Below are 100,468 nucleotides of genomic sequence, written 5' to 3'. Positions count from 1 at the left end.
ACCCGATAATCGGTATATCAGAGAGCCAGAAAGATAATCTCGGTATATCGTAAACTCAATAATCGGTATATCAGATGACCAGAAACACAATCTCGATATACCGCAAACACCATAATCGGTACACCACCAAGCCCGAAACGTATGCACGATGCATCAATACTATACTCAGTGGTATACCACAAAGCGAGAAACACAAACCTGGTAGACCGCAAGCCCAAGCACGGTCCAAACCCGTGCACCAACACGAATCCAAAGTTCTCTCGGCTCAACCCGAGTTAACTCATACATATCCCACTTAAAGGAGGTGAAAAAACAATGGCACGTTCAATCACAGTTGATCCAGCGAAATTAGACACTGCCGCAACTAAAATTGACCAACAATCTGCTGACTATGAGAGACTGTACAAGGCTCTTTACACAGAGGTCGAAGGCATGGGTGCAGCATGGCAAGGTACTGATAACCAAGCATATGTTTCTCAAATCAAGGGCTTCATGGATGACTTCCAAAAAATGACGAACTTGATGAGACAATACTCCGAATTCTTAAAAGTAAGCGCAAAAACATACCGTGAAACTCAAAATGAGGTAGTAAACCAAGCACGTCGCTTAACTAACTAATCTCGTTACCTATTAAACTATCAAAAAAGGAGGTGGCACTATGTCAGTTGATGGAATCAAGATTTCCCTTGGCGAGGTAAGTAAAACCGCTGGGCAAATTCGTAACCTAAACCAACAGCTTGCGACTGCATTAGAAGACATCAAGAAGGAAATGAACGGCTTAGCCGCTACATGGAACTCGGACGCTTCTAATACCATTCGCGGAAACTTCAATGCATTGGCTCCACGTTTTGAGGAGTATCGCCAAGTTATTGATAGCTACGCGAAATTCCTAGACAACACAGTTACAAACTACAACGCAGCTGAAACAGCAATTAACAACAACGCTAGCGCATTTAAATAATTCATGAGGAGGGCAATGGGCCTCGCCGATTGTCCTCACCTCATAACTTTATTCAGGGAAGTTTTTACTGGGAACGTGAAGACAAAATAATTCAGTTGGGCTTATCCCTGACTGAATAAAGTTATAGCCTCCGGCGGAGACATGCGATTTTCAAAGGAAACTTTTCGCGCGTAAGATCAAAGACTAAGAACGCCACATCCTGTGGCAACGTCTTTGTGACCCACATCGTGTGGGCCTAAAAATCTGGGCGCAAATACGCCAAGGCGCATTTGATAAACAATGGGAGTGCAAGAAAAATGATCAAACATGTTGATTTACATATTGAGAACTATGGTGTTTCGAAATTCATCTTTTATAAGGTGCCGTCTGAAATTCGTGTTGATTTTACCGAAGCCGATAAGCTTAAAAACAACAAGGTACCAGGGCTTTTGCCATGTGTTGTGATCAACAAGGAGGATGAGGGGTACTTCCGCTATGACTTGGTATCTGAACAGACCCTGGCCCAACAGACAACGAACGTACTCAACAAAGAGCAGATCCACTCATTTTTCACCAACATCGTCGAAACATTGATTGAGACCGAGCGACTTGGGTTGAATGTGAACAACTTTGTTTTTGATGAGAACTACATCTTTATTGATAATTTTTCAAACAGATTAATCCTACTGTACATGCCAATTAAAAATAATATTTTTGAAAAGGTATCAATCCGGGAATTCTTCACCAGCTTCTTACACTCCCATTCCTATGATGAAAATGATGACCTCACTTATTTTGTGAGATTGCATAATTACTTCGCGACAGCAGAGGAAATCAATCTTTATGCGCTTCAAAAAAAGCTGCACGAGCTGCTCTTGAACAAGCCGGCTTCACCTGAGAGTTTTAAGAAGCTGCCAATCCAGGATGAGGAACCAAGGACACCGAATTACTATAGCCCTGGTAGTGAAATCAAGGTGTCTGAGGAAAATGGGGCGATCACATCAGAATACAGTAGTAAAAGGTCTGATAAAAAGACAAGTCAAAAGCTTGAGATTGAGGAAGAGGTCCAGTACAAGCGAATCACTCGCACCGAGCTCGGCGAAGGAAATTCCCTGTTAGCCGGAGGAACCTCTATCAATATTAAGCCGAATGTTGGCAGTCCGATTTCGTTCGACACAGACGATCCTGAAGAGGAAGAAGGCACAACTGTCCTCACTGCCATTAAGGAACCGGAAGAGGAAGAAGGAACAACCGCACTAGGTGTGGGAACAAGCTTTCACCAGCAGCTTCCATTCCTTGTTACAGCTACTCAGGAAAAAATCATGGTCTCAAAGAAAGTGTTTAAAATCGGCCGTGACCCACAGCAAACGGACTACACGTCAAAAAATAAGGTTGTTGGGCGTGTGCACGCAGAGCTGATTACCGAGAACGGGGAATATTTTATCGTCGATCAGGAATCGCGAAACGGGAGCTATGTAAATGGCGTTAAGCTTGTACCGAAAAACAAGGTCAAAATCAAGCACGAGGACAAAATCAAGCTGGCAAACGAAGAATTTGAATTTAGGCTGTTTTAAGTTTCAAAAGTAATAAATACTGTTTTCTAAGTTATTAATGTCTAGCTTTAGGCGCCATCGGCTCGAGGTCACAACCCAATCGCTTCGGAAGACAAAAAACGCCTTCTGTCAGCGCTTGTCTTGTGCTTGTCGCCTAAAGCCCAGCGCCTGACGCATTTCTAATTGAGGTGAAAAAAGTGGCGTTCATACATGCGTACCATACAGATGTTGGAATTAAGAAAAAAACAAACCAAGATGCCATGCTCGTCAAGACGGCGAAAACGCCAAACGGATATGTTGGGATGTTCGTTGTTTGCGACGGAATGGGGGGGCTTGACCACGGGGAACTGGCAAGTGCCACGGTCGTTCGCGGTCTCTCAGATTGGTTTGAGCAAGAGCTGCCAAACTTGCTGCATTCAAGCCAACAAGATGAGGACATCCGCGAGGCACTCGAAACCTGCATCACGGAGCAAAACGAAAAAATATTAGAGTATGGGGAAGAAACGAACACCCAGGTCGGAACAACGGTGACTGCGCTCCTCATTATTCATTCGCGTTACTATATCGTACATATTGGTGACAGCCGCGCCTATCAAATTCAAGATGAGGTGACAAGGCTGACAAAGGACCAAACCTTGGTAGCACGGGAAGTGGAGCGCGGGAACATAACACCTGAGCAAGCCTTGAAGGACCCGCGTCGCAATGTGCTTTTACAATGTGTTGGGGCAACAAAGGAGCTCGATGTCGTCATCCTAACAGGTGAGACCGCACCCGGAACGGTGTTCTTGCTGTGTACCGATGGTTTTTACCATAAAATCACGGATGCAGAGCTGCTCGAGGAACTCCGACCGAATCCATTTTTAAACGAAAAGCAATTAAAATACAAAGCGATTAAACTAATCGATGCCGTAAAGGAACGAAAAGAGGTCGATAACATCTCCATCGTTCTTGCGCATGTCGTGTGAATGGCCAGATTTTGAGGCCAAGAAGATTTGACTTCGAATATAGTATTCGGTGTCTAGCACAAGCGGCCTATCCAAGGCGCTCGCGCTTTTCAATTTTGGAGGAATTACGTTGATTAAAATTGGAAGTTTTATAGATGATAGATACGAAATATTGAAGGAAATTGGGCGCGGTGGGATGAGTATTGTCTATTTGGCGATGGACAACCGGCTCAACAAGTCCCTCGTCGTTAAGGATATCCGCAAACGCGATAACAGCAACAATGAGCTTCTCATTAACAGCTTAGTTGTCGAGGCGAATATGCTCAAGAAACTCGACCATGGCTCCCTTCCAAAGATTTACGACATCATCGAATCAGAGGGCGACATTTATGTCGTGATGGATTATGTGGAGGGAGAATCACTCAAGCAGAAGCTGAAACGGGAAAAAATTATTTCCGCAAAGCTCGTGATCAACTGGGCAAAGCAGCTAGCCGAGGTACTCTATTATTTGCACACAAGAAAGCCCCATCCGATTATTTACCGTGACATGAAACCGGATAACATCATGCTCACACCGGAAGGGAAAATCAAGCTGATTGACTTCGGAATTGCGCGTGAGTTTAAGGATGAGAGTCTAACAGATACGACGAATCTCGGTACGAAAACCTATGCTGCACCCGAGCAGCTGTCCGGCAAACGCACCGACGCCCGAACCGATATTTATAGCTTGGGGTTAACACTCTATCAGCTGATCACCGGTAAAAGTCTAGCAGATCCACCGTATGAGGTAAGACCGATTCGTCAGTGGGACCCGACCTTACCTGAAGGGCTTGAGCATATCATTTTAAAATGCACACAGGCTGAACCGGAAAATCGCTACCAAACATGTGCCGAGCTTTTATACGATCTCGAAAATATCAACAAGCTCACTGCGGGCTACCGGAAAAAAATGATGAAGCGGCTCTACCTCTTTTTAGTACCTGCCGTCTTATGTCTTGGTTTTACCACAACATCAGTGTTTGGGTATCAAGGTATGAAAAATGTGCAGTTCCAGGATTACATGGGTCTTGTCAATGAATCTAGTATTGCGTTAATCGAGGGCGATGATACAGAAGCAATTAAGCTTTTGGAAAAAGCAATTAAGGTTGACAAGGGGCGCGCATCTGCCTATAACAATCTGCTTGATGTCTATATCAATCGAAACGAAGTCGACACTGGCTTGTCAAAAATCGAGTCCTATATGAATGACGAATACGGGAACATTCATAAAAACAGCGAGGTTCTTTTTAAGTTAGGGATGACGTATTTTGACCGGAAACGAGATTATCCTGTAGCACTGAAATATTTTAAACAGGTAGATGAAAAAGAGATTCCGGATGCAACTTACTATATTACGCTTGCGACAACATTGGGCGGGATGAACATTGATTATGACGAGTTCTCTACGAATCTCCTGGAGTTTGAGTCGTATAATGACAACCTCCCGAACAATGCGAAAAAGGTAGATAACTACAATTCGCTTGCCAATATTTATATTTCGTATAAGGGACAAATCGCTGATGCCAACACGAAGGCGATTACCGTTGTGCAAAAGGCGCAGGGAGTTCTTGAGTTAGCTCCTGATGAACATCTTCAGCTAAAATATGAGATTGAATTTGAGCAAAAGCTTGCCCAGGCCTTTTATAGCAGAGGGGTTAATTCTGAGGATCAAGTTGCCGCACGTGACGATTTTGAGCAGGCGATTGAACACTACAATAATCTTCTTGATTTGAATGTACCGAATAAGGAAGCAGTTATGGTTGATATCGGCGTCATTTATCAGGAGATGGGCGAACAATCTCAGGCGGTTGAGCAATTTGAAGGCATCATGAAAGAGTATCCGAAAAGCCTTAACGCGTATGTCAAGCTTGGCAATCTATTGCTTGATATTGAGCAAGGCAAGCAGGAGGACCAGCGTAACTACAGCAAGGCGAAGGAAGTCTTTGAAAAGTGCGGAGAGCTTGAAGGCGCTAAAGACAATGAAGCCTATAAAAAGCTTGCTAGACGCATGGCGAATTTAAATATCAGTTAGGGAGGAGGGCTCTCGTTTGGAATATCAAATCATGTTTTATGGGGGATTAGCGGGAGCGCTGGTCACACTCATTATCTCAATCATCGTTTATATGAAGCTACAAATCTCTCAAGTTTTAGCAGACCTGACGGGAAATCGTTTTTTCAAAAAGAACAAAAACGATCGTATTTCCCTTGAAGCACAGGAAACGAAGAAAACAACGAGTGAAATCAGGCTACGTAAAAAGGAGGTTCCGGTCGCTGCATCAGTTGAGGACACAGCGCTCATGAGCCAAGAACTCGAGCCTACCTCCTTGCTAAAGGAAACAAACATTGCACCTACCGCTTTACTAGCAGAGGAAACATCACTATTGGAGGAAACCTCGCTTTTATCCGAGGAGACGGCCCTGTTACAGGACGATGATGAGACAACATTGCTGGTGGATGACAATGAAACCTCAATCCTCCTTGAAGGCGATGGCGAGACAGCCATCCTCACTGAGCCTGAGGAAGAATCCGATTTTGAAATCGAAGTGGATGTAATGATTATTCATACAAATAAAGTGATCGAACAAAGGAGCGTAGTAAAGTGATAGCAATGATCTCAAAAAGCTACCGAAAAAACAAATCGGTCTTCTGGATCCCGATTGCGCTTGTGTTAGTGCTGTCGGCGGTTTTGTTTAGCCTGAATGTATCATCGCAGGGTGAATCAAAACAGTTTGTAGAATTCGGTGAAGACCAAAATCAATGGGAAATTGGCACGGAGTTTTCAAAGGAATGGTACATAAATGGTGATACCCTTACATTCCGGGTCAATTTAAATGATGACTATCAGAAACATATGGAGCCAACAGCTGAACCTGGGGATTCAGAGAATCCAGAAAGTGCAGTAACACCTCCTGATCCAAATATTATCCCTTTTGACATTAATGTAAAAGGCTCTGGAAATGTAGGTGGCATAACGCCAATTACAGATGGTGGATTCACAGGCAAATACAATGTAACCATAACTGGAATTAACAAAGACGAAAAAATACCGGTAACTATTACTTTTAAAAAGGACACTTGGGTAATTGACCCACCAAGTGAAAGTGAATTTCATGTATGGAAGGATTCAGTTAAGCCAGTCGTTACTTTGTCAGGTCCAAAAGACGGAGGTTATTATTGGAATCCAGTTAAACTTACAATAAATGTTGATGAAGAAAACTTCGTCCAAGATAAAGTGAAGATGTCAATTATAAAGGATGAATCCGAATATAAATCGAAAGATCAGATTGAATGGAAGGGGAAAACGGGTACCATTACCTTTAGCGAGGTTGGGTATTATGAGATTACCGTTACAGCAACTGATAAAGCAGGAAACGCTAGCGAAGCAAAAACAATTTCTTTTGGTAACCTTAGTGGCGGACCAAAGTTAAGTATTGATAATAAAACAGCAACTGATTTTTATAATGAAGATGTAAAATTTATTTTACAAACTCCACTTAATATGTCTTCCGCGTTTTTAACAGTAAAAAAAGAGGGTGAAGAACAAGAACAGAAAATCCCAATGGAAATTGGGGGATTGCTAAGTAAAAAATCTGCAACTGCCACTCTAACTGGAGACGGAAAATATGAGGTATCTGCGATTTATACGGATCGCAGAGGTACTGAGGAAAAGTTAGGATCCATCCTGAACATCGTCATCGACAAAACGCCACCTGAACTATCTGTGTCTGGTGTTGAAAATGACGGTAAGTATAAAGAATCAAAGAATATGGTCATATCAGCAACTGATGACTATTTTGATGAAGATAAATCCATCTTAAAATTAACAAAAAATGGCACGCTTGAAACCTTTACAGGAAAAGCAGCCCTTGGTACACACAATTTAACAGATGGTGTTTACAAGGCAGAAGTAAGTGTGTTTGACCAAGCTGGAAATGAAACGAAATCTCAAGTACTCAATTTTACAATTGATACCCAGAAACCAGTGATTGAAGTTTCCGGTATTGACAACGAGAAATATTATCCGGAAAATCCAACGGTTCATTTTTCAGTAGATGATCTAACACTTGATTTAGCAAAGACATCTCTAGTTGTAAAACAAAATGAAGCGGACTATACAGAGGAAATCAAGTTCAAACAAAACGGTTCAAAAGCTGAAGCTAGCCATACGTTTACAAAGGAAGGTACGTATACAATCGAGTTAAGCTCGACTGACCAATTTGGGCATGAGGCCGAAAAAGTCACGAAAACATTTACACTCGATAAAACAAAACCTACCGTATCCCTTTCTGGTGTTGAAAATAACAAAAAATACAACAGTGAAGTGGAAGTAGAAATTGTTGCAAAGGATACAAACAAAGATGATAGCAGAACGATTTTTACCGTAACAAAAGATGGTAAGACGGAAACATTTAAAGGTGACAAAGCACATCAAACTCATAGCTTCAAACAAGAGGGAGTTTATGAAATTAATGTAGACTACTTTGACAAAGCCGGGAACAAGGCTGACTTCAATCAGTTAACTTTTGTTATTGACAAGACAGCACCTGATCTTTACATCGAAGGCGTAAGTGAAGGTGAGTTTTACAATGAGGAGGATGGAAGGTCAGTTGTATTTAGGGTCGAGGATTGGAATATTGATTTAGACAATATTGAATTGACCATTACGAAGGACGACAATGCCTATTCAACTGAAGGAATCAAATTCAAGAAACAGAAAAACCGAATCGCTAAGGCAGAACATACATTTACCGAAAATGGCGATTATGTAGTCAAACTAAAGTCTACAGACGAGGCAGGAAATATTGCATCAGAAAAAACAGTCAGCTTTACAATTGACAAAGTACCTCCAAAAATTGTCGTGACTAACATTGGAGATGACGGAAGATACAACGAAGACCGCGATGTTACAATCACGATAACGGACCTTAACATGGGTGAGTCAAATGCGACCGTAATGTACAATGGTGAATCCTATAAAATTGACCCGCTTGTACTAGATGGTCAAATGGCGACAACTAAACACAAGTTCACAAAAGAAGGTGTTTACGAACTACAAGTCGTTTCAACAGATAAAGCCGGGAACGAAGTGATAGAAAAGATTAAGTTCACGGTTGATAAAACAGGACCTGCGATTAAGTACTCCATTGAAAATGGTAAGTATTTTAACGACAACAATGTAAACTTAAAAGTTACTGTTGATGACTATACGCCGTTTGTACCTGAAATCACAGTGAAAAACGGAGATAAATCAGTTGAGGTTAAAAAGGATGGCTGGATTGAGAAAATTGTCTGGTTAATCACACAAGAATTAACGATTACACTAGAGGACGAGGGCGTTTATTCAGTTCAAGTAAAGGCAAAAGACTACTTCGGTGCTGAAAGTACGGAAGACCTTGGCTTTACAATTGACCGCACTTCACCAGACATAAAAATCAAAGGCAACATCCCGAACGGTGGTTTTGTACAAAAAGACAACGAGCTTATCGTTGACATCAATGACCTTCATTTTGACGAAACTAAAAATGAAATACTCGTAAACGGCAAACCTGTTAAGGATGCGAAGTGGAATGAAACAGCAACTGGTTATCAGTTCAAGCAAAGCTTCCCAGAAGATGGTGAATATGAAGTCATCGTCCGCTCTGAAGACTTTGCTGGTAACAAAGCGGTTGAACAAAAACACAAATTCACAGTGGATAATGTACCACCTGTGATTAAGATTGAAAATGTAAAAGACCAAACATATTACAATAAAAAACGTACAGCGACCATCAAGGTGAACGAACTGAATTTTAAAAACAATCATGTTGAAATTACAGTAAACAATAAACCTTATGAGTGGAAAAACCAAGGTGTGGAATCAAGTGTAGAGATTCCTTTCAATAACGATGGTGACTATGTGATTAAAGTATCCGCGAAGGATGCTGCTGGAAACATAGCGGACGCACAGGAAAAAAGATTTACAATTGACGAAAGCTCTCCTGCGCTAAAAATCACAGGCGTCGATCATATGACGAACTACAATGTAAATAAACAAGTTTCGTTTGAAGTAACTGATGCAAACATTGACCAAACGTCAATCCGCGTCACAAAGAACGGCAAGACGTATGAGGCAGGTGCACCTGCACAGTCCAGAACGAAAGCAAGTTTAACACATACGTTCAAAGAAGAAGGAAGCTATGTTCTTTACTTCAATGCAACTGACAAATCAGGAAACAAAACAACGCATGATGAAATTGCATTTATCATCGACAAAACGAATCCGGTTGTCAAAATTGACGGAGTAGACCACCAGTCCTTTAACCCAACTGGGAAGCGAGTAACAGTTTCTGTTGATGAATTGAATTTTGGTACGAATGATGTATCGCTTGCTGCAACAAAGGATGGCAGAGCATTTAACATCGGAACTTGGAAAAACAACAATAAGCTCTCAAGCTTAAACTATAATTTTAATGATGATGGCTTGTACACGATTGCGATTAGTGCCAAAGACAAGGCTGGAAATGGTCCAATCGCTGCGAACAAAACTTTCACAATCGATACAACAAAGCCGACAATCGAAATTACCGGTGTTGAAAATGCGGCACATTATAATGTCGATAAGCCAGTAAGTGTTGTGATTCGTGATGTGAACCTTGATGTGAACCGCATCAACGTGACACGTAATGGTCGAGGCTACAATGCAGGTGGATTTGCTGTAGCAAATCAGACTGCACGACTCAGTCATAATTTTAGCCAGGAAGGTGACTATGTCATCAATGTTGAAGCGATTGACAAAGCGGGCAACCAGTTCAGCAACCAGATTGCTTTTACAATCGATAAAACAGCACCTGTCATCACACCGAAGTTTAAAGGTCAAAGCCGTGTAATCAAAGATGGCGAATATATCAATGAAGTGCTCACTCCTGAATTTGCGCTGGACCAAGCTGAAGACACGATTGTTTCAGTAACGATGAATGGTTCAAATGTGACGGGCCGAATTCCTACGGCTTCTCTTGAAATGACGTACAAATATAGTGTTCTTGCTCGAGATAAAGCAGGAAACGAATCGACGATTAATGTTAGTTTTATCCTTGATACGACAAAGCCAACGTTGAATATTACAGGGGTGATCGATGGATTCTTCAACAAGAACCAAATGCCGACTGTCACATATTCAGATCGCTATTTAGACACAAGTCGTACAAGAGTCACACTCAATGGCCGTCCATTTGTGAATGGTTTGCAGCTAAGTGATGAGGGAGATTATATTTTAAAAGCTGAAATTTACGACTTAGCGAATAATGTGTCATCGCGAACAATCGTGTTTACGATTGATAAAACAGCTCCAGTGATTAAGTTTAAGGAAGCTATTTCAGATCAATATTTCAAGGAAAGCTTGCTTCCAGAACTGTTGATTGAGGATCTAAATGCATATGACATCATTTCACAAACTTTGAATGGCCAGCCTTATAACTTAGGCGACCCAATTGAGGAAGAAGGAAAGCACGTGCTTTTCTTCGAGGTAAAGGATAAAGCAGGTAATATCCAGCAACTAAGTGTCGAGTTTATCATTGATAAAACACCACCAAAAGTGAATTTCGAAGGTGTCAAGAAAAACGAAACATATCGTGACCCGGTGACTCTCTCAATCAGCCTTGATAATCCAAGTGATACTCTCAAGTCTGTGAAAATTAATGGAGAACTCTTCGATGGTGATGTAAAAGAAGTGAATGGCACAAAAGTAGTTTCCGTTACACTTTCTGATATCAACCAATACAAGGTTGAAGTATTAGCCTTTGACGATGCGGGTAACGAGCATAACGAAATCATGGAATTTGAAATCGTTGAAAAAAGCGTACTCGTCAAGTTTTACGAGAATAAAACATTATTTGCGGGCACAATGGTCGGACTTGTCGGTGCTGCAGCAGCTGGTGCTGTAGCAATCCGAAGAGTCATCATCCGCAGACGAGACGCGAAGGATATGTAATTTTAGAGCATAAGATCAAAGACTAAGATCGCCACGTCCTGTGGCAACGACTTTGTAACCCACATCGTGTGGGCAACAGGCATCCGCTTATATGGCGGGTGCCTGTTTTTTAAAACACGAATAGTAAATATAGACTATCTCTATAATCGCCATTGTGAGTCTTAATTCCTATTCCTTCCAATTTTATTATAATTTTTACCGTAAGTTTACAAGCTATTAACAGTATACAGATAAGATTTACATTGAAGGATAAAAATTTGCGGGAGGAACACAAGAATGATTTTAGGGAAACGAGTGAGAAACAAGCTGAGAAAAGGGTTGATTGTCATTTTCACCCTCACCATTTTACTGTCCAATATAAGTCTTGCGACTGGACCGAGGATGGTATTTGCGGAGGGGGGCCAGTCGCCTTATTCAACACCGGAGTCACCGAACCAACAAACGGAGGATCTTGGTGAAAAATCGCCTCCACAAGAACCAAACAAGGCGGAACCTGATACCCAGGAACAGCCTCCTGAAACTCAACATAATCAAACAACCGAGACAGACCCGGAAACTGAGGAACAAATTGAAACTTCAGATGAATCAGCGACTGAAGAGGTACCACAAACACAAAAAGGAACAACAACAGAAGGGGTACATCCAACTGAAGAAGAACCACCATCTGAAGCAGAACAACCAACCCAAGACGGAACAACAATCGAGGAGGGAACACCGCAAGCACCAAGTGGTGAATCAACTCAACCAACAGATGGTAACACAGACCAGCTTCCACACCTTCTCATTACTGAAATTTCACCAAACTCAAAGGGTGCTGGAACCGACTATTACGAGTATTTTGAGCTTTACAACAACACCAATCAACCGCAAACCCTAACAAATTACACGTTTACATATCGCTATACCGATACAGGGAAAGACTTGCTATTTCAAATCCCCGCTACAACCATTGAACCACAGGAAACCCTTGTTTTTTGGTTCAATAACGGTAATCGAACACTAGCTGATTTTAACGAGAATTTTGGTACTGCATTACCAGAGGAAAAGGTAATCCAATTCACAGATGTATTTCCTGGCTTTGCAAACGGCGGCAATCGTGCAATCGTCATCAAAAATCACCAAGGAACTGAAATCATTTCAGCTAGCTATTTAGCGGGGGAAACCGATAATACAGGAGCAGTTGTCGAATATAAATATCCGGAAACAGGCACAGAAATGGCGAAACACCAAGTGCTAGCACAGCCAACTCCAGGTGAAATCCAACAAACACAGGTTCCGGAAACTCCGGTGAATTTACCGGATGCACCTGAGGACATAGAAGCACCTGTGATTACACATACACCAATCACTAGCAGCAAGCCTCTGACGCCAATTCAAGTCGAGGCAAACGTAACAGATAATCTCGCCATTCCAAGTGTGACTCTTTTTTATAAAATCGGTGACTCGGCTGAATTCACGGCGTTGCCAATGAGTCCAAACGAGCAAACCTATATAGCAGAAATTCCGAGTTTCCATGTGTATGATGGAATCACCTATTATCTTGAAGCCAGTGACGGTGTAAATACGGAAAAAACCGATGAATTTACGATTCAGGTCGTGCAGCCAGAGGTTGATTTTACACAAATCCCTCATTTGCTTGTCACAGAGATAGTCCCTGATTCAACGAATGTAGGAACCGCTGATGGCTATGAATTTATCGAAATCTACAATAACAGCAGTGAGGCCATTCATTTTAAAGATTATAAAATGTACTACAGATACGGAACAGATCCTGGAACAGATGTTGTCTGGCCGTCAGTCCCCGAGGATGTTGTAATTCCTGCAGGGGAAACGCTAGTCTTTTGGATTATCAATACCCAAAACGGTGGGCAAACTGTAGCTGATTTTAACGCAAACTATGGCTCTAATTTAGTTGAAAATGAAAATATTGTTCGCATATACAGTGATGGTATGGCAAACGGCAGCATGCGAGGACTCGTCATTGGAACGAACACACATAAAGAGATATCAGTCGCTTATTATAATGATGAGCCAAACGTCGATGACACCTTTGCTAATAAAGGAATTGTCTATCTCTATCCAACCGATAAATCCACGATTTCAAAAAAAGTGGGTATATTGGATGCGACTCCAGGTCGAGTTGAAGGCTTCCAAGTTCCAAGTCAGCCTGTTCAAATGGAAGAAGATACGGTCCCACCAACGATTGAAAACCTAACGAAAACGACCGAGGTGAACCAGAAGGACAATATCAATATTGTGGCAAACGTAACTGACGACAAGGATGTTAAATCTGTCCGTTTGTTCTATAAAATTGACCAGCAGGATAAATATAGCGAAGCGATTTTACAAGAGAATTACGATGATCTTCTTTATCATCACACGGTCTATTCACCTGATTTAATCGGACATAAGTATGTGGATTATTACTTCGTCGTATCTGATGGGAAGAATGAAGTGAAAAGTGAGAGCTATCGCGTCACCATTACAAATGATCTTGACGACTCAAGCCTGCGACTCAATCTAAATAATGGCGAAATGATACGAGGGGAAAAAATCATCAAGGCTACTTCTGCAGTTGATTCTTCAGATAAAATGAAGCTATTGATCGATGGTAAAGAGATAACGGAAGGGATTTATCCGTCCCTTGAACATACGGCCTATTTTGCGTTTGAGGTAAATGGCCTCAATACGTATTTCCAAAACGCCGTCACGATGGGCGAAGAAGTTCTATACGTCATGGATCAAGATTGGCTTACACAGTGGAAAACATTCAGCATTCCAATTGAGCCTGAGCGACTTCCAGTAGGCGACACAACGATAACCGTTCGTTCTGGTAACAAAGCATCACCATTTGATCTTGGGTCCGCAGAAAATCGAGATGACTATGATTTACGAAATGTCCGCTTAGTACTTGCCGATGGAACGGTAATCAAGGACCCAAACTACAGCGACCCAGCTCGTGTTTTGAAAATGAACGATAACAATCCATTCGTTGATTTTACGTTTACGATTACCGAAAAGGAAGCACACTCCCTAACCTATAAATGGGATACGACCGCTATTAAAGACAAGAAACACAAGGTCCTCGTTCAGGATACAGATGAAGAAATCAGCGCAGAGGTGTTAGTCGATAACACAGCACCTGATATTAAAACGAATCTGAAAAAGAAAGCATACAAGGGCGCTTTTACGATTGATGTTGATGTGAAGGATAAGCTTTCTGGGGTTGGAGAAGTATTAGTTACTTTAGATGGTAAGGAAATTCAAGTTCCTTTTGAGACAGCGTCTTCAAAGCTTGAGGCTGGTAAACATGAGCTCAAGGTTATTGCAAATGACAAAGTAGGAAACCAAAAAGAAGAAGTTTTTCATTTTGAAGTTGCCGATGAAAATCCAATGATGCCTGAGCTTGTCTCACCTAAAATAAATGCTCAAGTAGATGGCGACCCAGTTTTACAGGTTAAGGTGAAGGATCCAACGAAGGATCAGTTAGATGTCACATTTTATGAGGCGCATCAATACGATGTGAACTCAAGTGTGAAAGGCTTTAAAAATGCAGGTGACTTTGAGCCGCCACAAGAAATGATCCCTGAAGGGGAAACTGCGTTTACGTCAGAGGATAATTCCCTTGTTTCAAAAGCAGATGGCAAGTATTTGGTATCTGACTCGGATACACAATTCCCTTATCATCGCTTTGAAGTCACAGTGGATGCGTCGCTTGATGACAAAGACCGAGTTGAGCTGTTATGGAAAGGAAATTCCCTTGAAGGCAGAAAGGTTTCGATGTACGCCTGGAACCACAGTACGGAAAAATGGACATTAATTGATTATAAGGTAGCGGGTAAAGAGGATTTTGAACTAGCCGGAGATGTAGGGGTGGGCGACTTTGTACGTCAGTCAAAAATAAATGTAATTATCCAAGATGAAATTCCAAGCTCGCCAGATGAATATGACTATACTTTTGTCTGGATGTCAGATACACAATTTTACTCAGAGAGCTATCCGTATATTTTTGACCGACAAACACAGTGGATTGCCGAAATGAAGGAGAAGCTCAAGATTAAATATGTGTTCCATACAGGTGATTTAGTGAATAAATCAAACCAGGAGTATCAATGGAAGAACGCAGATAAAGCGATGAGGACCCTTGATGATAACAACATTCCATACGGAGTTCTCGCCGGAAACCATGATGTGGACCAGGTGAGCAATGATTATTCTCAGTTCTATAAGTATTTTGGGGAAGAACGATTTAAAAATAAGCCGTATTATGGGGGTTCTTACCTAAACAATCGTGGTCATTATGATTTAATTTCAGCCGGTGGCAATGATTATATTATGGTGTACCTTGGCTGGGCTGTGACGGACGAGGGCATTCAGTGGGTAAATGATGTACTTGCCGCTCATCCAGATCGCAAAGCAATTTTAAACTTCCACGAATACTTGCTTGCGACAGGCACGAGGCACCCACTTGGTGACAAGCTTTTTAACGAAATTGTTGTTCCGAATAAAAATGTATTTATGGTGTTGAGTGGTCATTACCATGAGGCACAAACGCTGGCAGATCAGATTGATGATGACGGGGATGGTACACCTGACCGTACTGTGACTCAAATGCTTGCTGATTATCAGGCAGGACCTGAGGGTGGTCAAGGCTACATGAGACTGCTGCATTTTGATCAAGATAACAACCGCATTGTGGTAAATACGTACTCACCTTATCTGGACGATTACAATTTTTACAACACAGATGCTTATCCTGAAAAAGATGAATTTGTGATTGAAATGGATTTAGCACCAGTTACAAAACGAGTCGCAACTGATTATTTCTCGGTAAATGTCTACACCGATCATGTCATCGGAACTGACAAAGCGAAAAGTGGAAAAATTGCTGAGACTGTTTGGAAAGGGCTAGAAAAAGGCCGAACTTACTCATGGTACGCAATAGTTGAGGACAAATACACAGGCAGAACCGTTTCAGATATTTGGACATTTCGTAAATAGGACAGTATGAAAAAGGAGTCCGAGATGCCTCTTTTTTCGCTTGCAAACTCCTTTTGTAATAATTATTCATCTATCGTTACAAACTATTCCTGTAGATGTATATTTTGTCGCTTTACCACGTTATTTTGCTGGCGTTTACTTACTTTTGAAGCCGTGATATACTGCCATAGGCTTTAAAGTGCCATGATCTTATATGGAGGTATTTTCATGAATCAGAGAAAGCGTCAGCACGAGGTACATCCAATCCTTCAACAGGTAAAGGAATACATATACATACTACTTGGTTCGGCCACTGTGGCTCTTTCTTTTAATATGTTTTTGTTGCCAAACAAGGTAGCATCCGGCGGTGTAAGTGGGATTAGTACGATCCTGAACTCCCTTTTCGGATGGGAAGCGGCCTATGTTCAATGGGCTTTTAATATCCCTTTATTCATTGCAGGAGTCATTTTTCTTGGAAAGGTCTATGGTGCCCGGACGTTAATTGGCACTCTTTTTCTGCCATTTGTTGTTTACCTTTCAAGAAATCTGGAACCCGCAACACTTGACCCATTGCTAGGTGCATTATTCGGCGGTATAGGAGTCGGTTTGGGATTAGGCATCACATTCCGAGGAAATGCGTCAACAGGTGGGACAGACCTTGCCGCTCAAATTGTTCATAAGTTTTCAGGAATCTCCCTTGGAAAATGTGTCGCTTTTATCGATGGTTTGATTGTTATTGCAGCTGCAATCGTGTTCGATATTGAGAGTGGGCTCTATGCACTGATTGGCCTTTTCGTGACAAGCAAAACAATTGATTTGGTACAGGTAGGTCTAGGTAATTCAAAAATGGCTCTCATTATTACCAACCATCAAGATGAAGTGAGACAGGAGATTTTTGACAAACTTGATAGAGGGGTAACTAAGCTCTCTGGATATGGGGGCTACACTGATAATGAGCGCCCGATGCTCATGTGTGTGGTCGATCAGAAAGAGTTCACAAAATTGAAACAAGTGGTTCAAAGTATTGATACATCTGCATTTGTCGTCGTTATGGACGCTGCAGAGGTATTAGGAGAGGGTTTTAAAAGAGCGTAAAAGGGGTATAATAAAAGTTGTATAATGGAAAAATTTATTACAGGGGGTAAATTCTGTGAAACGTAAGCTATTTGGATTTCTTTTAGGAACTACGCTTGTATTCGCTCTGGCAGCATGTGGCGGTGGGGACGACGACAATGCAGCAAATGAGCCAGCAGGCGATAACGGTGGAGCTACTGCCGTAAATGCTGAAGAAATCGCACAACAAAACTGTGCGTCATGTCACGGACAAGATTTAGCTGGCGGAGCTGGACCTGACCTTTCTAAAGTTGGATCTAAGTACAGCCAAGACGAAATTGCGGGAATCATCGAAAATGGCCAAGGCTCAATGCCTGGTGGAATCATTAAAGGTGAAGAAAAAGACGCAGTTGCTGCATGGTTAGCAGAGAAAAAATAATGTAATAAGTATGTCGGCCTTCCGGATGAACCGGAAGGTTTTTAATATGGGCTGATATTCTTCTTTAAATCTCATCAAGTAAGGTCGTATATTCTGGAGTCTATGGACCTCCAATCCACAGGTACTACCAAATTCAGAACCAACCACCTCCCCCAATTCCATTATTTACACACCATCACGAGAACCCTGTCCCCATCGCAACCTTAACTGCCATGAAATAAAAATGTAATATTTTTAGTCGTTTTTTGACGAATAATGATGTTATAATGAAAAAAGTAATGAAATCTAGTTCATTTTATCTTATAATTTCTAGTTGCATAGTCTAGGGGCGCAAGTATGTCTAAAAGGGCATGGGCGCTTCTATTTTCATTTGATAGATTACTAAACTCCCACTAATCCGGTGGGAGCCTTAAAGCCGGTGGGATTGGATAAAAAAACGATGATAGGTGATTCGTAATGATAGAAATGAAGGATGTTTATAAAAAGTATCCAAACGGCGTTATGGCCGTTAATGGAATAAATGTAAAAATCGAACAAGGTGAATTCGTGTATGTCGTTGGCCCAAGTGGAGCGGGAAAGTCGACTTTTATTAAGATGATGTACCGCGAAGAGAAGCCAACAAAGGGTTCAATCATCATAAACGGAATTGATCTTGCAAAATTAAAGGAAAAAAAGGTTCCTATTTTACGAAGAAATATCGGAGTCGTGTTCCAGGACTTCAAATTATTACCGCGTCTAACTGTATACGAAAATGTAGCATTCGCACTTGAGGTAATCGAGGAAAACCCGAAGAATATTAAGAAGCGTGTAATGGACGTGCTCGACCTTGTTCGACTCAAGCATAAAGCACGATTCTTACCAGATGAGCTATCCGGTGGGGAGCAGCAGCGTGTGTCAATTGCACGCTCAATCGTAAACTCTCCAGGTGCTCTTATTGCGGACGAGCCTACGGGTAACCTTGACCCTGAAACGTCATGGGAAATCATGAATATATTTGAAGAAATTAATTTCCGCGGCACGACCATTATCATGGCTACGCACAACCGTGAAATTGTGAATACCGTTAAAAAGCGTGTAATCGCCATTGAAAGTGGAAAAATTGCGCGCGATGAAGTAAGGGGTGACTACGGCTATGAAGCTTAATACACTCCGCCGTCATTTTCGAGAAAGTTCAAAAAACCTTGGGCGAAATGGCTGGATGACATTTGCATCTGTCAGCGCTGTGACCGTAACTCTACTCCTTGTAGGTGTATTTTTAGTCATCATGATGAACTTAAACAGCATGGCGACTTCTCTTGAAAGAGACGTTCGTATCAGTGTACACATGGACTTAACGTCAACGAAGGAACAACAGAATGCCTTGAAAACAGAAATAGTCAAAATACCTGAAGTTGCCGAAGTGACATTCTCCTCGAAGGATGAAGAGCTTAATAAAATGATCGACAGCTTTGGTGAGGATGGAAAAGTGTTTGCGTTATATGAGCAAAGTAATCCTCTTCATGATGTGTTTGTTGTGGAAACGAAGAAACCTCAGGACATTATGAAGGTCGCAGAGCAAGTTGAAAAAATGGACTATGTCCACAACGTAAATTACGGAAAAGGAAAGGTTGAAAAGATTTTCAGCTCCGTCGGTGTTTCCCGTAATATTGGAATCGGGCTTATCATTGGCCTTCTTTTCACCGCTATGTTCCTAATTTCAAATACAATTAAAATTACAATATTTGCGAGACAAAGAGAAATCGAGATTATGAAGCTAGTTGGAGCAACGAATGCGTTTATTCGCTGGCCATTTTTCCTAGAGGGCTTGTTCTTGGGGATTCTTGGTTCACTTATTCCAATTGGGATTATTCTTGGATTCTATAATTTCCTATATGACTTGATTCAACCACAGTTGAGTGGAACATTCCTAGAACTCCTGCCGTTTAATCCATTTGCATTCCAAGTAACAGCGTTATTGCTGCTAATTGGTGCATTTATCGGAGTATGGGGAAGTTTAATGTCTGTTCGAAAGTTCTTGAAAGTATAAGAAAAAGCACACCTACATGGGTGTGCTTTTTTACGTGTAGACATAAATAGGGGGAGTTTTAAGTACCTGTGAAATTCGGTAAGGACAAGCCCTGGCCTATCCCGCAAGAGAGGTTTTTGTTTTCTTCATTTTCATCCCACATTTGCAGCTTGTGCTGTGCTTGAGTATTTTAATTTCGGTTTTACATATTGGACAAATTTGCTTTGGCATCTAAACTTCACCTTCTATTCAAATTTAAAAGAATAGGTATCCGATTGGCGGATACCTAATTATATGTGAGAATAAAATTAATGAAACTTAAAATGCTAAAACTTCACCAGGTACTTCTAGTCCAAGGCCTTCAGCGATACGTGTTCCGTATTCAGGGTCTGCCTTGTAGAAGTGGCTGATTTGACGAAGCTTGATTTCTTCTAATTCGACTGGCTTCATGGATGCCACAATTGTCTCAACAAGACGAGTGCGTTCTTCCTCGCTCATTAAGCGATAAAGGTCTCCAGCTTGTGTGTAGTGATCGTCTTGATCGTAGGCTACACTATCGGCAATTCCTTCTACTGGGAATGCATGCTGCTTCGCTTCTGCTACTTCTTTTGGACCGCTAAAGCTATTAGGCTCGTAATATACAGAACTACCACCATTGCCGTCAAAACGCATTTGACCATCACGTTGATAGTTGTTTACATCAACTCTTGCTCGGTTGATTGGTAACGATTGGTGGTTTGCCCCAACGCGGTAACGATGTGCATCATGATATGCAAACAGACGACCTTGAAGCATTTTGTCTGGTGAAACATCAACGCCAGGCACCAATGTTCCAGGTGAGAATGTCGCTTGTTCAACTTCTGCAAAATAGTTTTCAGGATTGCGGTTTAAGACCATGCGGCCCACTTCAATGAGCGGATAGTCCTTTTGAGACCATACTTTCGTGACATCAAATGGATCGAAACGGTATGTATTCGCATCCTCCAATGGCATGATTTGCACGTAAAGCTTCCATTCAGGGAAGTCTCCTTTTTCAATAGCATTGAAAAGATCTTCCGTATGATAATCTGGATTTTCCCCAGCAAGTTTTGTTGCAACCTCATTCGTTAAGCACTTCACACCTTGCTCTGTACGGAAGTGGTATTTAATCCAAACGCCTTCGCCATCAGTATTTGTCCACTTAAATGTATGGCTTCCGTATCCATGCATGTGACGCCATGTTGCAGGAATCCCACGGTCCCCCATTAACCAAGTTACTTGGTGCAAGGATTCAGGTGAATGTGCCCAGAAATCCCATACAGCTGTTGGATTTTTTAAGTGTGTTTGTGGATGACGCTTTTGTGTATGGATGAAATCAGGGAACTTAATCGCATCGCGGATAAAGAAAATCGGTGTATTGTTTCCAACGATGTCATAGTTACCTTCCTCTGTATAAAATTTAACCGAAAAGCCGCGTGGATCACGTAATGTATCAGCAGATCCACTTTCCCCAGCAACCGTTGAGAAACGGATGAATAGAGGTGTACGATTGCCAACTCCATTAAATAGTTTTGCTTTTGTATATTTTGATACATCATTTGTGACTTCAAAATAACCGTGCGCTCCGCTACCTTTCGCGTGAACAACACGTTCAGGAATACGTTCTCTATTAAAATGTGCTAATTTTTCTAGGAGGTGCACGTCCTGGATTAATACAGGTCCTCTTGAACCAGCTGTGATTGAGTTTTGGTTATCTCCAACTGGAGCTCCCCAACTTGTCGTAAGTTTATTGTTCGTCAATTAGATCACCTCTTGGTAGTATTTTTGAATACATTTATTATAATAACATCTACAAATAAAAAATCAATACTTTTTTATAATTATTATAATCTAGATAAAAAGATTTTTAGATTTAGGGCTTAAAACAGCGCTAAACATACGTGTAATCACAATAATCTGCTGCGAAAAATAAACCGATTTACTAGTCCGTGCTAATTTTCTCTACTCTATTAATTTTCAATTAGGACTCATTTGATTGTTTCTTTGAGAATGCAAAACGTTTCTTCCATATCATTGGTTTTTCAGTTACATAGGAAAAATAGTAGTTGGAAATAATTACATTGAAATCTCAATTTAGGAGGAAATATAAAATGGAGGACAAAAAGCATCATCCAAGTGTGGAAGGAGTGGGCGGTCCATATGATGAACGGTTAGGCACCGGGGAATCTAGTGATTCGTTAACAAATAGGCAGGGTCACCCGGTAACAGATAATCAAAATATCCGAACAGTAGGGAATCGCGGACCTTCCACCTTAGAAAATTACGATTTTATTGAAAAAATCTCCCATTTTGACCGTGAACGAGTACCAGAGCGGGTCGTGCATGCAAGGGGAGCAGGTGCCCACGGGTATTTTGAAGCGTATGGTAAGGTTGGTGACGAGCCGGTTTCCAAATATACTCGTGCCAAACTATTCCAAGAGGCAGGTAAAAAGACTCCGGTTTTTGTGCGTTTTTCTACGGTGGCAGGTGCAATGGAATCACCTGAGACGGCTCGAGATCCACGGGGTTTTGCAGTCAAATTTTATACAGAGGATGGGAACTGGGATTTAGTCGGCAATAATTTAAAAATCTTTTTCATCCGTGATGCGATGAAGTTTCCCGATATGATTCATGCGTTTAAGCCAGACCCGGTCTCCAATCTATCCAGCCCTGAAAGAATGTTTGACTTTTTATCGAAAACGCCTGAAGCGACACATATGATTACTTTTCTTTTCTCGCCATGGGGAATCCCGGCAAACTATCGACAAATGCAGGGATCAGGCGTAAATACATATAAATGGGTGAATAAGGATGGCGAGGCGGTATTAGTGAAGTATCACTGGGAGCCGCTTAAGCAAGGGATCAAAAACTTAACACAAAAGGAAGCAAATGAAATCCAAGCGACCAATGTAAGCCATTCAACCCAAGATCTATATGAAGCAATTGAGCGCGGCGATTATCCAGAGTGGGAGTTTTGCGTGCAAATCATGAGTGACGATTACCATCCAGAGCTTGATTTTGACCCACTTGATGATACTAAGCTGTGGCCAACAGATAAGTTCCCATTTTTAAAGGTCGGTAAAATGGTGTTAAACAAGAACCCTGAGAATTATTTCAATGAAGTCGAGCAAGCGGCATTTGGAACAGGTGTCCTTGTGGATGGATTGGATTTTTCCGATGATAAAATGCTTCAGGGGAGAACGTTCTCCTATTCAGACACGCAACGGCATCGTGTGGGAACGAATTATTTGCAATTGCCAATTAATGCACCGAAAAAGCGGGTTGCAACCAACCAACGTGGAGGTCAAATGTCCTATCATGTTGATGTACCGCCAAGTGGTAATCCTCATGTTAACTATGAGCCATCAACAATTGGGGGCTTGAAGGAAGCGAAGCAGGAGGGCAAGCTTCACAAACCTCACTATAACGATAGACTAGTACGTGAAAAAATTGATCGTCCGAATGATTTTGGACAAGCGGGTGAGACATATCGCAGCTTTTCCGATGCCGAGAGGGAAGAGCTTATCAGCAATTTAGTAGATAACTTAAAAGTGTGCCGTCCAGAAATCCAGAACAAAATGCTTGAGTACTTCACAAATGCCGACGAGGATTATGGCCGACGTGTTAGAGAAGGGCTGGCCAGCGCAATGGACACGACCGACACAAGCTCTGCTGCAGCCAACGAGGCAGTCGAGAAATCGAAAAACATGGGACAAAAAACAGACGGATATTAACAAGTTTTAGCATCGGTCATCGGGCAGGACCGATGCTTTTTTTAAAAAACAGTTTTTAGGCTAAAAAATGCCCAGATCCACTTTTACAGCTCCTTCACAAACGCAAAACTCTTTCGCTCATACCCCATTTTTTTCTCATAAAAACGATGGGCATCGACACGCTGCAGTCCAGACGTCAATGCCACCTTGCCGCAGCCCAACTCCCGGGCAAGTTCGTGTACATAGGAAAGAAGTGCTTCACCGTAGCCTTTCGAGCGCCCGGCCTCATCTGTAACCAAATCATATACATAAACATGATTGCCATAGTACAGATTTAGTTGTTGAGCGACGCCTGTAACCGCCCTAACCTTTCCCTCATCAAGTAATGCAAACAAGCGATAGCCTTGAGGCTGCATCTCAGTCACTAATGCTAAAAATTCTTCGAGCGCTAAATGTGTCCGAAGTTGCTTCATAACCGGAAATGCCCTTTTCCACTCATCAACCGTCTTCAACTCATGGATTTCATATGCCAACATTGTCACTCCTCAAAAAATATTTCCTTTATCATACTGCGGAAATCCACCAGTTACTACATTTTTCTTTACTTCATTCTAAAAAAACTTTTATAATGGAAAAGAAGCGAAATTTTTACCAATTGCACACCGAGGTGCGAACCTCTTTTTGTCATAAAGGGTACAAGCATTACATATTTTTATACAAAGGCATCGCACTAACGCATGTGTGGTGCCTTTTCATGCAACTCTAACCAGGTAGTCAAAAAGGCCAGGCCCAAGTCCAAACCATGACTTTTTGACTATCCTATATGAGCGAAGAGATGAATAAGAACATTAAAGCTACAAAAATTAAGGTATGCATTTGTATTTAGAGATGAGGAGGAACACAGTTGAGTCGTAAAATTGTCGCATTATACATGGTACTATCCTTACTATTAGGGGTGAGTGTTACGTTTTTAGTGGTCCAGTTGCTCGATCAAAATGAACAACCACTCGTTCAGCAGCCAAGCCAGAACAAAGAAGGTACTACAAAAGAAGACGCTAAAAATTTATCAAAAATCAGTCAAGCGTACGACGCGATTTTATCAAGCTATGTTGAGAAGGTTGACGAAAAACAATTAATTGAGGGAGCCATTCAGGGGATGGTTAGCACGCTGAATGACCCATATTCTGCATATATGGATGAAGAAACCGCTGCACAATTCAATGAATCATTGGAATCATCCTTTGAAGGGATTGGCGCAGAGGTAAGCATGATGGAAGGCAAGGTGACCATTGTTGCTCCATTCAAGGATTCCCCAGCTGAAAAAGCAGGTTTAAAGCCAAATGACCAGATCATCAAAATTGATGGGGAAAGTATCGAGGGCCTTGATCTTTACGAAGCCGTTTTAAAAATCCGCGGTGAAAAAGGGACCGTTGTTACACTGCAAGTTATGAGACCGGGTGTAACAAACGTAATGGACATCAAAGTAACGCGTGACACCATTCCGATTGAGACGGTGTATACAGACTTAAAAGAATACGACAACAAAAAGTTAGGCTATATTGAAATTACATCATTCGCACAGGATACAGCAGAGGATTTTGTTGTTGGCCTTAATGAGCTTGAGGAGAAAGGCATGGAAGGCCTAATCATCGATGTTCGTGGAAATCCAGGTGGACTTCTCGAGAGTGTCGAGGAGATCTTAAAACAGCTTGTTACAAAGGATAAGCCATATGTTCAAATTGAAAATAGAAACGGGGAAAAGCAACGTTTCTTCTCCACTCTTGAAAAACAAAAGGACTATCCTATTGTTGTATTAACAAATGGAGGTAGTGCATCGGCGTCCGAGATTTTAGCTGGCGCGTTAAAAGAAGCAGGTGGCTACGAGATTGTTGGTGAAAAAACATTTGGTAAGGGAACTGTTCAACAAGCAAGAGACATGGGCGACGGAAGCAATTTGAAGTTAACGATGTTCAAATGGTTAACCCCGGACGGAAATTGGATTCACGAAAAAGGAATCGAACCAACCGTGGAAGTAAAGCAACCTGAATACTTCTACGCGAATCCAATTCAGTTTGAAAAAGAACTTACACAAAACATGAACAATGAAAAAATCAAAAATGCCCAAATCATGCTGAATGGATTAGGATTTGACCCAGGTCGTGAGGACGGCTACTTCAGTGGAGAAACCGTAATTGCAGTCAAAGCCTTCCAACAAGCAAATGAATTAGAAGCAACAGGTACGATCAATGAAAAAACAGCAGGCGCCATCGAAGCAAAAGTCATCGAATCCATTAGAGACGAAAAGAACGACCAACAGCTCAAAAAGGCGATGGAAGTACTGTTTAAATAAAACCTAGATGCACCTCTCCGCGAAGGAGAGGTGTTCTTTGTTAATGTGAAAATCTAGAACTCAGACAACCTAAACTAATTTAGGGAAATCGGACAAATCCAAATTTGACTCCAAATCCTCCAGACCTCATTTCCAAAAAAATCATAGTATGCTTTACCCCGCATTAACGGGCAGTAACCCCCACCACTTAGTTGGGGGGGTACTGTCCGTAAAAGCCTGATTGGTTCAACTAACAATCAGTGGGGGATTTCTTTTTCCCCCACTTATTGAGTTTCACTTTACTCCAAGTATTTGGTACAATAAAAGTTAGTATATCGAACGAAAGTTTTTACATATTAAGTCATTTCCATAGGTGGTGAAAAGATTGATTGAGGCATGGTTACTTGAATTTGCAAAAGGAATTGGACGATTTTTTCTGCATCCATTGTTTTACTATTTAGCGGGTTACTGCGTGCTCCTTGGCTATTTCCGCGTCAAACGTGAGCGTCGCGCCTTTCATATAAGAGTTGAAGACGGATTTTTCGACCTAAGATCACTTCTTCCAGGTGGCTGGCTCGCGGGACTACTCATTTCCGTCGTAACCATCGCAGCTGGAGTAGTGATTCCGTTCGGCAGTATCGTGTTAATCGCAATCGTTACATTGTTACTCAGTTTGCCGATTAATACAAGGTTACTTTCTCCTGCGTACATTTTAGGAGTCTCCTTTTTCGGAATTATACTACTTTCAAATCTATCAGTTGAAAATAAATTTATTACAAGATTGCTAGAGGATATGAGCAACACTAGCCTTGCATCAATTGCAATCTTACTAGGTGTCCTTTTACTGGCAGAAGGAATTCTGATTCAGAAAAAAGGTCATATCGGCACTTCACCTGACCTATTAAAAAGTAAACGGGGACTTCCTGTCGGTGTCCATATTTCGCAAAGACTGTGGCTTGCACCTGTGTTTTTACTAATACCAGGAGAAACTCTTACCACACAATATGACTGGTGGCCAGTCTTCACGGTGTCCGGACAAGCTTACTCATTGATTTTAGTACCATTCGGAATCGGTTTTTACCATAAAGTAAAAAGCATGCTTCCGACTCAAAGCATTCCAGTTGTAGGTAAACGGGTAATCCTGCTTGGAATCATCGTTACAACCCTAGCAGTCGCAAGCATTTGGTATCCAGTAATTGCGATCATCTCTGCATGTTTTGCATTAGCAGGACGTGAGCTCATTTACCTGCTGCACTATTTTATGGACGAATCAAAACCACCGATTTTTTCACAACGAAACCAAGGTGTACTCGTTCTCGGGATTATTCCACACTCGCCTGCTGAAAAAATGCAAATTAAAATTGGCGAGACGATTTCAAAGGTTAATGGGACTCAAGTTAGTACAGTACAAGAGTTTTACATGTCGCTTCAAAAAAATCGCGCATTATGTAAGCTCGATGTGTTAGACATCAACGGTGAGGTCAGATACGTGCAACGCGCCTTATACGAAGGCGAGCATCATGAACTTGGCATCCTTTTCGTGAATGAAGGAAAGAGATGGAAGCATAGGGCGGTATAGATATAAATTTTTATAATTCGCTGGACTAAATGAAGATGAATCGAAAAATAGAGAAGCTAAAACTTCTCTATTTTTATTTATATCTGTAAATGACTTCTTAAGAAATTACATTCGGATTCTTTTTTCTTTCAATCGGCAAAGTACAGCAGCGGAAGGAACCTCCGGATTTTATAAGTTCTGTAATATCAACCTCGATAATTTCAAAGCCGCGCTTCTTAAGTTCTTCATTTACCTTTTGATTTACATGCAAACTGATGATTTTTTTATCTCCGATAGATAATACATTCGTACCAAGTGTAAACTCCTCTTCGTCCGTAACCTCAATCAATTCATATTTAGATTTAAGTAATTCAATATTCTCCGGATTTAATGCAGGAGGATAAATTAATGCAAGATCCGGCGAAACAATATTAAATACACAGTCCAAATGCAAATATTTCTTTTCAAAATCAATCGTAATAATTTCGAATTGCTTATTTAATAGATTTTTTAAGTGATCAATCGCTTCTTGGTTCGTTCGATTGCTCAATCCAATATAGACCCGGTCTTGGTCGATTATCACATCTCCACCTTCAATTTGATGACCAATGATATTATAGTAGGAGATTTCTTCATCCTCGAGCCAGACTTTTAGAACATTTTCTTCGCCACCTCGAATTTCGCTAGCCATATCAGCAACAAATACCGTTTCCCCAAGGGTAAATCCGATGTCCCTCGTAAACACTTGCTCAGGATATTTTTTATGATAAGGCAGTAAAATGACTTCAATTTTATGTTTACGCAATGTCTTTACAAAATGGTCATGCTGTTCAAGAGCTTTCTCGATATTGATTCCTTCATCTTTATAATGTTTTTGTGTTTCATTAATGACATCACGGATTGTCATATATTGCGGTTGGCAAAGGATTACTTTTTTTAACACATCGTATTCACTATAACAACTAATTTTATAAGGTTCATTTATTTGCTCTATTGCCATTGGGAATCCTCCTTTTAATAATGATATTGTCTACAGGAAATGGGAGGAATATGTTTTTAAATTCTAATTAGAAAGGACTTTTGAGAACAAACTTCAAAAAAGGCAGTACAAACTTTTATGTGTACTGCCTTTCATATTGGGTCATACATTACATATTTAGTTTATTGAAGCCAACATAGAAAAAGGATAGTCCCTTTAACGTAAGAAGTTTTCCTGAAGCAGGATTACCACACTAAAATGAAGAAATAACATTAAATATTCGGAGAGTTTGAAACAAAATGTAACGAAACCCGACTTGTTAATGAAGGGGGGATTTAATTGAGTAACGGGTTGGATATTGAAAGCTTATATAGAGAATTTCATTTAGATATATATCGTTTTTCTTTATATTTTTCCAGTAACAAACAAGATGCAGAAGATATTACACAGGAAACGTTCATAAAAGCAATACGAAATAGTCATACGCTGAGGGATCGTGCTCGTGCAAAGTATTGGTTACTTTCAATCGCGCGGCACACGGCAATCGATCATTTGCGAAAAACGAAGCGGAAGTCGATATTACCTGAACTACTAGAAAAAATGACAAACCAAGAAAAAAAGGTTTCCTTGGATGATCATCTTCTTATCAAGGAGCAATGGCAAGAAATTCAAAATGCTCTACTTAGAATAAAGCCTCATTATCGAAGTTTACTCATTTTACGTGGAATAGAGGAAATGACAATAAGGGAAACAGCCGAAATATTGGAATGTACCGAATTAAAGGTACGAGTTGACTTTTATCGGGCTGTAAAGGTTTTGAAGAAGGAACTACAAGTATTGGAAGGGGTGAATGAAGATGAAAAAGACCGAATCTCTAACTCAAGAGGCTAAACAGCTTCTTCTTCCAATTAAAGAAAGGCCAGACTTAGTACCTAGTCAAGGTTTTGTAAATGAATTACATGATCGAATCCTGTTGGAAGAAACAAAGAAAAATACAAGAGTACGGGTAATTCCTATGTTCGCGGCGATAGCTGTCATTCTAATCCTACCGTTACTTATTTCTTCTCTAGTTGAAAAAGAAAAAACCAAAGCATTTGTGATTGAGGAGAACTCACGCATTCAATTGGTCGATACGATCGAGTATGGAAATGAAGATGGTGAAATCGGTCCAAATGCCGCTTACGGTATGAACCCGGTAAGTAGTTTTGATATTCAGAATGGAACCTTATACCTCTTAGATGAAGTGAAGTTTCAGGTGCTGATTCGGGATCGTGATGGAAAAACAACTTCATTTCCTATCCGAAAAAAGCAAAATATGGTCGGTGTTCTTGAAGATATATTGGTCACAAAGGATGGGGATATTTACATTTTAAATTCAGGGGAAGAGATTGTGTATCAATACAAAGTCAATGGCGAACTTACACATATTTATGATCTATCACAACTAGATTTATTTTTCCCAGACTCATTATATGAATTTGATAATAATGAAATTGTAGTTAGTCAAAATCAAGAAAAATTTGCGAGCTTAAAAGCAATGAGTTTCATAGAGGAAGAGAATCTGCCTTTTCATTTTAAGGTAGTAAATCGTAAGGAAAGTAAATTAGTACTCAATGATGAAGGAAAGCAGACTGAGCTTTCGTTGTTCTCAGATTTAGGACATGGGAATTTGGCTTTACAAAAGGTGACGGATGAACAAATTATTTACATGCAGACCGTTACTCCACCTGTAAATACTCCTATTTCAGAGACGCATGTATTTGGGCTAAATAAGCAGGGGACTACGCTCGGAGGTGTTCGTATTCCAGGGGAAAACTTTATTGATAAACCTCAACGGATGGAGAATTATATTAAAACAGATCGAAATAAAATCTATCTTCTTATTCCTGAAAACGAACACGTAGCTCTATATGAACTAACCTTGGGAAAAGAGTATGAAAGCTTTATCGAGGAGCAGGTAGAAAAAGTCAATATTAGCTTTGATTATCAAACGTTTGGAAAGCCTTTTCCGGAATTAGAGGAGGAGATGCGTAAACTTTTTAAAAATGACGAAATCCAATACGGAAACGAAGATTCATTGAATGGAGTAGCCATCGATGAACATGGAACAGTTGTGATCGATTTTAAGGATTTCATGGCGGGAAGTCCAGCAAGTGCTGAAGCACAAGACCTCTTTAAGGCACTGCACGCAGCAACTTTTGAGAAATTCCCAGAAATACAACAAATCTATTTTCAATTTGATGGTAGTTTTAGCGCATGGGTTCATTGGTTAGAAAGTATTGAAGAACCTTGGAAAAGGCAAGACCCACAATAAACAAATTGCTAGAAAGAATTAAATTTACTTCTCTAAGCTAGGCTGCATTTGTACTTAATATGCAGCCTTATTTTACTAGTTGTCTTATAGGACAGTGACTTTCCTCTCCTCTTCCTCCACATTCAATTTTGTTAGCTTAGTAAATCGTAAAGGTACGAGGAAGGAAATGAATCCAAGAGTAAAGAAGATGAACCGGATATCTATAGCTTCAGCAATAATCCCCGTTAGAAACCCAGCCAATGGTAGTGCCCCCATCCCCAGCATTGAGATAATTCCGTTTACCCTACCAAAAATATAGGAGGGAACAAGTCTTTGACGCATTGTTTTAAATAACACATTGAACATAATTACAGGTGCACTTTGGATGGCGACAGCAAGTAATAAGGTTTGCCAATTCCAGCTGATGGAGACTGTGATAATGCCCAGTCCACTGATTACGATATTATTTAACATTAGACGAATATGGTTACCTTTGTTTCCTTGATAATTAACGATTGCGATAGCGATTATTTGTGTAACTGCTGCTCCTGCATAAACCCATCCAATTTCCTCAGAGGTTAACAATAATTTTTCACGAGAAAAATAGATTAGCATACTAATTAGTGCTCCATTGGCTACATTTGCAATTAATACAAGTAGGGTGAAGGGTCCTAAAATGGAGTGCTTTAACAAGAAGTTAGCCCCTTCACGGAGCTGTTGCCATGAATTTGATGTAACCTTCGAAGGAGCTTCCTTTGATAAAAACGTCAAAAATAATATAGAAACTGCAATTGGGAAAAATGAGAACGCATCTAAGAAAAGAACATTGTATACATTTATTTTTGATATTAAGATTCCTGCTAACATACTACCAAGCAGAACTGAAGAAGTATCAATAAACTGAAGAGTTGTATTGACTTTTATTAAGCTTTCTTTCTTGAACAGTTGTGGGACTACCGTTGCGTTCACTACAGAGAATACTGCTCCAAAACTTGCAATAAAGAAGCCCAGAAAATAAATATGCCAAATCTGTAACACTTGTAAAATGCTTAAAATTGGTATGATAGCCACCAATAAGCCCTGAAGAAGAGCACATGCAAAGAGTAATGTTTTTCGTGGGAAACGATCAGCAAGGACTCCGGCGATTGGAGACACAAGAATAAAGGGCAATGTTTGAAAAAGAAACATCATTCCCATACTTGCAGCCGATTGAGTTAATTCATAGATGAGCCAAGGGATTGCAATAATGTAAAATTTATCTCCTAATTTTGATAATGCAGTTCCAGAGAAATAAAGAATTGCATTTTGTTCCCTCCAGATTGAATGTTTAAACATAGAATTCATCCTTTCCATATTCACTTATAACTATTATGAACTTTCTAAAAAGGGGGAAAAAGGGTAATATTAGGATAAAAAAGTCCCCTTTTAGGAGGTTGAAGGATGGAGGAACGTTATTTCCTATTACGGTCACATTTAGAGCATTTTAAAAAAGGAAGGAACTATGAATTTAAACTTGAAGATGTTGATGCAATTTGGTGTTGTTCTAGAAAAAATACAAAACGTATTATCCGGCAATTAGAGGATAAACAACTTATAACCTATCAACCTGGTAAAGGAAGAGGAAATGTATCGAAAGTAACCTATTTTACTTCTTTTCAAGAAGAGATAGAGACCTTCATAAATGGTTGTCTAAAAAAGCGCGAACTTGAAAAAATCGCCGAAATTCTCCGTCTTCCAATTCCAAAGTCTTGGGTTGTGAAATTCTCAAATGAAATTAGGGGTTTGTTGGGAATTAAACACGATCAAACAGAGTTAAAGGATGTATTGTATGCATTTAAGGCGAGAGACATCAAGTCGCTGGATCCATTACGCGTTTCCTTTGCGTTAGAAACACATCTTTTAGAGTATTTAGGAGACACACTCATTCGATACAACAACGAGAACGATTGTTTTATACCGCATATTGCCCACAATTTTGATGTTGACACCTCAGGCAAAGTTTGGACGTTCTATTTAAGGAAGGGTGTATTTTTCCATAACCATGACTATGTTACGAGCACTGACGTAGCTTACATGATTAATCGATTTAAGAACGCTCCTCCCTCTTATTCGTGGCTTGTTAGAAATATACAAAAGGTGGAGTGTCCTCACCCATATAAGGTGGAATTCCATCTTGATGAGCCTAATCCGTTTCTTTTACGTTATCTTTCTGCACCAATATTTTGTATCTTACCAAGCAATGTTGAATTTGATGAATCAGAGTGGAGTGGTACGGGTCCATTCATTGTAAAGGAAAGAACAAATAAAAAATTGGTATTACAAGCGAACGATTTCTATTTCAAAGAACGTCCATTAATAGACGAGATTCAGTTCTACCATGTATCGAATGAAGCTGTAAAAATGCTTTATCTTTCAAGTGAGGAAGATATGTCTCAGATAAAACCAACCAGGCATAAGATTACGAATTCCGGAGTGCAACTATTATCTTTTAACCTAAATCGCAAGAATATTATCCAACAGCAAACCTTCAGAGAAGCCATATTCCATATATTTGACGTACAAAAAATGGCAAAGGACTTAGAAATAGATTTGGTTGAGGCAAGCAGCCTTGATATAGAACGTTCAAAATCAATATCAAAGTCATCAAATGATATTCATACACTCATTCAATTATCTGGCTATGGAGGAGAAATTCTAAATCTCTATTGCTTTGATCACGAACGCGCCCGTAGAGAAGGAGAGTGGTTAAAAAAGGAAGCAAATAAATATGGTGTTCATATGAATGTCTATCCAGCTTCATACCCAGACGTTTTAAAAGAGGGAATTGAGGAAGAGATTGATATTTTAATCATAGGTTTGTCACTTTCTTTTGATAAACACCTTGCATTCTCATATGCTTTTATGAATAAATCATTGCTGTTTAATAGGCTGTTTTCAAAGAAGGTTGAGGCTTTTGTACATAGAAAAATAAGATTATTTGAGCTTGAAGTTGATAGTGTAAAGAGGACACAAATAATGGATGAAGTCGAACACTACCTACAATCCGAGCTTGCGATGTTTTTTTTATATCATCCTATTATAACTAGAAATTTAGACTCTAACATAAGAGATGTTGAATCGCATTCCTTTGGACATATCGACTATACAAAGTTATGGATTCCAAGCTAACCCTAATGAAATAGCTAAAACGAACGAGAGATTCCAATCTCTCGTTTTTTGTTCTTATCATAATTTCCACTCTAAAACACATAGTAAGACCACCAAAAAAGCTAGTAAAATGGTAAAATTTACACTTATTTAAAACTGCATTAATAAAATTTACAAAACCTTTACAAAAGGTTCAATGAATCTTTACATTGAGCGTTTATTCTTTACATGTCGAATAAAATCGATCATTTTGGAGGTTTAAAATAATGACGTTAAAAAGAAAGACATTGCTAGGATTAGTGGTACTATTTTTAACCGCCATTTTATCAGCATGTGGAAATAGTCAAACCGATGGGGAAGAAGGATCAAAAGAAGCATCGGCGACTGTTTCGGTTTCGGGATCTACGTCAGTTGGTCCTTTAGCTGAAAAAATAGCAGCAAAGTTTACAGAGGAAAGTAATGTAAAAGTTGAAATAAATCAAATCGGTTCATCAGCAGGAATTACGAATGCATTAAGTGGAGTATCCGAAATCGGAATGTCCTCTCGTGATTTAAAAGATGAAGAAAAAGCAAGTGGGCTAGTCGAAACCGTTATAGCTTACGATGGGATTGTAGTCGTAACACACCCCACTAACAAAGTAAAAGACCTTACGATGGAACAAGTAAAGTCCATTTTTACAGGTGAAGTTACAAATTGGAAAGAGCTTGGGGGCGATGACATGGAAATAGTCGTTGTTTCCAGAGAAGATGGTTCCGGGTCACGAGATGCTTTTCAGGAAATCGTTGGGTATTCTTCAGGCGAATTAGTCAGAAGTTCAATCATTGCGAGTGGGAACGGAAATATAAAAACAACGGTTGCCGGAAATAAGCATGCAGTAGGTTTTATTTCGTTTGAATATATTGATGACTCTATTTCCACAATCAATATCAATGGAGTAGAGGCGACAGCGGAGAATGTATTGCAGCAAAAATATAGTCTGTCACGTCCATTTTTATTTGTTCACAAAGAGGATCAAATTACCGATGCAGGAAGGCAGTATATCGACTATATATTGAGTTCAGATGGCCAAGCAATCGTTGCTGAAACAGGAGCGATTCCTATTAAGTAACTGCATTAAAAAAGAGATTCATGGAGGAATACGTATGACAAGGCAGCCACAAGAGAAATCGAATAAAAGGAAGTACATATTAGAGAAGCTGTCATCGAGATTATTTCAGTTTTGTGCACTTCTTTCAGTTTTCAGTTTATTATTAATCGTTGGATTTGTATTTTATAAGGGGTCGCTCCCGTTTTTGATAGAGGGATATAGCTTTTTTGACTTTCTCTTCGGAGTCGATTGGGTTCCAAGTGAAGACAAGTTTGGCATTTTGCCAATGATTGTTGCATCGATCTACGCGACGATTGGTGCGTTGGTGATTGGAGTGCCGATTGGATTATTTACGGCCATTTTCTTAGCTGAAATTGCTCCAAAAAGTGTCGCAAGAATCATTTCTCCAGCTGTACAGCTGTTGGCTGGAATTCCGTCTGTATTGTACGGTGTGTTTGGTCTTGCTCTCATCGTCCCATTTTTACAAAATCAGTTAAACCTTGTAAAAGGACAAAGCTTGATTGCTGTTATCCTTGTGTTAGCCATTATGATGCTTCCAACCATCGTTACAGTGGCCGAAACGGCCATTCGTGCGGTTCCTAAAACATATCGTGAAGGCTCATTGGCACTAGGTACATCTGAGATTGAGACGATTTTTAAGGTTGTTGTCCCAGCTGCGAAGTCAGGGATTATGGCGGCGATTGTTTTAGGCTTGGGCCGCGCAATTGGTGAAACCATGGCCGTTATTTTGGTAGCAGGAAACAGTCTTATTTTACCAACTAGCCTCACAGACAGTGTACGTCCACTAACAACAAATATTGCGTTAGAAATGGGTTATGCATTTGGTACTCACCAAGAGATGTTATTTGCAACAGGTATTGTGTTATTCTCGTTTATTTTAATCTTGAATTTTGTGTTAGCAAGAATCAGTGCGAAGGGTGGTAAGTAAGTTGAGAAAGCTAAAAGATTATATGTACCGCAGTTTTCTTTGGGGATCAGCTTTCTTGACAGTTGCCGTACTCGTCTTGATTGTTGGCTATATCTTTTACAAGGGTTATCCGTTAATCAGCTTTGAGTTTATTTTCGGTGATTACTCTCCTACTGGTGGCGGTGGAATTTGGCCGATGGTGATCACAACCATTTATACTATCGTGATTTCATTAATCATTGCGACACCAATTGGAATATTTGCCGCTGTTTATTTGCAGGAATATGCAAAACAAGGCCGCTTGGTGAACATCATTCGCTTTGCAACGGAAAGCTTAACAGGGATTCCATCCATTATTTATGGATTATTCGGAGCTGTGTTCTTTGTGACAACCTTAAAAATGGGGATGTCCATCATCGCCGCTTCCTTAACATTAACGATTATCGTTTTACCTGTCATTATCCGGACAACAGAAGAATCATTAAAAACGGTTCCTCCCTCCTACAGAGAGGGGTCCCTAGCCTTGGGAACGACAAAGCTACAAACGTTATATAAAGTCATTTTACCGAGTGCAATGCCTGGTATTTTGTCTGGAATTATTCTTTCGATTGGAAGAATTGTGGGTGAGTCCGCAGCAATCTTTTTAACAGCTGGTACGGTTGCGGCGATGCCTTCAAGTATCTTCTCATCTGCACGTACATTAACTGTTCACTCGTTCTTAGTTACACAGGAATCAGGTGACATTGAGTTAGCTTCGGCAGTTGGAATTGTTTTAATCGTCATTATTCTTGTGTTGAATCTAACGGCAACGTTCATTTCGAAAAAATTAAATAAAGCGGATTACTAAAAGAAAGGATGTTCAAAAAGTCCGGTAAAAATGACACGTCGATAGAGGAACTTCGACTAACTACCGACACGTCCTGTGTCGAACGTCGAAGTCACCACATCCTGTGGAAGCTCGATGGCTTGCTTTTCCGTTCCTCACGTATTAATAACATACGTTCCGGTACGCGGGAGCTACGCCGCCTCGAACTTTCGACGCACAGGATGTGCTAGTGTCGACAATGCCACAGGACGTGGCGTTCTTGTCGACGAGGTCCTTTTTATCCTCCTTTTTGAACACTTACTAAAAGAGGTGCTGATATGAGTACAAACGGAATTAAAGTAAAGTTGAATAATTCAACGCAGAAGCAACCAGATAAAGAAGTCAAAATCAGTGTTCGAGATTTAAATTTGTTTTATGGAGAAAAACAGGCACTGTACTCCATTTCACTTGATATCCATGCAAACGAGGTTACAGCTTTAATTGGTCCTTCTGGATGCGGTAAATCAACGTTTATTCGTACATTAAATCGCATGAATGATTTAATCGATAGTGTAAAAATTGGTGGTAACATTACGATTGACAATGAGGACATCTACAAAACCACGGATGTGATAAAATTAAGAACAAAAGTAGGGATGGTTTTTCAAAAAGCAAACCTATTCCCGATGAGTATTTATGATAATGTGGCGTATGGTCCAAGAATGCAAGGAATAAAAAATAAAAAAGAGCTCAATGAAATTGTGGAAAGCAGCTTACGTGGTGCCGCAATCTGGGACGAAGTGAAGGATCGCTTAAAAACATCAGCGCTCGGGCTATCAGGTGGTCAGCAGCAACGTATCTGTATCGCTCGTGCAATCGCAATGAAGCCGGATGTGATCTTAATGGATGAGCCAACCTCCGCATTGGACCCAATCTCTACATTAAAAGTAGAAGAACTCATTGAAAAGATGAAGAAGGATTATACGATTGTGATTGTGACCCATAATATGCAACAAGCAGCAAGGGTCTCAGACAAAACCGCATTCTTCTTAAATGGAGAAGTCATCGAATATGATGAAACCAATAAAATCTTCTCCGTACCAAGCGATCAAAGAACAGAAGACTACATTACAGGCAGATTCGGTTAATTGGGACTAGGGGCAGGTTTACTGTCCCACCTCCCAACGGTAAAAATGGAGGGTGAATGAATGGTTGTTCGTGAAAATTTCGAAAAAAAATTAGAAGAGCTTCAAGCAAAAATGAAAACAATGGGTGACTTGGCTGCTGCATCCATTGAAAAAGCGTTTGAAGCGTTAAAGACGAAAGATGTGGAATTAGCCTTAAAAGTCATTGAGGAAGATGAGGTCGTGGATGATCTTGATACCGAAATCAATCATTTTATCATTTGGCTTTTGGCGAAAGAACAGCCTGTCGCAAGAGATCTACGCAGAATCATTGGGGCTTTAAAAATTAGTTCAGAAATTGAGCGTATTGCCGATTTTGGCGTCAATATCGCAAAATCGACAATCAAAATCGGAAATGCTGATTCATTAGTGAACATCACCAATCTTGAAAAAATGAAGGATATCTCGATAAAGATGCTTCAAAACGGATTAGATTCTTTTATAACGGGAGATATCGCGCTAGCCAAAGAAGTGGGTGATTTGGATGACGAGGTTGACGAGTTGAGTGGTGAAGCCTATAAATCCATCACAAGCTATTTAAAAGAGCATCCTGAAGAAACGGATCATTTGGTACAATTATTATTGATTAATCGCTACCTTGAACGAACAGCCGACCATATTACCAACATTGCCGAAAGTGCAGCCTATTTAATCAAAGGCCAAATGTATGATTTAAATTCATAAGATATGTAAAGAGAGAGAGCCTGAGTGCTCTCTTTTTTTTGTGGCCAAAGAGCCAGGTCCATCCTCCCAATTTTTAATGTCACCACCTCGAATAGGGACACATACACTATTATGCAGCTAAATCGAGGAGGAGAGATTTTATGGAAAGACAAATGTTAGGTACATTCCCTGGTTCAATGGCACAGCCTTTTATACCTGCTTATTCTGGTTCAGCTTATGGCTATGGCCAAGGAGGCTTTTATCCAGGCTATGGCCATCACCACGGTCATGGTGGTTTTTACCCAGGCTATGGCTATCACCACGGTCATGGCGGATTCTATCCAGGCTACGGCTATCACCATGGTCACGGCGGGTTTTATCCAGGCTATGGTTATCACCACGGCCACGGCGGATTCTATCCAGGCTTTGGCAGATAATTAATTGATAACGTTATAAGAAACTAGAATGGAGAGTGCTATTTACAATTAGTAGCACTCTTTTTCTAGTGTTTGCATGTAAAGTCAATATAACAAATCGAAAAAAATTAAGCCTTTTTTGTTATTACCACTAATGTTTATGCTGTTTTTGATATAAAACCTTGGACGAAGTTACGGCTATGTTAAAGTGTACATTATTTCATAAAGGTCATTTTTATTCGAAGAAAAAGGCGATGCCTTTTATAAAGCTTCGCCTCCTGACCAAAGAAGATTCGAATATCTATTACTGCCTAATTTCTGAAAAGTCCTGCTGCTCTTGCTGCTGCAAAACTTCTCCTAGCAAAATTAAACGGGTCATCTCCAGCATTTTCCCAGTGCATATACATTAACCGTGGATTATCAAAGAGCCAGTGATTATGAACTGCAGTGACTATTAATCCTCTTTTTCGTAATTCTGTCAGGAATGGGTTAATTTCTCTTTGAAGAACTACCGACTCTCCTAAGTTTAAACCGTTATCTTCAAAGGAAAGGGCAAAAGGAAGAGCTAAAGGGGATTGTGTCCGAAGTCCCAAAATCGTTGCATCAATATTACGGAGACGTTGAACTACGCAAACGGGAGTTGCTGTAACAACCATGCCCCCTATAATATCAGCAAGTTGCTGGCACGTAGAAGTACTTATACCCATAACTTCGCCACGTGAAATATGAGTGTTTCTGTTGTTTGAATTTGTATCCGTATTACGTGAAAATCCAAAGCTATATCCGAAGGGGGCAGATTCTCTTCTATTCATTAAAATCACCTCCTTTTTGCTTATGTATGAACAGTTTATGCTGAGATGTTTGAAAAGAATAGACTAATAGTATATGACAAAAGCACTTTTTTAAAAAATTGAGATTGCAAGTTAATAGAAATAATGATTTTATCTCTTACCTAAAACACTCTATTTTTATAGGTGGTTCTCCTGTCCCATTATAGAAATAGAAAATGGTCATTTATTATAGGGTATTGGCTCACTACTTTTTTGTTAGATAACATATGATATTTAAGCACTTCTATAATCAACCAAAAAGGTGGTAAATATGACTGAGAACCAAAAAAATAATAACTCAAATAAGCCCGTTGCCAATAAAAATTTGGATTTAATTAAAGACCTAACCAGTAATCTCCAAAAAAATGTAAGTTCAATTGACCTTAACTCTTTAGTTAAAATGGCAGCTCCTCTTTTAAAAAATGAGGCAGTAATGAATTCTGTTTTGGTAGTTAGTAAGAAGAAGCAAAGCTCTGATGTAAATTCAGCAAAGTCTTCAAATAAAAAAGATAGTATAAAACTTACTAGGTTAAATGAACAACTTGATAGATTAGGTCAAGAACTTTTAGAAATAAAAGCTCAAATAGTTAATGGGATCTCTGAAGTAAGTCAATCAGATGAACTTGCAAACATAAAATCAGAACTAATAGAAATAAAAAGCCAAAATGCATATCTAACAGGAATAGTGGAGGAATTATATAAATATCGTAAATAGAAAAAATAACAAACCTAATTAAACCTTGTGAATTCAAGGTTTAACTTTTGTATATCAAACACTAAAAGGACCCTCTTAGACATGCTAAGAAGGTCCTCTAATAGACTATTAACTATTATTGGAAGCAGAGGGTTGTAGCAAGACAATCTTCAAGACACTCTCTTACATCGTCACGAGCACCTAAAAGGATAGCGACAACCAATCCTAGAAATAACAGTAGCGCAACAACAACCTCAACAAGACTTACAGTACATTCAGGTTGAGCCATCTGAATTTCCCCCTTCCTATTTATTTAAGGAGATTTTTATTACTCCTTATATTAAACAAGCTATGTCCTACGGAAATATTTGTTCTAGGTTGTACCCTCAATCTATGAAATTTATGTTCTTATCCTAATAGATTTCCCTTATAGCTTTTCATCTATAAAGAGCGGTGTCGCCTCATAGGATGAACAGTTGTCTAAAAATGTTCGGCTAGCCAGCAAAATGATATTTTGTTTCGATTTTTTCTTAGTGTTGGAAAAAAACATCCTAACGTATGGATAAACTTCTTTAATATTTGAGTAGAGCGCAAGAAGGAATTCATCTTTTTTGGTCTTCCAATACAATTCATGATGAGGATACCTCTATTAGACAGTTTTTGATTTGTTAAGGAAAAAAATAGTTGAAGTTAAATGAATCGGTACCCCACTTTCGCTAAATGCATCTATCCAGCATTATCGTTTTTGACAAAGCATTCATGAAACAGACTTCAGATAGAGAGCATTTTTTAGACATTTATTCCAAAATGTTGGATAAGCAACAAATCCAATTTACTGTTGGTGTTCTCTTGTTTTTGTACTTGTTATAGTAAGGATACAATATAAATATGAGGAGGAAATAGAAATGGTTAAAATTGGTATTCTTACAGGAAGTACAAGAGATTCTAGAGTTAATCTTCAGGTAGCAGAATGGGTGAAATCAATCGCGGATAAAAGAACAGATGCAGAATTTGAGTTGGTAGATATTAAGGATTATAACCTGCCAAAATTTAATGAACCGATTCCGGCGATAATGTCCCAGGATTATCAAGCACCAGAAGCACATGCTTGGTCGAAAAAAATTAGCAGTCTTGATGGCTTTATTTTTGTCACGCCGGAGTATAATAAGGCTGTGACGTCTGGATTAAAAGATGCCATTGATTATTTATATGTGGAGTGGAACCATAAAGCAGCGGGAATTGTAAGTTACGGATCAACTTTAGGTGTAACTGCTGCGAATAATCTACGCCTCATTTTAACGGTACCAAAGGTAGCAACAGTAGGCCCTTCAGTAGCGATGAGCCTATTCACAGATTTCCAAGATATGAGCAAATTCAATCCAGCACCATACCACGAAGATTCCTTAAATAGCACATTAGACGATGTTATCGCATGGTCAACTGCCTTAAAAGGAATTAGAGAGAAAGAATTGCAAACTGTATAAAAAGGAGACTTGCCAATGCCATACGTATTACAGGTGGATTTTAAAATGGATGGACCATTTGGAGAGGAAATGGCAAATGCGTTTTCGGATTTAGCGAAAAGCATTAATGAGGAACCGGGCTTCATCTGGAAAATCTGGACAGAAAATCCTGAAGCAAAGGAAGCGGGTGGGATTTATTTGTTCGAGACAAAAGAAACCGCTGAAAACTACCTCGACATGCATACGAAACGATTAGGTGGCTTTGGGATTGAAGGGGTAAACGGAAAAATCTTTGCCATCAATTCGAAACTGACCGAGATCACAAAAGGTCCGGTAAAATGAAAAAAGGAGAAGTGGATTCTGCATAGAGTCTACTTCTCCTTTTTTAGACGCAGTGTGGCGGAAGCTGGAACCTCAAAACCAACTGGGAAAATAAACGTCCACGGCATACTGGTTTCAGGCGGTACTTGGAGAGCGGGAAGGGTAAAATGATGCTGTGCTAGCCGATCTTCCCCTGCCCAAATTTCTATAATTGTATTTTCAAAAAATAGTTTTTGATCCGTTTTATTATGTACAAGGGTAGTTACTAACCGTTCGTTTTTATGGTTAACCGCAACCCGGACGGTTGTCAATGTTACCCCTGTTTTCAATTTCGTAACAGCCTCGTGAAAAATGTGTTGTATCTCTTCTCGGTCCTTCTGCGAAATCGTCCGATCCCACGCTTCTTCGAATAAGAGTTTGTGCATGACTTCACCTCTTTTCAATTTGATTATAACAGAGTACTCTTTATTCATATACATATGGGTTTTGTCCGATATGAAAGGTGTAATGTCCGATAAAATTGAACCACTGACTGATATCTCGGTAACATTGATATATTTAAATTATGTCCTGATATCCGCAAAAACTCTTAAAAATTTCTTTGCCTTCCGGCTCATTAGGAAGGCTTTTATATGTATTCGGATCTGATTCTTGATATTTCTCCGTTATCCTTGCTGCCCATCCATAATTGGCCTCTCTTTAGGTTAAGCTAACTATAATTTAGTAGGAATAAAAAAGGAGTTTTTGAGTATGGTTGCATTTTTCGAGAATTTTCATCCGGTCATGCAGGCGTTACTTGCGACGTTGTTTACATGGGGAATGACCGCGCTGGGGGCTAGTCTTGTATTTGCAACGACAACAATCAATCAGCGACTCTTAGATAGCACGCTTGGATTTGCAGGTGGCGTAATGATTGCCGCTAGCTATTGGTCACTATTGGGCCCGGCAATTGACATGTCTAGCAACCACCCAATCGGTGCTTGGTTTCCGGCAGCATTTGGCTTCTTATTAGGCGGTATTTTTCTATGGGGAATCGATAAGATTTTGCCCCATCTACATCCAAATGCACCCATCAAAGACGCCGAAGGAATAAACACAAAAGGTCAAAAAAGAAGTACATTACTAGTGCTGGCAATTACGCTTCACAATATTCCTGAGGGGCTTGCGGTCGGAATTGCGTTTGGTGCCCTTGCGAATGGTAGTACAGAAGCTTCGTTAGCAGGGGCGTTGACCTTGGCTCTTGGAATCGGCATTCAAAACTTTCCTGAAGGAATCGCGGTTTCGATGCCATTAAGAGGCGATGGGATGTCTCGTCGCAAAAGCTTCTTTTACGGGCAATTTTCGGGAATGGTCGAACCTATCGCTGCTGTCATTGGAGCAATTGCCGTCTCCTTCATTGAACCCCTGCTTCCATATGCGCTAAGCTTTGCAGCGGGTGCGATGATTTTTGTTGTCGCAGAAGAAGTGATTCCAAGCTCGCAGGAAAAAGGAAATAAAGACCTCGCCTCGATGAGCTTAATGATTGGTTTTGTTGTAATGATGATTCTAGATGTGGCATTAGGGTAGGCTTTGATCAAAAATGAATCGCTACCAAACCTAAGAACCGAGCAAAGTTGCTTGGTTCTTTTTGGGCTTATATGCATGATTTTCCTTTTGGAGTAGCAAACTAAACCATCATATCATAGGTGGGTTTTCGTATGTCTTTTTTTAAAAAATATAAAAAGGAATCTCAGCAGGAACAATCATATCCTATCGAAAATTCGGGACCAAACGAGGAACTGATTAGCTTGCAACTGGAAGCGAATCTTGCCGAAATACAAAGTATTTTCACAAAAACGCCTGATTTGGTTGTGACAAAACTTGTGATAGAACAAACAAAGGCTAAAGCCTCACTCGTTTATCTAGGTGAACTAACTGATTCAACGATGGTCAATGAGCATGTGTTAAGACCGTTATTATTTCATGTTAAAACGAATAATGAGGATTCCTCACCAAAGGTATCAATCGCCCGAGTCAAAGAAGTTAATAAATGGTCACAAATTACGGACGGAATTTTGCAGGGAAAGAGTGTATTGTTTGTTGACGGTTCCCCAGTGGCTTTCCTTTTAGATACCGGAAAATGGCCGGAACGATCGATTGAAGATACTCCGATTGAATCTTCTATTTACGCAGAACATATCGGATTCACTGAAAATGGAAGTAAAAACATTGCACTCATACGAAAGCATATCCAAAATCAAAATTTAAAAATAAAAGAATACAGCATTGGTGAAAGAGGGAAAACGAAGGTTTCCATTTTATATCTAGATGATGTAGTAAATCCAGAATTGATAAAGGAACTCGAAAACCGTATGAAGAAGATTAAGGTTGATAGTATTATAAATACTGGGATATTAGCAGAATTCATAGAGGATAATCCTTATTCGCCGTTTCCACAATTACTTCTGACGGAGCGTACAGATTTAGCAGCTTCGGAAATTTTGGAAGGAAGAATCGTGACGGTGGTTGATGGGTCTCCTAATGTCTTAGTTGCTCCTACTACCTTTACTTCCTTTTTTAAAAGTATGGATGATTATACTTCGCGTTGGCTCGTCGCTTCCTTTATGCGACTGTTAAGGTATGCTGGTTTTTTTATGGCTATCTTTCTTCCGGCGACTTATATCGCAGTCATTGCGTTTCATTTTGAGGTAATTCCATTAAAATTGCTCATGTCTATTGGGGTATCGAGAGAGCGCGTGCCGTTTCCACCGTTTATTGAGGCATTAATTATGGAGATCACACTAGAGATGCTGCGTGAAGCAGGAATTCGACTCCCGGCAAAAATCGGACAAACAGTAGGTATTGTTGGTGGTATTGTCATTGGACAGGCTGCCGTAGCCGCGGGTATTGTCAGTAACATTATGGTAATTGTGGTTGCCTTAACGGCAGTGGCCTCCTTTATCATCCCAAATTATGAAATGGGGGCCTCCATTCGGCTGATTCGATTTCCGATGATGATAACTGCTTCTCTATTTGGTTTTGTTGGGTTGAGTGTAGGTTTCATGACATTAGTTGCACACCTAATCGAGTTAAAATCTCTTGGAATTTCCTATGCCAGTCCAATATCACCCTTGCGCATTCAGGAATGGAAGGATTTATTTATTCGTTTTCCACAATGGTCTATCTTCAAACGTCCGGTTAGTTCTCTGCCCCTACAAATGAGAAGAGCCGATTCAAACCGTCCAAAGGGTGACAAAAAATGATGAATGTTGAAGGAAAACAAATCTCATTATTGCAGTTCATCTTATTAATTCATGGTGTTCAAATGGGAATCGGCGTTCTTACCTTACCTCGAGAATTGGCAGAAAAGGCGGGGACAGACGGGTGGATCGCGATTATTTTTGGTTGGTTTATTTCCACAGTTTGTAGTTTGATTATTATTCAAATTATGAAAAAACACCCAAATGGGACAATACTCGACCTATTGACATTTTACTTTGGTAAGTGGGTTGGTAAAATAGGTGGTTTCCTCATTGCCTTGTATTTCGGTTTTTTTACATTCGTAGCGTTTACGAGGGAAGCCGTGTTTATTCAAGCTTGGATTTTACCTCGAACAAAAATTTATTTTCTGATTCTATTGTTATCTATCCCAACGTATTTACTCGCTCGAAACAATGTGCAAATCCTGGGGAGATATTCGGTGATTGTCTTTTTTATGACGCTATGGACCATTTTCCTTTATTTAATTCCTTTGAAGGACGCCCACTTCCTAAATCTCCTCCCCGTTTTGAAGGAGGGCTGGTATCCAGTCATTACCGCTGTAAGAACAACCGTTTTTACATATATTGGCTTTGAAATTTCGTTTTTCCTTTACCCATTTTTAAAAAAGAAACGTTACGCATCACTTGGGGTTGTGATTGCAAATACAATCTCCATGTTTGCGTTTTTGATTGTAACGCTTGTGTCATTCGCATTTTTCAGTCCTGATGAAATTACAAGATATAATGAACCAACCATTACCCTCCTGAAGGTCATTGAGTTTCGGTTTATTGAGCGACTAGAAATTGTATTGTTCGCATTTTATATCTTTGTGATTTCTACAACAGTCGTTCCACTTATTTACATGTCTGTATTTAGTACAAGCTGGCTATTTGGAAAAAAGGATCACACTAAACCGTTATTTTGGTTTCTTGTATTTACTGTGGTTTATGTTTTTTGTTTTCCTCCTTCTTTGCATATTGATGTTAAGTGGCAGAATGAAATACAGGGGGCAGGCCTAATCTTTGCATATTCGTTCCCTATTTGTTTATGGGCTTATATTCTCATAAGGGACCTCTTTAAAAGGAGGAGCGCAATATGAAACGTGTCATCCGAATATTAATGATCATTCCATTTTTAATTATGCTCACAAGCTGTGGCTATCAGGTGCCATTAGAAGAAACAACGATTACTTTCATCTTGGGAATTGATCTAGATGATAACAATAACCTCATTTTTTATGAATCTAGTCCTGTTTTTAGTAAGGGGGCAAAGGCGAAAACGGAGACATATGAAACAAAGGCAGAGACGTTAAGAGATTCCAGGAAGTATTTTGATGCTGTTACAGCTGGCGAAGTTTCAGGTGCAAAAATCCAAGTCCTTCTATTGGGAAAACGAGTTGTAGAACATGAAGAGTGGTTTCCTATTTTGGATACGATGTTTCGGAACACAAATTTTTCGATTAATTCAAGAGTTGTCATTGTGGAAGGTTCAGTATCCGATGTTATTCATTATGTGCCTGAAAACAATGCACAGCTAGTCCTGTTTTTGAAATCCGTCATTGATAAAAATTACAAAAGGACAAGGACGGAAAAAGGTACGCTGCAACAGCTTCATTCTGCGTTTTATGAAAAAGGGCTGACACCAGCCTTATCCCTTGTAAAAAAAGATGCAAAGCTAGAAATAATCGGAACCGCGTTGCTTGATAACAGTGGAAAATTTGTAGACTCTCTTAATTTATCAGATTCAACATTGTTACTTTTTCTTAAGCATGAAAGGAAACATCCGATTAGTTTCACATCAATCACGATTCCAACTGACGAAGAGGGGGGGATTTTTCATAAGAACGACCTGAGTTTTACCATACAAAATGTGAAATCAAAAATTAAGACATCGTATGATCAAAACAAGTTCAAATTCGATGTGAAAATCTCCATGTCCGTCTTTATTCTTGAAAGTTTATTATCTGTAGATATGAAATCAAATGAAACGAAATTTAAGAAAACAATCGAGGAACGGTTGAAATCGGACTATGAGAACCTGTTTAAAAAAATCCAAAGTCATCAAATAGACCCAATTGGATTAGGCCTATACGCACGGGCTTATGAATACAATCATTTTAAAAAAGTACAAGATAATTGGGGAAAAGCATTATCTGAGGCAGATATTAATGTGTCGGTTGAAATAGATATTAAAGGCATGGGTGCAATCAATACCTCTAGTAAATAACCACAGGGTCGGTTCCTCTGGGATAAATTCCGCCCCAAGAATGAAGCTGAGATCTATATTGGACTTAAGTTTCTTTTGGGAGTTTATGGTATGATTTATACAAGGGTCTAACCCTAAAATGAGAGAGTATTACCATAAATGGTGGGACGCGGAACCTGTCCCTGTGACCCAGAAGGAATTGGTGGTAGTGTGTTTAAGATTTTGTTAATTGAAGATGATGTGACATTGTATAGCGAGATTCGCGAACGGTTGTTACAGTGGTCTTATGATGTATATGGGATCGAGGATTTTGGGAATGTAATGAAGGAGTTTTCGAGTATCCAGCCAGACCTGGTGATTATAGATATTCAATTGCCGAAATTTGATGGCTTCCATTGGTGTCGGATGATTCGAACCTATTCGAAGGTCCCGATTATTTTTCTATCATCGAGAGACCATCCAACAGATATGGTGATGTCGATGCAGCTTGGTGCCGATGATTTTGTGCAGAAGCCGTTTCACTTTGATGTCCTCATCGCTAAGATTCAAGCAGTTTTACGACGAGTCTACAACTACAGCCTTGAGCAACAAATACATCTGAAAATTTGGAATGGGGCTTCTGTTGATTATGTGAAAAATACCGTTCAAAATGAGACCGGAACGATTGAACTAACGAAAAATGAAATGTTCATTTTAAAAATCCTTATTGAGCAAGTGAACCAAATCGTTAGCCGCGAGGAACTCATTAAAAGCCTTTGGGACGACGAACGCTTTGTCAGTGACAACACGTTAACTGTCAACGTCAACCGCTTAAGAAAACGACTCGAAGAAATCGGCCTAGGTCAATATATCGAAACAAAGGTTGGACAAGGGTATATGGCTAAGGAAGAGGATGGCGCGAAATGATGAAGAAGTTTCTCGTCGAACGGCGCAGTTGGATCGTATTTTTTCTTTTTCTTCAGGTATTACTCCTATTGATTGGATATCTCGACCCAGGTCTACATATCCGGTCCGTGTTATATATTGTATTTGTCTTTTTCGTGATATTTACTTTATTTCTTATCGTTCGTTACAATCGGGAAGTTTCTTTTACTAAATATCTAGAGGAATGGGATCCGACTGTTGGTGTTGACGGTATCCAGGAAGGGAAGACCCCATTTGAAAAAATAGTAGAATCCACTCTAAAACAGCAGCAACATTTTTACATAACAGAAATAAGCCGTCACGCAACAAGTGTTGAGCAGGAAAAGGATGAGCTTTTATCCTGGATTCATGAAGTGAAGACCCCACTTACAACGATGAAATTAATGATCGATAGAGTCGAAGATTCCAAATTAAAAGAACAACTCATGTCTGAGTGGCTGCGGGTCCACTTGCTTCTCGACCAACAACTGCATCAGCGCAGAATACCTTTCATGGAAAATGACCTTTATATCGAAAAGGTCGATTTGGAAAAACTCATGATTCCAGAAATCCAATCATTAAAATCATGGTGCTTTCAAAAAGGAATCGGGTTTGAGATGTCATTCGAGGTGTCAGAGGTTTACTCTGACGGAAAATGGCTTCAATTTATTTTACGTCAGCTTTTAACCAATGCGGTGAAATACAGTGAGAAAACCGATATCGAGATTCGAAGCTATCGGAAAAATGATGCAGTTGTTCTAGAAATCAAAGATTACGGACGTGGCATCAAAGAAAAAGACTTGCCGCGCATTTTTGAAAAAGGTTTTACATCCACAACGGATCATCGAGATCACGCCGCAACTGGCATGGGATTATACCTCGCAAAAAATGCAGCCAAGCCGTTAAAAATCCGCATAGATGTCCAATCTAGCTATGGAGAAGGAACGATGTTTGCATTAACCTTTCCAAGGAAAAACGATTTTCTCAACCTAACAAGCATGTGACAAAAATGTCACATGCTTTCATGTTTTGTTCGCTGATTCGAAGGAAAAAGCCCCAAATCCTGTCTATGATAGAGATAAGGAGTTGATCAAATTGAACATTTTAGAAGCAAATAAAATAGTAAAAACGTACGGGAACAAGTGGAATCGCCAGGAAGTTTTAAAAGGAATTGATATAGAAGTAAAAAAGGGTGAGTTTGTCGGAATTATGGGCCCGTCAGGCTCTGGTAAAACGACTTTACTGAATGTACTTTCATCGATTGATCGTGTAAGCTCAGGCTCCATTAGAGTGGAAGGTAAGGAATTCGCGGGGCTAAAGGATAAGGAACTAGCTGAGTTTCGAAAACGCCACCTTGGGTTTATTTTTCAGGAGTATCATCTATTAGATACATTAACAGTAAAGGAAAATATTATGCTGCCATTGACCGTGAACAAAATTTCTCCGAAGGCTGCACAAGTTTTGTTTGAAGACGTGGCGAAGGAATTAGGGATTTTTGAGGTCAAGGATAAGTATCCTAATGAAATTTCAGGTGGTCAAAAGCAACGGACTTCAGCAGCACGTGCTTTCGTTCATGAGCCAAGTATTATTTTCGCGGATGAACCAACAGGAGCGCTTGATTCAAAATCAGCCTCAGATTTACTGAACAAATTAAGTGACCTAAACGAAAAAAGAGAATCGACGATTGTCATGGTTACCCATGACCCGCAAGCAGCAAGCTATTGCAGCCGCGTGATTTTTATAAGAGATGGGCAGATTTTTACAAAATTAAATCGTGGTGAGGAGAGCAGACAGGACTTCTTCAACGATATCATTAAGACGCAAGCCGTGTTAGGTGGGGTGGGTGCATGAGCTTCAAAAGCCTCATCTTTCGAAATCTAGTAAAAAACATCAAAAACTATTATCTTTATGTGTTTGCGCTGATTTTTAGTGTGGCCTTGTATTTTGCCTTTGTGACATTGCAGTATGACCCAGCGATGGATGTAACAGAGGGTTCAGTTAAAGGGGCTGCAGCGATGAAAGCTGCTTCCGTCATGTTAATTGGCATTGTCACGGTCTTTCTCGTCTATGCCAATACATTGTTTATTAAGCGGCGTGGTAAGGAAATTGGCTTGTTTCAGCTAGTCGGAATATCAAAAAGAAAGACATTTTGGATCTTAAGTGTTGAAAATATGATTCTGTATTTCGGGTCAATGATGATAGGGATTTTTCTCGGCTTTGTTTCATCGAAACTCGTGATGATGAGTCTTTTAAAAATTATTGGGATTGAAGAGGTTGCTAGGCTACACTTTTCGATAGAAGCACTCGTACAAACGGTGATTGTATTTGCGGCTATTTATATGGTGATCATGTTGTTGAATGCCTTGTTTATTAAAAGACAACAGATTTTATCATTGTTCCATAGTACTTCAATATCTGAGGAGCGAAAACGAAAGGTCTCTGTCCTTGAAGTTATTATGGGGATACTAGGACTTGCCCTCATCATCTTTGGCTATTATTTATCTACAAGATTATTTGGTGGTCAGTTTACGATGATGGAGCAAATGTTTATGGTGATGCTAGTGATTTTGGGGTCCGTAATCATCGGAACATATTTCTTTTACAAAGGTTCGATTCGATTTATTTTCAATCTGATTCGTAAAAAGGATAACGGATATTTGTCAGTTAATAAAGTGCTGTCTTTATCATCGATCATGTTTCGGATGAGATCGAATTCGGTGTTGTTAACTGTGATTACAACCGTTTCTGCATTGGCACTCGGATTGTTATCACTCACTTACATTTCGTATTATTCGGCTGAAAAAGCAGCGGGAGAGTCGGTCGTGAATGACTTTTCGATTCCAAATGAGGAGCGTGCGAATCAATTTACAGATCTGCTGGATGCTGAGCAAATTAGCTATACAAGAACTGAGATTGATTTAATGAATGTAAAAACGGATTTATCGAATGTCCTAGAAATTGAGGAATCAGAGTTGATGGATCTCACAGCTCCAATGACAGTTGTATCGGACCGTTTTGTCGAGGATATCGATGTGGCTGAAAATGAATCGGTGTTCGTTAATAGTAACTCAGCCATACAAGCATTTATGACCTTTAAAACGGGAACTTTTACAATGTCCGGAAAAACCAAAACCTTCGAGTTGGATTATAGTAAGTATGAAGACAAACGTTTGCTTCCATTACGTTTGACAGGCGGAGGATTTCCTGTTGCTGTAGTCGATGACTCGGTATACCAGCAATTAGCCTCAGATGTTGATCCAGAAGTGTTTAATGAGTTTTCTAAATATATCGGAATTGATATTGACAAAAGATCAGAGCTCAAAGAAGCGAATCAACTTTTCAATGACCTTGAATTAGGACAATGGGCTGGGCATGAGTCACAGTTAGATACGTTTACAAAGCAAAAAATGAGTATGGGCTTCATGATGTTCATCGTCGGCTTTCTTGGATTGACCTTCTTAATTACATCGGGTTGCATCCTTTACTTCAAGCAAATGGATGAAGGCGAGGAGGAAAAAGGCAGCTACACGATTTTACGTAAACTAGGGTTTACTAGAACGGATTTACTAAACGGAATCAAGGCGAAGCAGTTGTTTAACTTTGGCATCCCGTTAATCGTTGGTCTATGCCACAGCTATTTTGCCGTGAAATCCGGGTGGTTCTTCTTCGGTACTGAGCTATGGACACCGATGATCATTGTCATGGTGTTCTACACATTGCTTTATTCCATCTTTGGGATTCTGTCTGTGATGTACTATAAAAAAATAATAAAAGAAGCGTTGTAAAACGACACATAACCGAATCCCATGTCACCCAAAAATAAGAGGCATCCAAATAACAATTTGGATGCCTAATTATCTAATTAATTGTTCAACCAAACATTCGTACCGTTTGGACTTACAATTTGAATGGATGGATCTAATGAAACATTAAATCCTTTTACATTGTTACGAATTGCTGCTGCTTGGTGTAAATTGTCAAGCTCAATTCGAGGATATTCACTCATGATAATTTCGATTGCTTCTTGATACAATGCTGCTCTTTCATCCTGTACAACTGTTTCGGAAAGGGCGCGATCTAACAGTGCATCAACTTCAGGATTTGAGTAGCCTTTTCCATTTCCAAGTGAACCAACTTGATCAGAATGGAATGTTTGGTTTAGGAAGAAGTATGGATCTGGGTACCAAGACCATCCGCCAATATACATTGGAGCATTTCCTTGAGCAACCGTTGCACTTAATGTACCCCATTCTGTTACTTTGATCTCTACATCAATGTTTAAGTTTTCTTTCATTTGGTTTTGGAAAATCGTTGCGTAAGGTACACGAGATTCTAGTACATAGAGCTGTGTTTTAAAGCCGTCTGCATATTCTGTTTCAGCTAAAATCTTCTTAGCCTCTTCTGGGTTATATTCAGGCTTAAGTGCTTCTTGTTCTTTATTATATCCCCATGATTCCTGTGGAATTGGAAGGTAAGAAACAGAACCGCCACCCCATTGGTTTACCCCATTTACGATTTCTTCTACGTCTGTTGCTTTATAAATTGCTTCACGTACTTTCGGGTTTGCTGTTGGACCGTTTTTATAGTTCATATCAAGGTAAGTCAATGACAAACCAGGATCTGATAGTAATTGTAGATTAGAATCTTGTTCAATTACGGCACGATTTTGTCCAGTAACATTAGTTGCAATATCAATATCGCCAGAGCGAATTGCGTTTGCCATCATATTTGGTTCTGGAATAATTTTAAAGACAAGGCCATCAAGATGTGGCTTTTCGCCCCAATATTTTTCATTGCGCTCAAGCTCTACTTGTTGATCCTGCTGCCATTTCACAAATGTAAAGGGACCAGTTCCAATTAAGTGTGCTCCAAATTGGTCTCCCCAACCCTCTACTTCTTCTTTTGGAACAATGATGTTTCCTGGATCAGTTAACATTGCCAAAATAGAAGCGTTTGGTGATGTTAAATGCATGGTAACTTCAAATTCCCCTGTTACTTCGATACTTTCTACACCCGTTAAGCGATTGAGTGCTGATTCATTAACAGAACGCTCTAAGCTGTATTTTACGTCTTCAGCTGTCATTTGTCTTCCGTCTTGGTATTCACCAGGCTGGAAATAAACGTCATCACGTAATGTAAATGTGTAAGATAACAGGTCATCTGAAACTTTCCAATCTTTCGCTAGAGATGGAACGAAATCAGTAAATTCTTTGTTATAAACAAGAAGTGTATCCCCAACTGCTCGGATTACTTGTGATTCGTATGCACCTGTATATTTAATAGGGTCTAAATTCGTTACATTAGAAGCTAGTCCTACGTTTAAGACGCCTCCATCTTTTGGTTCTTCGTTTGCTGCTTGGTTACTTTCGTTAGAAGATTTGTTCTCATCTTTCGCGTTTGATGAACAAGCGCTAACGAGTAGTGCCATTACCAATATTAATGAAAGGAATAATAATTTTTTTGTTCGTTTCAAGTCGTTCTCCTCCTTATGTTGTTGTTTTGATTCACTATGTGAACCATCAATTCATATATTGAATTGTTAATAAATTTATCATAATGTATTAGTAGTGTAAATAGTTTTTTTACAATTTAGAAATGGTGGTTATTTCAAAATAGAATTATATTTACAAAATATAGAGATGAATGATAAACTAGAAAATATTTTAAATAGTGATACAGTGATTCAAATAATGAATCAAAATGAGGAGGGATTATATGGGTAAGTACATTATTAGAAGGACATTGAATATGATACCTACGTTGCTTATCGTAGCTATAATTGTATTTTTAATCACAAGAATGATTCCGGGGGACCCGGCGGCTGTAATGCTCGGACCTCAAGCAAGCGTTCAGGAAATTGAAGCATTAACAGAACAATTAGGTTTAAATCAGCCATTGTATGTTCAATTTCTTGATTATATCTCGAATCTATTGAAAGGTGATTTTGGTACATCCTTAGCTTACGATCAGCCCATTATTGATTTAATTAAAGATCGCTTTCCTAATACGGTTGTACTTGCAATTAGTGCATTGTTGATTGCGCTTATAATTGGTATACCCGCAGGAATGATTGCTGCAGCAAGACAAAACTCAATTTGGGATTATGCTGTCACAACGGTTTCACTTATTGGTGTATCGATGCCAGTCTTTTGGCTTGGTGTCATGCTTGTTCTCTATTTTAGTGTTAATTTAGGGTGGTTTCCTGCTACTGGGATGGGCACAATGGAGGATGGTTTTGGCACTTATATGAGCCATTTACTATTACCAAGTATTACACTTGCAACCATACCGATGGCACAATTTGCACGTATTACGAGATCTAGCATGTTAGAGGTCATTTCTCAAGAATACGTAAAAACTGCTCGTTCTAAAGGCTTAACAGAGTTTATTGTTATTTGCAAGCACGCATTTAAAAATTCCTTAATACCACTACTTACTGTGCTAGGATTACAAATCTCCTCTTTATTAGGTGGAGCAGTATTAACAGAGACCATTTTTAGTTGGCCAGGCATGGGAACATTAATTATCAACGCGATTGAGAAACGTGATTTTGTAGTTGTTCAAGGTACGGTACTATTTGTTGCGATCATCTTTGTTGTAGTAAACCTAATAATCGATATTTTATATAAAGTTGTTAATCCAAGGATCAACTATTCTACTAATAAAGGAGGTTCAAAGTAATGGCCTCAGTACTAACAACAGAAAAAACTTCGAACAAATCAAAACTATTCAAGCGTAATGAGAACTCTATGTTGCGTAAATTAGTTAAAAATCGATTAGCTGCTTTTGGGCTTTTTATTATTGCAATTCTTACAATTACAGCTATTTTTGCTCCCCTAATCGCAACACATCCACCCAATGCAATGGAAGTAACGAAGTCCTTACTGGGACCTGGGGAGAAAGGACATCTATTAGGGACAGATAGCTATGGAAGAGATATTTTTAGCAGGCTAGTGTATGGTGCTAGAATTTCACTTATTGTTGGAATAGCTGCCGTTATATTTGGAGCAGTGATTGGATCGTTTTTAGGGGTTATGGCAGGCTATTTTGGTGGAAAATTAGACTCCTTTATCATGCGTATTATGGACGGAATGTTCGCTTTTCCATTTATTTTATTAGCTATTACATTGATGACTGTTCTTGGTCAAGGATTGCTAAATACAATCATTGCAATCGGAATTGCAAACGTTCCAGGTTTTGCAAGGGTTGTGAGAGGACAAGTATTAAATGTAAAGGAATCAGAATATATCGAGGTTACCCGTTCATTGGGTGCAAAACATAATCGAATTATTTTTAAGCATATTTTACCGAACAGTTTTCCGCCACTTATCGTATACGGAACAATGAGTGTGGCAGGTGCGATTATTTCAGAGGCATCTTTAAGCTTCTTAGGCTTAGGGGTCAATCCTCCTACAGCTTCATGGGGCAGTATGTTACAAGAAGGGAAAAACTTCTTAGTATTAAGCCCTCATATGGCTACTTTTTCTGGTCTTGCCATTTTGATCACTGTCTTAGGCATTAATTTATTTGGTGATGGCTTACGTGATGCATTAGATCCTAAGATGAAAGTTTAAGGGGGGAATCATATGTCAGAAGAATTATTAAAAGTTGAAAATTTACAGGTTCATTTCCGTTCGGGCTCTCGTACGACGAAGGCAGTCAATGGAGTTAGTTTTTCGTTAAAAAAGAAAGAGAGTATAGGTATTGTCGGGGAGTCAGGGTCTGGTAAAAGTGTGACTGCTACCTCAATTCTGCGACTTATTCCCAATCCACCAGGGGAAATAGCCGGTGGCAATATCATCTTTAACAACAAAGACCTGCTGTCTTTATCGAATAAAGAAATGCGAAAGATTCGCGGAAATGAAATATCAATGATTTTCCAAGATCCTTTAACAAGTTTAAATCCTGTTTATAAGGTTGGGAATCAAATTATAGAATCAATCCGAACTCACCAAAAGGTTTCAAAAAAGGAAGCCAAGGAAAAGGCAATCAAAATGCTAGAGTTAGTTGGAATACCGTCTCCAGAGAAACGACTAAATATGTATCCGCACGAGTTTTCCGGTGGGATGAGACAAAGGGTAATGATTGCTATTGCATTAGCGTGTAATCCGAAACTGTTGATTGCCGATGAGCCAACGACAGCATTAGACGTTACTGTACAGGCTCAAATATTGGATTTAATGAAAGGCTTACAAGAAGAGTTTGATACTTCCATTATTATGATTACCCATGATCTTGGAGTTGTCTGGGAAACGTGTGACAAAGTCTTAGTCATGTATGCGGGGAATGTTGTGGAGTCAGGGTCTGTTGCGGAGATTTATGATCGTCCGATGCACCCATATACATGGGGACTCTTAGACTCACAAATTACGGAAAGCACAAATAATGATGAGGCGTTACACGCGATTCCTGGAAGCCCTCCGGATTTAAGTCAAGAAGTCGAAGGGTGTCCATTTGCATCACGCTGTGCATATGCACAGGATGTGTGTTTTTCGAAGAAACCCGAATTAGACGAAGTAGAAGACAATCATTTTGTTTCCTGCCATTTTCAAACGAAGGAAGACCGATTAGATAGAAGGGAGTTGACGTCTCATGGCAGAACCGTTGCTAAAGGTTAGAGATATAAAGAAGCATTTTGCAATTGAAAGTCCGATTCCGTTCAAAAAATCAACGCAAAGCGTTAAGGCTGTGGATGGCGTTAGCTTCGATGTTTTTCCAGGAGAAACATTAGGAATCGTTGGCGAGTCTGGGTGTGGAAAATCAACGATGGCGCGCTTAGTGAATCAATTAATTACGCCAACTAGCGGAACGGTCGAATTTAAAGGTAAAGACCTTGTTACGTTGGATAGTAAGCAATTGCGAAAAGCGCGAAAATCAATTCAAATGGTATTCCAAGACCCATATGCATCATTGGATCCTCGGAAAACAATCGGTCAACTAATTGAAGAGCCTTTAGTGATTCACCAAATTGGTGATAAGCAATCAAGAAAAGCACGCGTAAATGAATTATTAGAGGTTGTTGGTTTAAGAGAATTTCACGCTGAACGATACCCTCACGAATTTTCAGGCGGACAGCGTCAGCGAATTAACATTGCAAGGGCGTTAGCCTTAAATCCTGATGTCATCATTTGTGATGAGCCAGTATCAGCATTGGATGTATCTGTCCAAGCGCAGGTTATCAATCTACTTAAACAATTACAAAAGGATTTTAATTTAACGTATATCTTTATTTCTCATGACTTAAACGTAGTTCGCTACATGTGTGATCGAATTGCGGTTATGTATTTAGGAAAGATCGTGGAGATGGGGACATATCTGGAGCTCTACAATGCTCCGAAGCATCCTTATACACAAGCATTGTTATCTGCGATTCCAAAAGAAAGCCCGCATGATAAAAAAGAACGTATCATTTTAAAAGGATCAGTGCCTAGCCCAATCAATCCACCCACAGGCTGTCATTTTCATGAACGCTGTCCTGTAGCAACAGAAATGTGTAAAACAGTAGCCCCAGAATTAATGGATACAGGCAATGGCCATGTTGCATCATGTCATTTACTAAAGGAAAACTAGGAGGTCATTATTATGTCATTTAAACATGTAATCGAGCTTTATGAGCTAATGGATAGTATTTACGTAACGGGTGAGGATATAAAAGGTTATTTAAGTGCAATTGCCGGAGACGGAGATATAACGGTGGAAACAGTGGAAGGTAACCAAGGCTCAACTGATTTCATTAAAGTGACAATTCCAGGAGTAAACGGCAAATCAAAAGGTGGCCAAGCTCCTACACTAGGAATCATTGGACGTCTAGGAGGAATTGGTGCTCGTCCTGAACGTAAAGGCTTTGTATCAGATGGAGACGGCGCATTATCTGCAATGGCAGCTGCTGCGAAACTATTAGATATGACAAAAAAGGGAGACAAATTAAATGGGGATATCATATTAACGACTCATATTTGTCCGACAGCCCCTACTTTACCGCATGATCCAGTTCCGTTTATGAATTCCCCAGTGGATATTTTAACGATGAACAAGCATGAGGTAACGAAAGAGATGGATGCTATTTTATCCATTGACACAACAAAAGGGAATATGATTACAAACCATAAAGGATTTGCGATTACACCGACGGTTAAAGAAGGATATATTTTAAAAATTAGTGATGATCTATTGCATATCTATACACAATCTACTGGGATTTTACCAGTTACATTACCGATTACGACACAGGATATTACACCATACGGAAATGGTGTATTCCATGTGAATAGTATCCTGCAACCAGCTGTGGCTACATCTAGCCCTGTCGTTGGTGTGGCAGTTACAACGCAAACAGCAGTGGCTGGCTGTGGTACAGGGGCAACACATTTAGGAGATGTGGAGCAGGTTGTTCGTTTTGTAATCGAGGTTGCAAAAGAATATGGCGAAAATAAATGTTCTTTCTACAATGAAGAGGAATTTAATCACTTAGAAAAACTTTACGGAAAAATGACACACTTACAAACACTTGGCATGCAAGAAGAAGGTGCTAGACGATGAATGTGGAGGAATTAAAACAGCTACTAATTGATGAAGTGGAAGCTCGTAAGGAAGAACTCATCGAATTATGCAGCTCTTTAATACAGATTCCTAGTGAGAATCCCCCTGGAGACTCAACAGAAATTAGTCAATTTATTGCTGATTATATTTCAAAAAATGGTGCAGATGTCCAGTGGTATGAGTCTGCGGATAAAATGTTTAATCTTGTTTCAACAATCGGGGATAAAGAAACTGGTAAACAATTAATTTATTGTGGACATACGGATGTTGTTCCAGTTGGCGATCGTTCAAAGTGGGATTTTGATCCATTTTCAGGTGAAGTAAAGGATGGCTGGATGTTAGGTAGGGGTGCGAGTGATATGAAAGCGGGATTGGCGGGACTAATCTTTGCTTTTACTCAATTAAAACGCATGAATATTGAACTCCCAGGTAGTTTAACCTTGGCAATTGTGCCAGATGAGGAAACAGGCGGAGAATTTGGTGTTCCCTGGCTTCTTGACAATGGAATTATCAAGGGTGATGGTTGTTTAATCGCGGAGCCATCCTCACCTCGTAATCCGACAATTGGTCAAAAAGGATCTTATTGGTTTGAGTTAGAAGTATTCGGAAAGCCAGGGCATGGAAGCTTATCACCAATTGCTGGCCCCAATGCTATTATTGATGCAGTCAAGGCAATTCAAGAAATTCAAAAGCTTTGGGATGTAAAAATAGACCTGCCAGAGGAAGTAAAACCATTAATTGCGTTGTCGAAAAAATACATGAGAGAAGTAGAAAAGGAACGAGAAATCTATCAACCAGTATTTGAACGAGTTACCGTTAACGTCGGAAATATTGAAGGCGGAACGAAAACAAATGTGATTCCTGAAAGCTGTAAGGTCCAGGTAGATTGCCGTTTACCTTTTGGCATCTCAGAAGAGGAAGTAACAGCATTTTTAACAGAAAAGCTTGATAGCTTGAATATCAACTATACAATGAAACCATTGGGCTTTCGAAGCAATGCGAATTATACTGATGCAAACGACCCGGTCTGTCGTGCAATTGTAGATAATATTACGTTTGTTACGAAGGAAGAAGCTTACGGTGTTATGCAATGGGCAAGCAGTGATGCACGTCATTTCAGGGAACATCATATTCCTGTTCTTCAATATGGTCCTGCTCACTTACCAAGTATTCATGGGTATAATGAAAAGGTGAAAGTCGAACAGATTGTTACATGTGCGAAAGTCTATATTGCTGCTGTAATTGATTTCTTATATAAACAATAAAGTTTTGCTATTTTACTATTATTCTTCTTTTTTGGTAATATATAGTCGGGAAGAATAAATGTATGATGAGGAAGAGGGATGACATGTTAAAGACATTGGATGTAGCGCTTAAAGTTATTAAAATGTTTACAAAGGAAAAGCCCGAATGGGGTGGAAGAGAGTTAGCTAATACAATGAACATGGACCATGCCAAAATTTATAGAATACTAGAAACATTCGAAGCGAATAGTTTTATTTCAAAAGACCCGATTACAAAAAAATATACATTAGGCTTTTCAGTGTTAGAATTGGGTATGATCAAGTATGAAGGGCTAAATTTGAAAGGGCTAATCAATCCTGTTTTGGAGGATTTAATGGAAAAAACAGGGGAGAGTACCTTTTTAACAACCCTGTATAACAATGAAGCAATGACCCTAGTAGCCATTGAATCAGAAAATAAAGTAAAATATACTGGTTCGGTAGGAAGTAGAGCGCCGCTTTATGTCGGTGCTTCCTATCGAGCCATTTTAGCAAATTTACCTGATGAGTTTATTCATCAGTATCTTGATTCTCAATCATTGGTACAATATACTGAACGAACGATTACGAATAAAGCAAAGTTACTAGAGGAACTCCAAAATATTAAGGAAAATGGCTGGGCACTTAGTAAAGGAGAGTATACCCCTGATATTATCGCTATGGCAGTACCTGTATTTGATGGGATAAAGGGTGTAGTCGGCTCAATCACTGTAGCTGGACCCTCATATCGATTCTCTGAAGAAAAAATTAATCAATACTTACCACTTTTACTTAAAACGAGAGACGATATACAGGAGATTATTGAAAAATATCAAATCAAGCTTCAATTTTGATAAGATATCCATGCTATTCGTGAGGAGAATACGAAATGAACCATTATATTGAAGTAGCCAAAACTGTATTACGTAATAATTTACATGTAAAAGAACAAGAACAAATATTAGTAGTAACCGATTCCGAACTAAAAGAAGTTGCTACAATCTTTTATCAAGCTGGTATCGCATTGGGAAATGAGACGGTAATCATGGAGATGATCACTCGTTCCAAATCAGGGGAAGAACCTCCTAAATTAGTAAGTGAAGCAATGAAGGCGGCAGATGTCGTATTTTGCATAACAAAACATTCATTAACCCACACAATGGCGAGAAAGGATGCCTCAGCATCAGGAGCAAGAATCGCAACGATGCCAGGGATAACGCTGGATATGCTAGAAGAAGGGGCCATTTCCGCCGATTATACAGAAGTGGAAACGCTAACCAATGAGTATTGTCTTTTATTAGAGAATGGAAGAAAAGTTGAAATTAATAAGGGAAATCACTCATTAACCTTTTCAATAGATGGAAGGAAAGCTATTCCAAGTACAGGTGTGTTCCGCAACAAAGGAGAATCTGGCAATTTACCATCAGGAGAAAGCTATATCGCACCGCTTGAAGACTCGGCAAATGGGACAATCATCATTGACGGTTCCATTGCGGGAATTGGCGTATTACAAGAGCCGATGCTGTTAACACTTCAACATGGACGGTTAGTTGATGCAAGTGGTGAAGCTGGCAAGCAATTACTCCAACAGCTTGGGGATGGAGAAGGCCGCAAAATTGCAGAATTCGGAATTGGTACAAATAAGAAAGCGAGATTAACAGGGAATGTTTTAGAGGACGAAAAAGTGTTTGGAACCGTACATATTGCCTTTGGAAGTAATAAATCCTTTGGAGGAAAGACGGAAGCAGGCGTACATATTGATTGTGTCATCAAAAATCCGACGGTCATCATGGATGGCAAGAAAATAATTGGATAGATATTTAATAACAAGTCGATTTCCTGCTATGTAGGAAGTCGGCTTTTTAGTTGTGTTTCAGTATGAAGGGCAGTTTGAGTGTGAAGTTAACTTTTTAGGGGATAGGAACATTGTTTTGACTTTTGGGACGCTTTTAACAAGAAAGAGTCGACTTCCTGATAGACGGAAGTCGGCTTTTTTAGTGATGAATTTAGTTGTTGTAAGCATGAAGGGCAATTTTTACTAAAACTTTAATTTATAATAAACAACTTTATAAATATATATCAATTTTTTTTACAAAATCCCCTATAAAATACTAGTAAATTAACAGAAAACGACAAGTTTAGTTGAAATATTCAAATATATTTTTAGTAAAAATAAATTAAAAACGTTTACATTTACTAAAACAACTACTATACTAAACTTGTAATTTAAAATGAACTGACATAACAAAAAAGGGGTTATGAAAATGAAAAAGTATCTCTCGTTCATTATGGTTTTATTGTTAGTAGTTGTATCTGCTTGTTCAAACAAGACGGGCGACCAGGGTTCTATAGGTGACTTTGAAAATCCGTCAGGAAAGATTACCGTTTGGGGATGGGATGTTGCAGCAGAAACTATGAAACTAGCCGTGGAAGACTTCCAGAAAAAACATCCAGATGTTGAAGTTGCAGTAGAGGATTTTAATAGTTCCGATCTATATGAGAAGTTAACTGTCGGTCTAGCGGCAAGAGGTTCAGGTTTACCTGACGTAATCCTTATGGAAGACGAAAGAATTCCAGGTTATATTAATCAGTTTCCGCAAGGGTTCATGAAACTGAATAAACATGGTTATGACCAATATAAAGATTCCTTCAACCCGGCTAAAATGGCATCGGTTCAGAATAAAGACGGTGACATTATAGCTGCTCCTTGGGATATTGGACCAGCTGTTATGTTCTATCGTGTTGATCTTTTTGAAAAAGCAAACGTAGACCCAGCTTCAATTAAAACATGGGATGATTATATTGAAGCTGGAAAGAAAATTAAAGCAGCAACAGGTGCACAGTTATTACCAATTGATATTGCGAAATATGATGGTGTGTTCCACATGATGTTACAACAACAAGGACTGTCTTATTTCGATGCTGAAGGAAATATCAATCTTCAATCTGAAGAAGCTATCCAAGCAATGGAAGCAATTAAAAAAATGTATGAAGAGGATTTAGTTTTTAACAATGATGGTTGGGATGGGATTGTAACAGCCACCGTAAATGGTGCGGTAGCAACAGTTCCTTATGGAATTTGGTATGCAGGAACAATCATGGACCAAGCTCCAGAACTTGCAGGAAATTGGGATGTTTTCTACCTTCCAAGTTTCGAAGATGAGGGAACAAGATATGCAAACGTTGGAGGTTCATCATTGCTGATCCCAACATCTAGTAAAAATCAATCCGCTGCATATGCTTTTGTTGAGTATTTTACAACGAATGTAGATGCACAACTAGTAGGTTTTGAAAAGTTTGGTTTATTCCCTTCTTTAAATAGCACATATGATTCACCAGTCTTTACAGCTGAAAGCGAGTACTTTAATCAGAGTGCAATCTTTAAAAGGGTATCTGATATCGTTGACCAAGTACCTGAAATTCCTTTAGATGAAAACTTTGCTCGTGCAAGTAAAACCATGAGTAATACACAAGCATCGATTTTACTTGAGAATAAAGAGGTTGAGTCAGCATTACAAGACGCGAGTAAACAATTAGAAAACGAAATTAAAAAATAAGATCTACATAATATATCTTTGGGGTGAGGGTCAACGAAAAAATGATAAAAAAGGCCCTCATCTTTATTAATAGTTAGGGGTGTGTTTTAGTGGAACAACCGGATAAGGTCGTTACATTCACTACAAAAGTTCAGGGGAAAACCAAAAAGAGATTCAGTTCACAGTTCATCACTCCCAAAAATGCACCATACTTTTTTATGGGACCTGCTTTATTTTTAATTATCATTTTTACAATTTACCCAGTGATTTCTTCGTTCATATTGAGTTTCCAAGAGGTCCGTGGGGTCGAAAAAACGTTTGTCGGATTATCTAATTACACGAGGTTATTTCAAGACCCAATCTTCTATAAATCGTTACTAAATACCTTTCAAATTCTTATCGTTCAAGTACCATTGATGCTATTTCTTGCGCTATTAATTGCGGTCGGACTTCACTCGTCGATGGTTAAATTTAAAAGCCTTTTTAGAATTGCCTATTTTATGCCTGCTATTACAGCTCTTGTAGCAGCATCTATTGTTTTCATGATTTTACTTGATGAGCAATTTGGACTTGTAAACTATCTTCTATCATTAGCAGGAATTGAGCCTATTGCTTGGCTTACTTCCCCTTTTTGGGCAAAGGTTTCAGTTATTTTAGTTATGACGTGGAGATGGACGGGATATAACATGGTTATCTTTTTAGCAGGTTTGCAAAATATCCCAGATTCTTTATACGAAGCTGCAAGTATTGATGGAGCAAGTAAATTTAAACAGTTTTTTATGATTACAATTCCACAACTAAAACCGGTTTTTGTATTTACAGTCGTGATGTCTACAATCGGTACCCTTCAACTATTTGATGAACCATTTATCTTAACTGAAGGTGGCCCGAATAGTGCAACAATGACAATAACGCTTTACCTATATGAGGTTGGCTTTAAATACTTTGAGTTTGGTTATGCATCTTCAATTGCATATGTACTTGTTTTAATTATTGCCGTTATTTCTTGGATTCAAATGAAGTTGGTAGGTGACACAGACGAATGAAAACTTCCAATAAATTCTCAAAAATACTTGTATATGCCTTACTGTTAATTGGTGTAATTATATCAATCGCTCCGTTCTATTGGATGATCGTAGGATCAACGCTCACAACAGGACAGATCTTTTCATTACCACCTAAATTGTCTCCGGGAGGTTTTCTTGCGAAGAACTTTGCGTCATTAAAGGACTCGCTTGGAATTGCACGTATATTTTGGAACTCAATCTTTATTGCGATAGTCTATACCGTGTTAAGTACGCTTATAGCTGCTATGGCGGGTTATGCGTTTGCTAAGTTTCGTTTTAAAGGGAAGAATGCGATTTTCTTCATTATTTTATGTTCATTAATGATTCCATATCAGGTTACCCTAATTCCATTGTTTGAAATGATGGTGACCTTTGATTGGCTTAATACGTACCAGGCTATTATTCTACCAACTTTAGCATCACCATTTGCTATTTATTTAATGAGACAGAATATGTTATCTGTTCCTGACTCCATTATTGAAGCTTCACGTGTTGATGGAGCAGGAGAACTGAAGATTTTCTTTACTATTGTATTACCAGTTGTTCGGCCGGCATTGGCTGCCGTTTCGATTTTCCTATTTATGTCTCAATGGAACAGTTTAATATGGCCGCTGATTACATTGAACTCAAAGGATATGTTTACGTTGCCTGTAGCGTTATCTAGTTTAATTGGATTGGCACGAATCGATTATGGGCAATTAATGCTTGGAACAGCTTTGTCGACTCTCCCGATTATGATATTTTTCTTACTTATGCAAAAGCACTTTATATCAGGAATTTTGGGTGGGTCAGTTAAAGAGTAAGTATTTATATAGGATATTAATCTAAATTGAGCAAATAAACGGTTCTGGAGGAAGATAAAATGAGACGAGATATGAAGAGATGGGAGAACATCCATCTGACGGGGATCAACAGGCTCCCTGCTCATACTGATTTTTACAGATACGATACGATAGAGAAGGCAGAAACATTTAATCGAGAAAAAAGCATTGGATATACCTTGCTTGATGGCGTGTGGAAGTTCTTATTTGTAGACGCACCCGAGCTTTCACCAATAGGATTTGAGGCAGAGGACTTTGCAATAGAAAGTCTAGACGATATCGAGGTTCCATCGAGCTGGCAAATCAAAGGGTATGGAAACATGCATTACACAGATGTGTTGTATCCATTTGCGATTAATCCACCATTTGTACCTCAAGAAAATCCAACTGGTATTTATTTTAGAGAGTTAGAGGTGGATAACCTGGCTGACAACGAAGCCTTGATTTTAAAATTCAATGGTGTTGATTCAGCATTTGATTTATACGTAAATGGACAGCATGTTGGCTACAGCAAGGTGTCACGAGTTCCTTCGGAGTTCGACATCACAGATTATGTGAAACAAGGCAGCAACCGTCTAACCGTACGAGTTTATCAGTTCTCTGATGGCACTTATCTTGAGGACCAGGATATGTGGTGGCTTTCTGGGATTTTTAGAAGTGTGGAGCTTTTTAAAATCAACAAGGATACGCTTCAAGATGTTTATGTAGAAACACTTCCAGATGAAAACTATAAAAACTTTACGTTGAAAATTGGTGGAGCGTTTTTAACGAACCATGTCAAAGGTTTGTTTGTAACTCTTTACCATCAAGGTGAAAAAGTAGATAGATTTGAAATTGAAGTAGTTGATGGTGAATTTGAGAATAGTAGATTAGTTGAAAATCCACTTTTATGGAATGCAGAGGAACCAAATCTTTATCACCTAGTATTTGAATATAGTTTGCCAAATGGAGTTCAGGAAATCGTGCCGTTACGAATTGGATTCCGTGCAATTGAAGTGATCGATAACGAAATTCGTGTAAATGGAAAACGCGTTTTCTTTAACGGGGTGAACCGTCACGATTCACACCCGAAGACAGGTAGGACGGTAAGTTATGAGGATATGCTTCAAGATATAAAAATGATGAAACAGTATAATATCAACGCCGTGCGTACAGCGCACTATCCAAACAATGATGTGTTCTATGATTTATGTGATGAATATGGTCTTTACGTCATTGACGAAGCAGACCTTGAGTGCCATGGCTTTGAAAATACAGGTAACTACAATTGGATTTCTGACAACGAGTTATGGGAACAGCAATATGTTGACCGCGCAGTAAGAATGGTAAAAAGAGATCGTAACCATCCAAGTGTTATTATGTGGTCACTAGGAAATGAGTCGGGAGCCGGGCGCAACTTCACAGCGATGTATAATGCAATCAAAGCAATCGATCCTACTAGATTAGTACATTACGAGGGTGACAAAGTTGCTGCGTACAGTGATGTTTATACAACCATGTACACTCGTTTAGAGCCACTTGAAGAAATCGGCAAAGATGCAGAAGGCAAAAAGCCTCATATTCTATGTGAGTACGGTCATGCAATGGGGAACGGTCCTGGTGGCTTAACCGAGTACCAAGAAGTGATGAGAAAGTATCCACGATTACAAGGTGGCTTCATTTGGGAATGGTGTGACCACGGAATCGAAGTGACAAATGAAAATGGTGAAATCTACTATTTATATGGTGGGGATTACGGAGACTTCCCGACAAATGGAAACTTCTGTATCGATGGGCTTGTGTTCCCTGACAGAACTCCATCACCAGGTCTTATCGAATACAAAAAGGTCATCGAGCCGATTGTAACTGAAGATGCAAACATAGCTGAAGGAAAAATTCTCGTTAGAAACTTATATGATTTTAGAAACTTAAGCGGGATTGTTCTTCATATTGAAGTAAAGTCATTCGGCAGCCTTATCGAAGAAGCAGACATGAGATTACCGAGCATCCAAGCACATGAAGTAGTGGAAATTACCTTGCCAATAGATGTAGTGATGGCGACTCAACATGAAGATGTTCGCATTTATCTAAGCTACAGGGAAGCGGAAGCTACTCTTTATGCTGAAAAAGGCCATGAGATTACAAAGGAAAGCTTTTTGTTAGAATCGACTAAAGTTGAAAAAATATTGAAGGCTGCTGCTTCAATTGGATCTGATTTTATAATTGAAGACGAGACAGCACGACTAACAATTGAAAACGATAAGTTCAAGGCCGTTTTCTCAAACGTCTATGGAACTCTTGAGTCCTTTGAATCTGAGGGAGAAAAAATCATCAACAAAGGACCTGAAGTAACCCTTTGGAGAGCAATTATCGACAATGATATGTATAAAAAGGATGATTGGATTAACAAGTACTTCCTTAAAAATATGAAAGAACAGCTTGGTGAAGTTTCTTACGGAGTAGCGGATAACCATGTAGAAATTGTGATTACGAAATTCCTTTCAACTGTTAACCAAGCATGGGGTTTCCACTTAACCTACACTTATCGAATTACGAAAAATGGTGCTTTAAATATTGACCTAAAAGGTGAAAAGGTCTTACGCGGCATAGAAATTCCAGAAATGCTACCACGAATTGGGGTAACAATGCATCTTAATCAGGACTACAATAATGTCACTTGGTATGGCCGTGGAGATTCCGAATCTTATCAAGATACAAAACGCAGCCAACCAATTGGACTCTATAGCCAAACTGTTCAAGAAATGCATACCGATTACGTATACCCACAGGAAAATGGTTCAAGATGTGATACTTCTTTCTTAGCAGTAGCTAAAGGTGAAAATGCGTACCTTATCAATTTTAAAGAAGAATATGACTTCACCATTCATAATTATGAAACGAGTGCTATTGAAGAGGCAAAGCACCGTGGTAAAATTAAGAAGTCACCATTTAATGTATTGACGATTGATTACAAGCAAAGCGGTGTCGGCAGCAATAGCTGTGGTGAGGAACAGCTACCTTCATACCGTACAGTAATCGAAGATTTCCGTCTACAATTTGAAATTCGTAGCATCAAAAAAGAAAATCTAGTTGAAGAAGCTAAATTCTTTATTGTAGGATAAAATTAACCATAAGCAGGGGAAACCCTGCTTATTATTTCAGTATGGGACAAGGGGACAGGTCGACTGTCCCACATATTTAAAAAACAGGACGAGGGACATGTCCCTTTCGTTCCAATGTGGAGGTTTACATGCGTAAATATTTTGGGGAAATAGGCCTTACAATTGTAGCCATCATTTGGGGAAGCGGGTTTGTGGCCAGTGCGGTGTCACTTGAATATTTTACGCCGTATCAAATTCTTGCAATCCGTTTCCTGATTGGTGTTATTTTGTTAAGTCTTGTCTTTTTTAAGCGATTAAAGCATATCAAAAAAAGTACAATCATCAAGGGTTCAATCATTGGAATCTTTTTATACCTGGCATTTGCCTTGCAAACGGTTGGATTGGTATACACCACACCATCGAAAAATGCCTTTTTAACAGCTGTGAACGTGGTAATCGTGCCCATTATTGCGTTTTTTATCTTTAAAAGAAAAATGGATAAATTTGAATTGCTGGGCGCATTGCTTGCGATAACCGGTGTGGGAGTGATGTCACTGCAACTCTCTGGAGGCATTAATTTCGGTGATTTCTTGACTTTATTATGTGCGGTCGGATTTGCATTTCATATTTTTTACACAGCACAATTTGTTAAAGATGAAGACCCGGTGCTGTTAACTGTCATCCAAATGGCTGCTGCAACAGTTTTAGGTTTTGTTGTAGTCCTTTTCAAAGGAGAAACGGATTTTGTGCCTACCTTTGACGGGGTATCTGCGGTTCTATACTTAGGTGTATTTTCAACCACAATTGCTTTTTTATTGCAGACAGTTGCGCAGAAATATACAACGGAAACAAATGCAGCAATCATATTATCAACAGAAGCATTATGGGGAATGGTATTCTCCATCATTATTTTAAGCGAGATTTTAACAGGAAGAATGATCATTGGAGCGGTCATCATCCTTGCAGCTATCATCATTTCTGAAACAAAACTAAAATTTTTGAAGAAAAAGAGCTACAAAGAAGCGATATAGCGAGTTTTCTCAAAAAGGGATGGGTGAAAATGGCGACGATTAAAGATATAGCAGATTTAGCACAGGTTTCTATGGCGACGGTCTCTCGGGTGTTAAACTATGATGAAACGTTAAATGTAACTCCAGAGACGAAAAAGCGGATTTTCGAAGCGGCAGAGGAACTGAACTATGTCATCACCCCGAAAAAGAAAAAGATGAAAAAGAAAGGCGTAGTGGGGCTTTACTATTCCTATTCACTAGAAGAGGAATTGGTTGACACCTATTATCTTTCAATTCGGGTCGCGCTTGAAAAGAAGCTCGAGAGCATAGGGCTGGAATTCTTAAAAATTAACAAAGAAGACACCAAAAGAAGTCTTTCAAAATTGGACGGAATCATCTGCCTTGGAACATTTAAAAAAGCAGATATTGAATTAATTAAAAGCTTTGAAAAGCCGTCGGTGTTTGTGGATGCAAACCCAGATGAGGATCATTTCGATGCAGTGGTGATTGATTTTAGTTCGGCAACGAAAAAGGCACTCAATTATTTGGTTGAATTAGGACATCAAAACATCGGGTTTATTGGTGGCGTTGAAACCGATATGTATGGCAATCGATTTAAGGATTTGCGGCAAGATGTTTTTGAGTCGTATTTGAAGGAAAAAGGAATTTTCAATGAGGATTTCGTTAAAATTGGCGGCTATAATCCAAAGGACGGCTACCAAATCCTTAAGGAAATGCTAAATCAAAAAGAAAAGCCAACAGCTTTATTCGTAGCGAATGATACAATAGCAGTCGGCTGCTACAAGGCGGCATATGAATTAGGTGTAAACATTCCAGAGGACCTTAGCATCGTAGGGTTTAACGACGTATCCTCTGCCCAATACATGGTACCACCACTCACGACAGTCAAGCTGTACACAGAAATTATGGGAGAATCTGCAGTTGACTTATTGCTCGAGCGTATTGCAACGAAACGAGAAATCTGTAAAAAGATAACCATTCACACGAAGCTAATCGTTCGGGGAAGTGCATGCAAGGTTAAGGAATAAGAAATAATAGATCAAAACCACGAGACATGAGTTTCGTGGTTTAATATATATGAGAAAAAAGTAGTGTTTTTAAGTTTTATATAGTGATAAAGTCTCGTGTTCCCTTTGTGGAATAAGGGAATTATTTCTTATTTTTCCTTAATTCCTCTTCTTCCTGTTGTTTGCCCAAAATTTGGATACTATAATGAGTTTTGGAGAACAGATATGGGAGGATATTATGGAGAAAAAATGGGGAAGTATTCTTATAACATTCGTATTAGCTGCATTTTTAACTGCTTGTGGTAGTACTAATGAAGCATCAAAGGAAAGTGACAACCAGTCTAATACGAATGGAGCAGAAACTGAGACGGATACTCAGAAAGAGGATTCAGAAGCTTCGAAACCAGAAGAAAAAAATGAAGAAGCTAAAGACAAGGAAGCAGAAGTCTTCCGAGCCTCTGGTGATGAGGAGAACAAAACAGTAGAACCAGCTGAAAACTTATTTGATTCCGATAAAGTATTTTATTATGACAATGACTCTGTTGAGATTACATTAACGAATGCAGCATTCGTAAACGAGTTTTCAACGTCTAACGCAGATCCTAACGATACGTGGGCACGTCGTAGTACAAATACTGATTCTCAAATCTATTTTCATATAACAGGAACTGTTAACAATGATACAACCGATATTTTTCACTATGGTCACAAGCTTGCGCCCGTTAAATTCTTTTTACTTTATGATGGCAAGCATGAGTTTGAGAGTTTAGCTGCAACCGAAGAAGAGAATGGTACAAAATTTGGTGGGGCTAGTGTTAATCCGTTAACAAAGGGGAATGTTCATATTTATTTCCAAGTTCCAACACCTGTTTCTGAAACAGATAAGCCATTAGTTTTAAAAGTACTCTTAGGTGAGGAAGAGTTTAATGTGCCGATAAGGTAAGAAATAAAGGGAAAAGCTGAGCAAAATTGGTTGCTTGGCTTTTTTCGCATTCAAGTGAAAAAGGGGATTATTCTTTTCAAGTCTTTCGAATTTTGGTAACATATTGGCAATACATAAATCGGAGGAAACGCTGATGAACAAAAAGATGGCGGGGCTATCAATTGCAGCAGGTGCATCATTATGGGGGATTATTGGCTTATTTGTAAGTAATCTGTATGCAATCGGCTTTACGCCATTACAGGTTGTGGCGGTGAGAGCAATCGCAGCCTCCATTTTTTTAATCACCTATGCTCTTTTAAAAAATCCAAAAGCATTCAACATCCAGATGGCCGACAGTAAATACTTTATTGGAACTGGAATCATCAGTATTGTCCTTTTTAACTGGTGTATGTTTATGGCGATTGAGGAAACCTCGATCTCCGTTTCCGCCATTCTGCTTTACACGGCACCTGCATTTGTCACGATTTTTGCTAGACTGCTATTTAAAGAAAAAATCACGATTCGAAAAATGCTGGCACTTGTCTTTACCATTGTTGGCTGTGCCTTTGTGGTAGGTGTGTTTCCAAGTTTTTCGGGAACAATTTCACTCTTTGGACTGGTAGTAGGGGTCGGTTCTGGATTCTTTTATGCCCTTTATAGTATCTTCGGCAAGTTTGCTCTTGAAAAATATGATTCACTTACCGTCACGGTGTATACTTTTATTTTTGCTGCAGTTGCTGTAACGCCGTTTAGTGGAATCTGGTCTGCACTTCATTTGTTTACGAATCTCAAATCGTGGTTGTATATTATTGGCCTGGGCTTCCTATCCACGATGCTGGCATTTATTCTCTATACAAAAGGATTACAGTATATCGAATCAAGTAGGGCTTCTATCATTGCAACAATTGAACCAGTCGTTGCTGCCATCATTGGCTTTTTTATCTTCCACGAAACATTGCAAATGTGGCAATATGTTGGGATAATCATGGTGCTTGCTGCCGTCATCATCGTCCAAGAAAATAGTGAAAGGATTCCGAAAAAGTCTTTGATAGAAAATGAGACAACTTTATAATCGAGGTGAGAAAGATTGAAAATTGCCATTATACTGGTGATCGTACTAGGAATTATTGCTTTAATCGGAACCATGTTAATAGCTGGAAAAGGGGATGCAAATTACCGTGAAAAAACCAAGCGGAATAGCATCAACCTAACTCTGATCTATACAATAGTAATTCTGCTTTCCTTGATTGCAGTTGGAATCTATATTACGATGTTTGCGTAAAACTCTTCAAAGTGTCCAAATGGGCACTTTTTTTGCGTCGTCTTACACCTTTTCCTCGACCACCCATAAACTGATTTAGGGTGATCAACTATGAGAAATCGAAATCAAATGGACATAACTACTTATCATCAAAAGTATTTTCGACCTTCATGCATGAAAGCGTTAAATTTGAGATTTAGCGATTGGAAATTTTTCGATCCTTATTATGAAAAAACACATGATCAAATCCAGTTACCTCCAGAGCTTACGAAGACTCTTGAGGAAACACTTATCAACTATTTTAGTATTCTGCGGGAAGCTGCAAGTACAGGAGTTAGAGCTTGCGGTTCCATTGGTCAGGGGGACCAACCGTTTCCCATTGCCTACAATTTTTTGTCTAAAGCATATCAGCATAAACTAAGTTATGAAAAATATGTAGATTCGTTTGCAGGAATCGGGCATACGAGCTTAATAAAGCTTTGTCGAGTGCCAGCAGGTGAAGGGGAAATCAGATATTTTTATGAAATTGAAACCATTTTGCTGGCAGAAGACCTGATGGTTGAGTATTTCGGCTATTATTATGGATTTATCGAGCTTGTCCATGAAAAGGATGGTTTTCGAATTGCTGATTTAAGTAAGATTGGAGAAGATTTCCTATGCGCCCCTTATCATGGCTGGGACCATGATGGGGAAGCGGTAGTAGATATTAAATTTGGTGAATGGTGCAAAATGATTCAATATAAGTATCCAACGATTACGAATGGATATGTTAAGAATATTTGCTTCCGTGGTAAAGATGGAGCGGATTATTGTATCCTATTTTTAAAATTAACCAATGGAACTGATGTGGAAATTGCACAATTTCGGAAAGCTGGTAATGAGCCGTGGAAACAGGTTCATATTAAGCCTGAAGAAGAATGTGTACCTAAAAATGTGGAAGAGCCAAAAAAGCGTTGACCCGAGAAACAACGCTTTTTTTGTAGTCAGGATTATATACTGCAATAAAAAAACAACAAAACTCAATAATATTTTATTGTAAAACGATAAAAATTATGTTAAATTAAATTGACATTAAATAAATGAGGTGTTTTTTTATGGAAAGAAGTTCTACACTTATTTTAAAGATAGCTGTATTTGTAATGGGAATTCCCGTTTTGGCTTTATGCCTATTTTTATTACCAAGGATCGCGGATATAGCATTCGGAGAAGCAGGAGGTGGTGCAACATTGGGTTATATGGTACTCGGCATTTTAACTCTGATGTATGTTTCGGCAATCCCGTATTATGTTGCATTATATCAAGCATTTAAACTTTTAACCTATATCGACAAGAACATTGCGTTCTCGGATTTATCTGTAAGTGCACTAAAGAAAATTAGAAACTGTGCCATTACAATCAGCTGCCTATATCTAGCAGCTTTACCCTTTATATTTGTGATTGCACAGTGGGATGATGCACCGGGTCTCGTCTTAATCGGAATGGTTGTTGTTGGTGCCTCAATGGTAATCGCAGTCTTTGCAGCCGTTCTTAAAAAGCTTTTGCAAGAAGCGATTCGTATAAAAACAGAAAATGATTTAACGGTCTGAGGTGAAAATAATGGCAATTATTATCAATATTGATGTGATGCTGGCTAAGAGGAAAATGAGCGTAACAGAGCTTTCTGAAAGAGTTGGGATCACAATAGCAAATATTTCTATACTGAAAAATGGAAAAGCAAAAGCAATCCGCCTCTCGACATTAGAAGCAATTTGTAAAGCCCTAGACTGTCAGCCAGGCGATCTGCTAGAATACCGAAACGATGAATGATGGGGAATAGGGACTTAGTTCTTGTTCCAATGGAGGAGAAAGACAATGTCAATGAAAATTCCTTTTTTTAATCAAAGACAAGTGAATAATTCACTACAGTTTTCGGACCGTGATACACCAGAGCATATAGCAATCGTTATGGATGGAAACGGTCGCTGGGCCCGGAAACGTGGCCTGCCAAGGGTTGCAGGTCATAAAGAAGGAGTATCTGCTGTTGTAAAAATTGTCAGGGCAGCAGTCAATTGTAAGGTGAAGGTGCTAACACTTTATACATTTTCTACGGAAAACTGGAAACGTCCAAAGCTCGAGGTAGAATCTATATTGAAGCTTCCAAAGGAATTTCTTCATGTATATCTGCCTGAACTAATATCCAATAATGTGCGGATTGAAGCTATCGGGGATATGGAAAATCTTCCGATACATACACGTGAAGCGATACAGTATGCAATCAATCGTACTCGAAACAATGACGGTCTTCAGTTAAATTTTGCGCTCAACTATGGGGGGCGAAACGAAATTTTGAATGCGATGAAAAAGATGTTCTCGGATATGCAAGAAGAGAAAATATCACCAGCTGAATTGGATGAACAGCAGTTTTCAAAATACCTATATACAGCCGATTTACCAGACCCAGACCTCCTCATTCGCACGGGTGGAGAAAAACGCTTGAGTAACTTTCTGCTTTGGCAATTGGCCTATACGGAGTTCTGGTTCACCGATGTGCTCTGGCCAGATTTCTCCGAAAAGGAATTTCTCGAGGCACTGGAGGAATACCGGCAACGGAAGAGAAGGTATGGTGGAATATAATGGGATATGGGACAAATTTCTTGTCCTAATGTTCCTGTTTCCTACAACGGGTATCTTCATACACTTTAGTTATATTCATGAGATGAGTAGTTGATTATACGCAAAATGTGTATATAATATTGTGAAAATATTGAATATTTATTAAAAATGTGATTTAATAAAACTATTGGTTGGGTCTTTGGGTGATCAACATTATCAAACCAATTTATTACTAAAGAGTTATTTACCTATTCTCCGAAGTGTATTTATCATAATATCTAAAATATATTTTAGTTGGAACCTATAATATTTACTGATCATTCGGATCCAATTTTATTCCAATAGACGAGGATCAATAATAGCTTAATTCATGCTGCTCAAATAAGGACTACCCAAAGGAGTTTAGAGATTAACCATGAAATAAATTAAGGAGCGCAAAGATGTATGTAACTATGTTGTTGATCGGTTTTTTATCTGGAATATTTACGGGCTTGTTATCAATTGGAGGAGGAATTATATTAGTCTTTATGCTAATGTTTGTATTTCCTTTACTGACAGGTAAAACTTTTCCGATGCATACGATAGCTGGTTTTTCTATTATGCAAACTTTTTTTTCAACGCTTTCTGGTGGATTTTATTATATTCGGCACAAACTTGTCGAACGGAAAGTAGTCTTAATCATGGGTATTCCGGCGTTTATTGGCGGCATCATTGGGGTTCTATTAGCTTCCTATTCCTCTGACTTTTTTTTACGTACCATATTTGCTTTTCTGGCTGTTACGGCTGCCATTGTAATGCAAATACCCTATAAATCAAATGAGGAATCGGAACCTTATAATTTTACAATTTTTTCAATCATTCTTACTGTACTGGCCAGTTTTATAATAGGTGTTTCAGGGGGATTAGTAGGAATTGCAGCAGGATTTATTTTTGTACCACTTATGATTTTTATTTTCAAGCTTCCTATAAAAACTGCAATAGGTTCCAGTCTGCTAATTTGTTTTCTTTTAGCATCGGGGAGTCTGATTACTAAACTGGGTATCAGCACTATTCCTATAGGTTATGCATTTATGCTGATTTTAGGGGGAATCACGGGGGCCCAAATTGGCGGACGTATAACAAAACGATTGAATTCAATCACATTAAAGAGAATTGCTGCGTACTTAATTCTGCTTGTAAGTATTAAGCTTTTTTTTGATATTTATTTTTGAGAAAAAAAGAAAAAAACGTACAGTTCAAAGTGGGGAGACAAATTAAATGAAACAAAGGAAAAAACACCTCTCAACGACATGCAGGAGGTGTTTTTCTTATGGGGAGAACTAGTTATAATTATCCTTAAGTAATGATAAAGAAGTTCATGATAATTAAATAACCGCCTGTAAAGAGTAGAATCAGATAGGAAATCAAACGAAAGGTACTCTGACTGACCATCTTAAAAAAGAACTGCCCCAGCAACATGCCTAAAAAAAGCGCAGGAATGGAAATCAGGGAAGCATTCCAAACGACTAAACTTGTACCGCTAAATATGATTTGTAAGATTAGGCTAATGAAATAGACAAAGAGATTGTAGACCAATGGAGTATTCCGAAAGTTGTCTTTATCCATTGCACTCCCAGAAAAGTAAAGTAACAGAGGCGGACCGGGTATTCCCATGCTTGTCGTTAGAAGGCCAGATATTCCACCTGTTAAGATGTCCCTTTTCTTTGTTTGGAGGATGGTTAATTTTAAAATAAGAAGAACTGTGAAAATCAGAATCAGTACACCCACTATGATCTTTAGCAGGGTGACATCCAAATAAAGATAAATTGGAATTCCTAAGAGAGTTCCTACACTACTTCCTTTTATTAAACGTATTAACAGGGCTTTATCGATTTCTTTTCCTATTTTAAAAACCATAAATAAGGAAAGACATAGGGAAAGAATAATATTAATCTGAATCGCCGTATGAACGGAATAGATCAAAAATAAAAACGGTGTGCTTATAACTGAAAATCCGTAGCCCGTACTTGTTTGCAGTAAAGAAGATATTAGGACAATCAAGAATAGGAAGATCCAGCCTTCCTCCATGTAATGCCCCCCTTATTTATCACACTATAAAAACTAGAACTAAAAGGCAAGAATCCTATTTAAAGTAGGACTTTTGCCTTGATCCGTTGATTTCTCCATATCTAAATTTGACTTAAAATATTATCTAGATTTGCTCTTGCAATCTTCTTAATATCCTTGTATTTATTGTTTCCATGAGAATCAATAGAGACAATTAAAGGACCAAAATCCTTTACCCTGAATTTCCATATGGCTTCAGGCATCAGGTCTTCCCACCATACATCTTCAATGGCTTCTACTTGTGTCGTCTCCAATGCTGCCGAACCCCCAAGGATAGAGAAATAACAACCATTAAAATCAATACATGCCTGACTCCCATCCTCGAGGAGTCCTCCTTTTCCAATAATGACCTTCATGCCATAATTTTGCATTAATCCCCTAGTAAAGCGATCCATACGATAGCTTGTAGTCGTGCCAATGCTCACCTTTTCATATGTACCGTCCTCTAACTTTCTGACTCCCGGAGCTGTATGGAGACCGATAGATCCTTGTAATTGTGGAATAAGGTCAGCTGGCAGTTCTACCTTCTTATCAAATAGGCGAATTAGATTTGCATCACGGATTCCAAAAATGATCCCATCTAAAGTGACTGTATCCCCTGCATATAATTTCTTAATATCTTCATCTGTCAACGGAGCCTTTAATCTATAATGTGCCATAGTACCCCTCCTATTGAATTTTTCAAACCTTGTAACCTAAAGGCAACTAAATGATTATTCTATAAAATTTATTAAAAAAGGATAATAATTAACAGCAAGCTGATAGCTCCCATGATAATGGATGAAATTAAACCAACCATTAAGGGGCGTATCCCTACAGATTTAATCTTTTTTAAATCAGTTCCTAGACCTACACTAGCCATGACCATTAAAATGAAAAATTTCGCAATGAAAGTAGTGGGCTCGATGAAGATGGATGGCAAAGGGAAAGTCGTATTTATCGCAGCAGCTCCAGCAAAAAATAATATAAAGAATGGAAAGACACTGCTCATTTTTACCTTTTTCTGATTGGAATTTGCCGTTTTGTTTTTTATGGAAATAAAGATTGATAATAGGACAGCAACTGGGACAAGCATTAAGGTTCTAATCAATTTAATAACTACAGATGCATCTCCAGCTTCTGTACTGTAACTATAACCAGCTGCGACAACAGATGAGGTGTCATGGATTGCTATACCTGCCCATGCCCCAAACATACTATCTGGCATGGAAAGCAAATGGCCAATAATGGGATAGATTAATACAGCTAATACATTAAAGGCGAAAATTGTGTTAATTGCATAGACGATGTCCTCATCTTTTGCTTTTAGGATTGGCCCTGTAGTAGCAATTGCTGTGGCCCCACATATTCCAGTCCCTAAACTAATGAGCAAAGGAATATTCCCTTTAAGTTTAAATAGCCTGCCGATGAAATAGGTTAAGCCAATTCCGAGGCTGACTGCAACTAATACGATAATTGCCGTATTTATTCCAAGCTGAAAGATCTCAGAAAAACTGAAACTAAAGCCAAGAAGAATAATAGCTAGTTTTAATAATTTTTTAAGAGTAAAGCCGATTCCAGGATAAAATTCTTCGGGAACAACAAGAAACTGTCTCATGAGGACTCCGATAACAATAGCAATGACAGCTCCTCCGATTAGGGGGAAATCCTTTCCCAAAGAATGGGCGATCAGCCCAATAACAAATGTTAAACTAATACCTGGAAGATTCTGTGACTTAATAAATGGTATTTTCGAAAAGGGGACAGTGGATTTTTCTAATTGAAGCTCGCTACTCATCTGAAAACCTCCAGCTTAATTAGTGATTATCAGTAATATCCAAGGATGAAAGGAATAAGGTTCTCTTTTACTCAATTTCATCTCCCTAATCGGGAAATGAAATTGAGCTTAAATAGGTGATTTTCAAAAAATAAATCTCCGATTTGGTTTAATGATCAAATAACATTTGGGAAGTCTCATTAAAATGAAATTCTAGGTTCTTCCCCTTGAGTGAAGATAGCTCTCATTCTTCGAGCAGGCCAACACATCATATTAACAGCTACAGGGTTACATGTCATATGCGTATCTGCTGCTTCAATATGTACTGCTAATGCTGTCGTACTTCCTCCTAGACCTTGCGCACCCAATCCTAATTTATTTATTAATGTAAACAATTCCTCCTCTAGTTTCCGTACATTTGGATCCGGATTAGGAGAACCAACTTCACGTGCCGCAGCCTTTTTTGCAAGTGCCGCACATTTGTCTGCTGTACCACCGATTCCGATTCCTACGATAGTAGGAGGACATGGATTGGCGCCAGATTCAAAGACACATTCTAAGACGTATTTTTTAATCCCTTCAATGCCAGCGGCTGGCGTTAACATTTTTAAATAACTCATGTTTTCAGAACCTGATCCCTTAGGAACGATTAAAATTTCAATTTGATCCCCTTCCACAAATTCATAATGAATAATAGGGACTTGGTTTCCGGTAGACGTGCCATGGTTTTTTCTTGTTAATGTGTTTACAATACTGCTTCTTAATGGATGCTCCAGCGTTGCCCGTTCTGTTCCTTTTCTAATTGCCTGCTCTAGTCTTAGACCATCAAACCGCACTTGATTTCCTACTTTTACAAAATATACTGGAATTCCTGTGTCTTGGCAGATTAATAATTTTTTATCATCAGCAGTGGAAACAGTCTTGATAAGTGTTGCGAGAATCTCTTTACCACTTTCTAATTCTTCATTCTCGTAGGCTCTTTCCAAGGCAGTTCTAACATCAGGTGGTAAATCTTTAAGGGATTCAATATAAAGAGTTTTGCAGGATTCCTCGACACTTTTATAAAAATCTTTTTCCACGCCCCAAACATGCTTATAATCTGCAGAATAATCGGCAACTGTCATAGAAGACCACTCCTTAACTTGTTATTTGGAAGCCACTTCGATCTTATATCCTTCAATTCTTGTCACATCGATACGGGTTTGTTTAGTTTTTTCTACATGATAGCGGGGTTCGCCGTCCTCGCCTTTGGTCACATATATATTACTTAGCCATTGTTCATCATTGCTTTCCTGATAATCCTCTCTGTAGTGAGAGCCTCTGCTTTCAGTACGCATTAGGGCACTAGCTGTAACCATCTTGGCTATCGTAACCAGATTACGAACATTTAAGAATTCTTGCCATGTTAGATTATAGTGTCGTGAACCTTTCACAGATACACGCTCAATTCGCTTTTCTAATAATCTAAGTTCACCTAAAGCAATCTCTAGATCTTTCCCATTTCGGACCAGACCGACTTTTTCCCACATTAAGTTTTTCAAATCATTACGAATATAAAAAGGATTTTCACCTTCCGCATTATTAAAAGGCTTTACAATATCGTCAATAAAGGACTGTACTTGGGCATCCGATATTTTTCCAATAGTACCGATGGTATTAACATAGGAAACGGCCGCATCACCTGCTCTGGCACCAAATACAGTTGAGTCACAAACGCCATTTCCGCCTAGGCGGTTTGCACCATGGACTCCACCTGCATCCTCTCCGGCTACAAATAACCCGGCAATATTTGATTCACAGTTGTTTGTTATCCTTACTCCTCCCATATGAAAGTGGGCTGCGGGGGAGATTTCGACTGGCTCCGTACTCAAATCCCTACCAACATCCCTGCAGCGTTCTACCATGCCAGGGAACATTCGCCGTACATTTTCTTTACCGAGGTGGGACACATCCACGTATACCCCACCCAACGGAGTTCCGCGACCTTCCATAATTTCCATGTAGGCTGCTCTTGAAACCCGATCTCTTGTCGAGCGCTCCATACGTTCCGGGTCGTAATTTTTCATAAATCTTTCACCGAGAGAATTTATTAAATAACCCCCAGCTCCACGAAGACCTTCTTCGAGTACACCCCCATTTAACCGTGAATTCTCAGCAAGCAGTCCTGTTGGATGGAATTGCATCATTTCCATATCCAAAAACTCTGTTCCTGCTCGGTAACACATAGCCATTCCATCTCCTGATTTCTCAAGGCTAGGTGTTGCAATCTTGTACATTGTGGCGGCACCGCCCGTCCCAACAATAACAGCTTTACAGTGAACAACAATAAATTCGCCGGTTCTCATATTAAGCATTAAACATCCGGCTACTCTGTGTTTTTCTTCATCAAATAATATATCAATAGCCCTTACTTCATCCCACGCGGTGACGTTTGGTTTAGCATAAAGCTGATCACGCATCCGAGAAATAATTTCAATTCCTGTTAAGTCTCCCTTGTGAACAGTCCGGTCGAAAGTTTGACCAGCAAAGGGTTTTTGGTGAATCGTTCCATCTTCATTTCGATCAAAAAAGACTCCCATTTTCGTCTCTAACTCTCTTATTCTTTTAGGCGCATCATTTACTAGCGTCCATGCCAGCTCCTGATCATTGATTCCGCCACCACCTTTGATCGTATCCTTAAAATGCTTTTCAAACGAGTCATCTGGATGAAGTACAACATTATATCCGCCTTGTACCATACGGGTACACCCGCTTTTTCCAATTAATCCTTTTGCTGAAACGATAATTTTTACATTGGGGTCCTGATCAGCTGCATGATGAGCTGCAAATAAACCAGCACCGCCACTTCCCAAAATTAGAATATCTGTCTCTACGTGTTCCAATGAGTTCACCTACTCTTTTTTAGTCAATTTAATATAATAATATGTAACTAGGACACAATGACATAAAACATGAGGGCAGATAAAACCGCACCAATAACGGTAAAAATAGTAAACACACTTCGATTATCTTTTACAATACCGATATCAATTAGAATTACCCTAAAACCATATAAAGCGTGGAAAATTAAAGCAAAGATTAAGAGAGCATCTAATAAAGCGTTTAAGTGTAGTGCAGAGAATACACCGATGCCTGGAAGTTTTCCAACTATTGCATAACCACTATAGATTTTTAATGGTAAACAAAATAGCAGGATTAACGCTGTTACTCTTTGAACGATCCATGCAATATAGCCAACAAAAGGGCGTTGTTTCACCTTTACATCTTGAACATTTTTATTTGTTTGCAAACTAGTTGAAGTCATTACCAAACCATCTCCTATCGTTTAGTCAACCTACCACTTCATACCTATCGCTCTTTTCAACTGTTTCATTTTGATTTTCTGGATTGTTGCCATTGGTTTAATTCCTTTTGGACAAACTTCTACACAAGCACTAAAAGATCGGCAACCAAATGCACCATCAGTTTCTACCACCATGTCTAGCCTTTCCTCTCTAGCTCCATCTCTTTCATCTGCAATCAAATTGTACGCTCGGTTTAAGGCTGCTGGACCAATAAACTCATCGACACCTCTAAGTGAAACTGTATTACAGGATTGGAAACACAATCCGCAAGTAATACAATCTTGATTTTCATCTATGATTTCTCGTCTTCCTGATGATGGAGGAATAATAGCAAACTCATCCGTATCTTCCTTAGGAACAAAATAAGGTTTTACCTTCTCCCAATTTTGGAAGAATTTATCCATATTGACGACTAAATCTTTTATTACGTCCATGTTCCTCATAGGTTGAACTAGTATTTTCTCCCCTAAATGTTCAATTTTAGTTCGGCATGCTAAACGGCCTCGACCATTAATAACCATCCCGCAGGAACCGCACATTCCAAGTCTGCAAGCACACCGGAAAGATAAACTAGGATCCTGATCCTCAACGATTAAAAACAAGCTATCCAGTACCGTCATGTTTTCTTTAGCTTCAATTTGAAATGCTTCATACTTAGGTTCATCGTCTGTTTGTGGATCAAATCGCATAACTGTTACTTCAACATCATTCATTATCAATACCCCCAATTTGTGTGGCAAATTAAGAATCTAACTTCTTCTATCCTCCTTTTTCTTTGATATGGAAGAACCATTGGAATTCTCCCTAACCATTGAGTTCCTGGCATAGTGACCCAACCAATATAAATTTATTAAATCACTATTTGGTACATAATTCAATATTTTAAAAATATTTTGACTAATTTTATTTTTAAAGAGAATAGAAAATTTGTAAAACACAATAACCATATAATTGCTGGCGTATTATTAGATGTCCTCGAAGTAAACATATTTCGAAGGCTTACAAGTTTATGTATCTAAAACTGTATTTTTAAACGAAAAAGGAATTTCAGACGGTAGTGGTTGGTTAAAAATTTTTAGATTCAAAAGAAAGACCAAAAAAATATATTTAAAAACTTCGCTATATTTTAAAAGTATTTTCTTAGTGATCATTACATACGTCTTTACAAAAGTAGTTGTACATTTTTCCTATACATAACGCTTTCTAGTAAATAAACTTCTGCTTTGGGATACTGCCAAAACAGTTCTTCAAAAATTTTATGAAATAATATAATTGGATTGTTTTTATATTCTATTCTGAAAATTCATAAAAGTGGGTATTGACTAATTTTTCTGCAAATGATTTAATGATACCCAAGTGGTAGGGTCACTGTACCTAGGATGACCCTACTCCTAAAATTTAATTATGATGAAGGAGGCATGTGAAGTGAGCAAAGTAAGTTCAGCTGCAGCTGTTGGTGAAAAGAAGCCGTCAATAAAACACGATTTTCTCATTCACAATCCAGGCGATCATGTAGGGGTGGCTACGAGCAACATTAAAGAAGGTGAAAAGGTCATCGGTGTGAACATGGGTGACAATTCAACAGTCGAGGTAGTTGCAAAAGGTAATATTCCGTATGGGCATAAAATTGCTCTTCAAGCATTAGATTTAGGTACACCAGTATTGAAATATGGCATTGAAATTGGCGTTACTACCCAGCGATGGGAGCAGGGTGATTATGTACATACCCATAATATTAAAACTCAAAGGTGGTAATGGATGATGCAGTTATATGGATATCGTAGAGAAAATGGAAAAGTCGGTGTAAGAAATTATGTTGTAATTTTACCAGTAGATGATATTTCAAATGCTGCGTGTGAATCCGTAGCAAACAACGTTCAAGGAACAATTGCTTTGCCGCACGCCTATGGGAGACTTCAATACGGGCCGGATTTGGACCTTTTCTTTAAAACAATGATTGGAATCGGTTCCAATCCAAACGTAGCAGCTGTTGTGATAATTGGAATTGAGGAAAACTGGGCGAAACGAATTGCTGACGGGATTGCTGAAACTGGAAAACCAGTTTCCTATTTCTCTATCGAGAGAAACGGGGATTTTGAAACAATTAAAAATGCATCTTGGAAGGCGAAGGAATATGTCCATTGGGCATCTGAGCTACAAAGAGAACCGATTGAACTTAGTGAGTTAACGGTTAGTATCAAGTGTGGAGAATCTGATACGACAACTGGATTAGGTTCGTGCCCGACTGTGTCTCAAGCCGTTGACCGCTTAGTAGATGCGGGAGCTACAGTCTTCTTCGGTGAAACACCTGAATTGACTGGCGGGGAGCATCTGATTGCAGCACGTGCAGCCTCACCGGCTGTTCGCGAACGTTTTGAATCTATTTATCAAAACTATGTGGACGAAATTGAGGGAACAGGTGCAGACCTGCTTGGTTCACAGCCGACTCAAGGGAATATAGCGGGGGGACTTTCCACAATAGAAGAGAAAGCGCTTGGTAATATTGCTAAGACAGGTACTAAGGAAATTATCGGTGCTTTGGAAATGGCTGAAACTCCAACAGAAGGTCCAGGGTTGTATTTCATGGATACATCATCTGCTGCTGCAGAGTGTATTACATTAATGGGAGCGGGTGGGGCAGTGGTACATTTCTTCCCGACTGGGCAAGGAAACGTTATCGGAAATCCAATTGTGCCGGTGATCAAAATTACAGCAAACCAAATTACTGCTGAGACGATGTCAGAGCATATTGACGTGGATGTATCTGGATTATTGGCCCGTGAAAAAACGTTATCAGAAGCAGGGGACGACTTAATGGAATGCCTCGCCCGGACAGTTAATGGAAGAATGACATGTGCAGAAGTACTCGGCCACAAAGAATTTGTCCTAACTAGATTGTACCGCAGTGCATAAGAAAATATAACTTTATACCTATTCACAAAAGTTAATTAATGGTAATGTAATGCTGTAAATGAAGTATTATGCATCAAATATACTCAAAAAGAACCACATCTGTTAATGTTAAATCACGAAGAGGTAGGACCTTTTAAAAAACTAACTCAATATTTTTCACCTAGAGGACGAAAATTTAACGGTTGTCCTCGTCTTTTAACAGAAGTGATTGGTAGAATAATGGGAGTTGCTACCGGATTTATTGTTGTTCCGGTGCCTCTCTATTTTTTTAAAACTTCCTTTACATAAAGCGATTGGTTCAAATCATATTACGTATTTCCTCTCGCTCTTGGAGCTGGTGGAGTATACATACAGGAAATGGCTAGCGTTTTGGTAGGAAGAGGTATCAATGGTGCATAGTGAGGCGACCTTAAACAAGTTGATAATAACAGAGAATTTGAAAAAGATGGTTGCCATTCTTATAGGAGAAATCCCAACACCTAATTTGTAAATTTGGGAAAAACTCAATAACTATCGGTAATACCACATACCTGTTGTCCGAACATAATGTAGAAGTCTGGATTTCCTATAAGGTAGCAGTAAAAACTATTAAATTGCTTTAGCTTTCCAGGTTCAGTTAAATTTGTTCGACTTCAAATTATAAGGAGGTCAGTACGTGATGGGAAATCAACAACAATTACCCACGCTAGATAGAAGCTTTTATGACGATACCCAAGCAGTTAAGCAAAGAGAAAATAAAAATAACGCACAGCCACAACAATTATTATCCGTGAAAAATGTAAGGATTGGGTACGAAGTTGGAAATGAATTTAATCTAGTAATCAATGATATTAGCTTTGATATTCGGTCTGGAGAAAAAATAATGATGATTGGTCCTTCGGGATGTGGGAAATCGACTTTGTTAAAAACGATTGCTGGATATAACAAGCCTATTGGTGGAGATATTTTACTTGCGGGACGTACTGACCTAGAGCCTGGGCCTGACCGTGCTGTTGTCTTTCAGGAGCACGATCAACTTTTTCCTTGGCGAACAGTTTTCGATAATTTAGTTTATTCCCTGCGTATCACCGGTCGGAAAAAGAGCGAAGCCATTGATAGTGCAAAATACTACCTTGAAATGACGGGGCTTACAAGGGCTCATGATCTATATCCTCATCAGTTGTCTGGTGGTATGAAACAACGTGTAGCGATTGCACGTGCTCTTGCCCTTGAACCTTCAATGCTCTTAATGGATGAACCATTCGGTGCGTTGGATGCGCTTACAAGGACTCGCTTGCAGGAAGAGCTAAGGTTAATTGCTGAAAAAACACGTGTGACTATCTTTTTTGTAACTCATAGTATTGAAGAGGCAGTGCTTCTTGGTGATCGAATCATCGTACTAACTCATCCACCATCGTACATTGCGGAGATTGTCAATGTTGGCGAAAAGGCCAAAAACTTGGAAAGTGATGAATCCATAGAGGTACAACAACACTTGCGTAAACTGCTAGGAAGCTAGAATTAATTAGGGGGGGACAAATGTGTCGGTAGAAAGTAAGGTTCTTAAAGAAGCTCCAGTGAACAGTAAAGTAAAACGAAATAATCTTTCATGGACCCAGTTACCCGCATGGGTAAGACAAACACTTCTTTTAGTCGTTATTCTGCTATTGTGGGAAATTATTTTTAAGGTTATGAATGTAAACCCTTTACTCTTATCAAGTCCCTCGGAAATTGGAAAAGTACTCGGGCAAAATTGGATAGATGGGACTCTTTTGAGCGTAACTATAGCTACAATGAAAATATTACTACTCGGTATGTTAATTGGGATTGTTGTAGCTGCAATATTAACTACTCTTGCTACTTGGACGCAAATAGGCAGTGATTTACTTAATTTACTTACGTCGGTATTAAATCCAATTCCAGCAATTGGTGTGTTGCCTCTCGCAATTATTTGGTTTGGGTTAACCCCTACTGCTCTAGTTTTTGTACTAGCTAATGCAATCACATGGCCAATCGCAATCAACGTTAGCATGGGCTTTCGCACGGTTTCTCCAACAATTCTGATGGTAGGGAGAAATTTGGGACTGCGGGGATGGAAATTGGTAAAAGACGTTTACATGCCAGCTGCGTTACCACACATGATCTCAGGTCTAAAGACAGGGTGGGCATTTGGTTGGCGGACCATTATTGCAGCAGAGTTGGTTTTTGGTGTTGCGGGCAGCGGAGGAGGTCTTGGCTTTTTTATCAGCGAGGCGCGTTTCTTCTTGAAAATTCCTGATATGTTTGCCGGTCTTGTAACGATTTCTTTGATCGGGATATTGTTTGATGTGATGTTCAATCAAATTGAGAAGAAAACCGTTATCAGGTGGGGTATGAAGGCTGAGGATAAATAAAACAAATTTTCAGTATGCTGAAAATTGGAAAAGGGGTGTAGATTGATGTTGAAAGTCCGGGGTTCAAAGAGAAATTTCTTTATTATGTTAATAGCATTCACCATGTTTCTGTTTCTTGCAGCATGCGGAGGCGGTTCATCGGAAAAAACTAATCAAAAAGATGGCGAAGGTAACGCTGCCAAGCAAGACATGACCATTGTTGTTCAACCTGGTCTTGGATATGCTCCATTAACTATTTTAAGGGAAATGGCTTGGCTTGATGAAGAGCTGCCTAATGTAAATATTGAATGGAAAACCTTGGCTTCGGGTGCTGCGATAAGAGATGGTCTAATTGCGGGTCAAATTCAGGTTGGTGCAGGCGGAATTGGTCCTTTTCTTCTCGGTTGGGATAAGGGAGTAAACTGGAAAATCTTGAGTTCAATGGACAACATGGAGTTATGGCTTATGGGTAAAGATCCAAACAAAAAAACTCTAGAAGACTTCGGCCCAAAAGATCAAATTGCGATGCCCGGGCTGGATTCAATTCAATCTGTTGTTTTACGAAAAGGTGCGCTTGATCAATTGGGTGACGCAAGAAGTTTAGATGAAAATATTGTCGCATTAGAGCACCCAACCGCTATGCAAGCACTGTTAAGTGATCAAATTTCTGCGCATCTCACGGCCCCGCCATACCAAATGCAAGAGGAAGCTGAGGGTGCACACATAATTTTAAAAAGTTATGATCTTTTCGGGGAACACACCTTCAATAGTATTTGGGTTACAGAAGATTACTATAACGATAACCGTGAAATAATGGATGTCTTATACGAAAACATTCAACGTGCGATTGCTTTGCTCAACGATGATCCAGATCAAGCCGCTGAAATTCTTTCAAGAGACTCCGACGGAAGTCCTTCGGCAGAACAGTATAAAGAATGGATAACGCAAGACTCTATTAAATATACTTCCGAGCCCAATGGATTCATCGATTTTGCTGAGGTCATGAAGGAGTTGGGAATGATTGAAAAAATACCAGCTTGTGAGGATATCTTACATGATACTCTAGGCAATCCTGGCAAATGCTAAAGGTCTTTCGAAAGATGATAATATCGGACTACTTCATTCTTGACACGGATCGGAGTGGCGCTTGTACGTGTAAAATTCAACTTATATTCCATACCATCATGATCACGGTGCTCGAGCACTTTGCAAAAATGCTTGAATTTGACATTGACTAGATAAGCAAAACCCCGTGAATATGCATAAGGGTGTATATTCACGGGGTTTTGTGACTACTTATATATTGTAGCCTCTGAACTCATCTAGGCGAACAGAATCGAAATCTTGTAGATAAGGTAAATAATTCAGTAATGATTTTCGAAAACTTCACTGTATTTAATAGCCTTCATGAAATAAAGAAAAATAGGCAGTAAAAAAGGGGAATATTTCTACACCGAGTTCAAATGCATAGGGGGATCAATATGTTTGAAAGCAAGAATTTTTCAAGAGCTTCAGTAACAGATAATGTTGTCGAGTATATAAAGGAACTGATTGTCGAGGGAAGAATTGTCCCAGAGGAAAAACTACCTTCCGAACGGGAAATGTCTGAACGATTGAACATTAGCCGGAACACCGTAAGGGAAGCATATAAAATTTTATCAACGCTTGGTTATGTTCAAATTAAACATGGTTCTGGAGTGTTCGTATCGAGCAAAATGAAAACGATAGATCAATGGGCGGCCACTTTTTTTATGAAAAGTGACCAAATACTGGAGTTGTTTGACATTCGGATATTGTTGGAATCGCAAAGTGTCAAGTGGGTCGCCGAATTTGCAAGTGAAAATCAAATCGAAACCCTTCAAAATCATGTTCAAAAATCTTTGAAACTATTTAAAAACAAGGATATTAAACAAGCTGCTCCCCTGTTAGCAAAAGCAGATCGAGAGTTTCATTTAATGCTAGCCGAATTCTCTGGAAACTCGATTCTCCATCGCATTATGCTTAACTTAATGGATATGTTAAACGAGGTTCATAAAGAAACGATTGATATTCCTGGCCGCCTCTATAAATCAATTAAAGAACATGAACGGATTGTTGAGGCCATTATGTGGAAGCAAATTGCAGTAGCTGAGAGTCAAATGATTCATCATTTAGAAAGTGTGAGAGAGGATATTATTTCTAAAATGAACCATGCAAGATTAAATTTATAAGTGCGACTGGGAATGGGCTGTACGGTGGATGTTGCCATTATCGGCGGTGGTACTTATGAACTTTCACATGCTACCCACGCGAAGAGCGCCGAGATTACATATAAAGTATTAGGTTATCCTATGGATTTTTGGAAACTAATGATGCCGTTGGAAATGTTTATTTTCGTTTGTGGTTGGGCATCCATTTGCTGTTAAGCAAGTGGCGAAGATATAAAAAGAATAAGCAAGTTATCAAATGAAAAATAAATTTATAGAGGGAGGAAAGATTATGAAAGTTTTGGTCACCGAAATAATGTGGGAAGAAGGACTTGTGGAATTGAAAAGTCGGGGCTTTGATGTTCATTACGAACCACATTTATGGAATGACCGCAGGGGCCTTCTAGAGCGTGTCATTGATGTTGATGCACTCATTGTACGGAATCAAACAAGGGTTGATAAAGAGCTGCTTGAGAAGGCTCCTGAACTAAAGGTAATTGGCAGGTTAGGTGTCGGATTGGAAAATATTGCAGTAGATGATGCAAAAAAACGCGGAATTCAAACGGTAGTTCCTCGTAATGCGAACGCCACCTCTGTTGCAGAATATGTGATGGCTGCAATATTGATGGCGAACCGGCCGCTTTTTTTAGCAAATGAAGATGTTAGAAAAGGAAACTGGGACAGGAAGAAACATACTGGAAGCGAAATTTTTGATAAGGTGGTTGGGCTCGTAGGGCTCGGCGAGATTTCCCACCGCGTTGCGAAACGGGCAAAAGCGTTCGGCATGAATGTGATCGGATACGATCCTTTTTTAACCCCATTTGATCATATCGTTGCAGAAACATCCGTTCAATTGAAATATACTTTGGAAGATGTGTTAATCTCGGCTGACTTTATATCTATACATGTACCACTTACCTCATCAACAAAAAAATTAATATCTGCGTCACAGCTATCCTCCATGAAACAATCGGCTTATATAATAAACACCTCTAGGGGTGGGATTATAGATGAAGAAGCCCTTTACTATGCATTGAAAGAAGGAACGATAGCGGGAGCATATTTAGATGTTTTGGAATCGGAGCCGATCGATAAGATGAACCCGCTGCTACAATTGGACAACGTCATTTTTTCACCGCATATTGCCGGGCTGACGAACGAGTCTCAAGGTCGGATATCCTTATTAGTTGCAAAAGAGGTTGGAAAAGTGCTTGATGGGACAGGGTCGCGATGTCTTGTATAAGGGGATATATAAATGAGCATAGAAACTAGTAAGATTAGCAGATTTGAAGCAACAGAATTAATTCAATTTACGATTGAGATCTTGACAGAAATTGGCGTTTCACGCGAGCATGCGAAATTAGCAGCAGACACATTGATTCGAGCAAATTTGGAAGGGATTGATAGCCACGGACTAACGAGATTAGGCATTTATTGTCAACGAATGAGTGAAAACCGGATAAACCCACAACCGAAAATCCAATTTTCTAAAAAGGGTCTTTCCGTCCTAACGGTGAATGGCGACAATGGGTTAGGACATATTGTTGGTTCCGAGGCAATAACACGGGGGATCGGAATGGCAAAAGAGACGGGGATGGCTGGGATAACGGTTAATAATAGTAATCATTTCGGGACAGCATCTTATTATTGTCAGATGGCATGTGACCACAAGCTTGCAGCACTTGCGTTTACCAATTCCCCTTCAGGGATCCCGCCGTGGGGTGGACGTCAGGCATTTTTTGGAACAAATCCGATCGCTTTTGGATTTCCGACGGGAGATGATGTCCCTGTTATTATCGATATGTCAACAAGCGTCGTTGCTAGAGGAAAAATTATTGCTGCCGAGAAACAGGGTAAAAGGATACCGGACGGGTGGGCAATAGATGAAAATGGTAATATGACAAATGATGCCGCTGAAGCATTGCGCGGGGCTGTTTTACCATTAGGAGGGGCAAAAGGCTCTGCACTTGCAATGGCCGTTGAAATTTTAACAGGCATTTTAACAGGTGCTGCATTTGGACCGAATGTCACGAGCATATATCAAGAAGAGAAAACAGACCATGCCAATGTTGGCCACTTTTTCATCCTTATTGATATTGAAAAGTTTATGCCAATCGAAGAGTTTACTAGTTCAATGGGAGAATTATTACAAGCCATGAAGAATATACCGAAAGTCCCGGGTACTGATGAAATTCGCTATCCTGGTGAGAGAAGAAAAAGAGAATATGATCACAGGATGAAAGAGGGCATACCTTTACCGGAACAAGTAGTGGAAGAGTTGACTCACTTGGGCGAGATATATGGTATTCGATTTCCGAAAAATGTGTAACCATGTTTAACGCTAAGACTATCACATTGGAAAATGAGACAGAGATAAATCCCTGTGTCTCTGTGGCATTTTCTTGTAGATTTGACAATGCCTATTAAATTTCCACATTGATTTTCCACCACTAGCGTTTTCGAAATATGTACGTTCGGACCTTCATCTTTTTCCTTATAATTCGAATACGCTTAAAAAATCAAATCAATATCTGTAAGTCTTCAATTCGAGAGTTGCAATAAGTCTCGCGTAATTGTTAACAATTAGAGTTAGGCTAATAATTGGGTTCTACTAACAAGAAATTGTCAGTAGGGCCCTTTTCATTATTTCATATTTACATAAGGAATTTTTTAAAGTATTATTATGTTATACGATATATCGTAATGCATAATATCGAGATACATAATATGTCTGGGACGTATGGGAATCACTGCTCGTCCAACGAAAGAAGGGATGTTAGGAATGGCTTATAGCGGAGGGCCAATGACCGAAGCAATGTACTATGTACTACTAGCATTAATGCATCCAAACCATGGGTACCAACTGATGCAGGCCATTTCAGAGGTTTCAAATGGCAGGGTAAAAATGGGGCCGGGGACTCTTTACGGCGTGCTATCAAGGATGCAAAAGGACGGACTCATTTCATTAGCAGAAGATGACGGCAGAAGAAAGACGTATGAAATTACTGCAGAAGGTGAACAGGCATTAAGAGTGGAGTATGATCGACTCAAATCGATGATACAGGACGGTAATATTCTAGAGGGGGATGACGGGAATGAATAAGATTGTCCGAAAAATTCGTCCCAGTGATTATTGGCGAATCGGTGAGCATGAGAGCTGGTTTCAAGACATGGCAGCCGAAGGGTTACATCTCAAAAAAATGGGTAAGTTTTTTGCGCATTTTGTCAAAGGTGAACCTAAAAAAATGAGATATCGAGTAGATGTATCGATGAAAAAGAAAAGTTCACCAGAACAGATTGAGATGTATGCGGAAAGTGGCTGGGACTATGTGACAAGTTATCAATATTTTCAAGTGTTTTCATCCCCTGAAGAGCTTGATGCACCCGAGATACATACCGACCCAGCTGAGCAGTCTTTTACATTAACGGAACTAGATAAGAAATTAGCGTTAAATGCAGGTTTCGTGGTTATTGGTTTACTTTTAATACTTGGCATGTTGTCTTCGGTTTGGTTTCTGGATGCGACACCCACTTATATTTTGGTTGAAGGGTTAGTTATTCCACAAACGATTTTGTCCATTATCATCGGATATCAGGCCTTTAATTCATTGTTAGCAGCTATCTCCATACGCACTTTGCGAAAAAGCTTAATTGAAGGGAAACAGATTGAACATCATGTTCCATGGAAAAAGAGCCATCGGTTAAATTCAATTATCGCATTCCTTTTTACAATTGTTGCTGCATTAACCGCCATATTTGCATTTACACAACTAATTAAAATGGATACGAAAACGTTGCCTGAAGGAGGTCTTAACCTACCGATTGTAAGATTAGCAGATATAGAGCAAAATCCAGCCTTAGTTCGAGGGGAGTCTGAATATATGAGGGACAATGTGGATTGGTCCAATCGGTATACATCTAATTGGAGTCCATTTGCACCAGTCCAATATCAAACTGATGAAAGTGGTCTGATACCAGGAGAAAAGTGGAAAGACAAGAGCGGTGAATATTCACCAAGTATAGAAACAAAGTATTATCACTTGAGTTTTCCAAGTATGGCCGACCATCTAATTTCTGATTTAATAAAAAGACATAACTATGATAATAGGATGGAAGATTATGTTGAAACAAAGAATCCAAGCTTTGAAACATTGATTGTTAGAAAGGGAGAGGATTTTAAAGAAGTCTACGCTTCCAAAGGAAAAGACGTCATATATGTTCGTTATTATGGCTATGCTGACGTTGATTCGGTAGTAAAAGCCATGAAAATGAAGATTTCAGAATGATTTATCACCTGCAAAATCGTGGTGAAAAATGATGTTGAACAGGTATATTTAACCAACAACGCGCAAATCCTAAAGGTAAATATTATCATTGAGGTGATTTGTCGGTGTTGCAGAGTTTAGTTACTGGTTTTGAATTTGAGATGCCTGTCCTCCTATCATGGGATGGGGTGATGGCTATCGTCTTTTTCTTCACCATTTATTCGTTTTTAGGGTGGCTCCTTGAAAACAGCTATAACTATGCAAGGAAAAGAGTATTTTTTAAGGATAACTTTTTCTTTGGACCCTTTAAACCAATGTACGGGTTCGCACCCCTTCTGCTCATCTTTTTAGTAGGAAAAGATATGCATTGGTCTGCAGTGTTGATTCTTTGCTTTCTCATTCCAACAATCGTGGAGTATAGTAGCGGATTCCTTCTTGAGTGGTTTTTTGACCGGAAATGGTGGGATTACTCCGGGCATAAATGGCAGCTGCATGGACATATTTGTTTTTCCTATTCAGTTTGTTGGATTGCATTATCGTTGGTGTGCCTTTCTTATGTTCAACCAGTGCTTGGGGCGTTGTATGGGACCGTGGGAAACTATTGGGCGTGGATCTGGCCAACGGTCGCACTCTATTTCCTAGGCGAGTTTCTATTTGCGATTAGAAGGCATATTCCTGAAAATGTACGTGCAGGAAATCCAATTCATTAATTCATAACTTGATCAAATCATTATTGATTTGGTCTTTTTTTATAAAACAACCGAACCATAAGTCATTTTTGATAAATTGTGAACTTATTCCGGTTCTTTATAAGAATGAAGCGACAAGAGGAAAACGTTGATTATTGAGGTTGGTAGCGCTTAGTTTATCCAGGCGTTTTTTAAATTAAAATCTTTTTAGGTCTTTTGGTTGACAAGAGTCTATTTTTACTATAATGTTTATCTTGAAGTTAAGATATTTACTTCTAAGATAAAAGGATTAAAGGTATTTTACATAAATATCCTTTAATATAAAAAAGGAGAGACATCATGGGTTTATTAGATAAACTTTTTGGTAACCAACAAAAGGAGGAAAAAGTAATGTCAAACGAAAAATTAAACATTGGTATTATTTTAGGTAGTACTCGTCAAGGACGCGTAAGTCCTCAAGTAGGAGCATGGGTAAAAGAAATCGCTGATAAGCGTGGAGATGCAAACTACGAAATCGTAGACATCGCAGACTTCAAATTACCATTCTTAGGTGAAGCTGATGCACCTGGAATCGCTGCTTGGAACGAAAAATTAGCTAATCTTGATGGATTTGTATTCATCGTTCAAGAATATAACCACTCTATCACTGGTGCATTGAAAAATGCGTTAGACCTAGCTCGTGAAGCTTGGAACAACAAAGCTGCTGGTATTGTAAGTTACGGTTCAACTGGTGGTGCACGTGCTGCAGAACACCTACGTGGAATCATGGGTGAATTAATGATTGCGGACGTTCGTACACATCCAACACTTTCATTATTCACTGACTTCGAAAATGGTTCTGAGTTCAAGCCGCAAGATCTACACTTGGACAACGTTAACCTAATGTTAGACCAAGTAGTATCTTGGAGCGGAGCATTAAAAACAGTTCGCTAATAACGAAAAAACAGGATCAGCCCTATTATTGGGCCATCCTGTTTTTTTATGTGTTTGTTCTTGTTTAACTAAAGGTACCCGTTTCATAAAAAATCATTTAAATCGAAAAAAAGGCGACATATCTTCCCGATGATGGTGAATATAAAAATAATCATTACTTACTGGATCATAAACGTAGTCTTTTTTCCACTCATCAATGTTTTCGATAATTTCCCTTATCGCATGAATAAAGGATAGTATTTCCTCGTCTGTCATAATTGGATGGATTGAAAAGCGAACCCACCCAGGTTTAGCAGACATATCCCCATGAGCAATTTTTTCACTAATTTGTTTGGAAGTCGATTTATTGATATTTAAGAGATAATGACCATATGTTCCAGCACATGAACATCCGCCTCTAACCTGAATACCATATTTGTCGTTTAAAAGACGAACAATTAAATTATAATGAATGGATTCAATATAAAACGAGACTATACCGATCCTATCCTTAATATTTCCAGCTAATATATGAACCTCTGGAAACTTTTCCAAGTGGTAAAATAAAAGACTAAGCAGTTCTTTTTCTCTATTTAAAATATTTGTTATCCCCATTTTATTTTTCAAATTCAGACAAAGTGCGGTCCGAATGGACTGTAGAATCCCCGGAGTTCCGCCATCTTCTCTCATCTCTATGTCATCGAAATATTTATGTTCCCCCCAGGGATCGGTCCATAACACCGTTCCTCCGCCGGGGTGATCTGGGACTTTATTCTTGTAAATTCTAGAATCAAAGACCAATACTCCACTTGTTCCTGGACCGCCTAAGAACTTATGTGGTGAGAAAAATATCGCATCAAGCTTTTCAAGCGGATCATCGGGATGCATATTGATCTCGACATATGGTGCGGATGCTGCAAAATCAATAAAGCAGAGTCCTCCATGTTGATGCATAAGCTTGGCGAGCTGGTGATAAGGGGTTTGAATGCCTGTTACATTTGAACACGCTGTGAAAGAACCTATTTTCAATTGCCGGTCCTTATAAACATTCAGCAGTTGTTCTAAATGATTTAAGTCCACCTTTCCTTCCCTATCCGGGTTTATCAATATCACTTCTCCAAGTGTTTCGAGCCAAGATGTTTGATTTGAATGATGTTCCATATGGGTCATGAAAATGACCGGTCTTTCCTTTTCTGGAAGCTGCAGATGATTTCTCCAAATTTCTGGTACTCTTAGCCCTAAAATTCGTTGCAGTTTATTGACCACCGAAGTCATCCCAAAACCATCTAAGATTACTACATCATATTTATCTGCATTAACATGCTCCTTAATCATTTTTTTTGAATGCTTGTATAGCCCAGTCATCATTAAACTGGTTATATTCGACTCTGTATGGGTATTGGCCATAAAAGGCCCAAAACCCTCGGATATTTTTTTTTCGATAGGCTGATATAATCGCCCACTTGCTGTCCAGTCGGCATAAATGATTTTCTTTTTTCCGTAGGGGGAATCAAAATCTTGGTTCAATCCAATCACATGTGAACGGAATGGTTGAAAATATTCTTCAAGGGTTTCCGGGAATCGAAAGGTTTTACTCCCAATGTTGGCTGTGATCATTTGTTTCCCACCTTACACTTTTTATTTTGTATTCCAATATATGCAGGGTTCTTTTGCATCGTTTATTATTTTTAAACCAAAGGAAAGAGTAACAGCATAGGGTAGCCCAATAAGAAAAGAGGTAAATAAAGGTAACGGGTTCTGTTTTCGAGTACAAAAAGTTAAATAACACGTTAATTAGCAGTCGAATTCGTATATGAATTTGGACAGAATAGTTGGGATTAATGATGTCAAAACGGCATGTTTAGGATTGGGGATGCCAGATGGTCAGGCATGGATAGAGCTAGTCAAATATTTCACTATCCCTTGTGGTAAAATATGGAGAAAAACAATTGACACGAATACACATTGTGATTTATATTTAATCATAACCTTAATTAAGGAGTTGTTTAATTGGCTGCAAAGGACACACTCAGCCTCATCTTCGCTGCGCTCGCCGATCCGACGCGCCGAAACATCCTGACCAGGCTGTCAAAGAGGGCTGCCACAGTCGGGGAGGTCGCCGAGCTCTTCGAGATAAGCGCACCCGCGATCTCCCAGCACCTCAAAGTACTGGAGCGAGCAGGGCTGATTGAACGTACAACAAACGCCCAGTGGCGGACCCTGAATATGCGCACCGAGCCTCTCGATGAGGTATCAGCCTGGGTCGAGAAGCACCGCCGTGAGTGGAACCTGCGCTTCGACGCACTGGAAGAACACCTCAAGACCATGACCACAAAGGAGGAACAATGAACATGTCAAATGATCACAAAGGAGGAACAACGAACATGCCCACATCTGAACCGGAATTTACCATTACCCGCATCCTGAACGCCCGCCGCGAGCTCGTGTGGCGCGCTTGGACCGAGGAGAAGGAACTCGCCGAATGGTTGCCTTCAACACCCCTAGAGACTATCTTCTTCGACGTTCGGGAAGGCGGACGTTACCGCTACACGATGGTCAACATTGAGACCGGCGAGGAGTATCCAACCGGAGGTGTGTTTCTCGAGGTCGTACCATTCAAACGGCTCGTTTTTACATGGGGTTACCCCGATGCTCCTGTCGAGAACTCCCCTGTCGTGACCTTAACCCTTATCGAACACGGCGACCGAACTGAGATGATTTTTCACCTGCGAGGATTCGCAGGTCACCCAGGCGATCAGTACGTTTACGACGGCTGGTCCGACGCACTCGATAATATTGTGAAAAAATATACTTAAACAAATGGGTGCGTTGATTCAAGAAGGATTAATGCACCTTTTTTGTTGAATGATTAAATTAGCGATGAGGTTTAATTGAATCTTGGATTTTTCCAAAGTAAGAACCGAAATCTTAAAACCATCAATATATGATGATTTTGTGCAGTTTATTTTATAGGCTGGCAACATAAACTGCCTTTCAACAAGTTTAATAATCTTGCAACCTTTGGTATTCATTCCAGTTTTATTTCCAGGAATAAAATAAAGTTCATAAGCCCCACCTTCTATAGCTTCTAAAAAAAACAGATTATTTCTATTTTGAAGTTAATGCTGTAATAAATGGTGAGGATACAGTAATACAGGCGAAGAAAGTTACTGGAAGCGAAACTGATGTGTCACAAATAAACACTGGAACTATTGAAGGCGATGCTCCACTAAACAAAGATGGCGAAACAATTAAAATGGATGATGTAAGTGATATTTATATGACTATTGAGTGGAAAGACATAAATACGGATAAGAAGGTAAAAGAGAGAATTGATTTAAATAATGAGTATTAAGCTAACTGGTGCTTTAGTTAAACAAGAATAAATACCAAAAACACCGTTACTAATGTCGGTGTTTTTAGTATGAGATTTAACTTGCTATTTTCCCATCTATTTTTAGTTTTTTACTTCAAAACAGAACCCGTTAAAAAAGGTACCGTTTTAAATCTGTTGTCATTTAACCTAGAAAAAGATGATCAGGATAATTAGTTGAAATATCCAAAACGAGTGATAAACCTTCTTATATTGTGGTGTAAAATAGAGGAGTTCTAAAATAAGATGCAAAAACATATCTAGAATTATTGGCCTTTGCCGAAGGATATTTACATATGGTGGTGATACAAATAAAAACGCTCGCCTTATATATTTTTGGGCTTGTTCGATTTGTTATTTTAGTTATATCTACATTATTGAGTATCTGGTTCTTCGTAGTATCTGTATTTTCAGGGATTGCTGCAATAGGAGAAACTCAAGAAGATTGGGTTTATGTGTTAACACAATATCTATATTTTCTTGTTTGTGCTTTATTAATAGGTTTGATGAATGAATTCGAAAAGAAAATAAATAAAGAGGATTATGATTTAAGCACAAATATTTGGTTATTCGATTTATATTTGCTTATATTAATAGCTCATTATGAATTGCCTAAAAAACTAATAATGAGAATGATGGGGAGTTCAAAATAAAAAGCCAGGTTAAGTTTGATAATGGGTTCTGTTTTAAGGTGCAAATAGCAAATTAGCGCTATAAATATAACAGGTTTTAACACCTTAAATATCATCGCAATTGAAT

At 39.2% G+C, this 100,468-nt stretch carries 90 protein-coding genes; 74 read left to right on the top strand and 16 right to left on the bottom strand.

Features of this window, described 5'->3' with window-relative positions:
- Positions 1 to 315 precede the first annotated feature (315 nt).
- The 12 genes from V7138_RS12490 (at position 316) to ftsX (ending at position 19,940) form a co-directional block, all read left to right on the top strand.
- Complete coding sequence (locus V7138_RS12490; RefSeq protein ID WP_335397772.1) at positions 316 to 618, top strand: WXG100 family type VII secretion target; 303 nt, start codon at positions 316 to 318, stop codon at positions 616 to 618.
- A 40-nt stretch (positions 619 to 658) separates the two neighbouring features.
- The gene (locus V7138_RS12485) at positions 659 to 961 is read left to right on the top strand and encodes a pore-forming ESAT-6 family protein (protein ID WP_335397770.1); all 303 of its coding nucleotides are present in this window, start codon (positions 659 to 661) and stop codon (positions 959 to 961) included.
- Positions 962 to 1,257: 296 nt separating this feature from the next.
- Positions 1,258 to 2,514 (top strand): DUF6382 domain-containing protein, encoded by a 1,257-nt coding sequence (locus tag V7138_RS12480; RefSeq protein WP_335397768.1) that lies wholly within the window; start codon positions 1,258 to 1,260, stop codon positions 2,512 to 2,514.
- A gap of 176 nt (positions 2,515 to 2,690) precedes the next feature.
- Positions 2,691 to 3,458, top strand: a complete 768-nt coding sequence (locus V7138_RS12475; RefSeq protein WP_335397765.1) for a PP2C family protein-serine/threonine phosphatase — start codon at positions 2,691 to 2,693, stop codon at positions 3,456 to 3,458.
- 109 nt (positions 3,459 to 3,567) lie between these two features.
- The gene (locus V7138_RS12470; RefSeq protein WP_335397762.1) at positions 3,568 to 5,508 is read left to right on the top strand and encodes a protein kinase domain-containing protein; all 1,941 of its coding nucleotides are present in this window, start codon (positions 3,568 to 3,570) and stop codon (positions 5,506 to 5,508) included.
- A gap of 16 nt (positions 5,509 to 5,524) precedes the next feature.
- Entirely contained in the window at positions 5,525 to 6,079 is a 555-nt protein-coding gene (locus V7138_RS12465; protein ID WP_335397760.1) for a hypothetical protein, read from the top strand.
- Between the two features lie 5 nt (positions 6,080 to 6,084).
- Positions 6,085 to 11,442, top strand: a complete 5,358-nt coding sequence (locus tag V7138_RS12460; protein ID WP_335398076.1) for an Ig-like domain-containing protein — start codon at positions 6,085 to 6,087, stop codon at positions 11,440 to 11,442.
- 276 nt (positions 11,443 to 11,718) lie between these two features.
- Positions 11,719 to 16,443, top strand: a complete 4,725-nt coding sequence (locus V7138_RS12455) for a lamin tail domain-containing protein (protein ID WP_335397757.1) — start codon at positions 11,719 to 11,721, stop codon at positions 16,441 to 16,443.
- Positions 16,444 to 16,650: 207 nt separating this feature from the next.
- The gene (locus V7138_RS12450; RefSeq protein ID WP_335397754.1) at positions 16,651 to 17,517 is read left to right on the top strand and encodes a YitT family protein; all 867 of its coding nucleotides are present in this window, start codon (positions 16,651 to 16,653) and stop codon (positions 17,515 to 17,517) included.
- Between the two features lie 55 nt (positions 17,518 to 17,572).
- Entirely contained in the window at positions 17,573 to 17,914 is a 342-nt protein-coding gene (gene cccB, locus V7138_RS12445) for a cytochrome c551 (protein WP_335397751.1), read from the top strand.
- Positions 17,915 to 18,370: 456 nt separating this feature from the next.
- Positions 18,371 to 19,057: a cell division ATP-binding protein FtsE gene (gene ftsE, locus V7138_RS12440; RefSeq protein WP_335397748.1), complete on the top strand. Its 687-nt coding sequence runs from the start codon at positions 18,371 to 18,373 to the stop codon at positions 19,055 to 19,057.
- Complete coding sequence (ftsX, locus tag V7138_RS12435) at positions 19,047 to 19,940, top strand: permease-like cell division protein FtsX (protein ID WP_335397745.1); 894 nt, start codon at positions 19,047 to 19,049, stop codon at positions 19,938 to 19,940. The genes ftsE and ftsX overlap by 11 nt, the downstream gene beginning before the upstream one ends.
- A gap of 297 nt (positions 19,941 to 20,237) precedes the next feature.
- On the opposite strand, the gene katA is transcribed toward ftsX, so the two are convergent.
- Complete coding sequence (katA, locus tag V7138_RS12430) at positions 20,238 to 21,698, bottom strand: catalase KatA (RefSeq protein WP_335397742.1); 1,461 nt, start codon at positions 21,696 to 21,698, stop codon at positions 20,238 to 20,240.
- A gap of 350 nt (positions 21,699 to 22,048) precedes the next feature.
- Between katA and V7138_RS12425 the strand changes: the two genes are divergently transcribed.
- Entirely contained in the window at positions 22,049 to 23,671 is a 1,623-nt protein-coding gene (locus V7138_RS12425; protein WP_335397738.1) for a catalase, read from the top strand.
- Between the two features lie 83 nt (positions 23,672 to 23,754).
- Here V7138_RS12425 and V7138_RS12420 read toward each other — a convergent pair whose 3' ends face one another.
- Positions 23,755 to 24,186 carry a GNAT family N-acetyltransferase gene (locus V7138_RS12420; protein ID WP_335397735.1) on the bottom strand — a complete coding sequence of 144 codons (432 nt, stop codon included), beginning with the start codon at positions 24,184 to 24,186 and terminating at the stop codon, positions 23,755 to 23,757.
- Positions 24,187 to 24,554: 368 nt separating this feature from the next.
- On the opposite strand from V7138_RS12420, the gene V7138_RS12415 reads away from it, so the two are divergent.
- Together V7138_RS12415 and V7138_RS12410 are read left to right on the top strand one after the other, a co-directional pair.
- Complete coding sequence (locus V7138_RS12415) at positions 24,555 to 26,000, top strand: S41 family peptidase (protein ID WP_335397731.1); 1,446 nt, start codon at positions 24,555 to 24,557, stop codon at positions 25,998 to 26,000.
- Between the two features lie 364 nt (positions 26,001 to 26,364).
- Positions 26,365 to 27,558, top strand: a complete 1,194-nt coding sequence (locus V7138_RS12410) for a PDZ domain-containing protein (RefSeq protein ID WP_335397728.1) — start codon at positions 26,365 to 26,367, stop codon at positions 27,556 to 27,558.
- Positions 27,559 to 27,655: 97 nt separating this feature from the next.
- Here the strand turns inward: V7138_RS12410 and V7138_RS12405 are convergent, their stop codons facing one another.
- On the bottom strand, positions 27,656 to 28,537 hold the full coding sequence (locus tag V7138_RS12405) for a dimethylarginine dimethylaminohydrolase family protein (protein ID WP_335397726.1): 882 nt from the start codon (positions 28,535 to 28,537) through the stop codon (positions 27,656 to 27,658).
- Between the two features lie 318 nt (positions 28,538 to 28,855).
- On the opposite strand from V7138_RS12405, the gene V7138_RS12400 reads away from it, so the two are divergent.
- Together V7138_RS12400 and V7138_RS12395 are read left to right on the top strand one after the other, a co-directional pair.
- Positions 28,856 to 29,407 carry an RNA polymerase sigma factor gene (locus V7138_RS12400; RefSeq protein WP_335397723.1) on the top strand — a complete coding sequence of 184 codons (552 nt, stop codon included), beginning with the start codon at positions 28,856 to 28,858 and terminating at the stop codon, positions 29,405 to 29,407.
- The gene (locus V7138_RS12395) at positions 29,373 to 30,830 is read left to right on the top strand and encodes a hypothetical protein (protein ID WP_335397720.1); all 1,458 of its coding nucleotides are present in this window, start codon (positions 29,373 to 29,375) and stop codon (positions 30,828 to 30,830) included. Before V7138_RS12400 ends, V7138_RS12395 begins: the two co-directional genes overlap by 35 nt.
- Before the next feature lie 84 nt (positions 30,831 to 30,914).
- Here V7138_RS12395 and V7138_RS12390 read toward each other — a convergent pair whose 3' ends face one another.
- Positions 30,915 to 32,144 carry an MFS transporter gene (locus V7138_RS12390; RefSeq protein ID WP_335397717.1) on the bottom strand — a complete coding sequence of 410 codons (1,230 nt, stop codon included), beginning with the start codon at positions 32,142 to 32,144 and terminating at the stop codon, positions 30,915 to 30,917.
- A gap of 105 nt (positions 32,145 to 32,249) precedes the next feature.
- Here V7138_RS12390 and V7138_RS12385 point away from each other — a divergent pair, with 105 nt between their 5' ends.
- The 7 genes from V7138_RS12385 (at position 32,250) to V7138_RS12355 (ending at position 39,061) form a co-directional block, all read left to right on the top strand.
- Positions 32,250 to 33,977, top strand: a complete 1,728-nt coding sequence (locus V7138_RS12385; protein WP_335397714.1) for an ABC transporter substrate-binding protein — start codon at positions 32,250 to 32,252, stop codon at positions 33,975 to 33,977.
- A 245-nt stretch (positions 33,978 to 34,222) separates the two neighbouring features.
- Complete coding sequence (locus V7138_RS12380) at positions 34,223 to 35,065, top strand: phosphate ABC transporter substrate-binding protein (RefSeq protein ID WP_335397711.1); 843 nt, start codon at positions 34,223 to 34,225, stop codon at positions 35,063 to 35,065.
- A gap of 34 nt (positions 35,066 to 35,099) precedes the next feature.
- Positions 35,100 to 35,993 (top strand): phosphate ABC transporter permease subunit PstC, encoded by an 894-nt coding sequence (pstC, locus tag V7138_RS12375; RefSeq protein WP_335397708.1) that lies wholly within the window; start codon positions 35,100 to 35,102, stop codon positions 35,991 to 35,993.
- Between the two features lies 1 nt (position 35,994).
- Positions 35,995 to 36,819 carry a phosphate ABC transporter permease PstA gene (gene pstA / locus V7138_RS12370; RefSeq protein WP_335397705.1) on the top strand — a complete coding sequence of 275 codons (825 nt, stop codon included), beginning with the start codon at positions 35,995 to 35,997 and terminating at the stop codon, positions 36,817 to 36,819.
- 296 nt (positions 36,820 to 37,115) lie between these two features.
- Positions 37,116 to 37,925, top strand: coding sequence for a phosphate ABC transporter ATP-binding protein PstB (pstB, locus tag V7138_RS12365; protein ID WP_335397702.1), 810 nt, complete (start codon positions 37,116 to 37,118; stop codon positions 37,923 to 37,925).
- Positions 37,926 to 37,985: 60 nt separating this feature from the next.
- A complete protein-coding gene (gene phoU / locus V7138_RS12360) occupies positions 37,986 to 38,645 on the top strand; it encodes a phosphate signaling complex protein PhoU (protein ID WP_335397699.1) in 660 nt (219 codons plus the stop codon).
- A gap of 140 nt (positions 38,646 to 38,785) precedes the next feature.
- The gene (locus tag V7138_RS12355; protein WP_335397696.1) at positions 38,786 to 39,061 is read left to right on the top strand and encodes a hypothetical protein; all 276 of its coding nucleotides are present in this window, start codon (positions 38,786 to 38,788) and stop codon (positions 39,059 to 39,061) included.
- Positions 39,062 to 39,351: 290 nt separating this feature from the next.
- Here V7138_RS12355 and V7138_RS12350 read toward each other — a convergent pair whose 3' ends face one another.
- Positions 39,352 to 39,852, bottom strand: coding sequence for a DUF1259 domain-containing protein (locus V7138_RS12350; protein WP_335397693.1), 501 nt, complete (start codon positions 39,850 to 39,852; stop codon positions 39,352 to 39,354).
- A gap of 289 nt (positions 39,853 to 40,141) precedes the next feature.
- On the opposite strand from V7138_RS12350, the gene V7138_RS12345 reads away from it, so the two are divergent.
- Complete coding sequence (locus V7138_RS12345; RefSeq protein WP_335397690.1) at positions 40,142 to 40,585, top strand: hypothetical protein; 444 nt, start codon at positions 40,142 to 40,144, stop codon at positions 40,583 to 40,585.
- 115 nt (positions 40,586 to 40,700) lie between these two features.
- Here the strand turns inward: V7138_RS12345 and V7138_RS12340 are convergent, their stop codons facing one another.
- Positions 40,701 to 40,853 (bottom strand): hypothetical protein, encoded by a 153-nt coding sequence (locus V7138_RS12340; RefSeq protein ID WP_335397687.1) that lies wholly within the window; start codon positions 40,851 to 40,853, stop codon positions 40,701 to 40,703.
- A 616-nt stretch (positions 40,854 to 41,469) separates the two neighbouring features.
- Here V7138_RS12340 and V7138_RS12335 point away from each other — a divergent pair.
- The gene (locus V7138_RS12335) at positions 41,470 to 42,048 is read left to right on the top strand and encodes an NADPH-dependent FMN reductase (RefSeq protein WP_335397685.1); all 579 of its coding nucleotides are present in this window, start codon (positions 41,470 to 41,472) and stop codon (positions 42,046 to 42,048) included.
- A 15-nt stretch (positions 42,049 to 42,063) separates the two neighbouring features.
- Entirely contained in the window at positions 42,064 to 42,369 is a 306-nt protein-coding gene (locus V7138_RS12330) for a monooxygenase (RefSeq protein ID WP_335397682.1), read from the top strand.
- Between the two features lie 29 nt (positions 42,370 to 42,398).
- On the opposite strand, the gene V7138_RS12325 is transcribed toward V7138_RS12330, so the two are convergent.
- Complete coding sequence (locus V7138_RS12325; protein WP_335397679.1) at positions 42,399 to 42,773, bottom strand: SLAP domain-containing protein; 375 nt, start codon at positions 42,771 to 42,773, stop codon at positions 42,399 to 42,401.
- A gap of 325 nt (positions 42,774 to 43,098) precedes the next feature.
- Between V7138_RS12325 and V7138_RS12320 the strand changes: the two genes are divergently transcribed.
- From V7138_RS12320 to V7138_RS12285, 8 genes are all read left to right on the top strand, one after another.
- A complete protein-coding gene (locus V7138_RS12320; RefSeq protein WP_335397676.1) occupies positions 43,099 to 43,914 on the top strand; it encodes a ZIP family metal transporter in 816 nt (271 codons plus the stop codon).
- A gap of 131 nt (positions 43,915 to 44,045) precedes the next feature.
- Complete coding sequence (locus V7138_RS12315; RefSeq protein ID WP_335397673.1) at positions 44,046 to 45,590, top strand: spore germination protein; 1,545 nt, start codon at positions 44,046 to 44,048, stop codon at positions 45,588 to 45,590.
- On the top strand, positions 45,587 to 46,687 hold the full coding sequence (locus V7138_RS12310) for a GerAB/ArcD/ProY family transporter (protein WP_335397670.1): 1,101 nt from the start codon (positions 45,587 to 45,589) through the stop codon (positions 46,685 to 46,687). Before V7138_RS12315 ends, V7138_RS12310 begins: the two co-directional genes overlap by 4 nt.
- Positions 46,684 to 47,814 carry a Ger(x)C family spore germination protein gene (locus V7138_RS12305; RefSeq protein ID WP_335397667.1) on the top strand — a complete coding sequence of 377 codons (1,131 nt, stop codon included), beginning with the start codon at positions 46,684 to 46,686 and terminating at the stop codon, positions 47,812 to 47,814. Before V7138_RS12310 ends, V7138_RS12305 begins: the two co-directional genes overlap by 4 nt.
- Before the next feature lie 189 nt (positions 47,815 to 48,003).
- Entirely contained in the window at positions 48,004 to 48,699 is a 696-nt protein-coding gene (locus tag V7138_RS12300; RefSeq protein ID WP_335398074.1) for a response regulator transcription factor, read from the top strand.
- Positions 48,696 to 49,700, top strand: coding sequence for a sensor histidine kinase (locus V7138_RS12295; RefSeq protein WP_335397664.1), 1,005 nt, complete (start codon positions 48,696 to 48,698; stop codon positions 49,698 to 49,700). The genes V7138_RS12300 and V7138_RS12295 overlap by 4 nt, the downstream gene beginning before the upstream one ends.
- A 91-nt stretch (positions 49,701 to 49,791) precedes the next feature.
- Positions 49,792 to 50,547 carry an ABC transporter ATP-binding protein gene (locus tag V7138_RS12290; RefSeq protein ID WP_335397662.1) on the top strand — a complete coding sequence of 252 codons (756 nt, stop codon included), beginning with the start codon at positions 49,792 to 49,794 and terminating at the stop codon, positions 50,545 to 50,547.
- A complete protein-coding gene (locus V7138_RS12285; RefSeq protein ID WP_335397659.1) occupies positions 50,544 to 52,481 on the top strand; it encodes an ABC transporter permease in 1,938 nt (645 codons plus the stop codon). The genes V7138_RS12290 and V7138_RS12285 overlap by 4 nt, the downstream gene beginning before the upstream one ends.
- A 77-nt stretch (positions 52,482 to 52,558) precedes the next feature.
- On the opposite strand, the gene V7138_RS12280 is transcribed toward V7138_RS12285, so the two are convergent.
- The gene (locus V7138_RS12280) at positions 52,559 to 54,124 is read right to left on the bottom strand and encodes an ABC transporter substrate-binding protein (protein ID WP_335398072.1); all 1,566 of its coding nucleotides are present in this window, start codon (positions 54,122 to 54,124) and stop codon (positions 52,559 to 52,561) included.
- A 287-nt stretch (positions 54,125 to 54,411) separates the two neighbouring features.
- On the opposite strand from V7138_RS12280, the gene V7138_RS12275 reads away from it, so the two are divergent.
- From V7138_RS12275 to V7138_RS12170, 22 genes are all read left to right on the top strand, one after another.
- Entirely contained in the window at positions 54,412 to 55,377 is a 966-nt protein-coding gene (locus tag V7138_RS12275; protein WP_335397656.1) for an ABC transporter permease, read from the top strand.
- Complete coding sequence (locus V7138_RS12270; RefSeq protein WP_438824356.1) at positions 55,377 to 56,270, top strand: ABC transporter permease; 894 nt, start codon at positions 55,377 to 55,379, stop codon at positions 56,268 to 56,270. Before V7138_RS12275 ends, V7138_RS12270 begins: the two co-directional genes overlap by 1 nt.
- Before the next feature lie 12 nt (positions 56,271 to 56,282).
- On the top strand, positions 56,283 to 57,314 hold the full coding sequence (locus V7138_RS12265) for an ABC transporter ATP-binding protein (protein WP_335397653.1): 1,032 nt from the start codon (positions 56,283 to 56,285) through the stop codon (positions 57,312 to 57,314).
- Complete coding sequence (locus tag V7138_RS12260; protein ID WP_335397650.1) at positions 57,289 to 58,266, top strand: ABC transporter ATP-binding protein; 978 nt, start codon at positions 57,289 to 57,291, stop codon at positions 58,264 to 58,266. The genes V7138_RS12265 and V7138_RS12260 overlap by 26 nt, the downstream gene beginning before the upstream one ends.
- Positions 58,267 to 58,278: 12 nt before the next feature.
- Positions 58,279 to 59,235 (top strand): DUF1177 domain-containing protein, encoded by a 957-nt coding sequence (locus tag V7138_RS12255; RefSeq protein WP_335397646.1) that lies wholly within the window; start codon positions 58,279 to 58,281, stop codon positions 59,233 to 59,235.
- Positions 59,232 to 60,500, top strand: coding sequence for a M20 family metallopeptidase (locus tag V7138_RS12250; RefSeq protein ID WP_335397643.1), 1,269 nt, complete (start codon positions 59,232 to 59,234; stop codon positions 60,498 to 60,500). The genes V7138_RS12255 and V7138_RS12250 overlap by 4 nt, the downstream gene beginning before the upstream one ends.
- A gap of 83 nt (positions 60,501 to 60,583) precedes the next feature.
- Positions 60,584 to 61,351, top strand: a complete 768-nt coding sequence (locus tag V7138_RS12245; protein ID WP_335397640.1) for an IclR family transcriptional regulator — start codon at positions 60,584 to 60,586, stop codon at positions 61,349 to 61,351.
- Between the two features lie 35 nt (positions 61,352 to 61,386).
- A complete protein-coding gene (locus tag V7138_RS12240; RefSeq protein WP_335397637.1) occupies positions 61,387 to 62,313 on the top strand; it encodes an aminopeptidase in 927 nt (308 codons plus the stop codon).
- 448 nt (positions 62,314 to 62,761) lie between these two features.
- Complete coding sequence (locus V7138_RS12235) at positions 62,762 to 64,054, top strand: ABC transporter substrate-binding protein (RefSeq protein WP_335397634.1); 1,293 nt, start codon at positions 62,762 to 62,764, stop codon at positions 64,052 to 64,054.
- 89 nt (positions 64,055 to 64,143) lie between these two features.
- Positions 64,144 to 65,079 (top strand): carbohydrate ABC transporter permease, encoded by a 936-nt coding sequence (locus V7138_RS12230; RefSeq protein WP_335397631.1) that lies wholly within the window; start codon positions 64,144 to 64,146, stop codon positions 65,077 to 65,079.
- On the top strand, positions 65,076 to 65,903 hold the full coding sequence (locus V7138_RS12225) for a carbohydrate ABC transporter permease (protein WP_335397628.1): 828 nt from the start codon (positions 65,076 to 65,078) through the stop codon (positions 65,901 to 65,903). The genes V7138_RS12230 and V7138_RS12225 overlap by 4 nt, the downstream gene beginning before the upstream one ends.
- Before the next feature lie 59 nt (positions 65,904 to 65,962).
- A complete protein-coding gene (locus V7138_RS12220) occupies positions 65,963 to 69,022 on the top strand; it encodes a glycoside hydrolase family 2 TIM barrel-domain containing protein (RefSeq protein ID WP_335397625.1) in 3,060 nt (1,019 codons plus the stop codon).
- A 128-nt stretch (positions 69,023 to 69,150) separates the two neighbouring features.
- Positions 69,151 to 70,032, top strand: coding sequence for a DMT family transporter (locus V7138_RS12215; protein ID WP_335397622.1), 882 nt, complete (start codon positions 69,151 to 69,153; stop codon positions 70,030 to 70,032).
- Between the two features lie 29 nt (positions 70,033 to 70,061).
- A complete protein-coding gene (locus V7138_RS12210; RefSeq protein WP_335397619.1) occupies positions 70,062 to 71,060 on the top strand; it encodes a LacI family DNA-binding transcriptional regulator in 999 nt (332 codons plus the stop codon).
- A 217-nt stretch (positions 71,061 to 71,277) separates the two neighbouring features.
- Entirely contained in the window at positions 71,278 to 71,982 is a 705-nt protein-coding gene (locus V7138_RS12205; protein WP_335397616.1) for a hypothetical protein, read from the top strand.
- 133 nt (positions 71,983 to 72,115) lie between these two features.
- Complete coding sequence (locus tag V7138_RS12200) at positions 72,116 to 73,033, top strand: DMT family transporter (protein ID WP_335397613.1); 918 nt, start codon at positions 72,116 to 72,118, stop codon at positions 73,031 to 73,033.
- Between the two features lie 15 nt (positions 73,034 to 73,048).
- Positions 73,049 to 73,243, top strand: a complete 195-nt coding sequence (locus V7138_RS12195) for a hypothetical protein (RefSeq protein ID WP_335397609.1) — start codon at positions 73,049 to 73,051, stop codon at positions 73,241 to 73,243.
- 90 nt (positions 73,244 to 73,333) lie between these two features.
- The gene (locus tag V7138_RS12190; protein WP_335397607.1) at positions 73,334 to 74,179 is read left to right on the top strand and encodes a hypothetical protein; all 846 of its coding nucleotides are present in this window, start codon (positions 73,334 to 73,336) and stop codon (positions 74,177 to 74,179) included.
- A 137-nt stretch (positions 74,180 to 74,316) separates the two neighbouring features.
- Positions 74,317 to 74,808, top strand: a complete 492-nt coding sequence (locus tag V7138_RS12185; RefSeq protein WP_335397604.1) for a DUF2975 domain-containing protein — start codon at positions 74,317 to 74,319, stop codon at positions 74,806 to 74,808.
- Positions 74,809 to 74,818: 10 nt separating this feature from the next.
- Positions 74,819 to 75,028, top strand: a complete 210-nt coding sequence (locus V7138_RS12180; protein WP_335397601.1) for a helix-turn-helix domain-containing protein — start codon at positions 74,819 to 74,821, stop codon at positions 75,026 to 75,028.
- A gap of 45 nt (positions 75,029 to 75,073) precedes the next feature.
- The gene (locus tag V7138_RS12175) at positions 75,074 to 75,835 is read left to right on the top strand and encodes an isoprenyl transferase (RefSeq protein ID WP_335397598.1); all 762 of its coding nucleotides are present in this window, start codon (positions 75,074 to 75,076) and stop codon (positions 75,833 to 75,835) included.
- A 419-nt stretch (positions 75,836 to 76,254) separates the two neighbouring features.
- Complete coding sequence (locus V7138_RS12170; protein WP_335397596.1) at positions 76,255 to 77,025, top strand: sulfite exporter TauE/SafE family protein; 771 nt, start codon at positions 76,255 to 76,257, stop codon at positions 77,023 to 77,025.
- 124 nt (positions 77,026 to 77,149) lie between these two features.
- Here V7138_RS12170 and V7138_RS12165 read toward each other — a convergent pair whose 3' ends face one another.
- The 7 genes from V7138_RS12165 to V7138_RS12135 all read right to left on the bottom strand — a co-directional run bounded on the left by V7138_RS12165 (position 77,150) and on the right by V7138_RS12135 (position 83,733).
- Positions 77,150 to 77,881: a sulfite exporter TauE/SafE family protein gene (locus V7138_RS12165; RefSeq protein WP_335397593.1), complete on the bottom strand. Its 732-nt coding sequence runs from the start codon at positions 77,879 to 77,881 to the stop codon at positions 77,150 to 77,152.
- Between the two features lie 101 nt (positions 77,882 to 77,982).
- On the bottom strand, positions 77,983 to 78,579 hold the full coding sequence (locus V7138_RS12160; RefSeq protein ID WP_335397590.1) for a fumarate hydratase C-terminal domain-containing protein: 597 nt from the start codon (positions 78,577 to 78,579) through the stop codon (positions 77,983 to 77,985).
- Between the two features lie 71 nt (positions 78,580 to 78,650).
- Positions 78,651 to 79,697, bottom strand: a complete 1,047-nt coding sequence (locus V7138_RS12155; RefSeq protein ID WP_335397587.1) for a YeiH family protein — start codon at positions 79,695 to 79,697, stop codon at positions 78,651 to 78,653.
- Between the two features lie 179 nt (positions 79,698 to 79,876).
- Positions 79,877 to 80,800 (bottom strand): fumarate hydratase, encoded by a 924-nt coding sequence (locus tag V7138_RS12150; protein WP_335397585.1) that lies wholly within the window; start codon positions 80,798 to 80,800, stop codon positions 79,877 to 79,879.
- Between the two features lie 21 nt (positions 80,801 to 80,821).
- Positions 80,822 to 82,567, bottom strand: a complete 1,746-nt coding sequence (locus V7138_RS12145; protein WP_335397582.1) for an FAD-binding protein — start codon at positions 82,565 to 82,567, stop codon at positions 80,822 to 80,824.
- Between the two features lie 38 nt (positions 82,568 to 82,605).
- Positions 82,606 to 82,980, bottom strand: a complete 375-nt coding sequence (locus V7138_RS12140; protein WP_335397581.1) for a hypothetical protein — start codon at positions 82,978 to 82,980, stop codon at positions 82,606 to 82,608.
- 30 nt (positions 82,981 to 83,010) lie between these two features.
- Positions 83,011 to 83,733, bottom strand: a complete 723-nt coding sequence (locus tag V7138_RS12135) for a succinate dehydrogenase/fumarate reductase iron-sulfur subunit (RefSeq protein WP_335397578.1) — start codon at positions 83,731 to 83,733, stop codon at positions 83,011 to 83,013.
- Between the two features lie 712 nt (positions 83,734 to 84,445).
- On the opposite strand from V7138_RS12135, the gene V7138_RS12130 reads away from it, so the two are divergent.
- The 13 genes from V7138_RS12130 (at position 84,446) to V7138_RS12070 (ending at position 96,357) form a co-directional block, all read left to right on the top strand.
- Positions 84,446 to 84,775 (top strand): UxaA family hydrolase, encoded by a 330-nt coding sequence (locus tag V7138_RS12130; protein WP_335397576.1) that lies wholly within the window; start codon positions 84,446 to 84,448, stop codon positions 84,773 to 84,775.
- A gap of 3 nt (positions 84,776 to 84,778) precedes the next feature.
- Positions 84,779 to 85,933, top strand: coding sequence for a UxaA family hydrolase (locus V7138_RS12125; protein ID WP_335397573.1), 1,155 nt, complete (start codon positions 84,779 to 84,781; stop codon positions 85,931 to 85,933).
- A 658-nt stretch (positions 85,934 to 86,591) separates the two neighbouring features.
- A complete protein-coding gene (locus V7138_RS12120; protein WP_335397571.1) occupies positions 86,592 to 87,431 on the top strand; it encodes an ABC transporter ATP-binding protein in 840 nt (279 codons plus the stop codon).
- A 22-nt stretch (positions 87,432 to 87,453) separates the two neighbouring features.
- Positions 87,454 to 88,305 carry an ABC transporter permease gene (locus V7138_RS12115; protein WP_335397567.1) on the top strand — a complete coding sequence of 284 codons (852 nt, stop codon included), beginning with the start codon at positions 87,454 to 87,456 and terminating at the stop codon, positions 88,303 to 88,305.
- A gap of 45 nt (positions 88,306 to 88,350) precedes the next feature.
- Positions 88,351 to 89,370, top strand: coding sequence for an ABC transporter substrate-binding protein (locus V7138_RS12110; protein WP_335397565.1), 1,020 nt, complete (start codon positions 88,351 to 88,353; stop codon positions 89,368 to 89,370).
- Between the two features lie 395 nt (positions 89,371 to 89,765).
- Complete coding sequence (locus V7138_RS12105) at positions 89,766 to 90,494, top strand: FadR/GntR family transcriptional regulator (RefSeq protein ID WP_335397562.1); 729 nt, start codon at positions 89,766 to 89,768, stop codon at positions 90,492 to 90,494.
- Between the two features lie 12 nt (positions 90,495 to 90,506).
- Positions 90,507 to 90,689: a hypothetical protein gene (locus V7138_RS12100; protein WP_335397559.1), complete on the top strand. Its 183-nt coding sequence runs from the start codon at positions 90,507 to 90,509 to the stop codon at positions 90,687 to 90,689.
- Positions 90,690 to 90,762: 73 nt separating this feature from the next.
- Positions 90,763 to 91,713, top strand: a complete 951-nt coding sequence (locus tag V7138_RS12095; protein ID WP_335397556.1) for a hydroxyacid dehydrogenase — start codon at positions 90,763 to 90,765, stop codon at positions 91,711 to 91,713.
- A gap of 12 nt (positions 91,714 to 91,725) precedes the next feature.
- On the top strand, positions 91,726 to 92,799 hold the full coding sequence (locus V7138_RS12090) for an Ldh family oxidoreductase (RefSeq protein ID WP_335397553.1): 1,074 nt from the start codon (positions 91,726 to 91,728) through the stop codon (positions 92,797 to 92,799).
- A gap of 453 nt (positions 92,800 to 93,252) precedes the next feature.
- On the top strand, positions 93,253 to 93,573 hold the full coding sequence (locus V7138_RS12085; protein WP_335397551.1) for a PadR family transcriptional regulator: 321 nt from the start codon (positions 93,253 to 93,255) through the stop codon (positions 93,571 to 93,573).
- A complete protein-coding gene (locus V7138_RS12080) occupies positions 93,566 to 94,756 on the top strand; it encodes a DUF2812 domain-containing protein (RefSeq protein ID WP_335397548.1) in 1,191 nt (396 codons plus the stop codon). The genes V7138_RS12085 and V7138_RS12080 overlap by 8 nt, the downstream gene beginning before the upstream one ends.
- A 104-nt stretch (positions 94,757 to 94,860) precedes the next feature.
- The gene (locus V7138_RS12075) at positions 94,861 to 95,445 is read left to right on the top strand and encodes a putative ABC transporter permease (RefSeq protein WP_335397545.1); all 585 of its coding nucleotides are present in this window, start codon (positions 94,861 to 94,863) and stop codon (positions 95,443 to 95,445) included.
- Between the two features lie 318 nt (positions 95,446 to 95,763).
- Entirely contained in the window at positions 95,764 to 96,357 is a 594-nt protein-coding gene (locus tag V7138_RS12070; RefSeq protein WP_335397542.1) for an NADPH-dependent FMN reductase, read from the top strand.
- Between the two features lie 93 nt (positions 96,358 to 96,450).
- Here V7138_RS12070 and V7138_RS12065 read toward each other — a convergent pair whose 3' ends face one another.
- Complete coding sequence (locus V7138_RS12065) at positions 96,451 to 97,953, bottom strand: aminotransferase class V-fold PLP-dependent enzyme (protein ID WP_335397539.1); 1,503 nt, start codon at positions 97,951 to 97,953, stop codon at positions 96,451 to 96,453.
- Positions 97,954 to 98,346: 393 nt separating this feature from the next.
- Between V7138_RS12065 and V7138_RS12060 the strand changes: the two genes are divergently transcribed.
- The 4 genes from V7138_RS12060 to V7138_RS12045 all read left to right on the top strand — a co-directional run bounded on the left by V7138_RS12060 (position 98,347) and on the right by V7138_RS12045 (position 100,362).
- On the top strand, positions 98,347 to 98,685 hold the full coding sequence (locus V7138_RS12060) for an ArsR/SmtB family transcription factor (RefSeq protein WP_335397536.1): 339 nt from the start codon (positions 98,347 to 98,349) through the stop codon (positions 98,683 to 98,685).
- A gap of 2 nt (positions 98,686 to 98,687) precedes the next feature.
- Positions 98,688 to 99,152 (top strand): SRPBCC family protein, encoded by a 465-nt coding sequence (locus V7138_RS12055; RefSeq protein ID WP_335397533.1) that lies wholly within the window; start codon positions 98,688 to 98,690, stop codon positions 99,150 to 99,152.
- Positions 99,153 to 99,523: 371 nt separating this feature from the next.
- Positions 99,524 to 99,691 carry a hypothetical protein gene (locus V7138_RS12050; protein ID WP_335397530.1) on the top strand — a complete coding sequence of 56 codons (168 nt, stop codon included), beginning with the start codon at positions 99,524 to 99,526 and terminating at the stop codon, positions 99,689 to 99,691.
- A 314-nt stretch (positions 99,692 to 100,005) separates the two neighbouring features.
- Positions 100,006 to 100,362: a hypothetical protein gene (locus tag V7138_RS12045; RefSeq protein ID WP_335397527.1), complete on the top strand. Its 357-nt coding sequence runs from the start codon at positions 100,006 to 100,008 to the stop codon at positions 100,360 to 100,362.
- Positions 100,363 to 100,468: the final 106 nt, after the last annotated feature.

It is taken from the genome of Bacillus sp. JJ1533 (assembly GCF_036965045.1).
Taxonomy (GTDB): domain Bacteria; phylum Bacillota; class Bacilli; order Bacillales; family Bacillaceae_L; genus Ferdinandcohnia.
Note: the sequence above shows the minus strand (reverse complement) of the source record. Positions and strands in the feature narration are given on the sequence as shown.

What these genes read in the sequence shown, in the direction of transcription:
- V7138_RS12490 (WP_335397772.1), top strand. Translation starts at nt 316, where the DNA reads ATGGCACGTTCAATCACAGTTGATCCAGCGAAATTAGACACTGCCGCA.
- V7138_RS12485 (WP_335397770.1), top strand. Translation starts at nt 659, where the DNA reads ATGTCAGTTGATGGAATCAAGATTTCCCTTGGCGAGGTAAGTAAAACC.
- V7138_RS12480 (WP_335397768.1), top strand. Translation starts at nt 1,258, where the DNA reads ATGATCAAACATGTTGATTTACATATTGAGAACTATGGTGTTTCGAAA.
- V7138_RS12460 (WP_335398076.1), top strand. Translation starts at nt 6,085, where the DNA reads ATGATCTCAAAAAGCTACCGAAAAAACAAATCGGTCTTCTGGATCCCG.
- V7138_RS12455 (WP_335397757.1), top strand. Translation starts at nt 11,719, where the DNA reads ATGATTTTAGGGAAACGAGTGAGAAACAAGCTGAGAAAAGGGTTGATT.
- V7138_RS12450 (WP_335397754.1), top strand. Translation starts at nt 16,651, where the DNA reads ATGAATCAGAGAAAGCGTCAGCACGAGGTACATCCAATCCTTCAACAG.
- ftsE (WP_335397748.1), top strand. Translation starts at nt 18,371, where the DNA reads ATGATAGAAATGAAGGATGTTTATAAAAAGTATCCAAACGGCGTTATG.
- ftsX (WP_335397745.1), top strand. Translation starts at nt 19,047, where the DNA reads ATGAAGCTTAATACACTCCGCCGTCATTTTCGAGAAAGTTCAAAAAAC.
- V7138_RS12425 (WP_335397738.1), top strand. Translation starts at nt 22,049, where the DNA reads ATGGAGGACAAAAAGCATCATCCAAGTGTGGAAGGAGTGGGCGGTCCA.
- V7138_RS12420 (WP_335397735.1), bottom strand. Translation starts at nt 24,186, where the DNA reads ATGTTGGCATATGAAATCCATGAGTTGAAGACGGTTGATGAGTGGAAA.
- V7138_RS12405 (WP_335397726.1), bottom strand. Translation starts at nt 28,537, where the DNA reads ATGGCAATAGAGCAAATAAATGAACCTTATAAAATTAGTTGTTATAGT.
- V7138_RS12395 (WP_335397720.1), top strand. Translation starts at nt 29,373, where the DNA reads ATGAAAAAGACCGAATCTCTAACTCAAGAGGCTAAACAGCTTCTTCTT.
- V7138_RS12390 (WP_335397717.1), bottom strand. Translation starts at nt 32,144, where the DNA reads ATGTTTAAACATTCAATCTGGAGGGAACAAAATGCAATTCTTTATTTC.
- V7138_RS12385 (WP_335397714.1), top strand. Translation starts at nt 32,250, where the DNA reads ATGGAGGAACGTTATTTCCTATTACGGTCACATTTAGAGCATTTTAAA.
- V7138_RS12380 (WP_335397711.1), top strand. Translation starts at nt 34,223, where the DNA reads ATGACGTTAAAAAGAAAGACATTGCTAGGATTAGTGGTACTATTTTTA.
- pstC (WP_335397708.1), top strand. Translation starts at nt 35,100, where the DNA reads ATGACAAGGCAGCCACAAGAGAAATCGAATAAAAGGAAGTACATATTA.
- pstB (WP_335397702.1), top strand. Translation starts at nt 37,116, where the DNA reads ATGAGTACAAACGGAATTAAAGTAAAGTTGAATAATTCAACGCAGAAG.
- phoU (WP_335397699.1), top strand. Translation starts at nt 37,986, where the DNA reads ATGGTTGTTCGTGAAAATTTCGAAAAAAAATTAGAAGAGCTTCAAGCA.
- V7138_RS12355 (WP_335397696.1), top strand. Translation starts at nt 38,786, where the DNA reads ATGGAAAGACAAATGTTAGGTACATTCCCTGGTTCAATGGCACAGCCT.
- V7138_RS12350 (WP_335397693.1), bottom strand. Translation starts at nt 39,852, where the DNA reads ATGAATAGAAGAGAATCTGCCCCCTTCGGATATAGCTTTGGATTTTCA.
- V7138_RS12345 (WP_335397690.1), top strand. Translation starts at nt 40,142, where the DNA reads ATGACTGAGAACCAAAAAAATAATAACTCAAATAAGCCCGTTGCCAAT.
- V7138_RS12340 (WP_335397687.1), bottom strand. Translation starts at nt 40,853, where the DNA reads ATGGCTCAACCTGAATGTACTGTAAGTCTTGTTGAGGTTGTTGTTGCG.
- V7138_RS12335 (WP_335397685.1), top strand. Translation starts at nt 41,470, where the DNA reads ATGGTTAAAATTGGTATTCTTACAGGAAGTACAAGAGATTCTAGAGTT.
- V7138_RS12330 (WP_335397682.1), top strand. Translation starts at nt 42,064, where the DNA reads ATGCCATACGTATTACAGGTGGATTTTAAAATGGATGGACCATTTGGA.
- V7138_RS12325 (WP_335397679.1), bottom strand. Translation starts at nt 42,773, where the DNA reads ATGCACAAACTCTTATTCGAAGAAGCGTGGGATCGGACGATTTCGCAG.
- V7138_RS12320 (WP_335397676.1), top strand. Translation starts at nt 43,099, where the DNA reads ATGGTTGCATTTTTCGAGAATTTTCATCCGGTCATGCAGGCGTTACTT.
- V7138_RS12315 (WP_335397673.1), top strand. Translation starts at nt 44,046, where the DNA reads ATGTCTTTTTTTAAAAAATATAAAAAGGAATCTCAGCAGGAACAATCA.
- V7138_RS12310 (WP_335397670.1), top strand. Translation starts at nt 45,587, where the DNA reads ATGATGAATGTTGAAGGAAAACAAATCTCATTATTGCAGTTCATCTTA.
- V7138_RS12305 (WP_335397667.1), top strand. Translation starts at nt 46,684, where the DNA reads ATGAAACGTGTCATCCGAATATTAATGATCATTCCATTTTTAATTATG.
- V7138_RS12295 (WP_335397664.1), top strand. Translation starts at nt 48,696, where the DNA reads ATGATGAAGAAGTTTCTCGTCGAACGGCGCAGTTGGATCGTATTTTTT.
- V7138_RS12285 (WP_335397659.1), top strand. Translation starts at nt 50,544, where the DNA reads ATGAGCTTCAAAAGCCTCATCTTTCGAAATCTAGTAAAAAACATCAAA.
- V7138_RS12280 (WP_335398072.1), bottom strand. Translation starts at nt 54,124, where the DNA reads ATGGCACTACTCGTTAGCGCTTGTTCATCAAACGCGAAAGATGAGAAC.
- V7138_RS12275 (WP_335397656.1), top strand. Translation starts at nt 54,412, where the DNA reads ATGGGTAAGTACATTATTAGAAGGACATTGAATATGATACCTACGTTG.
- V7138_RS12270 (WP_438824356.1), top strand. Translation starts at nt 55,377, where the DNA reads ATGGCCTCAGTACTAACAACAGAAAAAACTTCGAACAAATCAAAACTA.
- V7138_RS12265 (WP_335397653.1), top strand. Translation starts at nt 56,283, where the DNA reads ATGTCAGAAGAATTATTAAAAGTTGAAAATTTACAGGTTCATTTCCGT.
- V7138_RS12260 (WP_335397650.1), top strand. Translation starts at nt 57,289, where the DNA reads ATGGCAGAACCGTTGCTAAAGGTTAGAGATATAAAGAAGCATTTTGCA.
- V7138_RS12255 (WP_335397646.1), top strand. Translation starts at nt 58,279, where the DNA reads ATGTCATTTAAACATGTAATCGAGCTTTATGAGCTAATGGATAGTATT.
- V7138_RS12250 (WP_335397643.1), top strand. Translation starts at nt 59,232, where the DNA reads ATGAATGTGGAGGAATTAAAACAGCTACTAATTGATGAAGTGGAAGCT.
- V7138_RS12245 (WP_335397640.1), top strand. Translation starts at nt 60,584, where the DNA reads ATGTTAAAGACATTGGATGTAGCGCTTAAAGTTATTAAAATGTTTACA.
- V7138_RS12240 (WP_335397637.1), top strand. Translation starts at nt 61,387, where the DNA reads ATGAACCATTATATTGAAGTAGCCAAAACTGTATTACGTAATAATTTA.
- V7138_RS12235 (WP_335397634.1), top strand. Translation starts at nt 62,762, where the DNA reads ATGAAAAAGTATCTCTCGTTCATTATGGTTTTATTGTTAGTAGTTGTA.
- V7138_RS12225 (WP_335397628.1), top strand. Translation starts at nt 65,076, where the DNA reads ATGAAAACTTCCAATAAATTCTCAAAAATACTTGTATATGCCTTACTG.
- V7138_RS12220 (WP_335397625.1), top strand. Translation starts at nt 65,963, where the DNA reads ATGAGACGAGATATGAAGAGATGGGAGAACATCCATCTGACGGGGATC.
- V7138_RS12215 (WP_335397622.1), top strand. Translation starts at nt 69,151, where the DNA reads ATGCGTAAATATTTTGGGGAAATAGGCCTTACAATTGTAGCCATCATT.
- V7138_RS12210 (WP_335397619.1), top strand. Translation starts at nt 70,062, where the DNA reads ATGGCGACGATTAAAGATATAGCAGATTTAGCACAGGTTTCTATGGCG.
- V7138_RS12205 (WP_335397616.1), top strand. Translation starts at nt 71,278, where the DNA reads ATGGAGAAAAAATGGGGAAGTATTCTTATAACATTCGTATTAGCTGCA.
- V7138_RS12200 (WP_335397613.1), top strand. Translation starts at nt 72,116, where the DNA reads ATGAACAAAAAGATGGCGGGGCTATCAATTGCAGCAGGTGCATCATTA.
- V7138_RS12190 (WP_335397607.1), top strand. Translation starts at nt 73,334, where the DNA reads ATGAGAAATCGAAATCAAATGGACATAACTACTTATCATCAAAAGTAT.
- V7138_RS12185 (WP_335397604.1), top strand. Translation starts at nt 74,317, where the DNA reads ATGGAAAGAAGTTCTACACTTATTTTAAAGATAGCTGTATTTGTAATG.
- V7138_RS12180 (WP_335397601.1), top strand. Translation starts at nt 74,819, where the DNA reads ATGGCAATTATTATCAATATTGATGTGATGCTGGCTAAGAGGAAAATG.
- V7138_RS12175 (WP_335397598.1), top strand. Translation starts at nt 75,074, where the DNA reads ATGTCAATGAAAATTCCTTTTTTTAATCAAAGACAAGTGAATAATTCA.
- V7138_RS12170 (WP_335397596.1), top strand. Translation starts at nt 76,255, where the DNA reads ATGTATGTAACTATGTTGTTGATCGGTTTTTTATCTGGAATATTTACG.
- V7138_RS12165 (WP_335397593.1), bottom strand. Translation starts at nt 77,881, where the DNA reads ATGGAGGAAGGCTGGATCTTCCTATTCTTGATTGTCCTAATATCTTCT.
- V7138_RS12160 (WP_335397590.1), bottom strand. Translation starts at nt 78,579, where the DNA reads ATGGCACATTATAGATTAAAGGCTCCGTTGACAGATGAAGATATTAAG.
- V7138_RS12155 (WP_335397587.1), bottom strand. Translation starts at nt 79,697, where the DNA reads ATGAGTAGCGAGCTTCAATTAGAAAAATCCACTGTCCCCTTTTCGAAA.
- V7138_RS12150 (WP_335397585.1), bottom strand. Translation starts at nt 80,800, where the DNA reads ATGACAGTTGCCGATTATTCTGCAGATTATAAGCATGTTTGGGGCGTG.
- V7138_RS12140 (WP_335397581.1), bottom strand. Translation starts at nt 82,980, where the DNA reads ATGACTTCAACTAGTTTGCAAACAAATAAAAATGTTCAAGATGTAAAG.
- V7138_RS12135 (WP_335397578.1), bottom strand. Translation starts at nt 83,733, where the DNA reads ATGAATGATGTTGAAGTAACAGTTATGCGATTTGATCCACAAACAGAC.
- V7138_RS12125 (WP_335397573.1), top strand. Translation starts at nt 84,779, where the DNA reads ATGATGCAGTTATATGGATATCGTAGAGAAAATGGAAAAGTCGGTGTA.
- V7138_RS12120 (WP_335397571.1), top strand. Translation starts at nt 86,592, where the DNA reads ATGGGAAATCAACAACAATTACCCACGCTAGATAGAAGCTTTTATGAC.
- V7138_RS12110 (WP_335397565.1), top strand. Translation starts at nt 88,351, where the DNA reads ATGTTGAAAGTCCGGGGTTCAAAGAGAAATTTCTTTATTATGTTAATA.
- V7138_RS12105 (WP_335397562.1), top strand. Translation starts at nt 89,766, where the DNA reads ATGTTTGAAAGCAAGAATTTTTCAAGAGCTTCAGTAACAGATAATGTT.
- V7138_RS12100 (WP_335397559.1), top strand. Translation starts at nt 90,507, where the DNA reads ATGGGCTGTACGGTGGATGTTGCCATTATCGGCGGTGGTACTTATGAA.
- V7138_RS12095 (WP_335397556.1), top strand. Translation starts at nt 90,763, where the DNA reads ATGAAAGTTTTGGTCACCGAAATAATGTGGGAAGAAGGACTTGTGGAA.
- V7138_RS12090 (WP_335397553.1), top strand. Translation starts at nt 91,726, where the DNA reads ATGAGCATAGAAACTAGTAAGATTAGCAGATTTGAAGCAACAGAATTA.
- V7138_RS12085 (WP_335397551.1), top strand. Translation starts at nt 93,253, where the DNA reads ATGGCTTATAGCGGAGGGCCAATGACCGAAGCAATGTACTATGTACTA.
- V7138_RS12080 (WP_335397548.1), top strand. Translation starts at nt 93,566, where the DNA reads ATGAATAAGATTGTCCGAAAAATTCGTCCCAGTGATTATTGGCGAATC.
- V7138_RS12070 (WP_335397542.1), top strand. Translation starts at nt 95,764, where the DNA reads ATGGGTTTATTAGATAAACTTTTTGGTAACCAACAAAAGGAGGAAAAA.
- V7138_RS12065 (WP_335397539.1), bottom strand. Translation starts at nt 97,953, where the DNA reads ATGATCACAGCCAACATTGGGAGTAAAACCTTTCGATTCCCGGAAACC.
- V7138_RS12055 (WP_335397533.1), top strand. Translation starts at nt 98,688, where the DNA reads ATGTCAAATGATCACAAAGGAGGAACAACGAACATGCCCACATCTGAA.
- V7138_RS12045 (WP_335397527.1), top strand. Translation starts at nt 100,006, where the DNA reads ATGGTGGTGATACAAATAAAAACGCTCGCCTTATATATTTTTGGGCTT.